Genomic DNA, 115,343 nt, shown 5'->3' on the forward strand with positions numbered 1-115,343 from the left:
GTATGTGGGGAGAACTAGCTACTGACGAAGTCTATCAATCGCTAGCAAAAAAAGGAACAGAAGAATTAATCAATCAAAACATAAAAGGAACAGCGTACCGTCTAAAAGTTATTGGAACGTTTATTTTGACGGAAGACAATCAAATTGGTTTTATCCATCCTTCAGAACGCAAAGATGAACCACGTTTAGGTGAAGTTGTGTCTGGACGTGTTATAGGTGTTAGACCAGATGGAGTGATAAATATCTCTTTAATGCCTCGTGCTTATGAAGCAATTGGCGACGATGCTGCAATGTTGATGGCTATATTAGAACGCACTAAAACAGGTAGTTTCCCGTATACAGATAAAAGTTCGCCAGATGATATTGCTGACCGCTTTGGCATTAGCAAAGGGCAATTTAAACGAGCTATCGGTAATTTAATGAAACAACGTTTAATCGTGCAAGAGGATGGCGAAACAAAACTTGTAAATATGCCAACGGAAGTTGAAATTGATATTGATGGCGAAGAAGAATAAAGAACTTAAGACTTTCCTCTTAAGAAGGTAATAGGGTTCTTACAAGCCAATTTATCTATTCCGAAAGTATTTTAGAAATATTTCCACTATTTGACCAAGAGCTAAATTAAAAGAAGGCAGTTCACAATGTGTTCTTGCTTTCTTTTTTTTATTTAAACAGAGGTGAAAGAACATGAATGAAGACGTAGAAGAGTACCTTCGTTTTCTTACAATTGAACGAGGTCTTTCAAAAAATACAATTGAAAGTTATAAAAGGGATATTAGCCAATACCTTACTTTTATTGAAGAAAATAAGCTAACTGAATGGGTACAAATCGATCGGTATGTTGTGCTCTCTTTTTTACAAAAGTTAAAAGAAAACCAAAAATCTGCTGGGACGATTATTCGAATGATTTCTTGTTTGAGGCAATTTCATCAATTTTTAAAACAAGAACAGCTCTCTCTGACTGACCCAATGTTACACATTGATACACCGAAGAAGGCTCAAAAATTGCCAAAAGTACTGTCTATTAAAGAAGTGGATCGTTTAATTGAAACGCCGAATACAGGTGAAACATTAGGGCTGAGAGATCGAGCAATGTTAGAAGTGCTCTATGCAACCGGGTTACGGGTTTCTGAATTAACAGAATTAAAACTAAATGATCTACACTTATCTCTTGGACTTATCCAAACAATCGGTAAAGGTGATAAAGAAAGAATCCTGCCTTTAGGCGATATGGCTATCGAATGGATTGAAAAATATCGGCGGTATAGCCGGTCAAAACTAGAAAAAGAAGGTCACCGGTCACCGTATTTATTTCTTAACCATCATGGTCGGAAATTGACCAGACAAGGTGTTTGGAAAAATTTAAAAATTTTGGTAAAAAAAGCTGGCATAGAAAAAGAAGTGACACCTCATACTTTACGGCACTCATTTGCTACGCATTTGCTAGAAAATGGGGCAGATTTAAGAGTAGTACAAGAGTTGTTAGGCCATTCAGATATCTCCACAACTCAGATATATACGCATATTACGAAGCAAAGAATGTCAAGCGTTTACAAAACCTATCATCCCAGGGCTTAAAAATAAAAAGGATGCAGAGTTTTACTCGCTTTATCGTGTGATTTTTACTATAATGAGAAGGTAGCAACCTATAATTAGGAGGATGGATAACAAATGTCATATAAAAGAGTGCATTTAATAGTTATGGATTCAGTTGGTATCGGTGAAGCACCAGATGCTGATAAGTTTAATGATTTAGGAAGCGATACATTAGGTCATATTGCTCAAGAAGCAGGACTGACAATACCTCATCTAGAACAATTAGGTTTGGGAAATATTAAACCTTTAAAAGGTGTTAACAGCGTTACAGACAACTTAGGTTACTATACAAAACTTGAAGAAATATCTGTAGGTAAAGATACAATGACTGGGCACTGGGAAATCATGGGTTTGAATATTCAAACTCCGTTCCGTGTTTTTCCTGATGGATTTCCAGCTGAATTATTAAAACAAATTGAAGACTTTTCTGGTCGTAAAATTGTGGGAAACAAACCGGCTAGTGGAACAGCCATTCTTGATGAATACGGAAAACATCAATTAGAAACGGGCGATTTGATTATTTATACTTCAGCAGACCCTGTATTGCAAATTGCGGCTCATGAAGATGTGATTCCGTTGGATGAATTGTACCGTATCTGTCAATTTGTAAGAGATATTACGAAAGACGATCCGTATATGATTGGTAGAATCATTGCTCGTCCATATGTGGGTGAACCAGGTAATTTCACAAGAACAAGTGGTCGACATGATTATGCTTTGAATCCATTTGGTAAAACGGTATTAAATTACCTAAGCGAAGGCGGCAAAGAAGTCATTGCAATTGGTAAAATTAATGATATTTATAACGGAGAAGGAATCACTGAATCCGTACGTACAGAAGACAACATGGATGGCGTAGACAAGTTATTAACCGTTATGGACAAAGATTTTGAAGGAATCAGCTTCTTAAATCTTGTTGATTTTGATGCGAAATTTGGCCACCGCCGCGATGTCGTGGGTTACGGTAAAGCGATAGATGAATTCGATGCGCGAATTGAAGAAATTGTTGGAAAGCTAAGAGAAGATGACTTATTATTAATCACGGCTGACCACGGAAATGACCCAATAGCTCCTGGAACAGATCATACAAGAGAATACGTTCCTTTACTTGCTTATTCTCCATCAATGAAGGGTCAAGGCGAAATAGCTCAAGGACATTTCGCAGATATCGGAGCTACTATTGCAGCAAACTTTGGTGTTCAAGATACTGGCTTTGGCGAAAGTTTCTTAGACAAATTAAAGTAAAAAAAAGTATGAACTACTGGAGGACAAATATGATTACAGCACTTTCCAAAAAAATTGAAGAAGCAAAAAGTTACATTTTAGAAAACGGCGTTCAAGATATTGAAGTTGGTTTAATTTTAGGATCAGGTCTAGGCGAATTAGGGGACGAAGTTGAAAATCCAATTGCTATTTCGTACAGTAAAATTCCTCATTTCCCAGTTTCAACGGTAGAAGGTCATGCAGGACAATTGGTTTATGGTACACTAGGTGGCAAAAAAGTCTTAGCTATGCAAGGGCGTTTTCATTTTTATGAAGGGTATTCTTTAGAAGAAGTAACGTTCCCAGTACGCGTAATGAAAGCTCTTGGTATTCATTCATTAATCGTTACAAATGCAGCTGGTGGAATCAATACTGATTTCACTCCAGGTGAATTAATGATGATTACAGACCAAATCAATTATACAGGAACCAATCCTTTGATTGGACCTAATGATGCCTCAATGGGTCCACGTTTTACAGACATGAGCCATGCTTATGACCCAGCTTACCAAGAGATTGTGCGTTCGGTAGCTAAAAAGATGGACATCGACCTAAAAGAGGGTGTATATATTGGTTTTTCTGGACCAACTTATGAAACACCTGCTGAAATAAAAATGACTCGTTTGTTTGGTGCTGATGCAGTTGGAATGTCAACAGTTCCTGAAGTTATTGTAGCTAAACACGCAAGTATGAGAGTAATCGGTATTTCATGTATTACCAATTTAGCAGCAGGTATGCAAGCTAATTTAAATCATGAAGAAGTTGTAGAAACAACACAACGCGTTAAGCATACATTTAAATCTTTTGTAAAAAACATTCTTTCAGAAATATAATCAATCAATACTAAAGAGAAACTGTGAAAAAGTTATGGTTTATTAGCCAGACTTTTAAACAGTTTCTCTTTTATTTCTAGATTCGTTGCAAGTTGAAACTAACTAATGTTTAAAGAAGTCTGTTGTCTTGTATTTAAGCTATATGCTCGCATTGAGAAAAGCATGTTTTTGTGTTAAAGTAAGTAAAGCAAAAAACAAGCGAACTTGAAATGAGGATAGTTGATCGATGGATGAAAGATTATTAACTGGAACAATGAAGATAAATGAAGCCAACCATTTAGAAATTGGAGACGTAGATACTGTCTCATTGGTTGAAAAATATGGAACGCCTCTTTATGTTTATGATGTTTCTCAGATTAAATACAAAGCTAGAACGTTCAAAAAAGCCTTTCTAGATAGAAATATCAAAGCTCAAGTTGCTTATGCAAGCAAAGCTTTTTCTTGTTTAGCTATTTATCAATTAATGGCTAAGGAAGAACTGTCTTTAGATGTTGTTTCTGGTGGAGAACTATATACAGCTATCCAATCCAATTACCCAAGCAAGAAAATACATTTTCATGGAAATAATAAATCGGATGCAGAAATTGTTGCAGCACTTGATTACGATATTGGCTGTTTTGTAGTCGATAATTTCTATGAATTGAAAAAACTGAATGAGTATACAGCACAACGTAAACAAAAAATGGCTATTCTACTTAGGGTGACTCCCGGAGTTGAAGCGCACACTCATGAATACATCACTACTGGGCAGACCGATTCCAAATTTGGATTTGATCTAGATAATGGACAAGCGCAGCAAGCCTTGGAGCTTGCTTTAGAAATGCCTTATATCGATGTTATGGGCTTACATTGCCATATTGGTTCACAGATTTTTGAAACAACTGGTTTTAGTCTAGCGATTGATAAATTATTGATTCAGTCTAAAGAATGGCAAGAATTGTTCGGTTTTCATTTGCGTGTCTTAAACGTTGGTGGAGGTTTTGGTATTCGGTATACTGCTGAAGATGAACCTTTACCAATCGAGGATTATGTGAATAATTTGATTGATGAAGTTCAAAGTGTTTCGGCTAAAGTTCAATTGCCGATGCCTGAAATTTGGATTGAACCAGGACGTAGCTTGGTTGGAGATGCTGGTATTACACTGTATCAAGTTGGTTCGCAAAAAGTTATACCAGATGTTCGGAATTATTTGGCCATTGATGGCGGAATGACGGACAATATTAGACCCGCTTTATATGATGCAAAATATACGGGTGTTTTAGCAAATAGAGTTGAAGACAAAGTTGAAGAAACGTATTCTATAGCTGGAAAATGCTGTGAATCTGGTGATATGTTAATTTGGGATTTGCCACTGCCAAAAGCAGATGATAAAGATATTTTAGCTGTTTTTAGTACTGGTGCTTATGGTTATGCCATGGCTAGTAACTACAACCGCATTCCACGACCGCCAGTTGTATTTGTTGAAAATGGAAAAGATTTTTTGGCTATTAAGCGAGAAAGTTATGCAGACTTGATGCGGTTAGAATGCTCTCTTTATTAATTTTAAATAAGATATGCGCCAACATTGAGCGATTGCAAACTTAAAGCGCTAGGAGGAAATTATGTTACTCGATTACAAAAATGATTATGAAAAAATTTCAATGGGTTTGCTTTCCTTTGTTCCAGACTTGAAAGACGTTTCACGTTTACAAGATGAAATGGATTGGTATCAAAGCAAGGAAGACCATAAGCTTTATTTATGGAAAAGTGAAGATACCCAGGATATCATAGGTGTAATAGGCGTAGAAATTGGAAACGATATGATATTGTTAAGACATATCTCAATTAATCCCTCATTTAGAAATGAAGGGATCAGTTATAAAATTTTAGCCGCGCTAGAACGCCAATTTCCACAAAAAAAGATAATGGGAACATTGGAAACAGCTTCTTTGATTGCTAAATGGGAAAATAAAAAGTATGAGCAGCATAGTTTAGAAGCTGATGAAAAAGGCGAGGATTAAATGTCATCTGATATAAATATAAAAATTGATGCTTTTGAAGGGCCGCTAGATTTATTGCTGCAATTGATTAAACATTTAGAAATTGATATTTATGATATTCCTATTGCTGAAGTTACAGCGCAATATCTAAATTATATTCGAGCTATGAAAGTCTTGCAATTAGATGTTGCAGGTGATTACTTAGTTATGGCAGCCACTTTAATGGCTATAAAAAGCAAATTACTTTTACCTAAACAAGAAATGACTGCTGATTCAGAAGATGAAGTTTTTTTTGAGTCTGGTGAAGACCCTAGAGATGCTTTAGTAGAGCAACTATTGGAATACCGTAAATACAAATCAGCAGCAGCTTTATTAAAAGTAAAAGAAGAAGAACGCAGCCAATATTTTTCAAAAGAACCGACGAACCTAGAATCGTTACAGGAGAAAGTTCCAATGGAGCCGCTTCAAATTAGTACGTTTGATTTGGTTGCAGCTTTTCAAGATATGTTTAATAAAAAGCTGAAGAAAATTCCACTACAAACAACGATTAGAGCAGAAGAAACAACAATCAACGAAAAAATGGATTTTATTATGGGGAAATTAAAAAGTGCTAAGGCAAACCAAGGTGTTTTGTTTACTCGGCTATTTGATATTCCTACAAAAAATGAGATGGTAACAACGTTTATGGCTTTGCTTGAATTAATAAAAGAGAAAGATGTCTTTATTCAGCAAGAAATTACGTATGGAGATATTATTGTCTATCCATCAGAATCAAAAGAAACAGGTGATGAGTAGTATGGATGAATTAGCAGCAATTGAAGCACTTCTTTTTGTAGCTGGAGATGAAGGAATGTCTTTAGAAGAAATCTCTACAATGCTAGAGTGTTCGACACAACAGGCATATCAATTCCTTATGCGCCTCCAAAAAGAATATGAAGCTTCAACGGCCAGAGGGTTAATGCTTCTTGAAGTAGGAAATCTTTATCAATTGGCTACAAAAAAAGAGTATGCTGATGTCATAAAAAAATACGCTATTTCACCTTTGACGACCAATCTTTCGCAAGCGGCACTAGAAACACTTGCTATTATTGCTTACAAGCAGCCATTGACGCGTATGGAAATCGATGAGATACGCGGTGTTCAAACAAGTGGAGCACTACAAAAACTAACGCTCAGAGGACTTATTGAACCAAAAGGACGAGTAGATGGTCCTGGAAGAGCTATTTTATATGGAACATCAGAGTATTTTATGGATTATTTTGGACTTAAAGATTTAAAAGAATTACCTAAAATAACAGAATTAGAAACAGAAAATAATGAAAAAGAGTCCGATTTATTTTTTGAACGTTTTAATCAACAATTTGATAATGAATAAAAATAGATTTTATTAAGGAGAAATTATGGAAAGATTACAGAAAGTTTTAGCTCATGCAGGGGTAGCTTCACGACGTAAATCAGAAGAATTAATATCTAAAGGGCATGTTAAAGTAAATGGAAAAGTTGTTAAAGAAATGGGTATTCAAATTGGAAATTCTGATGTAGTTGAAGTTGATGGAGTGCCAATTTATAGAGAAGAACCCGTTTATTTCTTATTGAATAAACCTCGTAATATGATCACAGCCGTTTCAGATGATAAAGGAAGACCTGTTGTAACGGATTTATTTCCGAATATCGAACAACGGATTTATCCAGTTGGGCGCTTAGACTATGATACAACAGGAGCATTAATGTTAACAAATGATGGAGAGCTTTCTCAATTGTTGATGCACCCTAAGTATCAAATTAACAAAACGTATGTTGCTAAAGTAAAAGGTTTAGTAGACAGAAAAGCGTTAAATAAACTTGAAAAAGGTGTCGTTGTTGAAGGTAAAAAGACTGCACCAGCTAAAGCGAAAATACTTTCAGCAGATCGAGCTAAAGATATCACGATGGTAGAATTGACCATTCATGAGGGACGCAATCGACAAGTAAAGAATATGTTTCAAGCGATTGGACATCCTGTTGAGAAGTTGAAAAGAGAGTCTTATGGTACATTGAATTTAGATGGGTTGCAAACAGGTGAATGGCGTGAATTAAAAACGTTTGAAATTTATCAATTGCGTAATTCAGCAATACAAGAAGAAACAACTAAATAAAACTGAAGTGCAAAAAGTTTGGAAGTAAAACGAGTCCAAGCTTTTTTGTTTTGAAAAAAATAACTTATGTTTTAAAGTATAGATAAATTAGTTAAGTTAAGTCGTGCTAAAAGCTTATTTTGAGAACGTTTCATATTTTAAAGTCAGAATCATTTGAATTAGTTGAAACTTGTGACAAATGTTGTGTATACTAAGACTAGACAAATGGTAAGTAAAGTTTAACGTAAATTGATGGGGTGTAAATAAATGGAAAATGAAGCAATAAATCTACTAGTAGTAGATGATGAAGATCGAATTCGCAGATTATTAAAAATGTACTTAGAAAGAGAAAATTATGTCGTCTTTGAAGCCGATAATGGTGAAGACGCAATAAAAATGGCTTTAGAAAATGACTACGATTTAATTTTATTAGACTTGATGCTTCCTAAAATGGATGGAATTGAAGTCGCTGGAAAAATACGAGAAGCTAAAGATACTCCTATTATGATGTTAACAGCTAAGGGAGAAGAAGTGAGCCGTATAGAAGGATTTGAAGTTGGGGCGGATGACTACATTGTGAAACCATTTAGTCCTAGAGAAGTGGTTTTAAGAGTATCAGCTATCTTAAAAAGAACTCAAAGCAGTAAACCAAAGGAAAAAGCAAATCCTGATTTAATTGAAATGCCGCATTTTGAAATAGATGACCAATCTCATCGTGTGTTAGCAGATGGAAATCCTGTTAATCTGACACCAAAAGAATACGATCTTTTACTATACTTGGCACAATCTCCTGATCAAATTTTTGGCAGAGAACAGTTATTGCGTGAAGTATGGAAATATGAATTTTTTGGTGATTTAAGAACAGTGGATACTCACATTAAACGCCTAAGAGAAAAGTTAACGAAACATTCAGAGCCAGCCGCAAAAATGATCGTAACTGTTTGGGGTCTTGGATATAAATTCAATTCTTTTCCAGAAGAATCTGAAAAGTAGGCCGAAATATGATTAAACTAAGTAGTTTAGTTACTCGTACATGGCTGGTAACGATGTTGGCTATAGGAATTTGTTTTTTTACGACGACTCAAGTGTATGGAATGATTTATCAAAAAAATATTGAAAAAAATTATTTGAAAGATTTTGAAAATTCGATTCATTCTTTAGTCGGTATTTTAGAAGCAGATCCAGAATTCGTAGTGGAAAATATTGATAAGTTAAGAGCCTATGATTCTCAGCTGATGTTAATGGTGAAAATGGAGGATGAGGAACCTGTTTATTCTTCTAACGTTAATTTGGACGAAAGTTTAAATGATCTCAACAAAATTATAGCTAACAGTAAGATTGAAAATGCCTTAGATAGCAGTGGGAATTCTTTAATAATAGACAAAGTTAAGTTTGATGGGAAACAAAATACGCCATTCATTTTAAAAATCCAGAATTTTAAAATGAATAATAAAAATGGCCGATTTTATGTTTATGGAGATTTGTCCTTTCTGAACGATACAAATAGTAGAATGAGTACGTGGGCAGCCATCATTGGTATTTTATATGTCATTACTGGAATTTTATTGTTTTATTACTTCCAAAATAGGCTAGGCGGACCATTAACTCAATTAAGAGATATTGCGTACGACTATGCTAAAAATGACTTTTCTAAACAAGCGCAATCAAATTATAAAGATGAACTAGCTCAGCTCGCTTTGGCTATGAATAAAATGGGGAAATCATTAGAAGTTACAGGTGCCGCAACTAGACAAGAAAAAGAACTATTAGAAAATATTGTCACGTCTATTTCTACGGGAGTATTGTATTACAATCAAGATAAAACGTTATTGATGTCTAATCCACTTGGAGATGAGTTTTTACAACATTTGTATCGATCAGGCCAAATAGCAAAAACAACTATACCAGAAGTATTAGAATATCGGATTGATTCTGTTATAAGATTTCCAGAAAAAGTCAGTTATGATAATAATATCGATGATTACTATTACAATATAACTTTGATTCCTCTTTTTGATGAAAATTTAGAAAGCGTACGTGGTGTACTCGTTTCTATTCAAAATATAACCAAAGAGAAACGTCTTGATATCATGAGAAATGATTTTATAAACAATATTTCACATGAATTAAGAACTCCTTTAGTTATGATACAAGGTTATAGTGAAGCTATCTTAGACGATGTGGCCGAAACACAAGAAGAGAAAAAAGAAATGGCAAAAATAATTGGAGAAGAATCCATTAGAATGAATCGGATGGTAAATGAAATGCTCGATAGTTCTAGGATGGAAGCTGGTTTTATTAATTTGATAAAATTGGATGTTGACTTTGAAGATTTTTTCAAAAATCTTTTTACTCGATTTGCTACTATGTCTGAAAAAAATGCGATTCAATTAAAACTGACTCTTGATCCTAATTTAGAATCTTATTATATGGATGAAGATAAAATGAATCAAGTATTCGTCAATTTAATTAATAATGCTATTAGGCATACGAGTATGACAAATAAAGAAAATAAAAAAGTCGAAATTTGGGTGCATCTAGATAAAATCATGGATGAGGTTCTTATCGAAGTAATCGACAATGGAACAGGTATTTCAGAAGAAGATGTCCCTTATGTATTTGATCGTTTTTATAAGGCAGATAAATCCCGGATGGTAACGAAAGAGAATAAAACGGGAACAGGTATCGGATTATCTATCGTAAAAAACATAATAGAAGCGCATGGTGGGTTTGTTGAAGTTAAAAGTGTAATCAATGAACAGACGAGATTTATCGTTCATTTGCCCTATTTAGATTAATATACTAATTAAAAGTAAGAAAAGTGTTGATTTTTATTTTACTATGTTATACAATTAAGGTGTTAAAAAAAATATAAAGATTCGTCTTCAGGGGCAGGGTGAAATTCCCGACCGGTGGTATAGTCCACGAGCTAAATAGCATTATTTAGTTGAACTGGTTTAATTCCAGTACCGACAGTAAAGTCTGGATAAAGAAGATGGAGTTTATTTGAATAGGTTTCATTATTCAAGTGCTCTGTTTAATTATCTGAAGATAATTAGGACGAGCATTTTTATATTGTTTTTATTTAAATAAATTCAGAAATGCCTAGGCTGATGAATCCTTTTAGGAGGATTTTTATGCAAAAAAGTAACACGAAAAAAATGGTGGGAATCGCCATGTTGGCTGCTCTTGCAACCATTCTGATTTCATTCGGTTTTCCAATAATTCCAGGAGTTTCATTTCTAAAAGTAGATTTTAGTGATATTCCTGTTTTAATCGGCATGTTTTTATACGGCCCGGTTGGAGGTACAATGGTCGCATTTATTCGATCACTGCTCCATTATATTCAAACGGGCGGTGACGCAGGGTATCCAATAGGTGATACGGCAAGTTTCATTGCTTCCGTTGCGTATACGTTGCCGATCTATTTAATTATGAATGCCAAAATCAATGATACGAAGAACATTATTTTTGCAAATGTGATTGGATCGTTATCTTTAACGGTAGTTCTTTCCGTTGTAAATTATTTCTTCTTGTTGCCATTGTATTTAAGAGTATTGAATTTTAGTGTAGGGCCTATTAAGGATTATCTTTTAATGGGTGTTGTGCCATTTAATCTTATAAAAGGCGCAGTAGTCAGTACGGTTTTTATTATGTTATTTGCAAAATTAAAAACTTGGTTACTACGCAATCAAATGACAAAAATTAGTTTTAAATAAAAAAAAGAAACCGCAAATTAATCGTTTGCGGTTTCTTTTTTTTGTGTACGAGTTAGAATGATGTTATTAATATTTTTTAAAGTTTAGAAAAGAATTCCCTAAAAATGATTATTTTTGGTATATTAGATTTAACGAAGGATCTGTTCGACGATTAATTATTTTTATGCAATCAGAATGTGGGTGAGTGTTTTGGAACAATCGTTATACAGTCAGTATTTTTGTCTTTCATTATATTCTAAAAAGTACCCTATCAAACCTTCAACGCTTTATCACATTTTAGTTGGAAAAAGAACAGCCTCTATCCTATTTAAGGCTCATTCATACCATATTATAAATTTTTTTTCAGTATTCCCTCATTTACAGCGTGAACAGTATGATAAGATGATTCATCATTTTATTGCTAAAGGCTGGATAAAAGCAGCAATAGCCGATGAGGAATTTTATCTCTCTGCACAAGGTGACATTGAAGTAGAAAACTATTTTTCAAATCATTTTTATCCAACAAATTTAAATCAGTTGACCCAAGGGAAAGAAACTAAAGAGTTTTGGAAAAAAGTATTATTTTTAACTCAAGTTCTTTCAGAATTGCGGTATAAAAATAAGCGTTATTTGCCCATTGATAAAGAGTTTAAAACACAGCTTTGGGTAAAAGAGTGGTTAAAGAGAAGCCCATTAGATAAACAAGAACTGGCCATTTCATATGGAAAAGAATGGGTTCAAGTGTTAAAAGAAATGGATTCATTTGATGCAGAAATAATTGTGTCACAATTAACGGGACATGCAAAATTTGGCAAAACAAGTACCCAAATAGCAACCAAATTAGGAATTGAACCAATGGAAGTAGCCTTTCTTCTTCAACATGCTATTAGTCAATTAATGGATAAAATTAATAATAAAAAAGAGTCCTATCCGTTGTTTTATCTGATTTATCAAGAAAGCAGTGGAGATCGATACAGTAGTCTTAGTCAAAGTACTAAATTAACCGCTCATTATTTAGAAAATGGGCGTTCTATTGAAGAAATTGCTATAAAAAGAAAATTAAAGGTGAACACCATTGCGGAACATGTGATTGAATTAGCTATTATCTTCCCGGATTTTGAAGTAGCAAGATTTATACCTCGTGATGAGTATGAACGATTGAATGCACTTTTTAATCGTCATGAAGCAATAAGCTATGAGGAATTGGTAGTAAAAATGCCTCGTGTTCCTTTTTCATGGTACCGTTTGATTCAAGTTGAGAGGAGTCGTACCTTTGAATAATAAAGAACTCATAAAAAGAAATTTAGAGAATTATTTTGGGTATAGCTCTTTTAGAGACGGGCAGGAGGAAGCAATTTTGGCAGCTCTAACAGGCAAGCACACATTGGTCATGCTGCCAACAGGAACGGGTAAGTCCATTTGCTACCAACTGACAGGCTATTGTTTAGAAGGGCTTGTAGTGATCGTTTCCCCATTGTTATCTTTAATGCAAGATCAAGTAGAGCAACTAAAATTAAATGGTGAAAAAAGAGTCGCTGCTATTAACAGTTTGATGGATGCGCACGAAAAAGAATGGGTATTAAACCACTTAATTGATTATAAGTTCATCTTTCTCTCACCGGAGATGCTGCAACAGGAATACGTCATGTCTTGTTTAAAAAGAGTCCCGATTTGTCTTTTTGCAATTGATGAAGCCCATTGTATCTCTCAATGGGGGTTGGATTTTAGACCTGATTATTTAGATTTAGGTCTGATTCGCCAACAATTAAATTTCCCATTAACAATGGCTTTAACCGCTACCGCTACGAAACAGGTCAGAGAAGAAATTTTAACGTCATTGCAAATTGATGATGAAAATACAAAACAGATTGTTTATTCCGTCGACCGATCTAATATTGCTTTTTCGACCATTAATTGTGAGCGTGATAAAAATCAGCAATTAATAAATCATATTCAAAAATTAAAGAAACCAGGAATTATTTATTTTTCTAGTAAGAAAACGGCCGATGAAATTGCTGAATTGATTCGCAGTAAAACAGGTATCGTGGCTGAAAGTTATCATTCAGATGTAGCAGCGGAAGACAAAATTAAAATCCAGCAACAATTTGTTCATGATGAGATCGCTATTATTTGTGCGACGAGTGCTTTTGGGATGGGAATTAATAAAAGTAATATTCGATTTGTCATTCATTACCATTTGCCAGGCAGTCCAGAGGCCTATTTACAAGAAGTTGGACGCTGTGGCAGAGATGGAGAACCAAGCTTAGCGCTTTTATTATATGAACCGGGAGATGGCATAATTCAATTACGTTTACAAGAATATACCTTGCCAACTATTGACATGTTGGAATATGGTTATAAAAAAGGCGTGATACCAGAAGGCAGCTGCAGTCCTACCCAAAAGCAATTAATAGAAAATTATTTAAAAGCTAAAATAACGATTGATGCTGCTAAAAATCAAGTGAAGAGTAGAACGCTTTATAAACAACAGCAATTATATTACATGATCGATTATGCTGAAACCTCAAGTTGCAAAAGAGCTTTTTTATTGCATTACTTTGAAGAAAAATTGAAGAGTAAACCTAAATGTTGTTGCTCTAACTGTAATTTAGAACTAGCTGACTTTTATGAGAAAGCTGATTTGGAAAAAGAAACAATAATGATGAAAGAAAAAAATTGGGAAGAAATTTTAACTGAATTGTTTTTAATTGGAAATAAATAAGACAATTCTATGTAAAAATGATACAATAATAATGATTTTGGTTTAGGAGGAGTACTATAAAATGAGTAAAAAAAATTCTAAAAATAACCCTAAAAAAGAAAAAGTCTGGGATCGTAAATTTGATGATGATGATAGTTTAGTGGACGATAAGTATTCTAGAACAGCTAGAAAAAAAGCGAAGAGAAGCGTGCATCCAGTTATAACATCATTAGTAATTTTCTTAGCCTTGATTATTATTTTGCCGACCGCAGCGTATTTTTGGTGGTCTAAGGAAGACAGTGGATCCAATAAAACGCTAAACGCTTCTGAAGAAAGAATGATCATCACAAAAAACAGCAGCAGCGAACTAAGCAGTTCAAAAACAGCTGAGTCAGAAGCGGAATCGGAAGTTTCTTCTGAAAGTACTCAAGAGGAATCATCTGAAAGTGAAGCACCAGAACCAGAAGCACCAGTTGTAGAAGAACCAGAGTCACAAGTAGCAGAGGAACCAATCGTAGAACCTGAACCTGAAGTGGTTGAGGAAACAACGAATACTTATACTGTTAAAGCAGGAGATAACCTTTATCGAATCGCGTTGAACCATAATATGACAACAGATGAATTAAAATCTTTAAATGGTATATCAGGTGATTCGGTCAGTGTAGGAACTGTTTTAAAAGTAAATTAAAAATTAAGTAAAGCCTCATCTTTATAATTGGCGCTAAGGCTAGGGTAACCTAGCCTTTTTAATATGAAATAAGAAAGTAGGACAAAAAAATTGGAAAAAACAATAAAAATTGCAATTGATGGTCCGGCATCTGCTGGAAAAAGTACGGTCGCTAAAATAGTAGCAGTGGAACTAGGTTACATATATTGCGATACTGGAGCAATGTACCGGGCATTAACGTATCAAGCACTGGAAAAAAATATTGCAGTAACAGATGAAGAACAACTCGTAAAATTGTTAAAAGAGATGACAATCTCTTTCGAACCGAATGGTGACAATCAAAAAGTATTTGTGAATGGCCAAGAAGTTACAGATGCTATTCGTTTACCAAATGTAACTAATTTAGTTTCAGCTGTTTCAGCACATGGTGAAGTGAGAGCAGAACTAGTTAAACGACAACAAGAAATCGCTTCGCATGGCGGAGTTGTTATGGATGGTAGAGATATTGGGACTGCCGTATTGCCAACAGCAGAAGTTAAAATATTCCTTGTAGCAAGTGTTGCTGAACGAGCTCAAAGACGCTACAAAGAAAATATGAGTAAAGGGATAGAAACGTCATTAGACGTTTTGCAGCAAGAAATTGCTGAGCGAGATTACAAAGATTCTCATCGTGAAGTATCACCGCTTATCCAAGCTGAAGATGCGATTCTTTTAGACACAACAAGTTTATCTATTGAACAAGTTGCTGAAAAAATCAGACAAATTATCCAAACTAAACTTAAAAAATAGAGTTCTTTTTATCTTTTCAAACGTTTTTGTGGCAATATTTTGAAATATTGGTTAAAATATAAGGAGAAGGAATTTTATTGGCTAGTTATAGGAGGGCAAACATATGACGGAAAATGAAAAAAACCACGAAGTCGAAGAACAAGAATCAATGATGGATGCAATGAACAGTGTTCAAGAAATCAATATTGGTGATGTTGTTAAAGGTGAAATTTTAACTATTCAAGATAATAAGCAAGCAATAGTGGGTATTATTGGTGGCGGAGTTGAAGGGGTCATTCCTAACAATGAATTGTCAGCTGCCCCATTTGAAAACGTAACCGATATCGTAAATGTTGGCGATATTGTTGATTTAGTAGTAATTAAAGAGATTAAAGAAAAAGAAAATGGCAGTTATTTGCTATCTAAGCGTCGGATTGATGCTAAAAAAGTTTGGGAAAAAATTCAAAAAGAATTTGATGAAGGAACAATTATTGAAGCACCGGTTAAAGAAGTCGTAAAAGGTGGTTTAGTAGTAGATGTCGGAGTCAGAGGTTTTGTACCCGCTTCTATGGTAGATGTTCATTTTGTAGAAGACTTTTCTAGTTACAAAGGACAAACTTTAAAATTTAAAATCGTAGAAATTGAACCAAGTGAGAACCGTTTGATTCTTTCTCATAAGGCTGTTGTTGAAGCTGAAAACGAAGATAAGAAAAAAGATGTATTGAATCATTTGGTTGAAGGTGAAACGGTAACTGGGAAAATCGCTCGTTTAACAAACTTTGGAGCCTTCATTGATCTTGGTGGAGTAGATGGACTAGTTCACATTTCGCAAATTGCTTATGAACACGTTAAAAATCCTGCAGATGTGCTAACTGTTGGGGAAGAAGTAAAAGTTAAAATACTTTCTGTAAATGAAGAAGAAGGCCGTATTTCACTTTCTATTAAAGAAACGTTGCCTGGACCATGGGACAATATCGAAGAACGTGCAGCAGTAGGTTCTGTTTTAAGCGGATTAGTTAAACGTCTAACAAGTTTTGGCGCTTTTGTTGAAGTATTTCCAGGGGTTGAAGGATTAGTTCATATTTCACAGATTTCACACAATCACATCGCAACACCTCATGAAATTTTAAGTGAAGGCGATGAAATTAAAGTGAAAGTCTTAGAAGTAAATCCAACAGATCAACGTCTTTCTTTAAGTATAAAAGCACTTGAAGAAAAACCTAATAATCCAAAAGAAAAACAAGAAGAAACGAATTATGATTTACCTGAAGAAGATACAGGGTTTACATTAGGCGATATTCTTGGAGATCAATTGTCTGATATCACAACAAGTGAAGACAATTAATACCTCTTTTTAAAAAGGACATGTGGGCAATTTCTGTTCCATGTCTTTTTTTTTGCTGTTTTCAACAAAAAAAGCTCAAATTTATAAAGTATTTATGAGAGTTTGCCTTATTCCTTAAGCAAAAGCTTGCATGTTTTAAGGTATTTCTATAAACTAACTAGAGAATATAAAAAAGGAGGCAAAAACAATGGCAAAACCAGTTGTAGCCATCGTTGGTCGCCCTAACGTAGGAAAATCAACTATTTTTAATCGTATTGTTGGAGAACGTATCTCAATTGTAGAAGATGTATCAGGGGTAACTCGTGATCGTATTTATGCACCAGCAGAATGGTTAGGAAAAGAATTTAACGTGATTGATACAGGTGGGATCGATTTAGGTGATGAACCATTTTTAGAACAAATTAAACACCAAGCTGAAATAGCAATGGATGAAGCAGATGTGATTATTTTTATCACAAGTGTAAAAGAACACATTACGGATGCAGATGAGAATGTAGCAAGAATTCTTTACCGTACAAAAAAACCAGTCTTATTAGCAATTAATAAAGTAGATAATCCAGAAATGCGTAACGATATTTTTGATTTTTATGCTTTAGGATTAGGTGAACCTTTCCCTATTTCAGGAAGTCATGGACTAGGAATTGGAGATTTATTGGATGCAGCTATCAGCCACTTCCCAGATGAATCAGAAGAAGAATATGATGATTCTGTTATAAAATTCAGTTTGATTGGTAGACCAAATGTTGGGAAATCTTCCCTTGTAAATGCTATGTTGGGAGAAGACCGAGTAATTGTTTCAAGTGTCGCAGGAACAACTCGTGATGCAATCGATACAGCTTTTGTTGGCGAAGATGGATCTGAGTTTGTGATGATCGATACAGCAGGAATGCGTAAAAAAGGGAAAGTTTATGAAAATACTGAAAAATATAGTGTTTTAAGAGCCCTTAGAGCGATTGAACGCTCAGATGTCGTTTTAGTTGTATTAAATGCTGAAGAAGGTATTAGAGAGCAAGATAAAAAAGTTGCTGGATATGCCCATGAAGCTGGTAAAGGAATTATCATTGTTGTAAACAAATGGGATACTCTTGATAAAGATAACCATACAATGAAAAAATTCGAAGAACAAATCAGAAGCGAATTTTTATATTTGAGTTATGCGCCGATTATTTTCGTGTCAGCTTTAACGAAACAACGTCTAAATAAACTTCCTGAAATTATTGAGCGAGTAAGTATGAACCAAAACTTACGTATTCAATCAGCAGTTTTAAATGAAGTAATTCTAGATTCAGTTGCTATGAATCCTACTCCAACAGATAAAGGAAAAAGATTGCGTATATACTATGCTACTCAAGTGGCTGTTAAACCGCCAACATTTGTAGTATTTGTTAATGAACCAGAAATGATGCATTTTTCTTACGCTCGTTTCTTGGAAAATCGTATTCGAGACGCCTTTACTTTTGAAGGAACACCGATTCATCTAATTGTAAGAAGAAGAAAATAAAAACAAACAGGTAAGAATAAATTCAACATTTTAACACAACTCTTAAGGGGTTTCAAATAATTTATTGAATATTTGGAAAATGCTTACGAATATCAGCTAATACAGTAAAAATCATTGCAGTATCAGTATTTGTATGATATCTTTTTAAATGAAATGTCATTTAGAATTACTAATTTTACATTTCGCAATGATTCATTTTTGGGCCACTCAAAAATGTCTAAATGATGTTTATTTGTTTTAAATAATGCATCAATTCTTCTTTCCGAGGGAGGTGAAATACACATGGCTAACAAAGCAGAATTAATCGAAAACGTTGCAACTTCAACAGGTCTTACTAAAAAAGATGCAACTTCAGCAGTAGATGCTGTTTTTGAATCAATTCAAACTTCATTAAGTGAAGGTGAAAAAGTTCAAATTATTGGTTTTGGTAACTTTGAAGTTCGCGATCGTGCTGCACGTAAAGGTCGTAACCCTCAAACAGGGGAAGAAATCCAAATTGCTGCAAGCAAAGTACCTGCATTCAAACCAGGTAAAGCTCTTAAAGACGCAGTTAAATAATACAGTACTTAAAACCCCTGAGAAATCAGGGGTTTTTGCTGTTTTATAGGGTAGACGTTTCTAAAACTAGCAAAAAAACAGCATTTTTTACAAATCGCTCTTTTCCAACTGTTCAACAATGTTTGGTTTCAACTAACTAGTGACGTGAGTATAGATACGATTTGTGATATCTACATCCTCATGACCAACTTTATTCATAATTGTGTTTAAAGGTACAGTCTTTTCGGCTAAAAACGACCCTTAAGAGGGACTGGAGATGCAAGGGTATAGAAGCTTGTCGTTCAACTCAACTCGTTCTCCGGCGCATTTTAGGGCTATATAAGGAGTGTGATTTTGAATTGGCATACCGTTTATAATGTTAAAGGACAATACGGTTGAGGTTACACTAATCGTATTGTCCTTTATTTTGTTTAACGTAAGGTATACTATTTTATCAGTTAGTGCACTAAGCAAAACAGGCGGGTTCTAATCCTGTTTATTTGTGTTAAAATAGAGTATATAGAAGATTGTTAATGAAAGAGGTTTTTGAGATGTCAAATGGACAAATGATGATTGAGTCACTTCAAAAGAATCAGTTAGAAGAAGCAATGGATTATTTTGAAGAAGCTATAAAACAAGATACAGATGAAGAACTTTATGTTCTAGCAGATTCTCTTTATCACCTTGGTTTTTTAAATGAAATTAAACGAATAAACTTACACTTACTTGAACGATATCCTGAAGACGATGAATTGAGAGTTGGTCTGGCAGAAATAGCTATTGAAGCAAATGAATTAGAAACAGCCATGGATTGGTTGTTAGAAGTAGCAGAAGAGAGCCCAGTTTATCCTCAAACGTTGCTCGTTTTAGCGGATTTGTATCAAGTTCAAGGTCTTTATGAAGTCAGTGAGCAAAAGTTGCTTAAAGCTAAAGAAATTGTGCCTGATGAATCGGTTATAGACTTTGCACTAGCAGAGTTGCATTTTTCTATGGGTAAATATGCTCAGGCGATTCATGGCTACGAAGAATTAATGGCTCAAGGACTTACGGAATTCTCTGGTATTAATCTTGCAGCTCGTTGTGGTAGCTCGTATAGTGCTTTAGGTGATCTTGAACAAGCTATTTTATATTTAGAACAGAGTTTAGAAGAGAAAGAAAATATTGATACATTGTTCCAACTAGGTTTTTCTTATCTACAAGACAAACAATACCGTCGTTCAATTGAAACGTTGAATAAATTAAAAGAATTAGATCCAAGTTATACTTCCTTGTATCCTTATTTAGCTAAAGGATTAGAAGAAGAAAATGAATTAGATAAGGCTTTAGAAACGGTCAAAGAAGGTTTACGAGTAGATCAATACAACTATGAATTGTTCTACTATGGGGCAGATATAGCAATCAAATTAGAAAATGAAACTTTGGCAGAAGATTATTATTTAAAAGCTATTCAACTTGCTCCAGAGAATGCAAGTGTACAACTTGCTTATACCAATTTGTTGTTGCAACAAGAACGGTACGATGAAACAGTTGAGTTAATCCAAAAAGTTCTGATTCAAAATGAAGTCGATCCCCAATTCTATTGGAATTTAGCATTAGCAAATGAAGGGTTAGAAGAATATCCTGCCGCAGGAACAGCTTACCAAAAGGCATATCCAGCTTTACGTCAAAATAAAGATTTCTTGAAATCGTATATTTATTTCCTACGAGAAGAGGGAGAACGTCTGATTATTAAAGACGTCTTAAATGATTACTTGCTTATTGAACCAACAGATGCGGAAATATTAGAAATTTTAGAGGAAATAAATAGCAACTATTAAATTATTAAGTTATAATGAGAAAAAGGGTAAGATAGGGAGGTATTTACATGAACATCCAAATTTCTTTAGATGATAAAAAGATTTTTCTTGGCTGGTTTTTAGACAGATACCAATTAAAAAGACGAGAATCTATGTGGATACTAAACTACTTACTAAATCATGATATTGTTTTAAATAAAGTCCACTTTATTGAAGCTGTAGAAAAAACGCCAAGAGGTATGGTTATGTCAACAACGGAGATGGACAGCGAACCTTTTTTATTTTATAAAAAAGGAACAGTATTTAGTGACCCAGAACAGGCTTTCCATGAAGTTAGATTAAATTGGCAAGAAGAAATGTACATTGAGTTAATTTTTTCGAATCCTTGGAAGTCAGCGGAATATCTAACGGTATTAGAAGATAACCCTTACTATAAATGGAATGAAACGATCAGTCCCAAACTGATTGAAGAAGTTGAATTAGCATTAGAGACGTTATCTTTAACCGAACGCAAGCAAAATACGTTACATCAAATTGATTTATCTTTAGAAGAAGATGATCGTGAAAGATTTATTCAATTATCCAATCAGTTAAAAGAAATTGAAGAAGATTTAAAGAATGAACAAAAAAAGCCAAACCATTAAAGGTTGGCTTTTTTTTTGAAAAGAGGTTGTTTAGGTTTGGGATCAAATGAAAATCCTTCACCTAAAACTTCATGTACTGTCAGGAGCGAAAGAAAAGCTTTCGGGTCTATTTCGTGAATAATTCTTTTGGCCATCACTATTTCATGACTTCCCAAAACACAATACAAAACTTTTTTTTCTTCTTTTGAATAAGCTCCTTCAGCTTTAAAGAAAGTTACCCCACGTTCCATTTCAATCATAATATTTTCTGCAATCGTGTCATTTTTATCTGAAATAATTAATAATCCTCTTGCAGCATAAGATCCGTCTTGCATGAAATCAACAATTTTAGAAAATACATAAGAAGCAAGTAAGGTATACATCATATGAGGTAAATCTATGTAACTAAGCGATAATGTAAGAATGAACACATCAAAGATTAGCAATGTTTTCCCCATTGAAATGCCTTTTTTCTTTTCTAAAATTCGAGCAAGTATATCGCTACCACCTGTTGTTCCACCAGAACGGTAAATCATACCACTGCCTATACCGCCGCATAACCCCGCTAAAATCCCAGCTATGAAAAGGTCATTTTCCAGATTAATCATTAAGGGTGTTCTTTGCCAGATATATAAAAAGAAAGAAAGCATAGCCGTTCCATATATTGTATAGATCAATGAGCGATTGCCCAACATTTTCCATCCAATCAAAATGGTTGGAATATTCAATAATAATGTAGAAAGCGCTGGATCAATTCGGAACCAATACCTTAACAACAGTGAGACACCAGTCATACCGCCTTCCGCTAATTCATTCGCGATGTTGATGTACACTAAACCAAATGCATAAAGCGCACAGCCAATTGTTATAATAAGTATATCTTTTACTGCTATTTTTTCATTTACCATATCTTCACTCCTGATTTCATTTATCTTATAAAGAATACATTTTTTTTTGAAAACAAGCAACAAGTCTTGCAACCTTCTCACTTTTTGGTAGACTTAGAGGGTGAGATGCCAGTAAAATGAAGGACAGAATACTTGTTTGGCATAGGCGATGACTAACGTCAAAATAAAATTTAAGTAGCGGTTGAAAAACCGATTGAGAGGACAGGATGAAATGATTAAAATCGTTGTTGCAGGTTTTAAAGGTAAAATGGGATTAACAGCCACAAAAATGGTGCTAGAAAATGAAAAGTTTTCATTAGTGGGTGTATTGGATCCTCATTCTTTAGAAAAGAATTTAAATGAGATGAGCGATTTTACAAACGTGGATGTGCGTGTTTTTCAAGATAAAGAAGAATTGGTAAAGGAAGTTCAAGCAGATGTATGGATTGATTTTACTATCCCAGCTGTTGCCTATAAAAATACTTGTTTCGCTTTAGAACACGGGATTCGTCCAGTCGTTGGGACAACAGGTTTTACAGAGAAAGAAGTTAAAGAAGTTCAAAGTTTGGCTAAAGAAAAAAATATCGGAGGGTTAATCGCACCTAATTTTGCTATTGGCGCTGTTTTAATGATGGAATTTGCTGCTAAAGCATCTAAATATTTCCCTGATGTTGAGATAACTGAAATGCATCATGACAACAAGTTGGATGCTCCCAGCGGTACAGCGATAAAAACAGCTGAAATGATTTTTGCGGAACGAGGATACCATGAACAAGGAAACCCTGAAGAAAAAGAATTAATTAAAGGTGCACGTGGAGCTGATTACGAAGGCATGAAAATTCATAGTGTGCGTTTACCTGGTCTAGTTGCTCATCAACAAGTTCAGTTCGGAAGTGTTGGAGAAGGCCTATTGATTCGCCACGATTCATTTGACCGCTCTTCATTTATGACTGGTGTTGCTTTAGGTTGCGAAAAGGTCATGACATTAAATGAGTTAGCTTATGGATTGGAAAATCTTTTATGATTTTGTTCGATCCTCAGTTTAAACAAGCATTACCGATTATTGATAAAATAGAAGAAGCAGGCTTCGAGGCATACTTTGTAGGTGGAAGTGTGCGGGATACATTATTAAAAGAAACAATTAATGATGTAGATATCGCCACTAGTGCAAAACCAGATGAAATTAAACAAATATTTCAAAAAACAATTGATGTAGGAATTGAACATGGGACTGTAATGGTTTTATGGAAAGATGCGACGTATGAAATTACGACTTTTAGAACAGAGTCAACCTATCAAGATTTTAGACGACCGGATAATGTTGAATTTGTTCGTTCTTTAAAAGAAGATTTAAAACGACGAGATTTTACCATCAATGCATTAGCTATGAATCGGGATGGTCAAATCATTGATTATTTCGAAGGTCAGACAGATTTAGAAAAGAAACTAATCAAAGCGGTTGGGAATCCTGAGGAACGTTTCTTTGAGGACGCTTTGCGTATGATGCGTGGAGTGCGTTTTGTTAGTCAATTGAACTTTGAAATGGACCGTGAAACAGAGCTTGCCATTCAAAAAAATCATCCTTTACTTGAGAAGATAGCCATTGAGCGTATTCAAGTTGAATTTACAAAGCTTCTTTTAGGAAGTGGCAGAAAAAAAGGGTTAGAATTATTTATTCGAACTAATTTATTTTATTATTGTCCAGGATTGAAAGACCAGAAAAAAGCATTAGAAGAATTTGCTAAATTAGAATGTACAATCGATAATCGCATCGTTGCTTGGACAATGTTGATTTATTATCTGAGCAAGTCCAAACCAGCTAGTGAAGCTGAGCCGTTTTTAAGAGCCTGGAAATGCTCAAAAAAAGAAATTGCTCAGGTGAGGTCTGCACTATTTGCTTTAGAACAACGGTTGAATGATACCTTCAACAGCCAAGTTCTTTACCAAGTAGGGTTACCGATAGCTTTAGATGTTGAAAAAATAATGGCTTGTTTAGGACATACTGCTAGTTTTGAGCGAATTCACTCTATGTACCAAGGTTTGCCGATTTATAATAAAAAAGAAATTAAAATAAACGGCAATGATTTACAAGCAGCATTAAATAGAAAACCAGGAAAATGGCTAGGAGATTTGATGATAGAAATGGAAGCAGCTATTTTAGCTGGCGAATTAGTTAACGAAAAACAAGCTATCCTTGAATGGGCCACTCATAAGGAAAAATAAAACTTTAAAAAAACTTTCACAAAAATTAACAAAAAGGTTTACTAACAAAAAATAAGTTGTTATACTTATTGAGTAAGTTATTTTTAAGGAGGAATTTTAATTATGGAAAATCAATTCACAAAATTATTAGAAGAACGTCGTTCAATTTATTCTTTAGGAAAGTCTGTTACTTTATCTGAAGACGAAATTGTTGGATTAGTAGCTAAAGCTGTTAAAGAAAGCCCATCATCATTTAATTCACAAACTTCACGTGCAGTTGTTTTATTTGGAGCTGCTCATAACAAAGTTTGGGATATTACTGAAGAAGTTTTACTTAAAGCTGTTCCAGAAGGACAAGATTTCACTCCAACTAAACAAAAAATAGAAAGTTTCCGTGCTGCATTTGGTACGATTTTATTCTTCGAGGATACAAGTATTGTTAAAGCTTTACAAAAACAATTTGCATTGTATGCAGATAACTTCCCTATTTGGTCTGAACAATCTACTGGTATCGCACAAAACTCTGTATGGACAGCATTAGCTGTTGAAAATATTGGAGGAAGCTTGCAACATTACAATCCATTAATCGATAGTGCAGTTCAAGCAGAATGGAACCTTTCTGCAGACTGGAAATTAACTGGACAAATGCCAATTGGATCTATTGAAGCTCCAGCTGGTGAAAAAGAATACATGGATGATTCTGCTAGAGTTCTTGTATTTAAATAATTTTTAGCCACTAAACTGTTGTTAAAATGAATAAGAGAAGGAATGGAAAAGTTGGTGAACTTTCTATTCCTTCTTTTTTAAATTCGATTGTTAAAATAATCACAAATAATGGAGTTAAGTGTTTACATTCATCTATTTTATGGTAAAATAGATTTATCGAAAGAATCACAAACTTTTCGTTTAATAAAAGTAAAAGGGGAGAATACAAATGAAGAAAGAAGTTATGGCTTTAAAAATGATGTTTAAAAACGGAGAAACTTGGACAATCAATAAAGAATTTATTGGTGATTTATGGATTAAACATATTTCGAGAAGTTTTGGACGGATTGGCGATAGTGATTTTCAAGAAATTTTCCCATGTGAGTCTCTAAAAATTGAAATTTTTCCAGAAGCAGATGAAGTGAATTCAAATGACATCAATTTAGGCGGCCTAGAAATGGGTATGTTTGAACGAGCAGCAAAAGATCCGGATATTGAAAAAATGGATATTTTGTATAAAGATGGCGAAAATAAAAATTCTGTAGATGTTGTTGCTGAAGAAACAGTTTACTTTCCTTATGAAGCAAAAGATTCTGATCGAATCGACAATGTTTATCAAAGTTCATTTGTCTCAAAAGAAAATAAATTGTACATTGTAATTGATAAAGATAAAACAGCAAAAGAAGTTTATAAAGAAAAATTTTAAACTTTTTAAACAAGTAATACACTCAAGAAAAATTGGAATCTATCCATATTTTCTTGAGTTTTTTTGTTTTTTTTTATGCTTCATAGTATGATGGTAAAGAAAATAATATGTCTAAAGAATTAGGTGAATAGAGTGAACCATAAAGATACATATGCTGTGGTAGATATTGAAACAACAGGCGGGAATGTAGCTAGCGGAGATCGCATGATTCAATTTGGTTGCGTCTTATTAGAGGGCGATCAAGTTGTTCATCGTTTTGCAACCAATATCAACCCCTTAACCAGTATCCCAAAACAAATCGAACATTTAACGGGTCTTTCAAATAAAACGGTCGCCCAAGCACCCTATTTTGAAGATATTGCAGCGACTATTTATAATTTATTAGATGGCTGCATTATCATTGCGCATAATATCCAGTTTGACTATACGTTTCTTTCGGCAGAACTCCAACGTTGTGGTATGCCAGCCTTGCAAAATAAAGGGATAGATACTGTTGAACTTGCACAAGTCTTACTGCCTACTGAATCTAGCTACCGACTAAACGATTTGGTCAGTAAATTTAATATTGAACACACCAATCCACATCAAGCAGATAGTGATGCAGCTGTTACGGCAGAACTTTTTCTTGTATTAAAACAGAAATTAAAAGAATTGCCATTGGTCACTGTCGAAAAGATGGTTGAACTTTCAGTAAATCTTACTATGGAAACAGCTTATTTTTTTAAAATGTGTTTAGCAGAAATGAAAACGGAGAGGTTGCCACTTTCTGAGGTACTCCTGATAAAGAATGGATTAGCAATCAAACGAAAAAATCCTATTTTTGAACAGAAAAATTACCGCGATAATGTTCGCTACCCAACTACAGTAACTAAAAAGGAACACTTATTTCAAACAAAACTGACAACCAGAAACCAACAAATTAAAATGATGGATGCAGTATATGATTATTTTACAAGCGATGAGACGAGTCATTTTGCAATTGAAGCAGCAACAGGAGTTGGAAAAACATTAGGCTATTTATTGCCTCTAGCTTATATCGCATCTGTAGAAAATCCAGTAGTTATTAGCACGTATACTACACTATTGCAAAAACAATTATTAGATAAAGATATCGTTCAACTAAATACGATTTTACCTTTTACAGTACAAGCGGCTATTTTAAAAAGTAAAAACCATTACATCCACTTAACTAAGTTTGAAGAAGTGTTAAAAGAGCCTGTTGACCAAAAAGTTGAAGTGATCTATCAAATGAAACTATTAACTTGGCTGACGGAAACAGAAACTGGGGATTTGGATGAATTGAATTTAACCAATTACAACCACTTGTTTTGGAATAAAGTAAGACATCGTGGCTGGTTGACGAGACCTGAAGAAGATCGATGGTATGATGAGGATTTTTATGTACATGCGCAACATAAAATTAAGCATGCTAGTGTAATCATTACCAATCATTCTTTTTTGTGCCATGATTTGAATCGTAAAGAAAAAGAATTGCCATCTATTGGGAAGTTGATTGTTGATGAGGCGCAGCATCTGCCAGATGTAGCAATGGAAGCTTCAAGTGAAATATTCGGATACTACCGCATGCAACAAATAATAAAATTAATCGGCCGTGCTTCAGAGGAAAAAAGTTTTTTAGGTAGAATTACTCAGTTAAGCCAACAGCTTACAAAAATAGAAGTGTCATATATTGAAAACATGGAGATGAACATTTTTTCATTAGAAGATGAATTGTCGGATTTTATTTATCAACTATTGCTTTATTGCAAAAATACTGCAGGTAACAAACATTCCCAACAAGAGCAAATGGATATTCAGTTCAATAGAGAGACACATTGGAACTTAGCGTTAAAAAAAGCTTCCAAAAAAGTTCTCACATTGATGAATGAAATCAGCTATTTAGGGTATGAGGTGGTTAATCAAGGCTTAAATGAACAGCACCAGTTAACTCAAAAAGAGCGGTATTTATTTGAAGATTTTTTTGATGTGATTTCAACTTTTGAAAGCCAAAAAGATATTTTTTATGCTGTTTTTCAAGAGAATGAAGAAAATGAAGTAACGTGGTTTTCATATAAAGAAAAAAGCCCTAAAAATAGTTTTACAATTAAGCGTTCGAAAGTAGATAGCAGTAAGTTTATAAAAGAAAAGTTAGTGGATAAAACACCTTATATTTTATATACAGGAGCTACACTAGAAATCAATCAATCGTTTAATTATTTTGAAACGCAATTAGGAGAAGAAAACTTAAAGGAATTAATCATTGAGTCCCCTTATGATTACAAGAAACAAGCAAGACTTTGGGTTCCCAAAGAACTGAAACCGATTAAAGGATTATCAAAGAAAGAGTATGTTCATATGGTTGTCGAACAAGTCGGAAATATTATTGAGAATTCTGTTGAAAATACGATGGTGTTGTTTAATTCATATGAAATGCTTCAAGAAGTGTATTTTTCACTGCAACAAAATCCAGTAGCATCTGGGCGAGAATTATTGGCACAGGGATTTTCAGGTAGTAGAGACCGGATGTTAAAACGCTTTTTCAGGTCTACAGGAGGTATTTTGTTAGGAGCAGATAGTTTTTGGGAAGGCGTCGATTTGCCAGGAAAATCACTTAGCATCATTGTCATCACTCGTTTGCCATTTGAATCGCCAGATCGACCGTTTGTAAAAGCAAAACATCGATACTTGGAACAAAAACACTTGAATCCTTTTACAATTGATTCTTTGCCAAAGGCGACCCTACGTTTAAAACAAGGTTTAGGAAGACTTATTCGTTCTGAGAAAGACAAAGGTGTTATGATTGTATTAGATAATCGGTTGATTCAAACGAGTTATGGAAAGCAAATCGTGAGTTCACTTCCTAAAGGATTGCCAATTGAAGAGGTAGCAACCAAAAATATGGGTGAAAAATTACGCCATTTTCTAAATACAGAAGAAAATGAAACAAACTAAACGACTAAACTTTATGAAAATTTCAGAAAAAAAGGTTAATTTTCTGTTATAATAAACTATTGAAAGTCACTACCGAAAAATAAATAAAAGAATAAACTAAAAGTAGGGATACTTATGAAAAAAGGAATACTCATCACTTCGGCAGTTGTCATGTCTGTTATTCTGGTGTTTTCGATTACCCTTTTGATGATCAGTCAAGATCCAATAAAAAAAGCAGAAAAAGAAACGGTTGCTATCGCGAAAGAAACAGCTGGATTAGTAAAAACAACCGATTTTTATTGGTACAATCGAGATAAAACTTATTTTTCAGTTGCTGGATTGAATGAAGCAGATGAAGAAATACTGGTAATTGTTGCTAAAGACGGCGGAAAAACAATTGTTTTGAATCAAGATGAATTTATTACAGAACAACAAGCTAAAGAGTTAACCCGTGAAGACAAGGGAGCTGTCGATATTCTTGAAGCTCGTATTGGGCTTGAAGGCGATACGCCAATCTGGGAAATTTCTTATAAACAAAAAAATGGCCGACTAGGTTATTATGTTTTAACTGCTAAATCGGGCAAATGGGTGAGCGATATCGAAAATATTTAAAGATTCTTGAAAAAGAACGTTATAGAGTCCTTTTTTCTTGTATAATAGTTAAGGCAGTAAAAAATAAAGTGAATCATCAAAATTTATTTAAAGGAGTTTTAAACCGTGAATCATATTACAATTAAAGAATCCAAAAATCATGTTGGAGAAGAAGTAGAAATTGGAGCTTGGGTAGCTAACAAACGTTCAAGCGGAAAAATCGCATTTTTACAATTACGCGATGGTTCTGGTTTTTTCCAAGGAATCGTTGTAAAAAGCGAAGTTGAAGAGGAAGTATTTCAATTAGCTAAATCATTAAATCAAGAAACATCTATTTCATTAACAGGTATCATTCAAGAAGATAGCCGTTCGAAATTTGGTTATGAAATAGCAGTGAAATCTATTAAAGTAATCGGAGAAAGTCAGGATTATCCAATCACTCCTAAAGAACATGGGACTGAATTCTTAATGGATCACCGTCATTTATGGTTACGTTCTTCTAAACAACATGCAATCATGCAAATTCGTAATGAAATTATTCGTGCTACTTATAATTTCTTCAATGAAGAAGGCTTCATTAAAGTTGATCCGCCCATCTTAACAGCAAGCGCTGCAGAAGATTCAACAGAATTATTCCATACACAATATTTTGATCAAGAAGCTTTCCTTTCACAAAGTGGTCAATTATACATGGAAGCAGCAGCAATGGCATTTGGAAAAGTCTTTTCTTTTGGTCCTACTTTTAGAGCTGAAAAATCAAAAACTCGTCGTCACTTAATTGAATTTTGGATGATTGAGCCAGAAATGGCATTCATGGATCACGAACAAAGTTTAGAAGTACAAGAAAAATATGTGGCTTACATTATTCAAAGTGTTCTAGATAACTGTGATGATGCTTTAGATGTTGTAGGACGCGATAAAGAATTACTTAAAAAATATACTGAATTGCCATATCCTAGAATTTCTTATGACGATGCAGTTAAATTATTAAATGATAATGGATTTGATGATATTACTTGGGGAGATGACTTTGGATCACCTCATGAAACGTTTATTGCGACTCAGTATGACAAACCTGTCTTTATTTTAAATTACCCTAAAGCAATAAAAGCATTTTATATGAAACCTCATCCAGACCGTGATGATGTTGTATTATGTGCAGATTTAATTGCTCCTGAAGGTTATGGAGAAGTTATCGGTGGAAGTGAACGTGAAGTCGATTTTGATGCTTTGTCACAACGGATTAAAGAGTTTGGCTTAACAGAAGAAGATTACGCTTGGTACATGGATTTACGTAAATATGGTAGTGTTCCTCATTCAGGTTTTGGTTTAGGCTTAGAGCGGACTGTAACTTGGATTTGTGGGACAGAACATATCCGTGAATCAATACCATTCCCACGCTTATTAAATCGTATTTATCCATAAAAAAGCTAGTGCAGCAACTTGAGTTTCTTAAGTTGCTGTTTTTTTTAATCGTATTAGAAAAGAAGCTCCATCTTTTATATGAAGACAGCAAGGAGGACACAAATAATGAACAATCATCTTTTACAAAAATGGCTCAAAGCGGGAAATACGACTGTTTCAAATGTGTTATTGACTCATTTTAAAGAAGTGGGCTTAACTAATGAGCAATTGATTCTAATTTTACAATTAAAATCTTTTATTGATGCTGGAAATGATTTTCCAGATACAGAAATCATCTCAAGACGGATGCAGATTTCATCTGCGGAGGTCTTCCAAATGATACATGGACTAATCAATAAAAAATTGATTGCTATTGAAACAGAAAAAAATAATGATGGAAAAACACGTGATAGTTATCGATTGGATTTGTTGTGGGATCGTTTGGCATTAGTTATTTCGCAACAAGAAAACCAACAGCGTGTTGAGAAACAACATTTATCTGAACAAGAATTATTTCAATTATTTGAATCTGAGTTTGGCAGACCGTTATCGCCAATCGAAATGCAAACGATTGGGATGTGGTTAGATGATGATCATTATGCGGTTGAATTAATTGAATTAGCATTAAGAGAAGCTGTGTTGAGTCAAGTTTATAATTTGAAATATGTTGACCGTATCTTGCTGAATTGGGAAAGAAAAAATATTCGAACGAAAGATCAAGTGGATAAAGAAGCAACTCGTCGTAGGCAAGGAAACTCCAAGACGAATACTTATTCAGTATCTAAAGAACCAACAACAAAAGTGCCATTGCACAATTGGTTGAACAATAATGATAATCCTTAACGAGGAGGAGAGTTATGCTGTCTAAAAAACGAACTATTCAGATGATTGAAGCAATGGGCGAGTTATTTCCTCATGCAGCATGCGAATTAACTCATAAGAATGCTTTTGAATTATTGATTGCCGTTATGTTAAGTGCTCAAACGACAGATGTCGCGGTCAATAAGATTACGCCAGCACTTTTTGAGAAATATCCTACACCTGAAGCATTTCTAGCTGCACCAGTAGAAGACATTATGGAACGATTGAAAACGATTGGCTTATACCGCAATAAAGCAAAATTTATTAAAGGTTGTTGTCAAAAGTTAATTACTGACTTTAATGGCAAAGTTCCGTGTAATCGAATGGACTTAGAATCTTTACCAGGAGTGGGTAGAAAAACAGCAAATGTTGTCTTAAGCGTGGCATTTAATGTGCCTGCCATCGCTGTTGATACCCATGTTGAACGTGTAACCAAAAGATTAGGTATTTGTCCGCCTAATGCTACTGTTCGCGAAGTAGAAGAGATATTGATGAAGCAGTTGCCTGAAAATAAGTGGAGTGTTGCTCATCACAGACTAATCTTTTTCGGACGTTATCAGTGCATAGCAAGAAATCACGACCATACTATTTGTCTTCAGCTGTTACAAGAGAATAGCGCGATAAAAGCGCAATAAAAAAAGATGCAATGTATCTCTGACGATACGTTGCATCTTTTTTTATAGTTAAGGGTTGATTAACGAATAGAAATCTTTTTACTCTGCTGGAGCCGAGCTTGAAGGTTTCAAATCTGGGGCAACAGAACTACTACTTGCTGCAGAACTGCTGCTCGATGAGCTGCTACTTGGAGCCGAACTTGAAGGTTGTGATTCTGGAGCAGCAGAACTACTACTTGCTGGAGCCGAGCTGCTGCTTGACGAGCTATCTGGGCTTTCTTCTTCCTCAGGTTGTTCCTCTTCTTTTTTAGGTGGAATCAGAAAACTTGTGGAAGCGGCAGGACCAGTTTTATCGCCAGCTTGGACAGCTAACGTAATTGGAAGCTCACCTGGAGTTGGGCTTTGTACAATATAAGAAAGGTCATTTGTTGAATAAGATTCAGAACCTACTGTTAGAACGTAAGAGATACCTTCTTGTGAATAGGCGTTCCATTTAATAGACAAAGCATCAGTCTCTTCGTTATAAGTAGCTGTTAGACCACTTGGAGCTTCTAATGTGATTTCTTCCTCTTTACTTTCTTCTTTTTCAGGCTTCTTGGCTGCTACAGTAGTGGGTTCTGTTCCTTTAACGAATAATTCAGTAGTGATGTCGCTGGATGGGGTATCAGGACCAGCAAGTTTTGCAGGCTTCGAACCTTTTTCAACAGCAACTTCTACAACTGATTTTGGTTTTGTCCAATCGCTTGATTCAACAGATTGTGAAACATAGGACATTAGCGCTTGGTAAATTTGTTGAGGCAGTAAACGTTCGCTGCCTTCATTGTCTATTGAGTCAAAAAAGTCATCATGTCCAACCCAAACGGAGAGAGCATAATTTGTTGTATAGCCGGTATACCATTTGTCAGGTACGCCGTTTTTTTGAATGTTGTGTTTGATTTTATCTTTTTCCTCATAGTTGGTTGTACCTGTTTTACCTGCTTGAGGAATACCGTTTAATCCGACTCTAGAAGAATTGTTTGAGGCAACATCTTTCAGCATATCCGTAATCATATAAGCAGTAGATTCTTCCATAGCTTTAGCTGATTCAGGTTTCAAATTGATTTCTTCGCCATCTTCTAAGACGATTTTTGAAACAGTATATGGTTCAGTATAGGTTCCACCATTTGCAAATGCAGCATAAGCACCTGATAAAGCAACAGGAGTGATATTTCCAGTAAATCCATTGGATTCAACTAGTCCCTTTGAACCAGGATTTAATGTTTTGGGATCAATCCCTAGGTTTGTTAAAAATTCAGACACTTGTTCTCTAGGCACGTCTTCGTAAATTTTAGTAGTAGGGACGTTCCGTGAATCAACTAATCCTCTACGTAAGCTGATTTGACCTTCGTATCTGTTATCATAATTGTTGATAGGTGTCCCATCTTTAAAGGTGTAAGGTTCATCAACGACTTGTTCATAGGTAGAGTAATTTAAATACTCGATTGCTGGACCATACGCCGTTAAAGGTTTGATGTTTGATCCGACACTTCGGTTTAACTCCGTAGCGTAGTTTGTTCCTAATTGGACTTCTTGGTCACGCGCGCCGCCCAAAGCTTTCAGTTGTCCTGTATTCACATCAACTAAAGAAATTCCAGTTTGGATTTTTTCGTCTTCAATAGAGACATATTCATCGGTATTGACGATATCATATAAACGTTGTTGAGCATCCATATCTAAATTAGTATAGATGGTCAAGCCTGATGTGTAGGGGTCTAAATTAGTTTTTCTCTCCACTTCAGCCAAAACTTCTTTGACATAAGGATCAAAAACGAGACTGTTTGTTTCTTCATCAGAATGGTCGACTAAACCTTCTGAAATATCGACTGCTTTAGCCTCTTGAGCTTCAGAAGCAGTAATTGCACCATTCTCAACCATCATGTCTAAAACTAAATTACGGCGTTTTGTCGCATCATTTGGATTCGTATTTGGGTTATAGGCGTTAGGGGCTTGCGGCATTCCAGCAAGCAAAGCAGCTTCTGGTAATGTCAATTCAGCTAGTGGTTTACCAAAGTAATAGTCACTGGCCGTTCCCATTCCGTATTGATTAGCAGACATATAGACTTTATTAATATAAAAAGTTAAAATTTGTTCTTTTGAATACTTTTGTTCTAATTTAATAGATAACCAAGCTTCTTGTGCTTTTCGTTTTAACGTTTGGTCTTCAGATCCAGTAGAGAAAACCGAAAGTTTAATTAACTGCTGAGTAATGGTACTTCCACCTTCAGAAGCAAAACCATCTGTAACGTTCGCGACAACTGCACCGGCAATCCGAATAGGGTCAATCCCGATGTGAGTATAAAAACGTTGATCCTCAATCGCAATGATTGCATCTTTCAGAACTTGAGGAACATCATTCTCAGAAACAAGTTCTCGGTCTTCACTAGATAGGCTTAAAAATTCGTTTCCTTTCGAATCTATTAGTGTTGAAGAAACAGTATCAATTAAATCGTTCTCTGTTACGTCAGGTGCCGATGAAACGTAATAGGCAAATAATCCCATACCGCCAATTAATACTGCTGCTATTAAAATGATCATTCCAACAAGAATCTTTTTCCAAAGGGAAGAAGAGGATTTCTTATTTTTTTTACCTTTTTTTGAACGTTTTGCTTTTTGAGTTTGTTTTTTTGAAACACGGGACATTTCTTTTTTTTCTGGCATAGTCAAATCTACTCCTTAATTCTCTTGTATGATAAAATTTCTAAATTAGTTAGAACTAATTAAACAAAACCAGTATCATATTGATTTATCTTTTTCCTTAGCAATTAAAAAATCCACGACTCTTAAATAAGGAATCCGCGGCGAGAGTTCATAATACATTTCATATCCGTTCTTTTCAAGTTCTTTTAGAGGAATTGATTTTCTCCCATCTAGTTGTTGCTTATTCCAATACTCAAGTAAATGCTTTGCTTCTAAGAGAAAAAGACGCTCACTTGCAGAAAAACGCATGATCACAAAACAAATAGCTTGTTGTTTTATGCATTGTTGCATATGAATAATCTGGTGTTCATGGAAATTTTTTAATGGAAAGGAAAGTTTGTTCTTTGTTTCTTTAGCCTCGAAGTCCAAATAATAACCTTGGTAAACGCCATTATAATCTGTTGTAGAGGCATGCCTGAAGTAAGCTTCTTTGATAACGGCTGCGCTTCTTTTAGGGTAATCCACTTTGACAATCTGAACAGGTGTGGGCTTTTTATGGATAACGGCGTCTCCTTTTGCTAAATAATATTGATTACTTGCATTCAAGTCATCTTCTAAGGACATGCCTCGTTTACTAAATGAAGTTAACTGATTGTTTAGTTGCTTTTTTGGTAAAGATTTGTCACTATGAATATAGGTTTTACCATTAGGATATCGAATAGCCAATTGAAATCACACTCCTGAATTGTATTATATCAAATAAAGACCTTTAAAGAAAAGGAGAATCAAATGAGTTTATGAGAAACTTATATATTAGCGGCTATCGGACATTTGAACTTGGCATATTTAAGGAAGATGATCCAAAAATAGCGGTCATAAAAAAATGCTTGAAACAAGAAATTAGTTCATTTATTGAAGACGGAGTCGAGTGGATAATAACCAGTGCTCAGTTTGGCACAGAGCAATGGGCAGTCGAAGTTGTTGATGAACTAAAAAAAGAATACCCAGCTGTCAAAGTAGCTGTTATTCTTCCTTTTTTAGAATTTGGATCAAATTGGAATGAAAAAAATCAAAGCAAACTATCTTCTATAAAAAAACTAGCTGATTATGTTGAATCAACGTCCCATAAAACGTACCAAGATCCCTCACAATTAAAAAATCATCAAGCTTTTTTATTAGACCATTGTCAAGCAGCTTTGTTAGTGTACGATCCTGAGTTCGAAGGCAAAACCAAGTTTGTCTACCAAGCCATAATAAAGAAACAAGAGACAAAGGAATTTGAGCTACGATTGATTGATGTAGATCAATTGCAAAATAGTAGTACCGAAGAATACTATTAATTCATTCGTTTTTCATCTCTTTTATTCGTGAAGCTGTAACATAATATAAAAATTAGTTTTTTTTTCTCATTATCTTTGGTATAATAAGAATTATCGAAGAAACGAGTACAATGATTTGTTAGAAGATGAAGCAAACAAAGAGGTGTAAACATGGCAAATAGATCATTAACAACAAAAGATATTCTTCAAAAAGAATTTAAACAAAGTATGCGCGGGTATAACCCAGCTGAAGTAGATGAGTATCTTGATGAAGTGATTCGTGATTATGAATCATACAATAAAGAACTTACCCAATTAAAAGCTGAGAACGATCGTTTATTGAGTAAAATCGATGAATTAACAAAACAAGCGTCAATTACTAAACCTAGTTATTCTTCACAACCGAATAGTACAGTAACTAATTTTGATATTTTAAAACGTTTATCTAATTTAGAACGTCATGTATTTGGCTCAAAATTAGACGAGACGGAAGACGAACTTTAAACTTTTTAGTTTAAAGAAGTTTTTAAACCAGTTAACAAGCAATAAAAAAACATTTGTAAATTTCGGGTAATTGCGGTTTAGCTTGACTAAACTGAGGAAAGTCCATGCTCGCACAAGCTGCGATGCTTGTAGTGTTCGTGCCTGGCGAAATCATAAGCCAGGGCCTTCATTTAATTATGGAGAGACGGCAGAAAAAAGAGCTAAGGCTGTAAAGCTATGCTTGAGTATTCTTGAAAGTGCCACAGTGACGAAGCAATACGGGAAACGGTATTGGTGGAACGCGGTAAACCCCTCGAGCGAGCAACCCAAACTTTGGTAGGGGCACTTTTCCTAGGGAATTGAACCGATGGAAGAGGCAGTAATTGCAGACAGATAATTACCTCCGGATAAAACAGACCCTGACTTTTTATCTGAGACAGAACATGGCTTACAGAAATTTACAAATTCAGGTATGGAACCCTCCTTTTTGGAGGGTTTTATATTTATCTTAGAAATTACTTAAAAAAAGAAAAAAGAATTGGAGCAAATATATGAAAACATTTCAACTTGTTGCAACAGCAGCTAGCGGAATAGAAGCATTAGTAGGAAAAGAAATCAAAGCTTTAGGCTATGAGTGTCAAGTAGAGAATGGTAAAGTCTTTTTCGAAGGAACTGAAAAAGATATTGCTAAAACAAATCTTTGGTTGAGAACAGCTGACCGTGTTAAAATCATTGTTGGTGAATTTGACGCGTATGAATTTGACGAATTATTTGAAAAAACAAAAGCTTTACCATGGGAAGACCTTTTACCAATGGATGCTAATTTTCCTGTAGCTGGAAAATCAATCAAGTCAAAATTATATAGTGTATCGGATTGCCAAGCTATTGTAAAAAAAGCAATTGTTAATCGCTTGAGCGAAGTTTATCATCGTAATACACGTTTACCAGAAACGGGTGCTTTATATCAATTAGAAGTGGCGTTATTGAAAGATAAGGTTACTTTAACATTGGATACAACTGGACCAAGTTTGTTTAAACGTGGATACCGTTCTGCTAAAGGTGGCGCACCTTTAAAAGAAAATATGGCTGCAGCACTTGTGCAATTAACGAATTGGCGCAAAGACCGTCCTTTCTATGATCCCGTGTGTGGCTCAGGAACGATCGTGATTGAAGCAGCTTTAATTGGTCATAATATTGCTCCAGGATCTAATCGTTCATTCAGTTGCGAAGAATGGGAATGGTTTGATCAAAGTGTTTTTGAAGAAGTTCGTGCAGAAGCAGATGCTGCAGTGGATCATGATATTGTATTGGATATTATGGGTACTGATATTGATGGTACGATGATCGAAATTGCCAAAGCAAATGCAGATGAAGCAGGAGTAGGCAGCAGTATTACATTTAAACAAATGCAATTAGCTGATTTTACGACTGAAAAAGAATATGGTGTTATCTTAGCTAATCCTCCTTATGGAGAAAGGTTAGGTGAAGAAGAAGAAGTTCACAAACTATACAGAGAAATGGGAAAAGTATACCGCCCATTAAAAACTTGGAGTAAGTACATTATTACAAGTGATTTAGCTTTTGAAACATTTTATAGAGAAAAAGCGACTAAAAAACGTAAATTATATAACGGCGCTTTGAGAACAGATTTATTCCAATATTGGGGCGAACGTCCTCCTAGAGCACCTCGTAATTAAAAAAGAAAAAATAACAGCTTAAGCTTGTCTTAAGGCTGTTATTTTTTTGAAATTATTTTTTGCAAAGCTTGTTTAGCCAGATTATCAGCACCTTTATTTTTTGATTCTGGAATCCATTCAATAAAAAAAAGTGGGAAATGTGTGAGTCTTTCTTGAATAGTGGTTAAGTGAACGTTAAAAAGATCTTTTTTTACGTAATTTTTTTTAACAGCCGAGGCTACTAATTTGCTATCTGTGTACATCATTAAAGTTTCATCGGTCAAATTGTGTTCAATTAAGTAATGAAGTCCCTTTAAAAGTGCTTCAAATTCAGCTTCATGATTACTCATTTCTTTTTCAAGAGCAATAGATAATTGCTCGTGTCTATCTTCAGTACTAATGACGATTCCTACACCGCTGGGACCAGGATTGTTTTTTGTGGAAGCATCAGTATACATTTTAATCATATTCATTTACTTCCTTTCATTTAAATGGGTTTCTGACTTTAGATATGTTAAAATGAGAATACTTTCGTATAAGGAGTGCAACGTATTGGATGATAATACTCGTTTGAAATTTTCTCTTTCAATAGAACCAGCTTTTCAAGTTATTTATTGGTCAATTTGTTGGCTAGCCTTTTTTTTATTTCTTATTTTAGCTTTAGAAACACAATCTATTAGTCTTACAATGGTTAGTTTAATTATTATATTTGGCATACTTTTATTTTTTGGACTAGGCTCTACTCTAAAGATAAAAAATAACAACTTGAAAATTAGTTATTTTAGAGGAATTAAAAAAAAGAGTATTTCACTAGATGAACTAACAAAAATAACGTTTTCTGATAAAAGGGAAATCAATGTATTTCTCAACCAAGATAAAGAAGGGTTTCAGATTTACTTAAACAAAAAGAATAAAAAAAAGTTTTATGAGTATATCAAAACTAATGCACCATTAATTCAATTAGAACAACAAGATAGATGGGATGAGCTATCCGAACATAAGTAAGTAAAAAACGATACCCTAAATCAGGCGTATCGTTTTTTGGGTATTCATATAGCTAATTAAATTAGTCTAGAACAATGACGTTAGTAGCTTGAGGGCCACGGGTGCCTTCCAAAATTTCGAATGAAACAAGTTGTCCATCAGTCAAAGATTTAAAGCCATCTTCATTCACAATACCCGTAAAGTGAACGAAAATATCCTCGGTTTCGTTGTATTCAATAAATCCGTATCCTTTTTCGTTGCTGAACCATTTAACTGTTCCATTTTCCATCTACGAAACCCCCTTGTTGAGCTGTTTTAATAACATTCAGTTTCTTTATTCTAAAGTCTAAAACAACTGACCTAATATTATTATAGAAACAATTGAGCTATTCGTCAATTCTATCTAATTTTGAAAATACTAAAAGAAATATTTCAATTGATTTTTTAGATAAGCAATCCAAGAAGAGAGGAGGTTGATTGATTTGGATACAGTATTAACAACTGACCTAGTTGCCTTAGCTAAAAAACGTTCCCAACATTTCAATGTTGAAGGCTTTGTCTATGGGCAAGGTCCCGTTAATCCTAAATTCTTATTAATAGGAGAAGCTCCTGGAGAAACAGAAGCTTTAAATGGAATCCATTTTTCTGGGAGAGCAGGGAAAGAACTGATGCGTTTTTTTGACCTGTTGGAAGTTGATCGAAAGGAAGTTTATATTACAAGTGCTTTTCGGAGTCGTCCTTATCGATATAAAGAAAAAATAGACCGCAAAACCAAACAAGTTGTGCTAAGAAAGTATAACCGACCTCCAACTAAACAGGAACTGATCGCACATGCTCCATTATTAGATCAAGAAATTGAGAAAGTCCAAGCACCTTACATTTTAACTATGGGAAATATTGGGTTACAAAGACTGCTCGGACCAAAAGCAAAAGTTTCAGCTCAACATGGACAATTGTATAAAGGGCCAGTATTGCGTTTAGTTTCTTTAAAGGACAATACGTACACCTGGACTGAAAAAGATTATGCTGTTTTTTCGACTTTTCATCCAGCAGCGATATTTTACAATCGTCAGTTATTAGAAACCATTCACGAAGATCTTGCTGAATTTAAAAAACTGATTCATAAAATATAATTGGAGCAGTCTAAAGATATTATGAATAAAAAATGGTAGAATGTTAAAGATAAGCAAATATGTAGGATAAAGGAATGTGAAGATAAAAGATGAAAGAATTAAAAGTACAGAATTTGACAAAAACATACGGAGAAAAAGTATTATTTGATGATATTAGTTTTTCAATCATGGAAGGCGAAAGAATCGGTTTAATTGGAGTGAATGGTTCTGGGAAAACGAATTTACTGAATGTAATCACAGGAAATGATAGTGCTGAAAAAGGCAGTATCCAAAAACCGAAAGACTATACAATTAGTTATTTGATGCAAGAACCAGATTTGAACCCTGATAAATCTGTTTTCGATGCTGTTTTTGAGGGAGATACACCCATCTTAGTGGCTGTTAGAAACTATGAAAGAGCCTTAGAATTGTTAACGGCAGATCCAATGGATGAAAAATGCCAAAATAGGTATTCAAGAGCTGAACAAGCTATGAATGATGAAAATGCTTGGATAGCTGATACAAACGCAACGACAATTTTGACTAAATTAGGTATTAGTGATTTAGAACAATTGGTGGGAACGTTATCCGGTGGTCAGAGAAAACGAGTAGGTTTAGCACAAGTGTTAATTCAAGAACCCGATTTGCTAGTTTTAGATGAACCAACAAACCATTTAGACTTTGAGACAATCACGTGGTTAGAAAGTTATTTAAGTGCGTATAAAGGAGCCCTATTGCTTGTAACACATGACCGTTATTTCTTAGACCGAATTGTTAATCGAATGGTTGAATTATTCCATGGAAATGCGACGTTCTATACAGGTAACTATGAGCAATACGTGATTAATAGAGCTCAAAGACAAGAAGCAGCCGTAGTGGCAGATCATAAAAGGAAACAGATGTATACGAAAGAATTAGCTTGGATGCGAACTGGAGCAAAAGCACGCTCAACAAAACAACAAGCTAGAATCGGTCGTTTTAAAGATTTAGAAGACAATTTAAAACAATCAAACGTAGATGAATCAGTTGAAATGAATTTAGAAGGATCGCGCTTAGGAAAACGAGTCTTTGAATTGAAAGATGCATCGCTGAATCTAGGCGGAAAAGTTATATTAGATCACTTCAATATGTTGATTCAAACGAAAGATCGAATTGGGATAAGCGGAGAAAACGGAGCGGGTAAATCAACCTTCTTAAATACACTAGCTGGAAGATTCCCATTAGATTCAGGAGAAATGGTTGTTGGTGAAACGGTAAAAGTTGCTTACTTCACGCAAGTAATTGAAGAAATGAACCCTAATAAGCGTGTCATTTCTTATTTACAAGAAGTTGGTGAAGAAGTAGAAACAACTAATGGTGAACGAATCAGTGTGACAAATTTATTGGAACAGTTCTTATTTGAGCGTCATACACATGGTACGCTGATTGGTAAATTATCTGGTGGAGAAAAAAGACGTTTGTATCTATTGAAGTTATTGATGCAACAACCAAATGTATTATTGCTGGATGAACCCACCAATGATTTAGATATTGCAACTTTAACGGTCTTAGAAGATTATATCGAAACATTCCCAGGAGCAGTTATTTCAGTTTCCCATGACCGTTACTTCTTAGATAAAACAGTAGAAAAATTACTGATATTTGATGGACATGGAAAAATCAGACCATTTTATGGCAGTATTACAGATTATATCGAAGAAGAAAAAGAGAAAAAACAAGGTCGCTCGGTTCAAAGTAGTGATTCAGTTACAAAAGTTGCCACACAACCGGAACCAGTTGTGGTAGATGAAAAAGTGAAATTAACCTTTATAGAACAAAAAGAATGGTCCACGATAGAAGAAGAAATGTTTAATCTTGAAAATAAAATTGAGACACTCAAACAAGAGATGCTAAAATCGGGTAGTAATTTTAGTTTGCTACAAGAACAGCAAGAACAAGTAACGGTTTTTGAAAAAGAGCTAGAAGAAAAAATGAATCGTTGGGAATATTTAAGTCAATACGCAAATGATTAAACCATAGGAGGTAAGGTTGTGGAGTCAGAATATCTAAATCTAGCAAGAAAAGTTTTGGAAGTAGGCAACGAAAAAACGGATCGAACAGGAACGGGAACTAAAAGTTTATTTGGCCACCAAATGCGGTTTAATCTACAAGAAGGTTTTCCACTTTTAACCACGAAAAGAGTACCTTTCAGTTTGATTAAGAGTGAATTGTTATGGTTTATTAAAGGCAATACAAATATTTGCTATTTGTTGCAGCATAATAATCATATATGGGACGAATGGGCTTTTGAACGTTTTGTGAAAAGTGAAGATTATAAAGGACCAGATATGACTAATTTTGGCAGAAAGTCTTTGATAGATTCAGAATTCAATACTCTTTATCTAAAAGAAAAAGAGGCGTTCTGTACCCGTATTTTAGAAGATGAGACCTTTGCATTGCAGTATGGTGAATTAGGAAATGTTTACGGTGCACAGTGGCGCAAATGGAAAACAACGCAAGGTGAAACGATTGATCAATTAAAAGATGTGATTAAATTGATTAAAACATCTCCAGACTCAAGACGTATGCTTGTTTCAGCGTGGAACCCTGAAGATGTACCCAATATGGCGCTGCCTCCTTGTCATACATTATTTCAATTTTATGTTGCGGATGGGAAATTAAGTTGCCAATTGTACCAACGGAGTGCCGATATCTTTTTAGGAGTCCCGTTCAATATTGCAAGCTATGCGTTATTGACGCATCTTATTGCTCATGAAACGGGGCTAGAAGTAGGCGAATTTGTTCATACTTTGGGAGATGCACATTTGTATTCAAACCATATCGAACAAATAAACAAACAACTAGCTAGAGAACCTAAAGAATTGCCTACCTTAATATTGAATTCATCAAAAACAAGTATTTTTGATTTTGAAATGGACGATATTAAAATCGAAGGATACGACCCTCATCCCGGGATAAAAGCGCCAATAGCTGTATAACAAGAAGAAAGTAGGGAATGATATGATTGCTTTTTTATGGGCTCAAGATCAAAATGGGGCAATTGGGTATCAAGGGACGTTACCTTGGTATTTGCCGAATGACTTAAAATTTTTCAAACAAATGACAATAAATAATGCGGTTGTGATGGGTAGAAAAACCTTTGAAGGAATGAACAAACGGCCTTTACCTAATCGCATCAATATTATATTAACAACTGATCCCAATTATCAAGCTGAAGGGATTAAAGTCATGCATAGTCGAGAGGAAGTACTAGACTTTGCTAAAGAGTATTCAGGAGATACCTTGATTACAGGTGGAGCAAACGTCTTTAGTTTCTTTATGGATGACGTAGATGTATTGCATCGCACCATGATTGAAGGCGAATTTAAAGGCGATACCTTTATGCCTGAAATAGATTGGTCACAATGGAAACTAGATAAAATAGAAGCTGGGATTCTTGATGACCGCAATAAATATCCACACGTTTTTGAAACGTATGTACGAAATGAAAAATAAGTAAATACACTAGTCATTTCAGATAGAAATGTATACGAAAAATAGAGAATCTGGTATACTATTTTCATATATCGACAAGTAGAGGAGTTTTTAACATGAAAAAAGGACGGTCAATTATCGGTATCTTCCTTTTTTTGATGATTGCTAGTCTTCTCGTTGTTGGTTTGCTAACCGTTTTATTTCAAAATAATTCAACTAACAACGAGGAAAAAAGCGAACTAAAAAAAGAGTCTCTTCATATCGTTGCAATTGGTGATTCTTTAACACAAGGTGTTGGAGATACTTCTAATAGTGGCGGATACGTTCCCATAGTAGCTGACTTATTAAAAGAAACGGATAATTATAAAGAGGTAACCACAAGCAATTATGGGAAAAGTGGCGATCGAAGTGACCAAATATTGGAACGTTTCTATGAAAGTGAGGACATCCAAGAGGATATTGCTTCTGCTGATATCGTTGTATTGACGGTAGGTGGAAATGATATTATCCAAACCTTAAAACAACATCTTTTAACGGTTACTAAAGAAAATTTCCTTATACCTGAAGCAACTTATAAGGAAAACCTAACCACTCTTTTATCGGCTTTTAAAAAAGTGAATCCTGAAGTTCAACTATATATCTTTGGCATTTACAATCCTTATTCTATTTACTTTCCTGAAATAACTGAAATGGAAACTATAGCAGGTGAATGGAATGAAACAACAAAGGAAGTAGTAAATGAAACTGAAAATGCGACCTTTCTTCCTATAGCTGACTTATTTAATCCGTCATTGAAACATGAGGAGAAAAAAGACGTATTGATAAACGAGGAAGAAGCTAAAGAACAGGCTAAAGAACAAGCAATCAGCAATCCTTATTTGTATGAAGAGGATTTATTTCATCCGAATGAAGCTGGATATCAGTTAATGAGTGAGGTCTTATTTCAAGCTATTGTAGCTGAATAAAAAGAAAACTTGTGGAGTAAGGAGTTTTTATGAGCATAAAAAGTAATGAGCAAAAGAGTAAATTAAATGGCTGGAAATGGGCTTTTCTTGTCCTGCTTTCAATCGTATTAGGAACATTATTTTGGTTTTTCACTCAAATGACTCCGGTTATTATTGGAGAGCCTAATCTAGAAACGCAAACTAGTAGTGATGAAGTGACGTTTCAAGTATCAACAAAGAAAGATGATATCAATCAATTGGTAGCTTCGTATCTTAAAGATGAAAAAATAGTAAAAGGTCCGGTCAATTATCAATTTAAATTGGAAGACCAGGCTCAATTAGTTGGCACCTTTCAATTATTTGGAAAGGATGTCCAATTCCAGCTTTCTTTAGAGCCATTTGTTATGGAAAATGGCAATCTGCAATTTAAAACAACAGGCCTTTCAATTGGAAAATTGAATTTGCCGATTTCCTTTGCCTTGAATCAAATTGAAAGTCAATTAAATATTCCAGATTGGGTAGCTATTGATAGTGAACAAGAAACACTTGTTTTTAATTTAAATGAGTTCACGCTAGATAGCGGTATCCATTTTTCGGTCGATAAGATTGATCTAGCCGAGAATGATATTCGAATCAATGTCTATGTGCCAACCAATTGATCTAATTTAAGAAAGGATGAGGTCTGTGAGAGATACTGCAATTTTTGCCGGAGGATGTTTTTGGTGTATGGTTTCGCCATTTGATGAACAGCCTGGAATTGAGAAAGTTGTTTCAGGCTATACAGGCGGACATACGGTTAATCCTACTTATGAAGAAGTTCTAGCCAAAACAACGGGACACACGGAAGCTGTTGAAATAACCTTTGATCCAACAATTATTTCATATGAAGAATTGGTCGAAATCTATTGGAATCAAACGGATCCAACAGATGCTATGGGTCAATTTCAAGATAGAGGAGATAATTACCGACCTGTTATCTTTGTACGAGATGAGAATCAAAGAAAAGTTGCTGAAAAATCCAAGCAACAGTTAAGCGAAAGCGGAAAATATAAAAAGCCAATTGTTACTGTAATTGAAGCCGTACAACCTTTTTATCCAGCTGAAGAATACCACCAAGAGTTTTATCAAAAAAATCCAGAAAAGTATGCTCAAGAAAAAAAAGAGCGTCTTGATTACCAGCAGGATAAAGAAAGGAATTAAGTTAATGCAACGTCCGTTTTATCATTATTTAATGACTGAAAGAGATCCATATAAAAAAGATGCTGTAACGTTATTTGCAAATGCCGTTTATTTAGATAATAGCTTTCCTAAACAATCAGAAGATTATCATGAAATTAGTCATTATTTGGAATTAAATGGTACTTACTTAGAAGAAATGACAACGTTTGATAAAGCATGGGAAATCTATTTGGATAAAGATAATTAAAAAAAACAACAAAACAACTAGGAGGAAATAATCATGAGTGTACACATTGAAGCTACAGAAGGACAAATCGCAGAAACGGTATTATTACCTGGAGATCCATTAAGAGCAAAATATATTGCAGAAACATTTTTAACAGATGTGGAACAGTATAACCGCGTAAGAAATATGTTTGGGTACACTGGAACCTATAAAGGCAGACGTGTTTCTGTCCAAGGAACAGGTATGGGAATACCTTCTATGATGATTTACGCTGAAGAATTAATAACAGGTTACAACGTGAAAAACTTAATCCGTGTAGGAACTGCTGGCGGAATGCAAAAAGATGTTAAAGTACGTGATGTTATTTTAGCGCAAGGTGCAACAACTGATTCAGCTGTTGTAAAAAATACATTTAATGATCAAGTACAATTTGCTCCGATTGCTGATTTTGATTTACTTAGAACAGCGTATGAAATTGCAACTGAACAAGGAATGAAAGTTAAAGTGGGGAATATTTTATCTGCTGATCGTTTCTACAATGCTGAACTAGATAAGAAGAAATTGGCAGATTATGGCGTACTAGCTACTGAAATGGAAGCGGCTGGTCTATACACGTTAGCAGCAAAATACAATCGTAGAGCGCTAGCTATTTTAACCATAAGCGACCATTTAATTACTGGAGAAGAAACTTCTTCAGATGAGCGTGAAAAAACCTTTAATGATATGATGATTGTAGCTCTAGAAACAGCGTTAAAATTCTAGTAAAAAGTGACCTTGTTTATTAAATTCTTAAAAGTAATGTAAGAAATAGACTAGAATGGTCGCGAATGTAGAGTCTAATTGAAAGTAGAGAGGAACCTTGCAAATGGAGAATGAACCAAAGAAATCACAAAAGCAAAAAGGAATCAAACCTTGGGCATATGGTGCTTCTCTCATAGTAGTTGCTGCACTTTCAATTGGTGGAACTGTTGCTGTTACAAACGCAAATGATGATAATGATGAAGTACAAAAAAATGTAAATTCCTCAGAATCCAGTGTTGCAGTAAATACAGAGGATTTTGAAAAAATCCAAGCTGTCTATGACACTTTAATGTCAGACTATTATCAAGGTGTAGAAGGGGAAACCTTGATTGAAGGTGCCATTACTGGTATGACTGAATCTGTGGGCGATCCGTACACACAATACCTCGATGTAGAAGAATCGTCTTCTTTAGATGAAAGTATTTCAGCATCCTTTGAAGGAATCGGTGCAGAAGTGATGAAACAAGGAGACAATGTTATGATTGTTTCTCCTATTGCAGGTTCACCAGCTGAAAAAGCAGGATTACAGCCGAACGATATTATTTTAAAAGCTGGTGATCAAGAATTAACCGGCATGAATTTAAATGAAGCTGTTTCACACATTCGTGGCGAAAAAGGTTCGGAAGTTGTTTTGTCTATTAGGCGTGGCGATTCTACCTTTGAAGTAACGTTAGTACGAGATACAATTCCGGTTGAAACCGTTGTTTATCAATTAGATGAAGAAAATCCAACAATTGGGTATATTTCCATTACGAGTTTTTCTTCACCAACTTATGATGATTTAGTAGCTGCGATAAAAGATTTGAGAAATCAAGGTGCAAAATCCTTTGTGTTCGATGTTCGTCAAAATCCAGGCGGTTTATTAAATGCGGGAATGTCAATTTCTAATCTGTTTTTAGAAAATGGCGATACTATTTTACAAACGCAAGAAAAAGATCAAGAGCCTGTCTCAATCGTCGCTGATAATGCGACAATGGGTGATTTTAAAGTTACTGAACCAGCTGTTTTATTAGTAGACGAAGGCAGCGCTAGTGCTTCAGAAATTCTAGCAGGTGCTGTTAATGAATCAGGAAATGTTAAACTAATTGGAACGAAAACGTTTGGTAAAGGGACAGTCCAAAATGTGGCTGCATTTAATGACAAAAGTGAGTTAAAAATAACGATTGCAAAATGGTTAACGCCAAGTGGAAAATGGATCAATGAAAAAGGCATCACGCCTACTATCGAAGTTGCTTTACCGGATTATGCGAATTTATTGATAATTGATGGATCAAAAACCTATCAATTGGGCGATGTTTCTGAGGAAGTTAAAAACCTAGAAAAAGTCCTTGATGCATTAGGTTATTCTGTAGATACTATTGATGGATACTTTGATGAAGCAACCCAAAAGGCTGTTAGTCAATTCCAAATCGATAAAAAGCTCCCTGTCGATGGTAAAGTGACAGGTGAAACGGCAACTCAACTCGTTGAATCGTTAAGAAAATTGATTGATGAAAATGATACTCAATATGAGGCAGCGATAAAAGAGTTGCAAGCCACTAAATCCAACGACTAATAAGCAATTGAGTTGTAAACAAAAACAGTTAAAACTTACTAGGGAAGAGAGGTAGGCGTTTTCTATCTCTCTTTCTTGGTCAGCACTGTGTTAAATAGATAGTTATTTGAAAAAAATTCTTGTATGATAGAATAAACAGATTGGTTTGGAGCGAAGGATATGGGGAAAAATTCGTGGAAGGAGTTTTCATGGAAGTGGTCTAAGGCGCTATTGTTAGCTGGATTGATCACTGTTTTATTGCGAAATTTCATCTTTATTCCTATGACTATTGAAGGTTCGTCTATGATACCTACCTTTCAACAGGACGATCAAATTATTGTCAAAACAATATATGATATAGAGAGATTTGATTTAGTTGTATTTCACGATTCTTCAAATCGGACTCTTGTAAAAAGAGTAATTGGTTTACCTGGAGAAAAAATCCAATATGAAAATGATCAGCTTTATGTAAATGATAAAAAATTCGAGGAAAAATTTCTAGATAATGATTTAGTGAATAACGCTGGCGGAATTTGGACATCTGATTTCACCTTAGAAGAATTGACTGGAACTCAAGTAGTACCAGAAGATGAGTATTTTGTATTAGGTGATAATCGTAGATCAAGTAATGACAGTCGGTATTTTGGAAGTATTCCAGTTGAGTCAATTGTTGGAGAAACTTCGTTTATTTATTATCCTTTTAATCGCATGAAGAACGTTCAATAAACAATGAAAGTAGGGAGAAGCTATTGAGTAAAATAAATTTTTCTGATGATCAAAATCAAACAGAAAGATCTTTCGAACCTAGAAAGTCACGTCATCTTTCTTCGAGTCAAAAACGTAAAGAAAAAAAAAGTCTTGGAAGTGAAATTTTAAGCACACTACTTTATTGTATAGTAGCGTTAATCATTTTTTTACTTATTCGGCATTTTTTGTTTGCTCCAGTAAGTGTAGATGGTGAATCGATGGTTCCTACTTTAGAAGATCACGATCGTTTGATTTTAAATAAAGTCTCTAATATAGACCGCTTTGATGTTGTTGTTTTTCCTGCTCCTGATGAGCCTGAGAAACAGTATATCAAAAGAATCATCGGTCTTCCGGGTGACACTATTCGTTATCAAGATGATGTTTTATATATTAATGATAAAGCAGTTGAAGAAGAGTATTTGCAAAGTTCGATTGAATCCTATGCTACAGGAGGCAACTTTACCGAAGACTTTTCATTAGCCTCTAAAACGGGTGAAGAGACGGTTCCTAAGGGCAGCTATTTTGTGATGGGGGATAATCGTATAAATTCAAAAGATAGTCGTTTTTTTGGATTCGTAGATGCAACTACTGTAAGTGGTACAGCTAATTTCCGGATTTGGCCACTTAAAGAGTTTGGCTCAATAGACGAAGAATAAAAAAGAAATGTAAAAAAAGAAGATGAAAAAATTGTTCTTTTTTGTGTGTAAATAGAAAGGTGAAAAAATAACATGACCATTCAATGGTTTCCAGGGCATATGGCCAAAGCAAGACGACAAGTAACCGAAAAAATTAAATTAGTAGATGTGATATTTGAACTCGTAGATGCAAGATTGCCTTTATCAAGCCGCAATCCCATTTTAGACGAGATAATAGGAGAAAAACCAAGAATCATTATTTTAAACAAAAGCGATTTAGCTGATCCTGTTCAAACAAAAAAATGGGTGGAGTACTTTAATGAACAAGGAATAGCTGCAGTCCCAATTGTTGCACAAGAAGGAAAAGGCATGAAGCAAGTTATGGAAAAAGCAAAAGAAATTTTGAAACCAAAATTTGACAGAAGAGCCGCTAAAGGAATCAAACCACGTGCTATCAGAGCAATGAGTATTGGAATTCCAAACGTTGGGAAGTCTACTTTAATCAATCGTTTTATTAAGAAAAATGTGGCAAAAACAGGAAATAAACCAGGTGTCACAAAAGCTCAACAATGGTTAAAATTGGGCAAAGAATTGGAATTACTGGATACTCCAGGTATTCTTTGGCCTAAGTTTGAAGATCCAGCTATTGGACAAAAACTTGCTTTAACAGGAGCAATCAAAGATACCATACTTCAACTAGATGATATCGCTATGTATGGAATAGAATTTATGCGAGAAAATTATCCGGAATCAATTTCAAAACGATACCGCTTAAGTGAAGAGGAAATGACATTAGCAATACCAGAGATGCTCATGCTTATTAGTGAGCGCAGAGGATTTCGTGATGACTATAGCCGTGCAGCTGAAATGGTAATTTTTGAAATAAGAAGTGGTAAAGTAGGACGATTTACATTAGATATTGCTCCGGTTTCTTTACCTAAAGAATAGAGGAACGCGTGTGGAAAAGCCTTTAAGTATTGCAGCAATCAAAGAATTATTGTCAACCATTTCCGATTCAACCGATGAGCGACTATCAGCAATTAGGAATGATTCCCGTAAAGGGGCTGCGAGTGCATACAAAGCATGGGAAAATAAGTTGAAGAAACAGCAATCTATTCTTGATAAACAAGAAGAAATGCTTCAAATTGAACGTTATTTTTGGGAACAAGGTACGCAATACATCGCTGGAATCGATGAAGTAGGAAGAGGACCACTAGCTGGACCTGTTGTGGCTGCTGCAGTGGTATTACCGAAAGATTTTGATGTGTTAGGTATAAATGATTCTAAGCAATTGTCTAGTGCAAAACGAGAAGCATTATTTGAACAGATCCAAGAAGCAGCAGTAGCTATTGGAATTGGTGTAAAAGATCATCATATAATCGATAAAGTAAATATTTACGAAGCAACTAAATTAGCCATGATTGAAGCCATACAACAATTGCCTGTACAACCAGAACAATTATTGATTGATGCTATGCATTTACCAGTTAGTATACCGCAAGAAAGTTTCATCAAAGGGGACGCCAAAAGTATATCTATTGCTGCGGCAAGTATTATTGCTAAAGTAACAAGAGATAGAATGATGGCTGATTATGATGATTTATATCCAGGCTATGGTTTTGCTAAAAATGCTGGTTATGGAACTAAAGTACATTTAGAAGGATTAGAAAAACAAGGAGCATGTCCAATTCATAGAAAAACATTTGCTCCTGTAAAAAACGTACTAAAATAGGTACCGCGATATAGCCTAAAAAAACGAATGAATAGGAAACTATTCATTCGTTTTTTTTATATTATTGGATATGGCTACGGTATAAGCCAATAACTTTACCTAAAATAGTTAATTCATTAAGTAGGATAGGACTCATTGTATCATTTTCAGGTTGTAATCGATAATGATCTTCTTCTTTATAAAATCTTTTACACGTTGCCTCATCATCAACAGTCATAGCAATGACAATGTCGCCATTATTAGCGGTTCCTTGTTTGCGAATAATAACTTCATCACCATCAAAAATACCAGCATTAATCATGCTTTCTCCGCGAATAGTCAACATGAATAACGATTCATTTTCAAATTGTAAATTTGGAGGAAGAGGGAAATAATCGGTAGCTTCTTCTACTGCTAAGATAGGCTCTCCAGCTGTAACGGTTCCTAATAAAGGAATTTTGTCTAATGCAATCCCTAATTTTGTTAATCCTAAAGCTGTTAATTCAATGGCACGTGGTTTACTAGGATCCCGTTGGATATATCCATTTTTTTCTAAGCGGGAAAGATGTCCATGTACTGTTGATGTAGAAGATAAAGAAACGGCTGTTCCAATTTCTCTAACAGTTGGAGGATAACCCTTCAATTTAACTTGATTGTATATATATTGCAAAACTTCAACTTGTCTTGATTCCGGATTTTTACTCATAATAGATATAAACACCTCGTTTCTTTTTTTATCATTCTAAGATTACCATATATAGCACAACAAATCAAACAAACGTTCGTAGATAAAGAGGATAAAAGAGTGATTTTATCAAAGAAGTTTGTTATAGTTGAACCAGAAATAAAAAAAATGCTGGAGTGATTAAATGTTACCAAAAGAGCAGATGGAAAGAATAAACGTTTTAGCGAATAAAGCAAAGACCAAAGGATTGACCATACAAGAACAAGTAGAACAAAAAAAATTAAGAGACGCTTATATTGAAGCATTCCGAGGTGGAATGAGAAAAACAATTGAAGGTGTTAAAATAGTAGATGAAGAAGGTACGGATGTTACGCCTGATAAATTGAAAGACATCCAAAAAGAGAAAGGCCTTCATGGCAGATAAAAAGGTTTGTTCATAAATGGGATAAGCATTAGATTCTCCCATTTATGAACATTCTGTTCGTGAAAGCGTTGCACTTAAAGCGGAATAATAGTAAACTAATAGAGTACTAATAGAGAGTTCAAATCGAAAGGATGATTTTTTTGTTTGATAACACAGACCAGTTAGCAGTAAATACAATTAGAACACTAAGTATGGATGGTATACAAAAAGCCAATTCCGGACACCCAGGCTTACCTATGGGGGCTGCTCCAATGGCTTACGCATTGTGGACTAAACAATTAAAAGTAAATCCAAAAAACTCAAAATGGTTTGACCGTGACCGTTTTGTCTTATCAGCTGGACATGGTTCAATGTTATTATACAGCTTGTTACATTTAGCTGGATATGACGTTAAAATCGATGATTTAAAACAATTCCGTCAATGGGATAGTAAAACACCTGGACATCCAGAGGTTAACCATACTGATGGAGTAGAAGCAACTACTGGTCCTCTAGGACAAGGTATTGCAAATGGTGTAGGTATGGCTATGGCAGAAGCTCATTTAGCTGCTACTTATAATAAAGAGAGCCACACAATTGTTGATCATTTCACGTATGCTTTATGTGGAGATGGCGATTTAATGGAAGGTGTTTCAGCTGAAGCAGCAAGTTTAGCTGCTCATTTAGAACTTGGAAAATTAGTAGTTCTTTATGATTCAAATGATATCTCTTTAGATGGACCAACTTCAAAAGCGTTCACTGAAAATGTTGGACAACGTTTTGAAGCTTACGGTTGGCAACATATTCTTGTAAAAGATGGCAATGATTTAGAAGAAATCAACGCAGCAATTGAAGCTGCAAAAGCTGAAACGAAAAAACCTACTTTGATTGAAGTTAAAACAATTATTGGTTTTGGAGCTCCTAATGCCGGAACACACAAAGTTCATGGTGCACCACTTGGAGCAGAAGGAATTGAAGCTGCTAAAAAAGCTTATGGATGGGAAGGCGAAGATTTCTTTGTTCCTACCGAAGTAGCAGAACGTTTTAAAGAAACTATGGTAGATAAAGGAGCAAAAGCTGAAGAAGAGTGGAAAGCTGCATTTGAAGCATACCGCACTGAATATCCAGAACTAGCTAAACAGTTTGAAATGGCATTAAGCAATGAATTGCCAACAGATTGGGATGCTGAATTGCCAACTTATAATGTTGAAGATGATGCATTAGCTTCTCGTGTAACCGGTAGCCAAGCTCTAAATGCGATTGCAAAAAAAGTTCCATATTTCTGGGGCGGTTCTGCTGACTTATCTTCATCTAATAACACGATGATCGCAGATGTAAAAGATTTCCAAGCTGGTCAATATGATGGCAGAAACATCTGGTTTGGTGTTCGTGAATTTGGTATGACAGCTGCTATGAATGGAATTGCCTTGCATGGCGGTTCTAGAGTATATGGCGGTACTTTCTTCGTATTTACGGATTACTTGCGTGCGGCTGTTCGTTTAGCAGCTATTTCAAAACTCCCAGTAACATATGTATTTACACATGATTCTGTTGCTGTTGGGGAAGATGGACCAACGCATGAACCTGTTGAACAACTTTCTAGTTTACGTGGCATGCCTAATTTATCAATCTTACGTCCAGCAGACGGCAATGAAGTTGTTGCTGCATGGGAGTTAGCGTTGACTTCAACAGATCACCCTACAATGTTGGTATTGTCTCGTCAAAACTTACCTGTATTGCCTGGAACTAAAGAAGGGGCACGTACAAATGTTGCTAAAGGAGCTTATGTTATTTCAGCTCAAGCTGGTGAAAAACCAGAAGGGATTTTATTAGCATCTGGATCAGAAGTTGCATTAGCTATTGAAGCTCAAAAAGTTTTGAAAGAAAATGGAACAGATGTTTCAGTTGTTTCAGTACCAAGTTTTGATCTATTCGACAAACAAGATGCTGCCTATAAAGAAAGTGTCTTACCAAATGATGTACGAAAACGTGTATCTATTGAAATGGGTGCTACTTTCGGTTGGGAACGTTATGTTGGTTTAGATGGTGCTACAATCGGTATCGACAAATACGGTGCAAGTGCACCTGGTGCAACTGTTATTGAAAATTATGGTTTCACGGTAGAAAATGTTGTAGAAACATTCAATAACTTATAATATATGGCCATGTAAGTTGGTATTTTCACTTACATGGCTTTCTTTTGTGCAAATTTGTCATGAAATATGACTTTTTAGCTTCATAAATAGAATTTTAGTTTATTTTTTTACTATTATTTAGTACAATTAAGACTTGAGAGGTTTGAAAGGAGTGAATCAAAAATGAATTTAGGTCTTGCTATCTTTTTAATTATTTTAGCTTTGGTTGGTGGAGCTGTCGGTGGATTCTTTATTGCTAGAAGATACATGATGGATTATTTCAAAAAAAATCCACCAGTTGACGAAAACATGTTGCGTATGTTAATGATGCAAATGGGACAAAAACCATCAGAAAAGAAAATTAAACAAATGATGTCGTCAATGAAAACACAAACAACAAAAACGACTAAAAAAAAATAAGTGCATAAACTGGCTTATTAGAATGAATTGCGAACAGATTGTTATCTGTTCGCGTTTTTTTATTTTAATTAAGAATAAATAAAAGGTGGGGGAATAAGATGGGGATCTATAAAAAATTAGGTTGGTTTTTTAAACAAGAGAAAAAAGCATACGTGACAGGTGTTTTATTTTTATTTCTTGTAGCGATCATTCAATTAGTGCCTCCTAGAATAATAGGGATCATTGTAGATGAAGTTGCTCAAGGAACGTTAACGCTAACTAAGTTAGTTCAATGGCTAAGTCTATTAGGCATTGCTGCACTCGCTACTTATTTGTTTCGTTATATTTGGCGTGTGAATATTTGGGGAACCTCTGCAAAGTTAGAACGGATACTTAGAACACGGTTATTTAATCACTTCACTGAAATGGATAACAGCTTTTTTCAAAAGTATCGCACAGGAGATTTAATGGCTCATGCAACAAATGATTTAACAGCTGTTCGGAACGTTGCCGGTGGAGGGATATTGACCTTAGCTGATTCAATCATTACAGGCGGTACTACGATTATTGCGATGGCTTTAGTTGTTGACTGGAGATTGACGTTGATTGCTTTAATTCCACTCCCGTTGTTGGCTATAGCTTCACGCGTTTTAGGTTCTAAGTTACATGAACGGTTTAGAGGAGCGCAAGCAGCTTTTTCTAATATGAATGATAAAGCTCAAGAGAGTATTTCAGGAATGAAAGTGATAAAAACATTTGGTCAAGAAGATGAAGATGTTGAGGAGTTCAGTAATAAAACAAAACAAGTGGTTACTGAAAACAAAAAAGTGTATAAAATCGACTCTTTATTTGATCCTACGATTACTTTTATAATGGGAATTTCATACGTATTAACCATCGTAATGGGTGGAATCTATATCAATTCAGGTGTTATCTCGATTGGTGAATTGGTTTCTTTTATTAATTACATCGCTATGCTTGTATGGCCAATGTTTGCAATTGGACGTTTATTTAATATATTGGAACGTGGAAGTGCAAGTTATGACCGTGTTGAGAAATTACTTTTAGAGAAATCTAAAATTGTTGAAAGACCTGCTGCTTTAACTAAAGCAATTAAAGGAAATATTCATTATTCGGTTGAGAAATTCTCTTATCCTAAATCAACTGTTTTAGCGCTTAAAGAAGTTCACTTTGAATTGAAACGTGGACAAACATTAGGTGTAGTAGGAAAAACAGGAGCAGGGAAAACGAGTATCTTTAGGTTGCTACTAAGAGAATATGACCGTTATCACGGACGTATTTTGTACGGAAATGAAGATATAAGAAATTATACTTTAGATGCTTTGTTGCAGCATATTGGATACGTACCTCAAGATCAATTCTTATTCTCAACAAGTATCAAAGAGAATATTCGCTTTGCAGATCCAGATTTGTCACAAGAAGAAGTTGAAAAAGCCGCAGAACTAACGGCAATTCATACCGACGTCATGGAAATGCCTGATGCGTATAATACCGTAGTTGGTGAACGCGGGGTTTCTTTATCTGGAGGTCAAAAACAGCGGATTGCAATTGCTCGTGCCTTAATTATTAAACCAGAATTATTGATTTTAGATGATGCCTTATCAGCGGTTGATGCTAAAACCGAAGAAAAGATATTATCTGCATTGAAAAAAGAGCGTTCTGAACAAACGACGATTATTGCTGCGCATCGAATTAGTAGTGTGATGCATGCAGATGAAATTATTGTGATTGATAATGGAGAAGTGATTGAAAGAGGAACGCATATTGATTTGCTGCTTCAAAATGGATGGTACAAAGAAATGTTTGACAGTCAACAACTTGAAAGAAAAATTGAAGGAGGTGCAGACTAATGGAACAGGAATCAGTGTGGTCAAAATCATTTACAACTAAAGAACAAATGACAATTTTAAAACGGATCATTAAGTTTGCTTCACCTTTTAAACTTCAATTTTCAGTTGGTATCCTATTTGGCGTTTTATTAGCCGTTACAAACATTCTTTTGCCAAGGATTCTTCAAGTTTTTATTGATGAGTATTTAGCAAAAGGAACGGCTACAAACCGAGTTATCGGTCTGTTTGCCTTACTTTATTTTGGTATGACGTTAGTAAAAATTATTTTTTGGTATCTGAACTTGTATCTCTATAATATGGCTTCTGAGAAGACTGTTGAAAACATCAGAAATGCGATCTTTAAAAAGCTACACACGTTAGGTATGCGTTTTTTTGATCAAACTCCTGCTGGTTCAATCGTTACGAGAGTGACAAATGATACAGAAACGATTAAAGAATTTTGGTCAGTATTTCTTACGATCCTACAAGGGATATTAGCTGTAACAACATCGCTTTTCGCTATGTTGTTATTAGATGTTAAGATTTCTCTTTGGATTGTTGCGTTGATTCCAGTGTTAGGAGTCGTTATTTGGTATTATCAAAAATATAGTTCTCGCTTGTATCGTAACATGAGAGAAAAATTAAGCCTGCTAAATTCAAAATTAGCAGAATCGGTTAATGGTATGAGTATTATTCAACAGTTCCGTCAAGAAAAAAGGTTGCAAAAAGAATTTGACGAAACCAATATGGACTATTACAAATTACGTTATGCCATGGTAAAAACGAATTCCATTTTACTGAGTCCAGTAATTGACTTTTTATACACGTTCTCTTTAATTATGATTTTGGGTTTCTTTGGATATGAGTCATTGAATGGTCCCGTTAGTGTTGGTGTGATTTATGCATTCACTTCTTATGCTCGTAATTTCTTTAATCCTATGACAAGCATGATGGATAGTTTAAGTATTTTTCAAGATGGAATTGTTTCTAGCAGCCGTGTTTTAGATGTGTTAGATAATGAAGAATACACACCGCAACAAAATGAGACGGCTGAAGCTAAAATTCAAGATGCTAAGATTGAATTTAGAAACGTGAGCTTTTCTTATGATGGAAAACACACTGTTTTAAATAATATTTCTTTCACTGCATTTCCAGGTCAAACGGTTGCTCTAGTTGGACACACTGGAAGTGGGAAAAGTTCTATTATCAATGTGATGATGCGTTTTTATGAATTCAATGAAGGAGAGATTTTGATTGATGATATTCCAATCAAAAACTATCGGATAGATGAATTAAGAAAGAAAATGGGATTAGTTTTACAAGATTCCTTTTTATTTTATGGGACAATCAAAGACAATATTCGTTTGAAAGATCCTTCTATCACAGATTTTCAAATAGAAGAAGCGGCTCGATTTGTTCAAGCGGATACTTTTATTGAAAAATTACCGAATCAATACGATTCTAAAGTGATTGAACGAGGAGCAAGTTATTCAACAGGACAAAAACAATTGATTTCTTTCGCGAGTACAATTGTGACAGATCCTAAAATTCTGATATTAGATGAAGCAACGGCAAATATAGATACAGAAACCGAAGCTTTGATTCAAGAGGGTCTGAAAAAAATGCGCAAAGGGCGAACAACGTTAGCTATTGCCCATCGTTTATCTACGATTCGCGATGCAGATTTAATACTTGTATTGGATCATGGTAAAATCGTCGAACGTGGTACACATGATCAGCTGATTCAACAAAATGGTATCTACTTTGATATGTATCAATTGCAAAATAATGGTATCCACTAAAAAAACAAAAAAAAGAAAAGTCAGCGACTTTTCTTTTTTTTGTTTATTTTTTGTACTCATATTTAAATGTAGGGTCTATCTCTAAGTCCAATTGATCAAAAGCTTGTTGGATTTGTTCGTCAATCAATTTCAAGTTTTCTTTTGTTAGTTTAACTGTGCGATCGATAATAATCGGATCTCCAAAACGAACGGTCACTTTTTTTCTTTTTAAAATCCCGCCTAATTTCAATGGTCCTTGATAAACAGCTGGAATAATGGGTACGCCGCTTAGTTTAGCAATCGTAGCTGCGCCTCCTTTTATTTCGTTTGAATGTCTGGTTCCAGTAGGGAAAATCATTAGACTTAAATCGCCTTTTTTTAAGATTTTTACAGGCGTTTTAATCGCGCTAGGTCCTGGATTAGCACGATCTACAGGAAAGGCGTTGGCATGTCTAATGATCCAACTAAGAATGGGATTTTTGAATAATTCTTTTTTTGCCATAAAAGTAAACGGTTTAGGACTAGCAGCTAAAGCTAGATAAACAGGATCAATATACGTTCTATGTGGTGCAACTAATATATAAGATGAATCAGTGGGGAGTTTGTCGCGGTTTTCATAATGAGCATTGCCATTTAGGATCGCTAATAAAAAGCGTAAAGTGGCTCTTAATAGTCTATAAAACAAAATAATTCAACCTCTTTTTCATTCAATTTTCTAGTGCATTTTTATACTAATAGTATGATTCATAACCCATATTTTAGCAAGTTATTTTTGAGTTACCCCATTTGGAATGAAGATTCAAAGAATTTTATGATAAAAACAAGCTGAAATCCTATAGTAGTAAAAGAAAAAATTTTCTTTTTTAGCCATAATGACGTACAATAGAGAGATAGAAAAAAACGTGCTTGAAAACAATTATTTTATGAAAAGCAAGAAAGTAGGGGAATGTTGAATGAAATGGAGTATACCAGAACGCGTTATTGAGCAGGGAAGACAATATGTTGCAGAGAAACGCGTCCTTTCAGTCAACTCGTTTTTAGATAAGAAAATATGGTCTGCAGAAGTTATGGGAAGCGACATTTTTCATGTTGAGTTAGATGGTTCTACAAAAGAGGATGATTTTTGTGAATGTCTATATTGGAAAAACCATGGCTATTGTAAACATACAGTTGCTGTTGAGTTGGAATTGAGAGATAGAAAAATTAGTCGGGTTATGACAGCCGAAAATGCTAAACAAGTCGCTGTGGATTCTCCAAATCCAGGTCAAGAGTTAACGGAGTCCTTTACTCGGATATTTTTAAATGAAAACAGAAAAAAAACAACGGTAACCAAACAAAAACAATCATTAAAATTAGAATATAGAATTGAAATCAAACCAATGACAACTGCGCTCATAAGATCTTCATTTGATGTGCTTGCTCTTAGCCTTAAAGCTGGAACAGATAAAATGTATATTGTAAAAGATTTACCGTTATTTTTAGAAAGTTTTATAAAAAAAGAAACTGTTGAATTGAAATCAGGTCAGGAAATTAATTTCAAAGATATTTCTATTGAACAAGAAGATAGTGAGATTTTAGCGAATTTGTATAAGCAACAGAGATCGATTCAATTAATTTCGGGCGAACACAAAGATGCTAAATCACTCTTAGCCAATAGCCGGTTCTTGATTTTAATGACCGCTTTAGCCGAAGCAACTATTCAAGATTTGCAAGATAGCGGAAATTTAAACTTTATTACAAAAACAAACACCTATAAGACGATGATGTTTGTGGAAGAAAAAATGCCTTTTTCTTTTGACATCTCTCAAAAAAATAGTACGGTCACTTTATCTATCACAGGGCTAGCAGATAGTCATTTAAAAGAATACGATTGGTTTGTGTCTGATAACGTTGTTTTCCAACCATCGCTAGAACAAATGCGTGCGTATCGTCCGTTGCAACAGTTTTTGCAACGGTATGAAGGCGATAATATCATTATAGAATCTGCTGATATGCCTGATTTCACTGCTTACGTTATGCCGTTACTCGTGAAGATAGGAACGGTCTCTATAGATGATCAATTGAAAGACTCTTTTGTACAAGAGCCCTTATTAACAGCTGTCTATTTTGAATACCGTAATGAAGCGGTACATGCTACCGTAGAGTTTAATTACAAACATATGATTTTATCTACAGATCCTACTAAAAATCAATTGCCAGAAGAAGGCGTCCAGATTATTAGAGATAGTGAAAAAGAAATGAAAATCATCAATCAATTAATCGGATTTGATTACCACCGAACTGAAACAAGTTATACGAAACGAATGGTTCGTGATGATGACTTTTATGCATTGTTTACGAAAGAAATTCCAACATTAGAACTGGATGCTACTGTTTATGTAGATGATTTATTGGACAGTATGTTTTTGAACCAAATAGATCCAGAAACCATTATTGATCTACAAAACGAAGGATCGTTTTTAGATGTTCGTTTCGATATCAAAGGAATCACACCTGAAGAAGTTGATGATGTGTTGAAAAGTTTAATCGAAAAGAGAGCTTTTCATAAATTTGATAATGGAACGATTCTTTCCTTGGAGTCAGAAAGTTTCAGACAAGTCAGTGATGTGTTAAATGAGTTGAGAGTCACTAAGAAATTTCAAAATGGTGGAGTTCAATTGCCTAGCTATCGCGGACTTGAATTAAATGAAAAATTTTCAATGGATGAAAAAACTAAAGGAACCGTATCAAAGAAATTCAAGAATTTGATTCATGATTTGAACTTTCCAGAAGAATTTGAAGTTGATGTACCTAAATCGTTAAAAGCAGAGTTAAGACCGTATCAAAAAACAGGTTTCCAATGGTTGAAGATGTTGTCTAAATATGGATTTGGCGGTATTTTAGCGGATGATATGGGACTTGGGAAAACGATTCAAGTCATTACGTATATGTTGTCGGAAATAGAAGAAAAGGGCCAGAATGATCCTTTCCTAATTGTCGCTCCAGCGTCATTAATCTACAATTGGCACTTTGAAATTGAAAAATTTGCGCCTTCGATTGAAAGCATTGTCGTTTCAGGCACAGCTGAAGAAAGAATGCAGTTAATTGAAAATGTTAAACCAAACCAAGTATTGATTACGTCTTATCCTAGTTTTAGACAAGATGTCGTTCATTATAAGCAGTCTCCTTTTAGTACGTTGATTTTAGATGAGTCGCAAATGGTGAAAAATCATAATACCAAGACTTCTCAAGCGCTAAGAGACCTGACGATTAAAAAACGATTTGCGTTGAGTGGAACGCCGATAGAAAATAAAATAGAAGAATTATGGGCTATTTTCCAACTAATCATGCCTGGATTTTTCCCTTCAGTCAAAAAATTCAAAACACTTCCAAATGAACAAATTGCTAAAATGATTCGTCCGTTTGTATTAAGACGAATTAAGAAAGATGTTTTAAAAGAATTGCCTGATAAAATTGAAACGAATCTATACAGCCAAATGACTAAAGAACAAAAAACGGTCTACCTTGCTTACTTACAAAGAATTCAAGAAAGTGTCAATAGCATGAATGGAGCCGAATTTAAAAAGAACCGTATCGAGATTTTAGCTGGCTTGACACGTCTAAGACAGATTTGTTGTGATCCTAAATTATTCATAGATGATTATGAAGGCGACTCAGGAAAACTGGAGCAATTAAAAGAAACAGTTCAAACTGCAAGAGAAAATGGCAGACGCATCTTGATTTTTTCTCAATTCACGTCAATGCTTGCTATCATTGAAAAAGAATTAGCGCAACAAAGTGTTGAAACATTCTATTTAAGCGGTCAAACGAAACCGAAAGAACGAATTGAAATGGTTAATCGATTTAACGCAGGAGAAAAAGAAGTCTTTCTTATTTCGCTTAAGGCTGGTGGGACTGGTCTAAATCTTACGGGTGCAGACATGGTTATCCTTTATGATTTATGGTGGAATCCGGCAGTTGAAGAACAAGCAGCAGGTAGAGCACATAGAATTGGACAGAAAAAAGTTGTTCAAGTATTGCGCTTAATTGCAGAAGGAACCATTGAAGAAAAAATCGACCAATTGCAACAAGAGAAAAAAGCCTTGTTTGATCAAATTATTACTGAAGATGGCTCTATCCAAAGAGAAGGAAGTCAATTATCAGAAGATGACATTCGTGAGATTTTGAGTATAGGAATGTAATAAGGAATAAAAAACGTGAGTTAGGCTTGATATTTTCAAATAGATAATATATAATTATTAACGGTGCTAAAAGCACTGAAAATTATTTCACACTTCAAAGGATGTAAAGGACGGTGCTTGATTATTCAAGTCTCCTTACAGTTGAATTTGAAGGAGGAAAATAAAAAACCAATGGAGGAAACATATTATGGCAGTAATTTCAATGAAACAATTGCTTGAAGCAGGAGTTCATTTTGGTCACCAAACACGTCGTTGGAACCCAAAAATGAAACGTTATATCTTTACAGAAAGAAACGGTATCTACATCATCGACTTACAAAAAACTGTTAAGTTAGCTGATACAGCATACAACTACATGAAAGAAGTATCTGAAAACGGCGGAATCGCTTTATTCGTAGGTACTAAAAAACAAGCACAAGAAGCTATCAAAGATGAAGCAACTCGTGCTGGACAATACTTTGTAAACCACCGTTGGTTAGGTGGAACATTGACAAACTGGGATACTATCCAAAAACGTATCAAACGTTTGAAAGCTATCAACAAAATGGAAGAAGACGGAACTTTTGATGTCCTTCCTAAAAAAGAAGTTGGGATTTTAATCAAACAACGTGACCGTCTTGAAAAATTCTTAGGTGGTATTCAAGATATGCCAAGAATTCCAGACGTAATGTTTGTTGTTGACCCTCGTAAAGAACGTATTGCAATTCAAGAAGCACACAAATTAAACATTCCAGTAGTAGCAATGGTTGATACTAACTGTGATCCAGATGAAATCGATGTTATCATCCCTTCAAACGATGACGCTATCCGCGCTGTTAAATTGATTACTTCTAAAATGGCTGATGCTATGATCGAAGGAAATCAAGGTGAAGATGAAGTCGTTGAAGAAACATTCACAGCTGAAGCACCTGAAGCTTCTGAAACTGCTTCAATCGAAGAAATCGTTGAAGTTGTTGAAGGAAAAAACGCTGAATAATTAATTCTTTAATCACATATAAGGCTGTCTCGAGTGGGGAGAAGTGAGTAGCGACTTTTTGCGAAGCGGCGTCATTTCTTTCTTGACGAGTCAGTCTTTTTTTGTAAAAATAAATTTAAAAAAGTATAAAGCAATTTACTAGGAGGAAATATAGAATGGCAAAAGTAACAGCTCAACTAGTTAAACAATTACGCGATATGACAGGCGTAGGAATGATGGATGCTAAAAAAGCATTAGTTGCCGTTGATGGAGACATCGATGCAGCAGTTGATCACTTAAGAGAAACAGGTATGGCTAAAGCTGCTAAAAAAGCTGGACGTATCGCTGCTGAAGGATTAGCTGGCGTTTATGTTGATGGAAATGTTGGTTCTATTACAGAAATTAACTCTGAAACTGACTTTGTTTCTAAAAACAACCAATTCATAAAATTAGTTAAAGATGTAACTGAAGCAATTGCTGAAGGAAATCCTGAAACTGTTGAAGATGCTCAAACTCTTAAAGCAGGAGACGGTACTGTAGCAACTGAAATCTTAGCAGGTGTAACTAAGATCGGTGAAAAAATCGAATTACGTCGTTTTGCACGTGTTGAAAAAACAGATGCAGATGTTTTTGGCGCTTACACTCACATGGGCGGACGTATTGCAGTATTAGTTACTCTTGAAGGAACAAATGATGAAGAAGTTGCTCGTGATGTTGCTATGCATATCGCAGCAATCAATCCTAAATACGTTTCTCGCGACCAAGTTTCTCAAGAAGAAATTGATCACGAAACAAAAGTATTAACTGAACAAGCATTAAACGAAGGCAAACCAGCTAACATCGTTGAAAAAATGATTCAAGGACGTTTAAATAAATATTTAGCTGAGATTTCTTTAGTAGACCAACCATTTGTAAAAGATCCAGATCAAACAGTTGGAAAATACATTGAATCAAAAGGCGCTGTAGTTAAATCTTTTGTTCGCTTTGAAGTCGGCGAAGGAATTGAAAAACGTGAAGATAACTTTGCTGAAGAAGTTATGAATCAAGTAAACAAATAAAATGAATCATCTTAAAAAGGAACGCAACAATTGCGTTCCTTTTTTACTAGTGTTTTTTTAGGATGATCCTTTTTGGTATGGATAGATGAACTTATGTGATAGTCAAACAATGCTTCAATATCGTTTAAGATTTAAAGGTTTCTTATCGAGTGATCTTACTAAGAGAACCAGTATAAGGTCTATCTTTTGATGAAGTTTTTGTCAGAGTATGGTAAAATAGTAAAAGTGAAAGAGCCAATGGAGGGAAACTTAAATGATTGAACCAAAGTATAAACGTATCGTTTTAAAATTAAGCGGTGAAGCTTTAGCAGGTAATACTGGATTCGGAATTGCACCACCAACTATCAAAGAGATTAGTAAAGAAATTAAGGAAGTTAAAGAATTAGGTGTAGAAATCGCTATTGTTGTTGGAGGCGGAAACATTTGGCGCGGTCAAGTTGGTTCTGAGATGGGCATGGAACGAGCACAAGCTGACTATATGGGAATGCTTGCTACAGTAATGAACGCTTTAGCATTGCAAGATTGCCTTGAAAATGAAGGTGTCCCAACGCGTGTACAAACTTCAATCGAAATGCGTCAAATCGCTGAGCCGTATATCCGTAGAAAAGCTGTGCGTCATTTAGAAAAAGGACGCGTCGTTATTTTTGCTGGTGGTACTGGGAATCCTTATTTCTCAACAGATACAACTTCTGCTTTAAGAGCAGCTGAAATTGACGCTGACGTAATCTTAATGGCTAAAAACAATGTTGATGGGATCTATTCAGCCGATCCAAAATTAGATAAAAATGCTACGAAATTTGAAGAATTAACTCATTTGGAAATCATTAACAAAGGTTTACTAGTAATGGATACAACTGCAAGTTCATTGAGTATGGATAACAACATTCCGTTGGTTGTCTTTAATTTAAATGAAACAGGAAATATTAAACGTGTTGCATTAGGTGAAACTATTGGAACAACTGTTAGGGGGAAATAACATGACAAAAGCAATCTTACAAACAACAAATGAAAAAATGGTTAAAACGGAAAGTGCTTTACAACGTGAATTAGGAACAATTCGTGCTGGACGTGCAAATGCTGGTCTATTAGACAGAATTAATGTAGTTTATTACGGAGCACCTACACCATTGAAACAATTGGCTCAAATTTCAGTTCCAGAACCACGCGTTCTAATGATTACACCATTTGATAAAACATCTATCTCTGATATTGAAAAATCTATTATGCAGAGTGATCTTGGTATTAGTCCAGCAAATGATGGAAATGTTATTCGCTTAGTGATTCCTCAATTGACTGAAGAACGCCGTAAAGAGTTAGCAAAAAAAGTAGGTAAAGAAGCTGAAAATGCTAAAGTATCTGTCCGTAACATTCGTCGTGAAGCAATGGATGAATTGAAAAAAGCTGAAAAAAATAACGAAATTACTCAAGATGACTTACGTACTTTTGAAGAAGATATCCAAAAAATTACAAATGAAAGTGTCAAAAATATTGATGCTATCGCTGCTGAAAAAGAAAAAGAACTATTAGACGTATAACTTACTGCTAGAGTAAGTTTACAGTTTTAAAAAAGGCTCTATACTTTATAGGGTTGATTAGATGAATTTAGTTCATGGTTAACACTTCTGGAGGAATAGGATTGCTTGTAGCCCTGTGAAGTATTCAATGCGAATGATACAGCATTATCGCTTTAGCGATTAAGCTGTGTTTGAGGCTTAAGACGGTACCAGGGCTCTTACAAGCAAATCCGTCTATTCCATAAGAATTTTTAGAAGCAGCCACACTATTTGACGAAGAGCCAAAAAGACACTACAGACCATTCATTAGGAAGGTTTGTAGTGTCTTTTTTTTATTTTTTTTAGGCTTTTTCTTTATCTTCTCCCATTAACATGCTTGTTAATTTGGTTACGACAGCAGAAATAATTAACCCAACGATAAATTTTTTGATTCTTCTATTCATTTTTAATGTCCTCCTTAAGTAACTAAGTCTATAATTTATTATAACATTTTTCATTTTTAGAGCCTACTAAAAGGCATTTTTGCACTATAAGTCAGAATCACTAGTAGTTATCATAGAAATTTCAAAATCAAACTTTATTTATTTCTTAAATATTTGCTAAAAAAGTTGTTTATTAGTAAATTTAATAGGTTTTTAGCCCCTTTTTTGCTACAATGAATAATGGTGAATCACGAAGTGGAGGGAAACCCGTGAAAGGATTATTTAGAAAAAGAAATCAAAAAGCAAAAGAAATAACAACTGATTCTTTTAACGTTGATGAAACAATCCCACACCATATTGCTATTATTATGGATGGGAATGGGCGTTGGGCTCAAAAGAAATTTATGCCACGGATTGCTGGTCATAAAGAAGGAATGAATACTGTAAAAAAAGTAACTAAAAGAGCCAGCGAAATTGGTGTTAAAGTATTATCTCTTTACGCATTCTCAACTGAAAATTGGAAACGACCGGATGAAGAAGTAAATTTTCTAATGCAGTTACCAGTTGATTTTTTTGATACTTTTGTACCTGAATTAATGGAGCAGAATGTAAAAGTGCAAGTCATGGGATTTACAGAAAAATTGCCGAATCATACGCGTAAAGCTGTTGAAAAAGCTATTTCTGATACTGAAAAAAATACAGGTATGGTATTGAATTTTGCGCTCAATTATGGCGGACGAAGTGAATTACTTGAAGCTTCAAAAACACTCGCAGAAAAAGTCAAAACGGGTGAAATCGATGTAGAAGATATTACAGAATCTTTATTTGAAGAGTCATTAATGACTCGCAACTTAGAAGAGTATCAAAATGTTGATTTTATGATCCGCACAAGTGGTGAAGAACGAATTAGTAATTTTATGTTATGGCAAAATGCTTATAGTGAGTTTTATTTTTCTAAAGTACTTTGGCCTGATTTTGATGAGCAAGCTTTAGAAGACGCTATCGGAATTTATCAAAAAAGACACCGTCGTTTTGGAGGATTATAATTAGTTTAGGAGGAAATAAAAATGAAACAACGGATTATTACGGCAATTGTTGCCCTTATTCTCTTTGTACCAGTTGTTTATATGGGTTCGTGGATTTTAGAACTTGTTGTTGCTGGGATAGGGATAATTGCGTTATTTGAACTGTTTAGAATGAAAGGCAATAAAATTATGTCGATTGAAGGACTTATTTCTATTTTGGCTTTATTAGTGCTATTATTTCCAAATTATGTAACAAAGCTCATGCCAGAACAGTTTACTACGCAAAATCTATTTTATCTTTTTGTATTATTATTATTGGTTTGCACGGTATTTTCAAAAAATAATTTTACGTTTGATGATGTAGCAGTAGCCGTTCTAGGAACAATGTACATAGGATATGGCTTCAGATTTTTACTGCTGACAAGACAGTCAGGATTAGGTTTATTACTATTTGTTTTGTTTGTTGTTTGGTCAACAGATATAGGGGCATACCTGATTGGAAGAAAATTAGGGAAGCACAAACTCGCACCTTCAATCAGTCCCAACAAAACCATTGAAGGTGCCTTAGGCGGAATTGCTTTGGCTATTATCGTGGCATTTATCTACCTCTCTTATTACCCACAAATGAACAACACAAGTTGGATGTTAGTTTTAACGATAATACTTTCAGTAGCAGGACAATTAGGTGACTTAGTTGAATCAGCGCTTAAACGGTATTATGATGTGAAAGATTCTGGCAAATTACTACCGGGTCATGGTGGGATTTTAGATCGTTTTGATAGTTTACTATTTGTATTGCCAATTCTTTACTTTTCGGGAATGGTTTAATTTTCATAGTGGTTTAGAAAGTAGTTGTCCTTTATTGTGATGGCTGCTTTTCTCTTATAAGTAATAAATTGATAAGTCGGTTGGTTATTGTATCTAAATTATGATAGAATTAAACTTGTTTTGTATGCAGTATGAATCATCTAATCCATCATTAAAAGTTAAACGAATCTTGTAAAGCAGTATAGAGGAGAGAGTATATGATCGCTACCATTATTACTTTTATTATAGTTTTTAGTATTTTAGTAATTTTCCATGAATTTGGGCATTATTATTTTGCAAAAAAAGCAGGTATTTTAGTTAGAGAGTTCGCTATTGGATTCGGACCGAAAATATTTTCCTATCGAAAAGGGGAAACGACATTTACTATTCGTATCTTACCTGTAGGCGGATATGTTCGTATGGCAGGTTATGAAGAAGAAACAGAAATAAAACCTGGTACGCCTCTTGGTTTGCTGTTGAATGACGCTAATGAAGTGACGTTAATTAATAATTACAAGAAAAAACAATTGCTAGATGCAGTTCCGATGGAAATCAGTTCGATTGATTTAGAGAAAGAATTGTATGTTGAAGGTTATCTAGCTGGAGACGAAACCAATCTAGTTCGCTATCCAGTATTAAGAAATGCCATGATTATTGAAGAGGATGGAACTGAAGTTCAAATTGCACCACTGGATGTTCAATTTCAATCCGCTAGTCTGCCAAAAAGAATGATGACGAACTTTGCTGGACCAATGAATAATATTATTCTAGCAGTAGTTGCATTTATTGTACTTGCATTCTTACAAGGCGGAGTAGTCAGTCAAGAAAACATATTGGGTACGGTCATGCCAGATAGTGTTGCAGAAGAAGCAGGCTTAAAAGAAGGCGACCGTGTTGTTCAAATTAACGATGAAAAAATTACTACATGGACAGAAATGGTAAACGTGGTTAAAGTTAATCCTGGGACTGAATTAACTTTTCAAGTTGAATCCGCAGATGTCGCTGAAAAAACAGTTCTACTGACCCCTGTTGCTAATGAAGCAAGCGATGGAACAGAAGTAGGCCAAATTGGTGTTCAAGCCACATTGAAAACATCAATCTGGGACAAAATCAGTTTTGGTTTTACTCAAACTTGGTTTTTGATAACTCAATTATTTACAGTTCTTGGTTCGATGTTTACGAAAGGCTTTTCTATTGATATGTTTGGCGGACCAGTGGCTATTTATGCAACGACGGAATCAGTGGTTCAATCGGGGTTAATAGGAGTAGTCAATTGGCTGGCAGTATTAAGCGTTAATTTAGGAATTGTTAATATGTTGCCTATCCCAGGTCTAGATGGTGGTAAACTGCTATTGAATATAGTAGAAGGCATAAGAAGAAAACCATTAAGTGAAGAAAAAGAAGGAATCATCACCTTAATTGGTGTTGGTTTACTGTTATTATTGATGGTATTAGTTACATGGAATGATATCCAAACGTATTTCTTTAATTAAAAGCTAAAAATGATCAGATAGAGATGAATTTAACGGATCAAAAAGGAGACAGTAAAAGAATGAAACAATCAAAATTATTTATTCCAACATTAAGAGATGTACCGAATGAGGCAGAAGTTTTAAGCCATAAAATGTTATTAAGAGCAGGATACATCAGACAAATTTCAAGTGGTGTTTACAGCTACTTGCCATTAGCTAATCGTGTAATCGAAAAATTAAAAACAATTATGCGTGAAGAATTTGAAAAAATTGATGCAGTTGAAATGCTCATGCCTTCTTTATTGCCTCGTGAATTATGGGAAGAATCAGGTCGTTATGAAACGTATGGCGATGACTTGATGAAATTACAAGACCGTCATGGACGCGATTATCTTTTAGGACCTACTCATGAAGAAGCTTTTACAACTTTGATACGGGATGAAATTACATCATATAAACGTTTGCCACTTTCACTTTATCAAATTCAAACAAAGTTTCGTGATGAAAAACGTCCTCGTTCTGGCTTGTTAAGAGGAAGAGAATTTATCATGAAAGATGCGTATTCTTTTCATGATAGTTATGAAAGTCTAGATGAAACGTACCTAGATTTTGAAAAGGCCTATACAAGAATATTTGAACGTTGCGGATTAGATTTCAGAAGCATCATTGGGGATGCTGGAGCAATGGGCGGCAGCAATTCTAAAGAGTTCATGGCGATATCTGATATAGGAGAAGATACGATTGTTTATTCTGATTCAAGTGACTATTCAGCTAACTTAGAAATGGCAACAAGCTTCCATATGCATAAAAAATCACTTGAAAATGAAAAAGCTTTAGAAAAAGTTGAAACACCAAATAGTAAGACAATTGCGGAAGTTTCTGCATTTCTAGAAGTAGAACCAGAGAAAGTCATGAAGAGCTTATTATTTATGGCTGATGAAAAACCCGTTTTAGTAATCGTCCGAGGCGATCATGAAGTGAATGATGTTAAATTAAAAAATCACCTTGATGCGGCCTTTTTAGAACTAGCAACTGAAGAAGAGACAATGAAGTATCTAGGTGTAAATGCTGGTTCAATCGGACCTGTAGGCGTTAATGAAGAAGTTAAGATTATTGCCGATGTTTATGTTCAAGATATGGTTAATGCTGTTGCAGGAGCGAATGAAAATGGCTATCATTATTTAAATGTAAACTTAGAACGTGATTCAAAAGTTGAAACCTATATCGATTTACGATTTGTACAAGAAGGTGAATTATCACCTGATGGACAAGGCGTTTTGAAATTTGCCAAAGGAATTGAAATTGGCCATATTTTCAAATTAGGAACTCGTTATTCAGAAGCAATGAATGCTACTGTTTTAGACAATAATGGACGTTCTATCCCTGTTGTTATGGGATGTTACGGAATCGGTGTTACGCGATTATTATCTGCTATTACTGAGCAACAAGCTACTGAAGAAGGCTTGAATTGGCCAAGACATCTTTCACCATTTGAACTTCATTTGGTTCCAGTTAACATGAAAGCCGATGACCAAGTAACTTTATCAAATGAATTATATGAAACCTTACAACATGCTGGATTTTCTGTTTTGCTTGATGATCGTAATGAACGAGTGGGCGTGAAATTTAAAGATTCAGATTTAATTGGATTGCCTATTCGCATAACGGTTGGTAAAAAAGCACAAGAAAACATTGTTGAATTAAAACTGAGAAAAACAGGCGAAGCTTTAGAAGTACGCGCTGATGAATTGGTTGACACGTTAAATATATTATTAAGTTCTATCTAATCAATTTTATTCATACAAAAACACAATTATGAAAGGAGTTCAAACAAGTACGTACATCCACTTGTCTGTACTCCTTTTGCAATTAGTTGTTCGATTGCTAAGTGTTTTTCTTTCGTCATACCCTTAGCAAGTGAAAGGAGTTTCTCATGAGTTTAAACCAAGAAGAATTATTTCAAAAATTACTAGAACAAGTGGGCTTACAGCATGAAGAACGTTACACACCGTATTTTTATCAAGCCAAAGTTTTAAAAGTTACGGTTCATAAAGTGTCAAAATGCTGGCATTTTCATTTGCAATTTCAAGACATTTTACCGTTTGAAGTGTATCAAAATCTTTCAGAAAAAATGCAATTGGCGTTTCATTCGATTGCTAATGTTAAATTAACTATCGAGACACTTCAGCCGGTACTGACGATTGAGAAATTAGAACATTACTGGGCAGCAGCAGTGAAGTTAAGCGAAGTTTCTTCACCATTATGCGACAAACCTTTTAGAGAACAGTTTCCACTTTTAAATGGGAAAAAAATCCAATTTCATGTTGAAAACGAAGTTGTAAAAGGCCATTTAATGAATCAGTACCTTCCACCAGTTGAAGAAGCGTATGCTTCTTTGGGTTTTCCAAAGTTTAAAATTGAGCCGATTATTGATGAAGAGGCACATTTGAAAAAAATAGCAGAATTTCAAGCGAAAAAAGAAGAATCTGAAACGCTATTGGCGATCCGTGCGAATGAAAATATTCAAAAGGCTGAACAAGAAAAGAAACAAAATAAAAATCAAGTTCAAGCTCATAAAGGTCAGGTTGTTTTAGGTCGGAAAATTACAGCTAAAGAAGAGATTAAATCAATGGATCAAATCATTGAAGAAGAGCGCCGTGTCACTATTGAAGGATACGTCTTTGATGTTGAGGTGCGTGTATTAAGATCCGAAAGACAGTTATTGATCTTAAAAATGACTGACTACACGTCTTCTTTTTCAGTGAAAAAATTCTCGAATACTCCTGAAGATGAGGCAGCTTTTGCAGCAATCAAAAAAGGGATGTGGGTTCGAGCAAGAGGAAGCGTTCAAGAAGACAATTTTATGCGTGATTTAGTCTTGAACGCTCAAGACATTACGGAATGGGATCATGAAAGTCGTAAAGATACTGCTCCAGAAGATGGCAAACGTGTAGAATTGCATTTGCACAGCAATATGAGCCAAATGGATGCAACCAATACGGTCACAGATTTAGTCAACCAAGCAGCTAAATGGGGACATAAGGCTGTTGCAATAACCGACCATTTTGGTGCTCAATCTTTTCCAGATGCTTTTCATGCAGGTCAAAAAAATGGCATAAAAATTCTTTATGGCATTGAAGCTAATATAGTGGATGATGGTGTGCCAATTGCATATAATCCTAAACACATTGAACTAACAGATGCAACGTACGTTGTTTTTGACGTAGAAACGACCGGACTTTCTGCTGTGTACAACAGTATTATTGAGCTATCAGCCGTTAAAATGCATAAAGGGAATATTATTGAGTCTTTTGAACAATTTATTGATCCAGGACATCCATTATCGCAAACGACAATTAATTTGACTGGTATTACAGATGAAATGGTACAGGGTTCAAAGTCTGAAGAAGAAGTATTGACTTTATTTAAAGAATTCGCTGGAGATTCAATCTTAGTTGCGCATAATGCTAGTTTTGATATGGGATTTTTGAACACTAGTAACGCGAAACACAACATACCGGATGCTGAAAACCCAGTGATTGATACGTTAGAATTGTCACGTTTTTTACATCCACAATTCAAAAGCCATCGTTTAAATACGTTAGCTAAAAAATATGGTGTCAATTTAGAACAGCATCACCGAGCTATTTTTGATGCTGAAACAACTGGGCACTTGTGCTGGGTGTTTCTAAAAGAAGCTAGAGAAGAGCATGACATCCATTTTCAAGATCAATTGAATGAGCATACAGGTGAAGGGGATGCATATAAACGAGCTCGACCTTTTCATGCAACGATTATTGCCACAACACAAACTGGATTGAAAAATCTGTTTAAATTGATTTCTTCATCCATGGTCGATTATTTTTATCGGACTGCACGCTTGCCACGTTCTGAGCTGATTAAACTGCGAGAAGGTTTGATTATTGGAACAGCCTGTAGTCAAGGTGAAGTATTTGAAGCAATGATGCAAAAAGGGTTTGATGAAGCAAAAAATAAAGCGAAGTTTTATGATTATATCGAAGTTATGCCAAAAGAAGTTTACGCTCCTTTGATTGAACAAGAATTAGTGAAAGATGAGTCGGATTTAGAAGAAATTATTCGTAACCTTGTTAAAATTGGAGAGGATTTAAACATTCCAGTAGTTGCAACCGGAAATGTGCATTACTTAAATCCTGAAGATAGCATTTACCGCAAAATATTGATCAATTCTCAAGGCGGAGCAAATCCTTTAAATAGATCTGAATTGCCTGAAGTACATTTTAGAACAACGACAGAAATGCTGGAAACTTTCTCGTTTTTAGGAGAAGAAACGGCACAACAAATCGTTGTTAAAAACACAAATAAAATTGTCGATATGGTTGACGATGCTATTACACCCATAAAAACCGATCTTTATACTCCTAAAATTGAAGGTTCAGAAGATGAAATTCGTCAATTAAGTTATGATGAAGCACATCGATTATATGGCAATCCATTGCCGGATATTATTGAAAAAAGAATCGAAAAAGAATTGAACAGTATTATTGGTAATGGTTTCTCAGTTATCTACTTGATTTCGCAAAAATTGGTGCATAAAAGTATGTCAGATGGCTATTTAGTTGGTTCACGGGGATCTGTCGGTTCCAGTTTTGTTGCAACAATGACTGGAATTACCGAAGTAAACCCAATGCCGCCTCATTATAGTTGTCCTAAGTGTCAGTATTCTGAATTTTTCACAGATGGCTCAGTGGGTTCAGGGTATGATCTACCAGATAAAGCTTGTCCTGAATGTGGAGCTCGTTTGCATAAAGATGGACACGATATTCCTTTTGAAACGTTCTTGGGATTTTATGGAGATAAAGTACCGGATATTGATTTGAATTTCTCCGGTGATTATCAATCTAAAGCTCATAATTATACGAAGGAACTCTTTGGTGAAGAATATGTATTCCGTGCGGGAACAATCGGTACCGTAGCTGACAGAACGGCATTCGGCTATGTAAAAGGCTATGAACGAGACAATAATTTGAATTTACGTGCTGCAGAAATCGATCGCTTAGCAAAAGGGTCAACAGGAGTTAAACGAACAACAGGACAGCATCCAGGTGGTATTATCGTTATACCGGATTATATGGATGTTTATGATTTTACCCCTATTCAATTTCCAGCTGATGCACAAGATTCAGAATGGAAAACGACCCATTTTGATTTCCATTCGATTCATGACAATGTTTTAAAATTAGATATACTGGGTCACGATGATCCAACTGTTATCAGAATGCTACAAGATTTATCTGGAGTCGATCCTAAAACTATTCCTACCGATGATCCAGAAGTAATGAAAATTTTTGGTGGTACCGAAGTTCTAGGAGTAACTCCTGAACAAATCCAGTCGAAAACGGGTACTTTAGGCATTCCGGAATTTGGTACGCGTTTTGTAAGAGGAATGTTGGAAGAAACCTTACCAACAACCTTTGCTGAATTGTTACAAATATCAGGATTGTCACACGGGACGGATGTATGGTTAGGAAATGCGGAAGAATTGATTCGCGTGAATGATATTCCATTATCAGAAGTAATCGGTTGTCGTGATGATATTATGGTTTACCTGATTCATAACGGGATGGAAGATGGCTTAGCCTTTAAAATTATGGAATCGGTTCGTAAAGGAAAAGGAATTCCTGATGATTGGCAAAAAGCTATGCGAGATGAAAATATACCAGAGTGGTACATCGATTCTTGTTTAAAAATTAAGTATATGTTCCCTAAAGCCCATGCGGCCGCATACGTGCTAATGGCTTTACGGGTAGCCTATTACAAAGTTCATTTTCCGATTCTTTATTATGCTGCATATTTTTCTGTCCGTGCAGATGATTTTGATTTAGTTGCTATGGCTAAAGGGAAAGACAGCATAAAACTGAAAATGAAAGAAATAACCGATAAAGGGTTAGATGCTTCAACGAAAGAGAAAAATCTGCTAACGGTTTTAGAATTGACTAATGAAATGGTCGAACGAGGATTTGAATTTAAAATGGTTGATTTAGCAAAATCAGATGCGTCAGATTTTGTTATTGAAGGCAATACGCTGATTGCACCATTTAGAGCAGTACCTAGTTTGGGAGCTAACGTTGCTAAGCAAATTATAGAAGCAAGAAAAGATAAACCGTTTCTTTCAAAAGAAGATTTAGCTAAAAGAGGAAAAGTTTCTAAAACGGTTATTGAATATTTAAATGAGAATGGAGTATTAAAAGGATTGCCTGATGAAAATCAATTGTCTTTATTTGATCTCTTTTAATCACTTATTTTTAACCTCTCTAAATTAGAAAATAAACCAAGTTGAAAATCGACTGAAAAGACTTATTTGATAGTGTTTTGTTGCTTATTGCGTGATTTTATGGTATTATTTATTTGGATTTAGATATTCTGTTGAGAGTGAGCGGTGACGCTCACTCTTTTTCGGCAGTAAGTTATAAAACTAACTATAAGGAGGCGAAAAAGTTGAGTAATGTGGTAGAAACAGTAACTGAAATCGTGCAACCTATTGTTGAAAGAAATCAGTTTGAATTGGTAGATATAGAATTTGTAAAAGAGGGTCAAAATTGGTTTTTAAGAGTTTACATTGATAAACCAGAAGGAATTGATTTAGAAGACTGTGCATTAGTTAGTGAGCAAATTAGCCAACATATGGACAAAATTGATCCGGATCCAATACCGCAAGCCTATTTCTTGGAGGTCTCATCTCCTGGAGCTGAAAGACCATTAAAAAAAGAACAAGATTATACAGATTCAATCGGAGAATACATCCATATTTCTTTATATGAACCTGTAGATGGTGAAAAAGTCTATGAAGGAACATTAAAAGAAGTAAACGATGAAACGTTAACGTTGACTATTCGCGTCAAAACGAGAGTGAAAGATATCGATTTCAGCCGTAAAATAATTGCAAAAGCTAGAAGAGCCATTCAATTTTAATTAAATGATTGTTAGAGACAGGAGTGAAGTGAGAAATGAGCAAAGAAATGTTAAATGCTCTTAATGCTTTAGAACAAGAAAAAGGAATTCCAAAAGAATTCGTTATTGAAGCGCTAGAAGTTGCCTTGATTTCGGCTTACAAAAGAAATTATGATCAAGCACAAAACGTTGAGGTTGAATTTGATTTAAAAAAAGGAAACATTCATGTTTATTCTGTTAAAGAAGTGGCAGATGTAGTTTATGACTCTCGCCTTGAAGTAGGCCTTGAAGAAGCTTTAGAATTAAATAAAGCTTATGAATTAGGCGACAAAATCCGTTTCGAAGTAACGCCAAAAGACTTTGGACGAATTGCTGCTCAAACAGCTAAACAAGTTATCATGCAACGTGTACGCGAAGCGGAAAGAAATATTATCTACAATGAATTTATTGCTTATGAAAATGACATTATGCAAGGAATCGTTGAACGACAAGATCATCGTTATATCTACGTTAATTTAGGAAAAATCGAAGCTGTATTATCTAAGCAAGAACAAATTCCTAATGAAGTGTACAAACCTCATGATCGTATCAAAGTATATGTAACAAAAGTAGAAAACACGTCAAAAGGACCACAAATTTTTGTTAGTCGTAGCCATCCTGATTTATTAAAACGGTTATTCGAACAAGAAGTTCCTGAAATCTATGACGGAGTTGTCGAAATCGTTTCGATTGCTAGAGAAGCTGGAGACCGTGCTAAAGTAGCGGTTCGTTCTAGAGAAGAAAATATCGATCCTGTTGGAACTTGTGTCGGACCTAAAGGACAACGTGTACAAGCTATTGTCAATGAGCTAAAAGGTGAAAACATGGATATAGTAGAATGGGATGCAGATCCAGCAACTTATATCGGAAATGCTTTAAATCCTGCTCAAGTTGTCAGTGTAACCTTTAATGAAGCTGCCGGTAGTTGTTTAGTAGTTGTACCTGATTACCAATTGTCTCTTGCTATTGGTAAACGTGGTCAAAATGCTCGATTAGCAGCTAAATTAACAGGCTATAAAATCGATATCAAATCTGAAACAGACATGGCGGCTATTCAATTAGCTAAAGAAGAAGCTGGATTAGTAAAAGATGCAGAGTATGCTGAAGTTATTGAGACAATTGAAAGTCAAGAACAAGAAATGAATGAAGAAGAAATCATTCAAACGGTTGAGGACTTAGATACTGAATTTGATGAAATCACGATGGATGCTGACATCGAAGAAGGCAATCTAGATGCTGAAGCTGCAGAAGAGCTGATTGAGTTAGCTGAAGAACGCAACAACGTTGAAGACTAACAAGAGGTGATGACAATGCAAAAACGCAAAATACCTATGCGGAAATGTGTTATTTCCAATGAAATGAAACCAAAAAAAGATATGATTCGAATTGTGATTAATAAAGAAAATCAAGTATCAATCGATCCTAGTGGTAAACTGCCTGGGCGAGGTGCTTATGTCTCAATTGAACCTGAAATTGTACAAGCTGCATGGGAAAAACATGTGCTAGATAAAGTATTGGGAACAGCATTAGACGATGATTTTTATCAAAAACTGTTGGATTATGTTACGCATCAAAAAGCTAGGATGAGTTTATGATAGAAGAACAAAAAGTATTAAATCTTTTAGGTATGGCAACAAGAGCAGGCAAGCTTACTACTGGAGAAGACCTGAGTTTGAAAGAAATCAGAAATCTATCTGCAAAAGTTGTTATTGTGGCTACAGATGCTAGTGAAAATACTAAGAAGAAAATCTCGGATAAGTGCAATTATTATCATATTCCTTTTATAATTCACTTTACGAGAAGTGAGTTAAGCCAAGCAATAGGAAGAGAACGAACTATTTGCACCATCACGGATAATGGCTTTGGAAAAAAATTCCGAGAATTATTATCAATTTAATTGGAGGGTGATAACATGGCTAAAAAACGTGTTTATGAGTACGCCAAAGAATTGGATGTACCAACTAAAAGTGTTATTGATAAAGCGAAAGAACTTGGGATTGACTACAATAGTCATATGTCTTCAATGGAAGATAAACAAGTAGAACAACTTAATCGTATTTTTGTTTCAACTAATAAAAATGGATCAACAAGTACTTCAAGTACAAAAAATCAAAAAGGTGGTAATCCTATAACGAATCAGAAGAATCAATCCAATCAAACAAACAAACCAGCAACGAACAAACCGGCTGCAACAAATAAGCCAGCAGCAACAAACAGACCGGCAGCAACAAACAAACCAACTACTACAAGTAGTTCAGCTGCCCAAACTGGGACTGGAAACCAAACACAACAACGTACGACAACTCAAGGTCCAAATAAGAATAAACGTACTGGTAACAGACCATTTAACCGTGGAAGCGTAGGAACACATGGTGGATTTAACAAACGTAAGAGAAAAGGTAAAAAAGGTGAAACTAAACCAGTAGCACCACCAGTTGCACGTAAATTTAAAGAACTACCTGAAGTTCTAGTGTACACAGATGGTATGACTGTAGCGGATATATCTAAAAAGATTTACCGTGAACCAGCTGAAATTATCAAAAAACTATTCTTGCTTGGTGTTGTAGCAACTCTGAACCAAAGTTTAGGTAAAGAAGCTATTGAATTACTTGCTGAAGAATATGGTATTCAAACAGAAGAAAAAATTCAAGTAGACGTTTCTGATTTAGATATTTACTTTGATCAAGAAGTGGTTGAAGAAAATCTTATCACTCGTCCACCAGTAGTCACAATCATGGGACACGTTGACCATGGTAAAACAACTTTGTTAGACTCACTTAGAAATACAAAAGTAAGTTTAGGCGAAGCCGGCGGAATTACACAACATATTGGTGCTTATCAAGTTGATGTTGATGGAAAAACCATTACTTTCTTAGATACACCAGGACACGCTGCCTTCACAACAATGCGTGCTCGTGGAGCAGACGTAACGGATATTACAATTATCGTTGTTGCGGCTGATGATGGAGTTATGCCACAAACAGTTGAAGCTATCAATCATGCTAAAGCTGCTGAAGTTCCAATTATCGTAGCTGTAAACAAAGTGGATAAACCAGATGCTAACCCTGAACGTGTGATGCAAGAATTAACAGAATACGGTTTAGTTCCAGAATCTTGGGGCGGAGATACAATATTCGTTGAAATCTCAGCTAAATTCGGTCAAAACTTAGACGAATTATTAGAAATGATTTTACTTGTCGCTGAAGTTGAAGATTTGAAAGCTGATCCTAAACGTTTAGCTCTTGGTTCAGTAATCGAAGCTCGTTTAGATAAATCTAAAGGTCCAATTGCGACTTTACTTGTACAAGAAGGAACACTTAATGTTGGAGACCCTATTGTAGTTGGAAACACTTATGGACGTGTCCGTGTAATGGTCAACGAAAATGGCCGTCGCGTTAAACATGCTGGTCCTTCTGCTCCAGTTGAAATCACTGGATTAAACACTGCTCCTCAAGCGGGAGATCAATTTGTTGTCTTTGAAGACGAAAAAACAGCTCGTGCTGCAGGCGAAACACGTGAGAAAAAAGCAATGGCTGAGCAACGTTCGGTAACGAACCGCGTAACAATCGATAACTTATTCTCTAGTTTGCAAGAAGGAGAATTGAAAGAAGTTAATGTTATCATCAAAGCAGACGTACAAGGTTCTGCTGAAGCATTATCATCAAGTTTGCAAAAAATTGATGTAGAAGGCGTACGTGTAAAAATGATTCATACTGCTGTTGGAGCAATCAACGAAAGTGATATTACTCTAGCTGCTGCAAGTAATGCTATCATTATCGGTTTTAACGTTCGTCCAACTCCTCAAGCTAAAATTCAAGCTGATCAAGAGCAAGTAGATATCCGTTTACACCGCATCATTTATAACGCAATCGATGAAATTGAAACAGCTATGAAAGGTCTATTAGACCCTGAATACGAAGAAAAAGTAACCGGACAAGCGGTTGTTCGTGAAACATTCAAAGTATCTAAAGTTGGAACAATTGCCGGAGGATTTGTTACAGATGGTTACATCACTCGTAGCAGCAGCATCCGCTTGATTCGTGATAATATCGTTATCTTTGAAGGCGAATTAGCAAGTTTGAAACGCTTTAAAGACGACGCTAAAGAAGTTAAAAAAGGCTTTGAATGTGGATTTATGGTCAAAGATTACAATGAAGTTGAAGTTGATGATATTATTGAAGCTTATGAAATGGTTGAAATTAAACGTAAGTAATACGTAAGAAAGAAGGGTTAAACATGGCAAATCATAGAATTGGACGTGTTTCACAAGAAATTCAAAGAGAAGTAAATGATATCTTGAAAAAACGCGTGAAAGATCCACGGGTTGCTGATGTAAATATAACCGACGTACGTGTAACCGGTGATCTCCAACAAGCAACTGTTTTTTATAGTATTCTATCTGATAAAGCTAGTGAACGTGAAAAAACGCAATTAGGATTAGATAAAGCATCTGGTTTAGTTAGAAGTGAGTTAGGCAAACGTTTGTCGCTCTACAAAACGCCAGAAATCAGTTTTGAACGTGATGAATCTGTTGAATATGGAAATCATATTGATGAATTGTTGCGTAATTTAAATAAAGACTAAAAAAAACCTCCAAGGGGCAACCTTTTGGAGGTTTTTTTGTAAAAATTTTAAAATAAAAGGATTAAAAAAATTTATTAAAAACTAGAATAGTTGTTCGAAGTGGTATAATAAAGGTGAAAGAAGGGCCAATAACATAGTATAAAATCGCATTGAAAAACTTACTTAAAAAAATAAAGGAGTGAGTAAAATGCGTTTTAAATTTGGATTGGTTAGCCTTCTAGTATCATTTTTGCTCTTAATCAGCTTAGCTTTTGCTTTACCCGTTACTGCAGCTAGCTCTCAGTATGTTACTAAAGGAAATACGACGTCTAAAGTGGTTGCCTTAACATTTGATGATGGGGCCGATGGTAAAAATATTACTAAGATTCTACAAATTTTAAACACCAATAAAATTAAATCTACCTTTTTCATTACTGGAAAAGCAGCTGAAAATCATCCACAATTGATTAAAATGATTGTTTCTCAAGGTCACGAAATAGGAAATCATTCTTATTATCATCCTAATTTCACTAAAATGACCGCAACTCAGATTAAAACAGAATTAGATAAAGCAGACGCCGCTATTAAAAAAACGGCGGGGAAGACCACGAAACCTTATTTCCGTGCACCTTTTGGTTCGGTAAACACGGCTACATTATTAGCAGTGGGAAATTTAGGTTATACAAACACCATTGGTTGGACAATTGATACTGTCGATTGGAAAGGTGTTTCTTCATCAGAAATCACTAAAAAAGTAGTAAATAATGAAACTCCAGGAATGATTGTTTTGATGCACACAGGAGAAGGAGCACCAGGCACTCCAGGAGCCCTTCAAACGATGATCAACCAATTGAAAGCAAAAGGTTATACATTCGTTACGGTGAGCCAATTATTATCGACCATACCAACTAAAGCTAGCAGTGGTCAACACGTTGTTAAATCTGGAGATACATTAACTAAAATTTCCGCATTGTATGGTGTTACAGTTCAACAATTGACAACAGCTAATCAGCTAACGAATATGAACTTGATTCGTGTTGGTCAACTACTCATTATTCCGACTACTAATTATACTGTCAAGGCGGGTGATATATTGATCAAAATTGCTAAGGCACACAATGTAACGGTTCAACAGTTAGTGGATACCAATAAATTGACTAACCCAAATTTGCTGAAAATCGGTCAGATTCTAAAGATTCCTGCTAAACTTGCAGCAACGACAATGAACTATAAGGTTAAATCAGGAGATACACTATACAGTATTGCTAATAAATATGGGGTGAAAGTTCAGTCAATCGTCACCGCTAATAAGTTAGCTAGTGCTAATGTCATAACGGTTGGCCAAGTGTTAAAAATACCGACTAAATAACCTGTTCAATTGCTATGGAACCAAGCTATGTCTTACGTTTCACTTTATAAACCCGTTCAATTTGTGCATCAAAAAATTAAATATTGAATAGCAAAAGAGGCTGGGAAAATCCCAGCCTCTTTTAATAATTATTTTTTAAGGTAAGAAATAGCAAATGCTTCTTTACCAGCATGAGCCATTAAAGTAGGGCAAGCATAACCAATGTGCATTGGAACTCCAGGGAAATTTTCTTTCAGTGAACGAATAATTTTTTCGGAAAAAGGATTTAAACCAATATGAGTAAAACCAATTTGTTTGATGTCAGCTGATGATTTCATCTCCATAATGATACTTTCTACTTTCTTTTGTAAAGCTTTTAATCCTCTACCTTTTACTTCTGGTATTAACGCTTCAGGTGTGAAGTTTAACATCAGTTTAATATTTAAGAAAGTAGAAATTCGACCTAAAGTTTGGTTCATGCGACCACCTTTAATTAAATTGTCTAAGTTGACAATCCCAATATACATTTTAGTATTCCATTTAATCAATTCAAGTTCTTGTTTGATTTCTTCTATAGACGCTCCTTGTTGCGCTAACTCAGCTGCCCTTATTACTTGATAGGCTAGTGGACGATCGACAAATTGGCTGTCGAATATCGTTACCTTTGATGAAGATAACATCGCTCCTTGTTGAGCTGCAGAACATGTGCCGGTTAAATAGCCAGCTACATGAATCGAAAGGACTTCACTGCCATTGGATCCTAAGCGGTTATACGTTTCCGCCATTTGCCCAATAGAAGGTTGAGAAGTCTTAGGCAACACTGGGCTTTTCTCCATTAGGTGTAAGAATTCAGCTTTAGAGACAGTAATATCATCATAATATAGCGAGTGATCTAACATTGCAGCTAGTGGTACAACTGTAATATTGTATTTTTCTTGTTCTTCTTTTGATAATTGGACAGTAGAATCTGTCACTATTTTAATGGGATTCATTTGTAATCCTCCTACAGAAAATCATTAACTGTATAATAATATCAAATTTTTGATTAAAAAACCATTATTTTTAGTTGTTTACTCAACTTTTAAAGCATGACGATTAGTAAAAAAATATGGTATACTAGGAGAGTTAAAAATGGAAGGTTGGGGTTAAACGATGGAAGGTATTCTCCCTTTATGGAAAGAACGTGGCATGACCAGCCATGATTGTGTATTTAAACTTAGAAAAATTTTAAAAACAAAAAAAATTGGACATACAGGTACTCTGGATCCAGATGTCGACGGTGTATTACCTATTTGTGTTGGAAAAGCCACAAAAGTTGTAGAATACATGATGGAAACAGGTAAAGGGTACATAGGTGAAATTACACTGGGCTATTCAACAACGACAGAAGACCGTAGTGGTGAAATTGTTGAACAAGTGAAAGTAGAACGTATTCCAACATTGGAAGCTGTTGACGCTGCAATGAAAGAAATGGAAGGAAAAATCACTCAAGTTCCGCCCATGTATTCTGCTGTAAAAGTAAATGGTAGAAAGTTGTATGAATACGCTCGCGCTGGTGAAACGGTTGAACGCCCTGTTCGAATAGCTGACATAAAATCATTTAAACGTACTTCGGATATTTTGGTAGATGAAGAGCAAGGAACTGTTTCATGGAAATTTGAGGTAGCTTGTGGAAAAGGAACTTATGTCCGTACGTTAGCAGTGGATTTAGGCGCAAAGATGGGTTACCCGGCACATATGTCAGACTTAACACGTATATTAAGTGGAACTTTTAAAGCAAGCGATTGTTTAACCTTAGCTCAAGTTGCTGAAAAAATGGAACAGCAAGAAATTGAAGAAGCATTATTTCCTTTAGAATTTGGATTAAAAGAATTAGCGTCATTCGACATTGATGAAGTTTTATTGGATAAAGTAAAAAATGGCTCTGTACTGCCACTGGATACGGTGCCTAAAGAGTTATCTATGCCAGTTGTCTTTACTTATCTGCAAAAAGCGGTCAGTATTTATGCTATCCATCCACAAAAGAAAGATTTTTTAAAACCCGTCAAAGTTTTACGGAATAATATATAGAGGAGTTTTTACACTATGAAAATCATTAAACTGCGTCATCCATACCAAGCAAATGAAATCCCTGAAGATGAAGTGGTATTAGCTTTAGGTTTTTTTGATGGTGTGCATAGAGGGCATCAAGAAGTGATTGGTAGAGCAAAAAACATTGCTGATAAAAACAATCTGAAATTAGCTGTGATGACGTTTAATCAGCATCCTTCTATTGTATTTAAAAAATTAGATCCTGATCAACACAAATATCTTTCCACTGTTTCTCGTAAAGAAGAACTGATGGATAAAATAGGGGTTGACTACCTTTATGAAGTAGACTTTACGTCTGCCTTTGCTAGCTTATCTCCGCAAGATTTTGTGGAACAATACATTATTAATCTCCATGCAAAAACGGTTGTTGCTGGTTTTGATTATACATTTGGTAAAAAAGAAGTGGCTTCAATGGAGCATTTGCCAATGTACGCAAATAATCGTTTTGACATTGTAGTGGTGGAGAAACAAACGTTAAAAGAAAAAAAAATCAGTTCTACACGCATTCGCTTAGCTTTAGAAATCGGCGACATGGCTGTTGCAAATAAACTTTTAGGGTATACTTATGCTACTCCAGGAAGAGTCGTACATGGCGATGCTAGAGGAAGGTTACTTGGTTTCCCGACAGCCAATATTGAAGTTGAAAATTTTGTTAAGCTGCCACGCATAGGCGTGTATGCTGTTGAAATTTTAGTTGGTGGTCAAGTTTATAAAGGAATGGCCTCTATCGGTCATAATGTAACTTTTGAACCGAATCGTCCATTGACGGTTGAAGTGTACATTCTTGATTTTAGCGATGATATCTATGGTGAAGAAGTTACGGTGTTTTGGCATGACTATTTACGAGGTGAAGAAAAGTTTGATTCCATTGATGCTTTGATCGCTCAATTGAAACAAGATGAATTAGATACGGTACATTTTTTTGAAAAAAAGGATTATTCAACTCAGGTAGATGAATTGTCTTAATGCCAAATCAATTAAACCAAAAAGACAAGAGACCGATTGTTTCTTGTCTTTTTTTTTGTCTATTAATGATAAATTGATGAATGGTATTTTTAACCAGTGGTTCTAATTTATACACGTTTTATGAATAAACGATAAATTTATACAATATTATTCCGGAATAAAGCTAAAAAATACACTATTTAGCATAAAAAAACACTTTAAGCTTGTTTTAATCTTCTTGCCATGTTAGGATACTTTCATGCAAGAAAATTAATCGGATGAGGTGTTTTTATGAATAAAGGAAAAGTAGTTTTAGCTTACTCAGGAGGATTGGATACTTCAGTATCTATTAAGTGGTTAATAGATGAAGGATACGAAGTCATTGCTTGTTGTTTAGATGTAGGAGAAGGAAAAAACTTAGATTTCATTAAAGAAAAAGCGATACAAATCGGAGCTTCTGCTTCTTATACGATCGACGCTAAAGAAGAATTTGCAAATGAGTTTGCATTGATTGCTTTACAAGCACATACGTATTACGAAGGCAAATACCCATTGATATCGGCGTTGTCTCGTCCACTCATTGCTAAAAAATTGGTTGAAGTAGCTATAAAAGAAGATGCCGTAGCTGTAGCACATGGTTGTACAGGAAAAGGAAATGACCAAGTTCGGTTTGAAGTAGCCATTCATTCTCTAGCGCCTCAATTAACGGTACTTGCACCTGTTCGTGATTGGACATGGTCAAGAGAAGAAGAAATCAATTATGCGATTGAACATTCTATTCCGGTTCCGATTGATTTAGATAATCCATTCTCTATCGATCAAAATCTTTGGGGAAGAAGCAACGAATGCGGTGTTTTAGAAAATCCTTGGATCGCACCACCGGAAGTGGCTTATGATTTAACAGCGAGTTTAGAAAATACGCCTGATACTCCTGAACTTATTGAAATTGAGTTTTTAGCAGGTGTACCGATTGCACTTGATGGTTCTAAATATGAATTGTCAGATTTGATTCAACAGTTGAACAGCATTGCTGGAAAACATGGAGTTGGACGGATCGATCATATCGAAAATAGATTGATTGGTATCAAATCTCGTGAAGTCTATGAAGCTCCTGGAGCGGTTACGCTTATGACGGCTCATAAAGAATTGGAAGATTTAACTTTTGTTAAAGATATTGCCCACTTTAAACCGCTTATCGAACAAAAAATAACTGAAATGATCTATAACGGATTGTGGTACAACCCATTAACTGAAAGTTTGATTGCTTTCTTGAAATCGACTCAAAAGTATGTAAATGGAACGGTACGGGTGAAACTATTTAAAGGACACGCAATCGTGGAAGGCAGAAAATCACCAAATTCTCTTTATGATGAGGATTTAGCAACGTACACTTCTGCAGATACATTTAATCAAGAAGCTTCTGTTGGATTTATTAAATTATGGGGACTGCCTACAAAAGTTCACGCTGAAGTGAATAAACCTAAGGATGCCATTAAGAATAAATAAACCAAAAAGAAAGTACTCTTAAATACGGATAGGATGACAAATATGAAAAAATTATGGGGCGGTCGTTTTGAAGGAGAAAACCAAAAATGGATCGATGAGTTTGGTGCTTCGATTGAAGTAGACCAAGTTTTAGCTGAAGAAGACATTATAGGAAGTTTGGCACATGTTAAAATGTTGGCTAAAACAGCTATTATTCTTCAAGAGGAAGCAGATGAAATCGTCAAAGGGTTAGAAAGTCTTTTAGAAAAAGCCCGGAAAAAAGAGTTGGAATTCTCTGTTGAAAATGAAGATATTCATTTGAATATTGAAACGCTGCTCCATAAAGAGATTGGACCTGTTGCTGGAAAATTGCATACTGCAAGAAGCAGAAATGATCAAGTGGCCACAGACATGCACCTTTATTTGAAAAATCAAGTTGGCGAAATCGCTGAAGTACTAGTGGATCTTGAAAAAGTTATTTTGTTAAAAGCGGAAAAACATGTCGAAACGATTATTCCTGGATATACACATTTGCAACATGCACAGCCAATATCTTTTGCGCACCATTTATTGGCTTATTACAACATGTTTAAACGCGATTTAGAAAGATACCAGGATAGCTTAAAACGAATTGATTGTTCACCATTAGGAGCAGCTGCTTTAGCAGGAACGACCTTTCCAATTGATCGCTTATACACTGCTGAACAACTCGGTTTCAGTTCGGTTTATTCAAATAGTATGGATGCTGTTAGCGACCGTGATTTCATCTTAGAATTTCTATCAAATAGCAGTATATTAATGATGCATCTCTCTCGTTTTTGCGAAGAAATCATTCTTTGGACAAGTCACGAGTATCAATTTGCTAGTTTAACAGATGCATTCTCAACTGGAAGTTCAATCATGCCGCAAAAGAAAAATCCTGACATGGCAGAACTAATACGTGGTAAGACTGGCAGAGTATATGGCAACTTATTTTCATTATTGACGGTGATGAAAAGTTTGCCGCTAGCTTATAATAAGGATTTGCAAGAAGACAAAGAAGGCATGTTCGATACAGTAAAAACCGTTAAAGATTGTTTGACGATATTTGCGGGTATGCTAGATGATATGATTATACATGAAGAAAAAATGAGTGAAGCAACTACAAAGGATTTTTCAAACGCAACGGAATTAGCCGATTATCTTGCTTCTAAAGGTATTCCATTTAGAGAAGCACATGAAATTGTCGGTAAATTAGTGTTGAAGTGCTTAAAAAAAGGCAATTACTTACAAGATATTTCTTTAGCAGAGTTTCAAGAAACAGCTCCAGTCATCCAAGAAGATGTCTATTCATTGTTAGAAGCGCGTGTAGCTGTAGAACGTAGAAACTCGTTAGGCGGCACTGGTTTTTCTCAAATTAAGTTTGAACTAGAAAAAGCAAAAAAAGAGTTTCCTATCATTTAATGAAAAAAAGAGAGTAAAAATGAAGCGATTTATTTTTACTCTCTTTTTTTTGAGCGAAAAACCGAATAAATCAAGCGGAAACTCAGTATTTTGGTTAAACGTCAAAATTAGTCAAAAAAGTAAGCAAAAATTATTGACAGAAACAATTATATTTGGTAAATTAATAAATGTATTAGCACTCAATAGTTTCAAGTGCTAAAAAAGAGGTGAGGTAACATGTTAACTGAAAGACAGATTTTAATTTTAAAATCTATCATTCGCTTATACACTTCATATGAGACGCCTATAGGGTCTAAAACCTTAATGAATGAAGCTGATATTAATTTTAGCTCAGCAACCATTCGGAATGAAATGGGACGTCTTGAAGAATTAGGCTTCATTGAAAAAACGCATTCGTCATCAGGTCGTGTTCCATCGTTGAAGGGCTATCGTTTTTATGTAGACTATCTAGTGCACCCAGCAAAAATTCAGAAAAAAGATCTTGCTGTCATAAAAGATGCTTTAGGCAATCAATTTAGACAGTTGGATGAAATTGTTTTTCAATCTGCTGAATTACTTTCTCAGTTGACCAGTTATACGGCAATTACGTTAGGTCCTGAAATTAAAGAAAGCATCTTAACCGGTTTTCGTTTGGTACCCTTAAATGATTATCAAGTCATGGCTATTTTAGTAACTGATAAAGGCCATGTAGAAAACCAAGTTGTTGCTATTCCAAAATCGATGGATGTTAACGAGCTAGAAAAAATTGTTCGCATTTTTAATGAACAATTGGTTGGTCTACCGTTAATGGAAGTATTTAAAAGACTGAAGACTGAAATTCCTTTGTTGCTAAACAAGTATGTTAGAACAAATGATGGGCTCATAAACACCTTCGAAGATATCTTTTTGAAGGCTGGACAAGATAGGATGCATGTTGGTGGAAGAATGAATATTTTAGATTTTTCGAATGAATTAAACGTCGAAAAATTCAAGTCTATTTATTCCTTGATGGATGGTACTCATGACTTGTCTTCTTTAGTGATTCCCAGCACTACTGGAATCACTGTAAAAATTGGCACGGAATTAAATAATGAGCTATTTAATGAGTTTAGTTTAATTACGGCAAGCTATGAGATTGAAGGATACAATTCAGGAGTCATTGCATTATTGGGGCCAACGAATATGCCTTATTCAAAAATGATCGGACTTGTGGATGTATTTCGAAATGAGCTTTCAAAAAAAATAATCGACTACTATCATTCTGTAGAAGATTAATCAAAAAGGAGCTGTTGATGTGTCTAGAAATAAAGATAAGAAGCAAGAACAAGAAGTGGTTGAAGAATCAACAACAGAAACAGTAGAAGAAACGGTTATTAAACCTGAAGAAACGACTGAATCTGTCGAAGTTGAACAACCAGAAGTAGATGAACTTGCTGAAGCAAAAGCTGCTTTAGAAGAAATGGAAAACAAATATTTGCGCGTGCAAGCTGAAATGGCAAATATCCAAAAACGTAATGCAAAAGAGCGTCAAGACGCTGCTAAATTCCGTTCTCAATCTTTAGCAACTGAATTGCTGCCAGTAATTGATAACTTAGAACGTGCTTTAGCTATAGAAGTAGCAGACGAGCAGGGCAAAAATTTGAAAAAGGGAATCGAAATGGTAATGGAAACATTCAATGCTGCCCTAAAAAGCGAAGGAATTGACGTTATTGATCCTCTAAATGAATCATTTGATCCGAATTATCATCAGGCTGTCCAAACAGTTCCCGTTGAAGACGGACAAACAAGTGAAACAGTTGTACAAGTTTTACAAAAAGGGTATGATTTAAAAGGACGTGTATTGCGTCCAGCAATGGTCATCGTTGCACAATAAAACGGATAAAAATATAAAAAACTAAAATAATAGATAAATGAGGGATTTAGAATGGGTAAAATAATTGGTATTGACTTAGGAACAACAAATTCAGCAGTTGCTGTATTAGAAGGCGGAGAAGCAAAAATTATTCCGAATCCAGAAGGTAACCGTACGACTCCTTCAGTCGTAGCTTTTAAAAATGGTGAAATGCAAGTTGGGGAAGTAGCAAAACGTCAGGCTGTAACAAACCCTAATACAATTAGTTCAATCAAACGTCATATTGGCGAAGCTGGATACTCAGTTGAAGTTGATGGGAAAAAATATACACCACAAGAAATTTCTGCAACAATTCTACAATACTTGAAAGGCTATGCTGAAAGCTATTTAGGCGAAACAGTTGATAAAGCTGTTATCACTGTTCCTGCTTACTTCAATGATGCACAACGTCAAGCAACAAAAGATGCTGGTAGAATTGCTGGTCTTGAAGTTGAACGTATTGTAAATGAACCAACTGCTGCTGCATTGGCTTATGGTTTAGACAAAACAGATAAAGAAGAAAAAGTATTAGTATTTGACCTTGGTGGTGGTACATTTGACGTTTCTATCCTTGAATTAGGTGACGGAGTATTTGATGTATTATCTACTGCTGGAGACAACAAATTAGGTGGAGATGATTTTGATAACAAAATCATGGACTACTTGGTAGCTGAGTTTAAAAAAGAGAACGGTGTTGACTTATCTAAAGATAAAATGGCTGTTCAACGTTTGAAAGATGCTGCTGAAAAAGCTAAAAAAGATTTATCAGGCGTAACTTCAACACAAATCAGCTTACCATTTATTACCGCTGGTGAAGCTGGACCATTGCACTTAGAAATCAACTTAACTCGTGCAAAATTTGATGAATTAACTTATGACTTAGTAGAACGTACTAAAGGACCAGTTCGTCAAGCTCTTAAAGATGCTGGTTTAAGCACATCTGAAATTGATGAAGTTATCTTAGTTGGTGGATCAACACGTATTCCAGCTGTTGTAGATGCTGTACGTAAAGAAGCTGGCAAAGAACCAAACAAATCTGTTAACCCGGATGAAGTTGTAGCAATGGGTGCTGCAATCCAAGGTGGAGTTATCACTGGTGATGTTAAAGATATCGTATTATTAGATGTTACTCCATTATCATTAGGTATTGAAACAATGGGTGGCGTATTTACTAAATTGATTGACCGTAATACAACCATTCCAACAAGTAAATCACAAGTATTCTCAACTGCTGCTGATAACCAACCAGCTGTTGATGTACACGTAATGCAAGGTGAACGTCCAATGGCAGCTGACAACAAAACGTTAGGTCGCTTCCAATTGACTGATATTCCTGCTGCACCTCGTGGTATTCCTCAAATCGAAGTAACATTTGATATTGATAAAAACGGAATTGTTAACGTAAGTGCGAAAGATTTAGGAACTCAAAAGGAACAAACGATTACAATCAAATCTTCTTCAGGTTTAACAGATGAAGAAATCGAACGTATGGTTAAAGATGCAGAATCTAATGCTGAAGCAGACAAAGCTCGTAAAGAAGAAGTAGAATTACGTAACGAAGTAGATCAATTATTATTCCAAGTTGATAAAACAATCACTGAACTTGAAGGTAAAGTTGATGAAGCTGAAGTTAAAAAAGCTGAAGAAGCTCGTGATGAATTAAAAGCTGCTGTTGAAGCAAATGATCTTGAAACAATGAAAACTAAACGCGATGAATTAAATGAAATCGTTCAAGCTTTAACAGTTAAATTGTATGAACAAGCTGCTCAAGCTCAAGCAGAAGCAAACCCTGAAGATGCACAAGGTGGATCTGATGATGTTGTAGACGCTGATTTTGAAGAAGTCGATGACGAAAACAAATAATCTTTATAACTAGAGGATGGAAGAGGAAAGCCAAGGCAAATTGCTTTTGGCTTTTTCTTCTAGATATGCTATGCTCATTAAGGCGAATTTAAAGATTTATTATAAAATTGTCACGTAACGATGGAGGGAAATTATGGCTAAAAGAGACTTATACGAAGTGTTAGGAGTATCAAAAGGTGCTTCTGACGATGAAATAAAAAAGGCTTACCGAAAATTATCAAAAAAGTTCCATCCAGACATCAACAAAGAAGCTGGGGCAGAAGATAAATTTAAAGAAGTTGCAGAAGCCTATGAAGTATTAAGCGATGCGAATAAACGCGCTGCTTATGACCAATATGGCCATGCAAGTACAGATCCAAACTTTGGAGCAGGCGGCGGTTTCGGCGGCGGAGGCTTTGGTGGTGGTTTCGGTGGCGGCGGATTTGAAGATATCTTTGAATCTTTCTTTGGTGGCGGTGGTCGTTCACAAAATCCAAACGCACCTCGTCAAGGGGAAGATTTACAGTATTCAGTAAATCTTGAATTTGAAGAAGCTATTTTCGGAAAAGAAACGACCATCAGCTACAATCGTGAAGAAGAATGTAAAACGTGTCATGGAGATGGTGCTAAACCTGGTACTCATCCTGTAACGTGTTCTAAATGTCGTGGTACAGGTTCATTAAATGTTGAACGAAATACTCCGCTTGGTCGCGTAATGACTCGTCAAACGTGTGATGTTTGTCATGGTACTGGTAAAGAAATTAAAGAGTCTTGTCCAACTTGTCATGGTTCTGGACATATGAAAGACAAACATACAGTTAAAGTGACTGTCCCTGCAGGTGTTGAAGACGGCAATCAAATGCGCTTAAATGGTCAAGGTGAAGCCGGCAAGAATGGCGGACCATACGGTGATTTATATGTTGTTTTCCGTGTGAAAGCTAGCAGAGAATTTGAACGTAATGGATCAGAAATTTATTATGAATTGCCAATCAATTTTGTCCAAGCTACTTTAGGAGATGAAGTCGAAGTTCCAACTGTTCACGGTAATGTTAAACTTAAAATACCTGCTGGAACGCAAACTGGAACGAACTTCCGCTTGAGAGGCAAAGGTGCTCCTAAATTACGTGGTACTGGTACTGGAGATCAACACGTAAAAATTAAACTGGTTACACCAAAAAACTTATCAAAAGAACAAACAGAATTGTTGAGACAATTTGCTAAAGCAAGTGGTATGGACGTTGACGAACAAGACGGTTCTATTTTTGATAAAGTAAAAGATGCCTTTAAAGCAGATAAGAAAAAGAAATGAACCGATTTCTTTAAATAAGTGTGAGCCTTAGTTAAACTGAAAAGAAAACCTAAGTATAACTGCTTAGGTTTTCTTTTTTAGTTTAAACGTTCGTTTCGCTCTAATCCATTGTAATTCAAGGGTTTCACTGGTATAATTTACAGTGACACTTTTTCGGAATAAATAATGAAGGTAGGCACGACTAAATGAATAAACAAGAATTACTGGAAAGACAAAAACGCATTCGGAATTTTTCCATTATTGCCCATATTGACCATGGAAAATCAACATTAGCCGATCGTATTTTACAAATGACGCACACGGTCGCTGATCGTGACATGCAAGCACAATTATTGGATTCTATGGATCTTGAACGTGAACGAGGCATCACCATTAAACTAAATGCGATTGAATTGAACTATACGGCAAAAGATGGCGAAACATATACGTTACACTTGATTGACACACCAGGTCACGTCGATTTCACGTATGAAGTTTCAAGAAGTTTAGCAGCCTGTGAAGGAGCTATTCTGGTTGTAGATGCAGCCCAAGGAATTGAAGCCCAAACATTGGCAAACGTTTATCTTGCGTTAGACAACGATCTTGAGATTATTCCGGTTATCAACAAAATAGATTTACCAGCTGCAGATCCAGAACGTGTTCGTGCTGAGATTGAAGATGTAATTGGAATCGATGCAAGCGATGCCGTTTTAGCGAGCGCTAAAGCTGGTATTGGAATCGAAGATATCTTAGAACAAATCGTTGAAAGAGTTCCTGCTCCAGTTGGTGATACTGACAGTCCTTTGAAAGCTTTAATATTTGACTCAGCTTACGATGCTTATCGTGGAGTAGTATTGAATATTCGTGTGATGGAAGGGATGATCAAACCTGGAGATACCATGAAAATGATGAGTAACGGAAAAACATTTGAAGTAGCTGAAGTGGGCATCTTCTCACCTAAACCGATCAAACGTGATTTCTTGATGGTTGGTGACGTTGGATACGTTACAGCTAATATCAAAACCGTTCAAGATACGCGAGTTGGGGATACAATCACATTAGCAAACAATCCTGCTGAAGAATCATTAGAAGGCTACCGCAAAATGACGCCAATGGTTTATTGTGGAATGTACCCAATTGATTCATCTCGTTATGGCGATTTAAGAGACGCTTTAGACAAGTTACAATTAAATGATGCAGCTCTACAATTCGAAGCTGAAACGTCTCAAGCGCTTGGATTTGGGTATCGTTGTGGGTTCTTAGGACTTTTACACATGGACGTTATTCAAGAACGTCTTGAACGTGAATTTAACTTAGATTTGATTACAACAGCTCCATCCGTTATTTACCACGCTAACTTAACAGATGGTACGCAACAAATCGTAGCTAACCCGGCTGAAATGCCTGAGCCAGGTGTAATTGAATCAATCGAAGAACCTTACGTTAAAGCAACAATCATGGTTCCGAATGATTACGTTGGTGCAGTTATGGAAATTTCACAACGCAAACGTGGTGACTTCTTAACAATGGATTACATGGATGATAACCGTGTAAACGTGGTTTATGAAATTCCATTATCAGAAATCGTTTATGATTTCTTTGATAAATTAAAATCAAGTACTAAAGGATATGCTTCTTTAGATTACGAAATGATTGGCTATAAGAAGAGCGCTCTTTCTAAGATGGATATTCTATTGAACGGTGAAAAAGTAGATGCTTTAGGATTTATCGTCCATAAAGACTTTGCTTTCAACCGTGGTAAAGCCATTGTTGATCAATTGAAGACGATCATTCCAAGACATCAATTCGAAATTCCAGTTCAAGCAGCAATCGGACAAAAAATTGTTGCACGTTCAAACATCAAAGCCTTGCGTAAAGATGTTACAGCTAAATTATATGGTGGTGACGTAACCCGTCGTCAAAAACTATTGAAGAAACAAAAAGCTGGTAAAAAACGTATGAAACAAGTCGGATCAGTTGAAGTACCTCAAGAAGCGTTTATGTCTGTACTTAAGATGGACGACGAATAAATCGTTGATATAACAGTGTTTTTATTGGGGATTTTATGACTTGATTTAATGATTTGCCTACCATTTGCTTACCAAAATAAATTGGCTTTTCGTCAAATGGTGTGGATGAGCTAAATTTAGTTAAAAATATAATCTGATTTAGGCAGCGTGAGGCAACGTACTCACGCTGTTTTTTTAGTCTCTTGGCATAAAGTGTGGTTAATTTCTTGCGTACCATATGTTTTGAACCAAAATCAAAATTCGTGGATGAGACTAAAAAATTTCTTTAGCTTTGAAAATCGATAAAAACATTTTAATTTCGATAAACAGATCCGAAATTGAAAAATAACGACTAAAATAACTTGATATTTAAAAGTATGAACTATTCAGGTATAATTAGATGGATTAGTTTTGTAGTTACAGGAGGATAACAATGGATATTGCTATTGTAGGAGCTGGAATTTCTGGTTCCAATGTATTAAAAAGTTTAATAACCCATCCGAATTTCCAAGCGGATGACTTAATTGATGTCTATGAACCCCGTCAGTCTCTAGGCTCAGGTTTACCTTATGAACCAACTGACGACGAATCAATTATGTTAAACACCTCTTCGGATGTTTTGAGTGTGGATGAAAATAATGAATTAGATTTTACGGAATGGTTAGAAAGTCATTTTAAAGAACCAACGAATTTTGAGCAACTCGTTTCACGACCACATTATGGAAAATATTTAGTGGAGCGCTTTTCCCCATTCTATACGCACGAACAAGTACACCACGTTCAAAATACTGTTGTTGACGTTGAAGTGCTAGATGCTGCAACAAAAGAACCAGCAGATGACACACAAGACGGCAATTTTGTGTACCGTATTAAAACGGAAGACGGCTGGCAAGATAGTGTCTATGATGCGGTATTCTTTTCAGTTGGACATCCTGAATACAATGATTTCTATGATTTAAAAGGGACTGAAAATTATATTCATAACCCTTACCCAATGAAAGAAAAACTAGCAAATTTTGACAATAATCAAAAGATTTCAGTTGTTGGAAGTGGTGCTACAGGTGTTGACTTGATGCGTTTCTTCATGTCTAATTATGAATTAGAGCAACCTCTAACATTTTATGATTTAAAAGAACCGTTCTACTGTGTAGCTATTCCTTATGAGAAGGATGATTTTACCTATCACTTAACAAAAAATTGGGTGGAAGAACAAAAAGAAGTACACGGTGGGTTTATTCCGCTCCAAGTCATACTCGATACGATTAAAGATGATTTAAAACAAGAGAATGCTAAGCTATGGTAGTTTACAATCGTTATAAATCAGGAACGCTAGACGTTTTCCGCAAAGCATTTGATATGAAAGACCAGGAATTGGCAGCTGTTCAGAAATACGCGGCTAATTCTGTTCCAAATCTTCCGCATTTATATAATGCATTGTCAGGTGAAGACCAACAAGAGTATATGAAAAACTATTATCAGATTATGTTGTTTTTCAAAACGAAAGTACCTTACTACAGCTATCAGTGGTTATTTGAATTAATCGATGCGGGTAAAGTAGAAACCGTTGCTGGTTTAAAAGAAGTAAATGTTTTAGAAAATGGACGCTTCCAATTTGTGACGGAGGATAGCGAAGCCGAAGCTGATATTGTCGTTAACGCAACAGGTTTTATAAACAATATTGAAATACTGACTAAACACTCTGAGTTAATTAAAAATCTGTTCCATCGCCGCTTAATTATGCCGCATGTGAATGGGAAATTTATCTTAGTCGATTGGCCACAGTGTCGTGTGCTTAACCAACAATATGGACGTATGGATAATTTATTCTTCCTCGGTCTATTAATTGGTGGAACACAACATGAGAATAATGATGCCGGGCAAACGATTCAGCAAGCCCAATATACAGCAAAAGCGTTTATGGACGAACGATAATTTAACAATGAAATGAGCTCAGAACCCTTTGTGGTTCTGGGCTTTTTTGTTCACATGCGTATAAATTTCGGAATGGCCGGATTATTGTTATATTAAGGGTACGCAAATGGAACAAGCTATATGAATGCAAGAGGAATTTATATGGAAATCGAAGGTTACGAAAAATTAACGCTATGAGGTAAAAAAATATTCGATCGAACACATGTGGAGAATAAGAAAGTTGTAGATGACGAATCAACTCAACTGCTTGTATGTCATTCATATATTCATAAAATAAACTTTGAACTGGAACGGTTAATTCGTTTAGTCGGATAAGTTTAGTGTTCCTTCATATAGATAGTAAATTTCTAAGGTATCATTATTTCCTGGTTCCCAATAATATTTTTTCTCAGCTACGCGGGATAGACCCTTGTGTTCATAGTATTGATAATCAGAAGAATTGTCGGTAAACAAATAGAAGTTTTCTGCTTGATGTTGTTTAAGGTAATTATAAAAATGATTATACAGCAGTCCCCCAATACCCAATCCTTTAAATTCTTCTTTCACGATAAGCAAATTTAAACCGGCATCATAATTTTTCTGGCTTTTTTCTAAAAAAAATTCATTGATTTCCAACGTCTGAATGTATTTTAAAAAGATCGAATCAGGTTCAGTAATGCGTAAAAATTTTTCCAATGAAGAAATATTCTTCCTAGTACTGATTTTCTGAATATTGGTTTGGTCTACTAATCCGGATGCTACGATCCCAACTATGTCGTCACCTATTTGAGCAACAAAAACATCATCTGATTCTAGTAATAAATCACTTAGAAAAAAATCGGCCATTGGAGCTACTAAATCGTTTGGGACCCATGACCGATAATCCCAAGTGTTAATCACTAAATCCAAAATAGAATCATAATCATCAGGTATCATTTTTCTTAAGATAGTTTCTTGTTTCATTCCTATGCTCTCCTTTTTTTAAAGTATTTCTCTATGTGCAACTAACTACTGGAAACAGTGATGTAAAACGACTTTTTCTATCTCCTAAATGATTCTATCAGAACAGCCAAGTAATTAATACAACAGCCAATACGATTTGGAAGAAGCCAATCAGTAAACCGTACAACATCGTTCGAGGTCCTTCTTTTAAGATATCTGAGAACTTGACCTGTAATCCAATTGCAGCTAAAGCAGTAATCTCAAATTGATTGCTGATGACTTCCGAGCTGTGGATCATCAGGGAAGGCAAAGGTAGAAAGCTTCTAAGTAAGAACAACAAGAAGAAGCCGATAATAAACCAAGGAACAGTCATTAGGCTAGAATTCTTTTTCACTTCAGAAGTTGAGCGAGTAGTCGTTTTAGAAAATAGCGATTCTTCCTCTTGGGTATTTAATTTGCTGAAACACAAGGCTACACCAACAATGAGGAGAACTCTCATGAGTTTAAAGACAATGGACAAATTGGTTACGTCGACGCTGACCAGCTTTGCTGAAGCAACGACCTGTCCTATAGATTGGACCGTTCCTCCGATGAGTGAAGATGTTTGAACGACTTCATTTTGATACAGAACAGAAGAGAGGATAGGCAATAAGACCATCAATATCGTACCGATGACATTGACTATAGTAATAGACATGGCTTTGTCTTTCTTATCAGCTTCAATTACTGGAGAAACGGTCCCAATAGCAGAAGAGCCACATACTGCGTTACCCGCACCCATTAATAAAGACATCTTTTTATTGAACTTCATAGTTCGACCGATCCAATAAGCAAATAATATCGTCAAAATCATTTGAAAAATTACAAAGATAAACCCGGTAGGACCAACTTGCTTGATGATCTGAAAATCTAAAATCATCCCATTTAACACAATTGACCACTCTAAGAGTGCTTTTTCAGAAAATTTAGTTCCTCTTTTTAAATATGGTTTGTTCAAAAAGGTATTTCCTAGAAGGATTCCTAAAAAAATGGCAATCAATGCTGCACCTATGTTCGGTATAAGATTGGTTAAATACTGACTAATGAATGAAATTATGACGCTAATCATTAAACCAGGCAAGATGGAACGATTATTTTTCATTTGAGTATACATATTAAACCTCCTCCAATCTTTATTTATAGGATTATAATATAAGATAATTTGTATAAAATAAAATAATCATTTATTATATATTCATAAGATAATCTTATGAAGGGGATGTTTGAGATGCTAGATTACCGATACCAAACATTTCTTACGCTGACAGAAGAAATGAGTTACACAGCAACAGCCAAAAGACTGCATATTACTCAACCTGCTGTCACTCAACACATCCAGTATTTGCAGCAGGAATTAGGGGTCGAACTGATTCACTATGAAAACAGACAACTTTCCTTAACCGCTAAAGGCAAGCAACTGCAAAAGGATCTTTATTTGCTGCAAAGAGAGATCTCTAAAGTGCAAAAACAATTGGTCTCTACTGTAGAACACACTACTCTTACATTTGGAGCTTCTTTGACGATTGGGGAATATATGATGCCGGACCTCATTGAGTCGTATTTAAATCAATATCCAACACATGATATTACGATGGTAACGGACAACACTCAGCACTTGATTGAACTTTTGGAACATGGGAAAATTGATTTTGCACTTGTAGAAGGAGAATTCAATCAATCTGTATTTGAATTTCAAAAGATTGCTGAGGAACCATTTATCGCTGTCTGTTCCGAAAAATGCTCTTTATGGAAACAAGCTCAAAGCGTTAATGACTTGTTTTCTACGACGATTTTGGTGCGTGAAGAGGGATCTGGATCACGGCTTATTTTCGAAACAGCCATAAAAAACAAAGGAATCCATTTAGACAGCTTTTCAAAAGTTATGACGATTGGGAGTATTGGTGCAATAAAAAAACTGGTCGAAAAAAATTTAGGTATTACTTTTGTGTATCAGAAAGCTGTTGAAGAAGAACTGAAAAACGGCATCTTAAAAAAGATTCCGTTAAGTGATTTCAGTGTAGTACATCCGTTTTATTTGATTTACTTGAAAAGGATTCAGTTAAGAGGAGTGGAAACAATAGAAAATTTTTTGAGGTTGGTAGATTGACCAAATTAAAATTGATTGTAAAATCGATGATAGACTAAAAAAATTTATACGGATTTAATCTCAATAAAATAATGGCAGTAAATGTAAACCCTCCGATAAGAATAAATTTATATTATTCTTATCGGAAGGTTTATTTGTTTGTAAAGAAACATTATGTTACAAAGCGTTATTATAACAAAAAAAGTAATCTAAGAAGATGCTAACGAATTTTAACTCTACTTCATAGCAGTCACTATATATTGATTGTAGGAGCTAGTTAATTTTTATAATAATTTCCAAAAAAGAACTGCTATAATAGCAGTTCTTTTTTGGATAAAGCTAAGAAATATTAAATTCTTAGCTTTATCATAGATTTAATATTTCTACTTTCTTTTTGTTGAATTCTTCTTGGTTAATGATATCTAAATCTAAAAGCTCTTTGTATTCTTTTATTTGTTCAACATTACTTTTAGAAATATCTACAAGAGAGGTAGGTGTAGGATTTTTAATTTTAAAGTTTATTAATTGAGCATTTTTAGAAGAATCACAAACGATTTGGATGCTGAATTTTTCTGAAGTGGTTATGTTTTTTAATTTCAACATAGCTGTGCTAGGAACTTCTACTCGTTTCTGAGTTTTAATAACCCGATAACTATCTTCGGTAACTGAATTGTTTTTCTCTTTTTTCTTATTTCTATTTTTTCCTCCTACATATGCACCTGCTAATGTACCTATACCTGGAAATAACATTGTTCCTAAAATAGCTCCTCCAACAATCTTCCTTAATTGAGCTTTTTTTTTAGATTTATTTTTTTCTTTAGTAACGGATAGCCCATTTTGTTTTGATTCAACAACAGTATTGTAAACAGCACCATCAAAAGCATATTCAAGCAATTCAAAATAAATAGGTTCTTTTTTATTGAAAAAGATTAAACCTTCTTCGTTTTGTATTATTTCTGTTAAACCAGTAAAGTTAACGCCAATTTTTTCTCGTCCATTTTTAATCTGCAACATTGATTTATTTCCTACAGTCATTTTAATTCCTCCATTTTTTTGTTTTACGTACTAAACTGATTATTAAAATAAATAGAAAAGAATTACACTAGGTCAGCGGGTAACTTGTTTAAAGTATGTATATAAATAATGCTCCATTTTAAAAATAAAGACAGAAAAGTCTGATTGCTTTTAATATTTTTGAGGAATTATAAAATAAAGTGAAATTATAAGTAGAATCACTACTGGAAATATGTATAGAGTAACTTTGTATAATATAGCTTTTTTCTTAGAGGTATCAGACGGATTAAACACATTTACCCCTTTTTTATATTTATTAGCGATATGATCGATAAAAAATGAAAAAACCATTAATAGCCAACCGGCGTAAAATAACCAATCTGAATCAGTACTTAAAAGTGCGAAATAAATGAAAAAAAATGAATAACTTAGCGGATGGATCCACTGATATTTATTGTTTCTATCCTTGATAAAGGCTAATAAAGATCGAATCAAATAAATTAGTATAGCAATGAATAGTATAAAGTTTATAAATAAAATAAAGTTATCCACTAAATAGCCTCCATAAAATAAATTCCACTGCATTTATATAACGTGTTTTATGTAATTTATTTTAGCATTATAAAAGGATTTTGTGTATCTAAAAAATAAAAGTTAGATACAGGTGTGTGGGTATTTACAATTTATTGCTCCAACAAAGGATGCAGAGAAAAGCAAAATGTTACAGTTGGAGAAATAATGGATATACCTTCAAGGAGAGTATTCAATTTTGCAAACAGCGAGAATAATTACTTTGCAGTAATGGAGAAAAAGGGACTACCTCATTAATTTGTGAGGACATTGCTTAAATAAGATTAACGTCTTTTATTGCTTAGTTTAGCTTTTTTCTTTAGCAATAGATGGTCCTGTCAAAAGTAAACTCAAACAACAGACAATTCATTTTTTATGATTATTTTCATTTTAGTTACGCATCCGTTTCTTACATTTCAACTGCTGAAAATAATTGATTTAAATCAATTGGATATTAGAGAATATATACTACAATCAATATGTTGGATTTCTGCTTATCTAGTTTGTGTAATTTATAATGTACGCTCGCTTCAAGCAGCCATGAACTATTATAGCAAGATATTAAGAGGAGGCAAAATATGTTAAGCGAAAAATTTATTGAGGTAAGTAAAAATGAGGGAGTTGTATCCATAACTTCATGGGGAAGTGGGGATCAACCAAATGTTAGATGCACTTGGAATTCATATATTCGTATTACAGAGGATGAACGTATTTTAATCCCCATTGCAGGATTTACCAGCACTCAAAATGATGTTTCTAAAAATGATAAAGTGATTTTAACATTAGGAAGTCGTGAAGTAGAGGGATTCAATAATTATCAAGGAACCGGTTTTTTAGTTGAAGGTAAAGCGCGTTTCACAGATTGCGGCGCCGAATTTGAACAAATGAAAAAAGAATACTCTTTTATTAATAAATTACTTGAAATCACGATTGAATCAGCTAAACAACTTCTTTAAAACAACGCGTTTATTATCCAAAATTTTGTCCACTTTGAGTATCTTTGTTAAAAAGATCGTGGACTTTTTTGATGACTTTTAATTACATAGGGTTTAAGAGTAAAAATTAAAATAGTTTGGTTCAGTTATTTGCAGATAAAGTAGAAATTGAATTATGTAAGATAAAAGGTTAAGCATTTGACTGAAGTTCATAAAACAGTCAAAAATTTATGAGCTATCTGTATAGTGTTGGAAACGTTTTCTGTTATAATATGTGTATTAGAAAGGAGGGATAACAAATGGTGAACTATCGAGTTTTAACTGTTGCGAGTAATCCCTTGGGAGAATTCGAAGGTCGTGAAACCGTACAAAATGATTTAGAAGTATTGTTAGGAGAAGTAAGTGAAAATGAAGGAGAAATTGTTTCAGTCACTCAAGTTCTGACTGAACCACATATTTTACTTACAACAGTTATTTATAAAGTGAAATAATTTTTAAGACTCCTTTCTGGGGTCTTTTTTATGTATGCTAGGCATGTTAAATCAGTTTATTGGTGTAATGAAAGGTAAAGGAAATACATTATAATAATACGTACAATAAAATAGAAAATTGCCCTACACCTGATATGCAGGACAATCGATGAATCTATTGCTTAAATTGATTAGGCAACTACCAAACTTGTATTAAAAATAATGGGCGGATTAACTTATTGAAATTGTTGACCTATTTAGATAGTAACAATAATAAGAATAAACCTTAAAACATAACCTTTTTGTGTGGCATTCGGTGACCTTTATAATCAAATACCTGTCCAAAGTAATTAGGTGGGCTTAATAGTTTGAATTTTTGAACCACTAATTGATTGCGATCGTTAATGACTGATTCAATCGTAATTTCTGAACCAAGTTTTATCTTATACATAAAACCAAAAGCTTTCTTTCCAGTAATCAAACAATTAAACTTGCGACCATCCGAAAGTAGAGTGAATCTACAGAAAGGTGTGTTGTTTTTTGTATTGATTACTTTAATATCTGAATCAATCTTCCCCGTAATAATAGCAGTATTCATGAGTTCCCCTCCATTTTATTATTAAATGTCATTAGTAAGATTAGTCCATTTTTTTAAACTAACAAATTGAATGTTGTGAATCTCATCAAAATCAATTTTTGTATCATTTACATAAATACCTAATTCATCTCCGCCAATAACTAGACCAATGACATCATCTTTGTAATATCCATTTTGGTCTACCGCTTCAATCTGTATAGCAACGGATTTATTCTTTAGGATAGCTTCATTTATTACTGACGTAATTTCTTCAGAATCCATCTGTTTTTTTTGTGGATTGACTTTCTTCATCTCCGCCGTTAAATTTTCTTGAGCAGCTGTATGTTCTGACAAATAAAATCCTGCCCATTTTTTAATACCACGATCATGGTATTCCTCATTTAAATAGTTCATTTTATGCCCTCCATTCCACCAGCATGACCACCAACAAGAGAACTACGATTAATAGCTGTTGCGCCATCCATAAGACTACTAGCATGTACTAATGATTGAAAACCATATTTATCTCTTATTTTATCGACTAGTAAATCTAATTTTTCATTTGTAATTTGTTCAGTCGGATTTTCAAATAGATCCAATTGAATATCACTCGTATAGGATAATTTTGAATAGGTAATTCCTATGCGCCGGACGGATTTGTCATCCTCGTAATACTTATTAAAGATTTCAAAGCAGTATTCAACTAATTTTTTTGTATTAGAAGTACTTGGTATCTTTAATTGGCGCGAAAAACCATCTTTTTCCTCATACTTAGAGTAACTAACAGAAAGACTGACACATCCTGTTTGACAATGATGCTTTCTAATTCGGGTAGCAACTTGTTCAGCCATTTCACGAATAACAATTTTGATTTCCTGTCTTTTAAAATAGTCTTTTTTGAGAATTTGAGAGTTGCCATAACTTTTTTCTAAAGGACGATAGGAGTCTCTAATATCGCTACGGTCGATACCCCAAGCATTAGCATAAAGTTGTTCACCAATCAAGCCCATTGAATCTCTCAATTGATAGAAATTTGCGTGTGCTAAGTCATAGACTGTCTTAATGCCTAAACTATTTAATCGTCGTTCTGTTCGACTTCCAATGCCCCACATGTCTGTCATGTTTTCGATTTTCCAAACTGTTTTCGTAACGTCCTCGTAACGCCACTCCGCAATCAATTCTGAATTATATTTGGCCCCATTGTCTAAAGCTAGTTTAGCCATCAGCATATTGTCGCCAATGCCAATCGTTACGTATAGACCGGTCTTCTTAAAAATATGGTATTGAATCATTCTAGCCAGTTCATAAGCACTTTTCTTTTTGAACAGTTTTAGACTTCCTCGGACAGAAATAAACGATTCGTCGATACTATAAATATGTAGATCTTCATCAGAAACGTATTTACGAAAAATATCGTTGATTTCAGTATTCTTTTTAATATAATAGCTCATTCTAGGTGGTACGATAACCAAATCCGGGTGATAAGGGATTTCCCATTTCCTAGTAACGTTTCGAATACCTAATACTTTTTTAGCCATTGGCGAAGCAGCTAACACGATGCCACCGGGTTTATCTGCGTTACTCATAACAACTAATAGAGCTTTTAGAGGATGTAAGCCACGTTCAACACATTCCACAGACGCATAAAAAGATTTAACGTCAATACAAAAAATATCATCGCTTCTTTCTTTAGCATAATTGAATGACATAAGAACCCCTCCTTTCATTCCATTATACGAACGTTTGTTCTTTTTGTAAAGCGAACACACATAAAAAATAGTTCTATCCAAAAGAAAATAAGAGGTTTAAAAATGAAACTCAAATATTGAGTCTTCTGTACTAACTAGTTCATGAGTTATATAAACGTATTTAAAACACTTTCTTATAAATAGTGCTAGTATTATAATAAAATTAAGTATATTTAAAATTTTATTATTCGAGTCATTTGTTGTGGCATGAATAAAAGATTGAAAGAGTAGGTCTTAAGTATAATGTTCTAAAAATCGTTAATTATTTTCAACAATAAAAGAAAGATGGTGCTTTTTTGTTAGATAAAACAATTCCATATGCGGAAATTTGGATGTATCGTTCAAAAAATCTTCCAGTTAATGAACCCGTTTTACCTGAAGGTTTTTACTTTAAAAGTTATCAAGAGGGCGATGAAGTAGTATGGGCAGCCATTGAAACGGCTGTTTCGGAATTTGAGAATGAGGGACTAGCATTGAATTACTTCGAGGAAAAATTTGCGCCATACTCTAAAGATCTGAGAACGCGATTGTTATTTGTCGTAGATTCTTCAGGAGAAAAGGTTGGCACATGCTCAGCTTGGTGGAAGGAATCACCGAATGGTGTGCGTTACCCATTAGTTCATTGGGTAGCTGTAAAACCAGGTTATCAAGGAAAAGGACTCGCAAAAGCAATGGTAAATCGAACTCTTAAACTATTGCAAGAACTTGAAAAAAATTCACCTATTTATCTGCACACTCAAACGTGGAGTTATGCAGCAATTCACTTGTATCAAAAACTAGGGTTTGAGATCACAGATAATAATTTAGATGGAAGCCCTAACGTAGATTATCAAAAAGCTATGAGTATTTTAGCTAGCATACAGAATAAAAAAACTAGGCTCATAAAAAATAATGTCATCATCAATCAATAAGATTATAGACACTGGTATATGGAATCAGATTATCCTAATGCAAAGTCCACTAACATAGGGGAGTCTTATTCTGTTTTTAAAAAAGTAACTACATTGGGCAAAAGTGGGAACTGAACTCAATTTAATTGAGCAATCGACGACTCAGTTATTTTACTTTTATGATTAACATAGTCCAAGGAATATTGAATTTTCTTCATTAAAAAAAAGTTGTTTTTACTTGACTTAAAGTTCACTTCAAGGTGTATCCTGGTCACTAATAAGGTAACTTTTATTGAAAAGGCTTTTGAGTAGTAAGAACAAGCATCATTTAGTAAAATGAACCTTATGAGATAGCTTCATTATTAGTTAAGGGGTGAATAGATGGAATATACTAAACTAGGAAATACAGGAATGGATGTTTCAAGGATTTGTCTAGGAGCAATGAGTTTTGGAGATCCAGAAAAATGGATTCACAAATGGGTATTAAATGAAAATGAAAGTCTCCCGATTATTAAACGAGCATTGGAACTGGGTATCAATTTTTTTGATACTGCGAATATTTACTCAATTGGGAAAAGTGAAGAAATTTTAGGAAAAGCATTAAAAGAGTATGCTAATCGAGATGAGATCGTATTAGCAACAAAAGTCCATGGTCATATGTTTGATGGTCCAAACGGTGGAGGTCTATCAAGAAAAGCTGTTCTTTCTCAAATTGACCAAAGTTTAGAACGATTGCAAACCGATTATGTTGATTTATATATTACTCATCGCTGGGATTATGATACGCCCATAGAGGAAACGATGGAAGTACTGCATGATATCGTGAAATCTGGTAAAGCAAGATATATTGGTGCTTCTTCAATGTATGCTTGGCAATTTCAAAAAGCACAAAATATAGCAGAACGGAATGGGTGGACTAAATTTATATCTATGCAAGATCATTTGAATTTAATCTACCGTGAAGAAGAACGCGAGATGATTCCTTATTGCTTATCAGAAAAAATTTCTCTGACGCCCTATAGTCCTTTAGCTTCAGGTCGCTTGACACGAGATTTATCGATTCAGACAAAACGTACAGACACGGATAAGATAGCGCGTCTTAAATATGACAAAACAGCTGATCAGGATCTTGAAATTATTGAAAGAGTTGCACAACTAGCGGAACGTTATGAAGTCAGTAGAGTGCATGTAGCACTTGCATGGCTCTTGCAAAAAGAGGGGGTAGCTGCACCGATCATTGGAGCAACTAAACTCGAACATGTAGAAACAGCTGTTGCTGCGGTAGATTTTAAACTTACTCAAGAAGATGTTCAATTTTTAGAAGAACCCTATATTCCACATCGCATTGTTGGTTTTTCATAGAGAAATAAGTAAAATAAAAACATGGAGGCCAATTAAATGGAATTAGTTACGTTAGCAAATGGCATAAAAATGCCAATTTTAGGTTATGGAGTGTATCAAGTAAATGATCTTGAAGAATGTGAACGTGTTGTAAGTGAAGCCATTGAGGTAGGGTATCGTTCAATTGATACCGCACAAGCCTACGGGAATGAATCTGCTGTTGGAAATGCTGTGAAGAAGAGCGGAATTCCTCGTGAAGACTTTTTTATCACAACAAAAGTTTGGATCTCAAATGCAGGATATGAAAAAGCAAAAGCTTCCATCGAAGAGTCTATGGAAAAATTGCAAACTGATTATTTGGATTTGGTTTTGATCCACCAACCGTTTAATGATTACTATGGAACTTATCGTGCGATGGAGGAATATTATAGAGCAGGAAAAATAAAAGCCATTGGGGTTAGTAATTTTTATCCGGACCGTTTTATTGATATTGCTGAGTTCAGCGAAATCAAACCTATGGTGAACCAAGTTGAAACGCATGTATTTAACCAACAAGTAGAAGCTCAAAGTATTATGGAAGAATACAATACTCAAATTGAATCATGGGGACCATTCGCTGAAGGGAGAAATGATTTCTTTAACAATGAAACATTGAAAAAAATCGGTGAGAACTATGGCAAATCTGTAGCGCAAGTTGCTTTACGGTATTTGATTCAACGGAATATTGTGGTCATTCCTAAAACAGTCACAAAAGAGCGTATGATTCAAAATTTTGATGTCTTTAACTTTTCATTGACGGATGAAGAAATGGCAACGATTCTAGGATTAAACCAAAAAGAAAGTTTGTTTTTCTCTCATTACGATCCAGAGACAGTTAAATTTTTAACAAGCTTAGGTAAAAGAAAATAAAGACTAAATAAAATTACTTTGAAAGAATAAGTAGATTTAACTATCTATTTATTCTTTTTTTTGCTAACATAGTTACCTATAGTAACTATGTTAAGTAACTTAATTTGAAAGGAGAAAAAGCCATGGATAGTCATCTATCTGAAAAATATATTGATGCCTGTTTTAGCGCCAAACAAACGTTACGGTTCTTACCTGAACCACCTCCTGAATTACAAAAAAGACACGTTTATATTATCAAAACATTGTATAACTTATCAAAGGAGTTAACTGAGGTACGTGTCAGTGACATTGCTGAGTCTATTGGTGTAACGTTACCTAGTGTTACAAAAAACATCGCAACGCTAGAAGATTTAAATTATATAAAAAAAGAATCAAACCTAAACGATAAGCGAGTAGTAAATATTCAGTTAACCAAAAAAGGGTTAGCATTATATCAAACAGTTTTTCATGATTTTCATCAAGAAAATAGTCAGGTTTTAAAAGCTATTCCTGAAGAAGAGATGCGTTTAACAATAAAAACAATTTACCGGATTCATGATTTAATGGAGCAGGCATACTTGCTCGATTAAAAGGAGAGGATAAGAATAATGTATAAAAAATTAATGCAATCTTTGCGACAATATAAGAAACCAGCCTATTTAACGATGCTTTTTATGGCATTAGAAGTTGCTGTTGAGATATTCATCCCCTTTCTCATGGCAAAAATTATTGATAAAGGGTTGATAGCAGGCGATCTTAGCTATGTTTTGAAAATAGGTTCACTAATGTTTGTGTTGGCTTGTTTTTCTATGTTGTTTGGAGTACTGGGCGGGAAATTTTCTTCCGATGCTGCAGTAGGACTTTCAACAAATCTTCGTCAAGACATCTACGAAAATATTCAAACATTTGCATTTGATAATATTGATAAATATTCTTCATCAAGCCTAATTACCAGACTGACAACAGATATTACAAATATTCAAATGGCTTTTCAAATGGTTTTAAAAACGATTATTCGAGCACCTTTCATGATTGCCTTTGCGTTTGCAATGGCAGCTTATACGAATTTGAAATTGTCGTTAACTATTTTAATTATTGTTCCGATAGTCGCATTTATTTTAATCGGCTTAATCTATCGTGTACATCCTTATTTTATAAAAGTTTTCAAAAAATACGATCGATTAAATCAAACTGTGCAAGAAGATATTAACGGTGTACGGGTTGTAAAATCATTTGTGCGTGAAGAAAAAGAAATCGAAAAATTTAAAGTAGCTTCTGCAGATATCAAAAACCTATTTACGAAAGCTGAAAAAATTACGGCCCTTAATGCTCCGGTTATGCAGATTGCAATTTATTCTTGTTTACTGCTCGTTTATTGGTTTGGAGCAAAATATGTTGTCGGCGGAACAATGAGCACGGGGGAATTAACGAGTTTTATTACGTATATGATGCAAATTTTAAGCAGCATCATGATGATATCAATGATTTTTGTCATGATTGTTATTTCTGAAGCTTCAGTAGAGCGTGTTACTGAAGTCTTAAATGAAAAAGCCTCATTGTCTAATCCAGAAAACCCGCTAATGACCATTGAGAATGGGGAGATTGAATTTAGAAATGTTCAATTTAAATACAATGAGTTGTCTGAGGAAGCTGATTTAAGTCAAATCAACTTTACAATCAAATCTGGCGAAACAATTGGGATTATTGGCGGAACTGGGAGTGGGAAAAGCTCACTGATTCAATTAATTCCAAGACTTTACGATGCAACTGAAGGAGAAGTATATGTTTCAGGTCATAATGTAAAAGACTATGATTTAGTGACCTTGCGTGATCAAATCGCAATGGTATTGCAAAAAAACACGTTGTTTTCTGGAACGATTAGCGACAACTTAAAATGGGGAAATAAAGAAGCTTCCAAAGAAGAAATTCAGCGTGTGGCTAAATTAGCCCAAGCAGATGAGTTTGTTCAAGGATTTCCGGATAACTATGAAACGGTCCTTGACCAAGGCGGTTCAAATGTATCAGGTGGACAAAAACAACGGTTAACGATTGCACGTGCGTTATTAAAGCAGCCTAAAATCTTGATTTTAGATGATTCAACAAGTGCAGTGGATACAAAAACAGATGCTTATATTCGAAAAGCATTCATAGAAGAAATTCCAAATACAACAAAAATCATTGTGTCGCAACGCATTTCATCTATCCAAGATTCTGACCGCATCATCGTATTAGAAGAAGGTAAGATCGATGGGATTGGGACACATGACGAATTGTTGAAAAATAATAAAATTTATAAAGAAGTATACGATTCTCAAATAAAAGGAGGGACGATAGTTGAAGAATAAACCGATTACGCGACCAGCTGTTAGTCCGTTAAAAATATTCAAACGTATTCTTTCTTATGCAACGAAACAATACAAATTACGCATCATCATCGTAGTGGTCAGTATCATCATTAGTGCTGCAACCAATGCGATTGGAATTAGTTTTACAAAGACATTGATCGATGATTACATTGCACCTTTACTGACTCAAGAAACGCCTGATTTTTCGAATCTAGCGCGTATTATTGGTTGGATGGCACTATTGTATTTAACCGGTGCTATATTCACTTACATCTTTAACCGTACAATGGTCACAGTGTCTCAAGGCATCTTAAAAGATATTCGTGATGAAATGTTTACACATATGGAGTCTTTGCCGATTCGTTACTTTGATAGCAATGCAACGGGTGATATTATGAGTCATTATACGAATGATACGGATACGTTAAGACAAATGATTAGCCAATCCATTCCACAGATTTTTTCTTCGCTGATTATGATTTTATCGATTATTATTGCGATGCTTATCATTAATATACCAATGACGTTATTTGTTTTATGTATGGTAGGTATCATGGTTGCTGTGATTCGCACAATTGGGAGCAAGAGTGGTCTTTACTTCTCAATCCAACAAAAAGCATTGGGAACGTTAAATGGGTACGTGGAAGAAATGATTGAGGGCCAAAAAGTCGTGAAAGTATTTAATCATGAAGAAGAGGCAATTGCTGATTTTAGTGAATTAAATGAGGAACTAAGAGAAAATGCGACGAAAGCAAATACGTATGCAAATATTTTAATGCCAATTATGGCAAATATTGGAAATTTTATGTATTTATTGACCGCAGTGATCGGAGCTATTCTCTCGATTACGGGACTTACAGCGTTAACAGTAGGGAGTGTTGCATCTTTTGTTCAGTTTACAAAAAGTATTACCATGCCAGTAGCTCAAATTTCGCAACAGTTTAATGCAGTTATTTTGTCTTTAGCGGGTGCAGAACGTATTTTTAATTTGTTAGATGAAAAACCTGAAGAAGATGAAGGAACAATTGAATTAGTCAATGTCACTAAACAAGCTGACGGAACAATCGAGGAAGCTAGTCAACGTACAGGTAGTTGGGCTTGGAAACAAACAACAGCTGCTCAGGAAGCTATCTATAAAGAATTGACGGGTGATGTGCGTTTTAAAGATGTTACATTTGGATACAATACCAATAAAACGATTCTTCACAACATTAATTTATTTGCAAAACCAGGTCAAAAAATTGCTTTTGTTGGCGCAACTGGTGCTGGGAAAACAACGATCACCAATCTAATTAATCGCTTTTATGATATTCAAGAAGGAGCCATCACTTATGATGGGATTGATGTCAAGAAAATCAAGAAAGATGATTTGAGAAGATCATTAGGCATTGTACTACAAGATACGCATTTGTTCACCGGAACGATAAAAGACAATATTCGTTACGGACGTTTAGATGCTAGTGATGAAGAAGTGGAAGCAGCTGCAAAATTAGTAAATGCCGACTTCTTTATCAGACAATTGCCACATGGTTACAATACTGAATTAACGGGCGATGGCGGTTCACTTTCTCAGGGACAAAGACAATTACTTGCAATTGCTAGAGCAGCCGTAGCGAATCCGCCAGTCTTGATTCTTGACGAAGCTACTTCAAGTATTGATACACGGACAGAATCGGTTGTCCAAAGTGGGATGGATGCGCTGATGAAAGGGAGAACGGTATTTGTTATTGCTCATCGACTTTCAACGGTTCGCAATTCAGATGCCATCATGGTAATGAAACAAGGACGTATCATTGAAAGAGGATCTCATGATGAATTGATTACTCAAAAAGGGGAATACTACCAACTTTACACGGGTGCGTTTGAAATGAACTAAACAATTGTTATAAAAGGTGCTTTCCAATTGTTGGAGAGGACCTTTTTAACTGTCGTAAATATTAGGTTGTGTATCTAAAAAAATAAAAAATTAATGCAGCATCAAATGAAAAGCACTATTGTTGTACATGATCTAAATAAGAACAACAAAAAGGATACTTAGTTTACTTCATAATAATCTTCCTTCATAATGATAATTAAATTGAAGATGTTCTAGAAAGGAAATTATTATGAACTATTTAAGTTCAATTTCATTTCCTAATATAGAAACAAAAGTTGACTTTTTCCTCAAAATCAAACAAACAATCTATGATTTTTTTTATCCCTTTCAAACTTTGGTCAAACACAGTTTAGAAAGAATTAATTTTGATTCCATTACGATTCTTTATGGGAGAAATAATTATGGGAAAACTACAGTATTAAATATCATTTCTGAAAAGTTAAAATTTTTATGACTTAGACTCAGAATTAGCAGGCATGAAAAAACGGTCACAGTTAGAAAATATTCAAACCTATTATAATTTTTTCGAAAAGCACCAAGATGAATTTCGTTAATCCGAGATTAAGTTTAAGTATTAAAAATTTAATAATCGGACAGATGAACGATCCTTGAAGGGAACTATAAACTATGGAGGTATTTCAGATGAAAGAGCCATATTATTCAACAAGCAGAGTTATTTTCATGTGTGGAACAGCAGGATCAGGAAAGTCGACTTATGCTCAGATGTTAAAACAACAAGGATTCGTTCGTTTATCTTATGATGTAGAGTCATTTAATAGAGGACTCACAGTTCACCCACTGCCACCTGATGTTTACGATGAAATCAAAACGGTTCTTGATCTAAAGTTAAAAGCACTAATTACAAAAAATGAAAATGTTGTTCTAGATTATTCCTTTTGGTCACGTGAAATGCGTGATGAATATAGAAATATGCTGGTTCCATTCGGAATAAAACCAGAGATCATTGTAATCGTTACCCCTAAAGAAATTACTTTGCAAAGAATTTCCGACCGAAAAGGAAAGAATCCTAATGATATTATGTTAGACAAACAAACTGCAGCTCAATATTACGAAAATTTCCAACCACCAACATCTGATGAAGGGGAAGTAACATTCATTAAAGGTTACTAATATTCAAGTCGGCGAAAAATAATAGTTTGAGAAATTTATAAATTAAACACAATGAAAATTTCAAAGTGATTTATTTAATTATCAATCTTAAAAATGACTTTCTTTTTATCTAAGTGTTATTTTATTGTATACTAGAACTTGAAGAAACAATCACTAAAAATGAACAAAACAAGAAAGAGGAATAAAATTGGATTTTTGGACAGATCACACTAAAACA

The 115,343-nt window shown here is 34.9% G+C and carries 106 protein-coding genes, 1 other RNA gene and 1 riboswitch (2 of these 108 only partly in view); of the genes, 93 read left to right on the forward strand and 14 right to left on the reverse strand.

From position 1 onward, the window contains the following. From BP18_RS04690 to BP18_RS04790, 21 genes are all read left to right on the forward strand, one after another. Positions 1 to 515: the 3' portion of a CvfB family protein gene (locus tag BP18_RS04690; RefSeq protein WP_007725369.1), read on the forward strand. The gene continues 385 nt to the left of window position 1, outside the view; only the last 515 of its 900 coding nucleotides appear in the window; its start codon lies beyond the left edge, outside the window; the stop codon is at positions 513 to 515. A 172-nt stretch (positions 516 to 687) separates the two neighbouring features. Further along, a complete protein-coding gene (gene xerD, locus BP18_RS04695) occupies positions 688 to 1,578 on the forward strand; it encodes a site-specific tyrosine recombinase XerD (RefSeq protein ID WP_007725371.1) in 891 nt (296 codons plus the stop codon). Positions 1,579 to 1,671: 93 nt separating this feature from the next. After that, positions 1,672 to 2,841: a phosphopentomutase gene (deoB, locus tag BP18_RS04700; protein ID WP_007725373.1), complete on the forward strand. Its 1,170-nt coding sequence runs from the start codon at positions 1,672 to 1,674 to the stop codon at positions 2,839 to 2,841. 32 nt (positions 2,842 to 2,873) lie between these two features. Beyond that, positions 2,874 to 3,692 carry a purine-nucleoside phosphorylase gene (locus BP18_RS04705; protein WP_197050090.1) on the forward strand — a complete coding sequence of 273 codons (819 nt, stop codon included), beginning with the start codon at positions 2,874 to 2,876 and terminating at the stop codon, positions 3,690 to 3,692. 226 nt (positions 3,693 to 3,918) lie between these two features. Then, positions 3,919 to 5,232: a diaminopimelate decarboxylase gene (gene lysA, locus BP18_RS04710; RefSeq protein WP_007725377.1), complete on the forward strand. Its 1,314-nt coding sequence runs from the start codon at positions 3,919 to 3,921 to the stop codon at positions 5,230 to 5,232. A gap of 61 nt (positions 5,233 to 5,293) precedes the next feature. Further along, positions 5,294 to 5,692, forward strand: coding sequence for a GNAT family N-acetyltransferase (locus BP18_RS04715; RefSeq protein ID WP_007725379.1), 399 nt, complete (start codon positions 5,294 to 5,296; stop codon positions 5,690 to 5,692). Beyond that, entirely contained in the window at positions 5,693 to 6,466 is a 774-nt protein-coding gene (locus BP18_RS04720; protein ID WP_007725381.1) for a segregation/condensation protein A, read from the forward strand. A gap of 1 nt (position 6,467) precedes the next feature. Further along, positions 6,468 to 7,046, forward strand: coding sequence for an SMC-Scp complex subunit ScpB (gene scpB / locus BP18_RS04725; protein ID WP_007725383.1), 579 nt, complete (start codon positions 6,468 to 6,470; stop codon positions 7,044 to 7,046). 25 nt (positions 7,047 to 7,071) lie between these two features. Continuing rightward, entirely contained in the window at positions 7,072 to 7,806 is a 735-nt protein-coding gene (locus BP18_RS04730; protein WP_007725385.1) for a pseudouridine synthase, read from the forward strand. Positions 7,807 to 8,052: 246 nt separating this feature from the next. Continuing rightward, positions 8,053 to 8,778, forward strand: coding sequence for a response regulator transcription factor (locus BP18_RS04735; RefSeq protein WP_007725387.1), 726 nt, complete (start codon positions 8,053 to 8,055; stop codon positions 8,776 to 8,778). Positions 8,779 to 8,786: 8 nt separating this feature from the next. Further along, entirely contained in the window at positions 8,787 to 10,583 is a 1,797-nt protein-coding gene (locus BP18_RS04740; RefSeq protein WP_007725388.1) for a sensor histidine kinase, read from the forward strand. 79 nt (positions 10,584 to 10,662) lie between these two features. Beyond that, positions 10,663 to 10,786: riboswitch (FMN riboswitch) on the forward strand. A gap of 136 nt (positions 10,787 to 10,922) precedes the next feature. Next, complete coding sequence (locus BP18_RS04745) at positions 10,923 to 11,504, forward strand: ECF transporter S component (RefSeq protein WP_007725390.1); 582 nt, start codon at positions 10,923 to 10,925, stop codon at positions 11,502 to 11,504. Positions 11,505 to 11,885: 381 nt separating this feature from the next. Continuing rightward, positions 11,886 to 12,764 (forward strand): helix-turn-helix domain-containing protein, encoded by an 879-nt coding sequence (locus BP18_RS04750; protein ID WP_029278057.1) that lies wholly within the window; start codon positions 11,886 to 11,888, stop codon positions 12,762 to 12,764. Further along, positions 12,757 to 14,205, forward strand: a complete 1,449-nt coding sequence (locus tag BP18_RS04755; protein WP_029278058.1) for a RecQ family ATP-dependent DNA helicase — start codon at positions 12,757 to 12,759, stop codon at positions 14,203 to 14,205. Before BP18_RS04750 ends, BP18_RS04755 begins: the two co-directional genes overlap by 8 nt. 61 nt (positions 14,206 to 14,266) lie before the next feature. Continuing rightward, positions 14,267 to 14,872, forward strand: a complete 606-nt coding sequence (locus tag BP18_RS04760) for a LysM peptidoglycan-binding domain-containing protein (RefSeq protein WP_007725903.1) — start codon at positions 14,267 to 14,269, stop codon at positions 14,870 to 14,872. A gap of 90 nt (positions 14,873 to 14,962) precedes the next feature. Then, positions 14,963 to 15,640 carry a (d)CMP kinase gene (gene cmk / locus BP18_RS04765; protein WP_007725906.1) on the forward strand — a complete coding sequence of 226 codons (678 nt, stop codon included), beginning with the start codon at positions 14,963 to 14,965 and terminating at the stop codon, positions 15,638 to 15,640. 103 nt (positions 15,641 to 15,743) lie between these two features. Continuing rightward, positions 15,744 to 16,964, forward strand: coding sequence for a 30S ribosomal protein S1 (gene rpsA, locus BP18_RS04770; RefSeq protein ID WP_029278060.1), 1,221 nt, complete (start codon positions 15,744 to 15,746; stop codon positions 16,962 to 16,964). Positions 16,965 to 17,151: 187 nt separating this feature from the next. Continuing rightward, entirely contained in the window at positions 17,152 to 18,465 is a 1,314-nt protein-coding gene (der, locus tag BP18_RS04775) for a ribosome biogenesis GTPase Der (protein ID WP_035050379.1), read from the forward strand. Positions 18,466 to 18,747: 282 nt separating this feature from the next. Then, positions 18,748 to 19,023 carry an HU family DNA-binding protein gene (locus BP18_RS04780; RefSeq protein ID WP_013710665.1) on the forward strand — a complete coding sequence of 92 codons (276 nt, stop codon included), beginning with the start codon at positions 18,748 to 18,750 and terminating at the stop codon, positions 19,021 to 19,023. Positions 19,024 to 19,553: 530 nt separating this feature from the next. After that, complete coding sequence (locus tag BP18_RS04785) at positions 19,554 to 20,819, forward strand: tetratricopeptide repeat protein (protein ID WP_029278066.1); 1,266 nt, start codon at positions 19,554 to 19,556, stop codon at positions 20,817 to 20,819. Positions 20,820 to 20,866: 47 nt separating this feature from the next. Continuing rightward, positions 20,867 to 21,442, forward strand: a complete 576-nt coding sequence (locus BP18_RS04790; protein ID WP_007725999.1) for a ReoY family proteolytic degradation factor — start codon at positions 20,867 to 20,869, stop codon at positions 21,440 to 21,442. Here the strand turns inward: BP18_RS04790 and BP18_RS04795 are convergent. After that, positions 21,439 to 22,329, reverse strand: a complete 891-nt coding sequence (locus tag BP18_RS04795) for a YitT family protein (RefSeq protein WP_029278069.1) — start codon at positions 22,327 to 22,329, stop codon at positions 21,439 to 21,441. The genes BP18_RS04790 and BP18_RS04795 overlap by 4 nt on opposite strands. 211 nt (positions 22,330 to 22,540) lie before the next feature. Between BP18_RS04795 and dapB the strand changes: the two genes are divergently transcribed. The 9 genes from dapB (at position 22,541) to nth (ending at position 32,343) form a co-directional block, all read left to right on the forward strand. Beyond that, the gene (dapB, locus tag BP18_RS04800; protein ID WP_007724349.1) at positions 22,541 to 23,332 is read left to right on the forward strand and encodes a 4-hydroxy-tetrahydrodipicolinate reductase; all 792 of its coding nucleotides are present in this window, start codon (positions 22,541 to 22,543) and stop codon (positions 23,330 to 23,332) included. Further along, positions 23,329 to 24,531, forward strand: coding sequence for a CCA tRNA nucleotidyltransferase (locus BP18_RS04805; RefSeq protein WP_029278070.1), 1,203 nt, complete (start codon positions 23,329 to 23,331; stop codon positions 24,529 to 24,531). Before dapB ends, BP18_RS04805 begins: the two co-directional genes overlap by 4 nt. 102 nt (positions 24,532 to 24,633) lie before the next feature. Beyond that, entirely contained in the window at positions 24,634 to 25,236 is a 603-nt protein-coding gene (locus BP18_RS04810) for a nitroreductase family protein (protein ID WP_007724353.1), read from the forward strand. 208 nt (positions 25,237 to 25,444) lie between these two features. Next, positions 25,445 to 25,921: a hypothetical protein gene (locus tag BP18_RS04815; protein WP_007724354.1), complete on the forward strand. Its 477-nt coding sequence runs from the start codon at positions 25,445 to 25,447 to the stop codon at positions 25,919 to 25,921. A gap of 132 nt (positions 25,922 to 26,053) precedes the next feature. Beyond that, positions 26,054 to 28,873: an ATP-dependent DNA helicase DinG gene (gene dinG / locus BP18_RS04820; RefSeq protein ID WP_029278073.1), complete on the forward strand. Its 2,820-nt coding sequence runs from the start codon at positions 26,054 to 26,056 to the stop codon at positions 28,871 to 28,873. Positions 28,874 to 28,987: 114 nt separating this feature from the next. Further along, positions 28,988 to 29,464: a cell wall elongation regulator TseB-like domain-containing protein gene (locus tag BP18_RS04825; protein ID WP_007724356.1), complete on the forward strand. Its 477-nt coding sequence runs from the start codon at positions 28,988 to 28,990 to the stop codon at positions 29,462 to 29,464. 105 nt (positions 29,465 to 29,569) lie between these two features. Beyond that, complete coding sequence (asnS, locus tag BP18_RS04830; protein ID WP_007724357.1) at positions 29,570 to 30,868, forward strand: asparagine--tRNA ligase; 1,299 nt, start codon at positions 29,570 to 29,572, stop codon at positions 30,866 to 30,868. A gap of 105 nt (positions 30,869 to 30,973) precedes the next feature. Then, the gene (locus BP18_RS04835) at positions 30,974 to 31,690 is read left to right on the forward strand and encodes a DnaD domain-containing protein (protein WP_007724359.1); all 717 of its coding nucleotides are present in this window, start codon (positions 30,974 to 30,976) and stop codon (positions 31,688 to 31,690) included. A 14-nt stretch (positions 31,691 to 31,704) separates the two neighbouring features. After that, positions 31,705 to 32,343, forward strand: a complete 639-nt coding sequence (nth, locus tag BP18_RS04840) for an endonuclease III (protein WP_029278075.1) — start codon at positions 31,705 to 31,707, stop codon at positions 32,341 to 32,343. 78 nt (positions 32,344 to 32,421) lie between these two features. Here the strand turns inward: nth and BP18_RS04845 are convergent, their stop codons facing one another. Further along, on the reverse strand, positions 32,422 to 35,019 hold the full coding sequence (locus BP18_RS04845; RefSeq protein WP_035050382.1) for a PBP1A family penicillin-binding protein: 2,598 nt from the start codon (positions 35,017 to 35,019) through the stop codon (positions 32,422 to 32,424). A 75-nt stretch (positions 35,020 to 35,094) separates the two neighbouring features. After that, positions 35,095 to 35,724 carry a Holliday junction resolvase RecU gene (recU, locus tag BP18_RS04850; protein ID WP_007724367.1) on the reverse strand — a complete coding sequence of 210 codons (630 nt, stop codon included), beginning with the start codon at positions 35,722 to 35,724 and terminating at the stop codon, positions 35,095 to 35,097. Positions 35,725 to 35,795: 71 nt separating this feature from the next. Between recU and BP18_RS04855 the strand changes: the two genes are divergently transcribed. The 4 genes from BP18_RS04855 to BP18_RS04865 all read left to right on the forward strand — a co-directional run bounded on the left by BP18_RS04855 (position 35,796) and on the right by BP18_RS04865 (position 38,497). Continuing rightward, complete coding sequence (locus BP18_RS04855; protein WP_029278077.1) at positions 35,796 to 36,338, forward strand: DUF1273 domain-containing protein; 543 nt, start codon at positions 35,796 to 35,798, stop codon at positions 36,336 to 36,338. A 150-nt stretch (positions 36,339 to 36,488) separates the two neighbouring features. After that, positions 36,489 to 36,821 carry a cell division regulator GpsB gene (gene gpsB / locus BP18_RS04860; RefSeq protein WP_007724369.1) on the forward strand — a complete coding sequence of 111 codons (333 nt, stop codon included), beginning with the start codon at positions 36,489 to 36,491 and terminating at the stop codon, positions 36,819 to 36,821. Positions 36,822 to 36,879: 58 nt separating this feature from the next. Further along, positions 36,880 to 37,256: RNase P RNA component class B (rnpB, locus tag BP18_RS12410), an RNA gene on the forward strand. Between the two features lie 95 nt (positions 37,257 to 37,351). Next, positions 37,352 to 38,497 carry a THUMP domain-containing class I SAM-dependent RNA methyltransferase gene (locus BP18_RS04865; protein ID WP_007724371.1) on the forward strand — a complete coding sequence of 382 codons (1,146 nt, stop codon included), beginning with the start codon at positions 37,352 to 37,354 and terminating at the stop codon, positions 38,495 to 38,497. Between the two features lie 38 nt (positions 38,498 to 38,535). Here the strand turns inward: BP18_RS04865 and BP18_RS04870 are convergent, their stop codons facing one another. Next, on the reverse strand, positions 38,536 to 38,943 hold the full coding sequence (locus tag BP18_RS04870) for a ribonuclease HI family protein (RefSeq protein WP_007724373.1): 408 nt from the start codon (positions 38,941 to 38,943) through the stop codon (positions 38,536 to 38,538). An 85-nt stretch (positions 38,944 to 39,028) separates the two neighbouring features. Here BP18_RS04870 and BP18_RS04875 point away from each other — a divergent pair, with 85 nt between their 5' ends. Beyond that, on the forward strand, positions 39,029 to 39,481 hold the full coding sequence (locus tag BP18_RS04875; RefSeq protein ID WP_035050384.1) for an EbsA family protein: 453 nt from the start codon (positions 39,029 to 39,031) through the stop codon (positions 39,479 to 39,481). Positions 39,482 to 39,542: 61 nt separating this feature from the next. On the opposite strand, the gene BP18_RS04880 is transcribed toward BP18_RS04875, so the two are convergent. Beyond that, positions 39,543 to 39,749 carry a cold-shock protein gene (locus tag BP18_RS04880; RefSeq protein ID WP_007724378.1) on the reverse strand — a complete coding sequence of 69 codons (207 nt, stop codon included), beginning with the start codon at positions 39,747 to 39,749 and terminating at the stop codon, positions 39,543 to 39,545. Between the two features lie 193 nt (positions 39,750 to 39,942). Between BP18_RS04880 and BP18_RS04885 the strand changes: the two genes are divergently transcribed. The 14 genes from BP18_RS04885 to BP18_RS04950 all read left to right on the forward strand — a co-directional run bounded on the left by BP18_RS04885 (position 39,943) and on the right by BP18_RS04950 (position 51,844). Further along, a complete protein-coding gene (locus tag BP18_RS04885; RefSeq protein WP_029278081.1) occupies positions 39,943 to 40,593 on the forward strand; it encodes a uracil-DNA glycosylase in 651 nt (216 codons plus the stop codon). A gap of 89 nt (positions 40,594 to 40,682) precedes the next feature. Next, complete coding sequence (locus BP18_RS04890; protein ID WP_007724383.1) at positions 40,683 to 42,584, forward strand: ABC-F family ATP-binding cassette domain-containing protein; 1,902 nt, start codon at positions 40,683 to 40,685, stop codon at positions 42,582 to 42,584. A gap of 18 nt (positions 42,585 to 42,602) precedes the next feature. Further along, a complete protein-coding gene (locus tag BP18_RS04895; RefSeq protein ID WP_029278082.1) occupies positions 42,603 to 43,550 on the forward strand; it encodes a thymidylate synthase in 948 nt (315 codons plus the stop codon). Between the two features lie 22 nt (positions 43,551 to 43,572). Next, positions 43,573 to 44,067 (forward strand): dihydrofolate reductase, encoded by a 495-nt coding sequence (locus BP18_RS04900; RefSeq protein ID WP_007724388.1) that lies wholly within the window; start codon positions 43,573 to 43,575, stop codon positions 44,065 to 44,067. Positions 44,068 to 44,162: 95 nt separating this feature from the next. Continuing rightward, on the forward strand, positions 44,163 to 45,011 hold the full coding sequence (locus tag BP18_RS04905) for an SGNH/GDSL hydrolase family protein (RefSeq protein ID WP_029278083.1): 849 nt from the start codon (positions 44,163 to 44,165) through the stop codon (positions 45,009 to 45,011). A 29-nt stretch (positions 45,012 to 45,040) separates the two neighbouring features. Beyond that, the gene (locus BP18_RS04910; protein ID WP_007724393.1) at positions 45,041 to 45,649 is read left to right on the forward strand and encodes a YpmS family protein; all 609 of its coding nucleotides are present in this window, start codon (positions 45,041 to 45,043) and stop codon (positions 45,647 to 45,649) included. A gap of 25 nt (positions 45,650 to 45,674) precedes the next feature. After that, positions 45,675 to 46,190, forward strand: a complete 516-nt coding sequence (gene msrA, locus BP18_RS04915) for a peptide-methionine (S)-S-oxide reductase MsrA (protein WP_269319399.1) — start codon at positions 45,675 to 45,677, stop codon at positions 46,188 to 46,190. A gap of 4 nt (positions 46,191 to 46,194) precedes the next feature. Beyond that, positions 46,195 to 46,416 carry a YozE family protein gene (locus tag BP18_RS04920; RefSeq protein ID WP_007724398.1) on the forward strand — a complete coding sequence of 74 codons (222 nt, stop codon included), beginning with the start codon at positions 46,195 to 46,197 and terminating at the stop codon, positions 46,414 to 46,416. A gap of 33 nt (positions 46,417 to 46,449) precedes the next feature. Next, positions 46,450 to 47,157 (forward strand): purine-nucleoside phosphorylase, encoded by a 708-nt coding sequence (gene deoD, locus BP18_RS04925; protein ID WP_007724401.1) that lies wholly within the window; start codon positions 46,450 to 46,452, stop codon positions 47,155 to 47,157. 103 nt (positions 47,158 to 47,260) lie between these two features. Continuing rightward, on the forward strand, positions 47,261 to 48,751 hold the full coding sequence (locus tag BP18_RS04930) for a S41 family peptidase (protein ID WP_007724403.1): 1,491 nt from the start codon (positions 47,261 to 47,263) through the stop codon (positions 48,749 to 48,751). Positions 48,752 to 48,910: 159 nt separating this feature from the next. Further along, positions 48,911 to 49,456 (forward strand): signal peptidase I, encoded by a 546-nt coding sequence (gene lepB, locus BP18_RS04935; RefSeq protein ID WP_029278087.1) that lies wholly within the window; start codon positions 48,911 to 48,913, stop codon positions 49,454 to 49,456. A gap of 23 nt (positions 49,457 to 49,479) precedes the next feature. Then, positions 49,480 to 50,133: a signal peptidase I gene (gene lepB / locus BP18_RS04940; RefSeq protein ID WP_007724414.1), complete on the forward strand. Its 654-nt coding sequence runs from the start codon at positions 49,480 to 49,482 to the stop codon at positions 50,131 to 50,133. Positions 50,134 to 50,205: 72 nt separating this feature from the next. Continuing rightward, complete coding sequence (gene ylqF, locus BP18_RS04945) at positions 50,206 to 51,060, forward strand: ribosome biogenesis GTPase YlqF (protein ID WP_007724417.1); 855 nt, start codon at positions 50,206 to 50,208, stop codon at positions 51,058 to 51,060. A 10-nt stretch (positions 51,061 to 51,070) separates the two neighbouring features. Further along, positions 51,071 to 51,844, forward strand: a complete 774-nt coding sequence (locus BP18_RS04950; protein ID WP_007724421.1) for a ribonuclease HII — start codon at positions 51,071 to 51,073, stop codon at positions 51,842 to 51,844. Positions 51,845 to 51,905: 61 nt separating this feature from the next. Here the strand turns inward: BP18_RS04950 and lexA are convergent, their stop codons facing one another. After that, on the reverse strand, positions 51,906 to 52,529 hold the full coding sequence (gene lexA, locus BP18_RS04955) for a transcriptional repressor LexA (protein WP_007724423.1): 624 nt from the start codon (positions 52,527 to 52,529) through the stop codon (positions 51,906 to 51,908). Between the two features lie 163 nt (positions 52,530 to 52,692). Between lexA and BP18_RS04960 the strand changes: the two genes are divergently transcribed. The 5 genes from BP18_RS04960 (at position 52,693) to BP18_RS04980 (ending at position 59,097) form a co-directional block, all read left to right on the forward strand. Then, positions 52,693 to 52,932: a DUF896 family protein gene (locus BP18_RS04960; RefSeq protein ID WP_007724425.1), complete on the forward strand. Its 240-nt coding sequence runs from the start codon at positions 52,693 to 52,695 to the stop codon at positions 52,930 to 52,932. A 131-nt stretch (positions 52,933 to 53,063) separates the two neighbouring features. Then, on the forward strand, positions 53,064 to 55,067 hold the full coding sequence (gene tkt / locus BP18_RS04965; RefSeq protein ID WP_029278089.1) for a transketolase: 2,004 nt from the start codon (positions 53,064 to 53,066) through the stop codon (positions 55,065 to 55,067). Positions 55,068 to 55,229: 162 nt separating this feature from the next. Continuing rightward, positions 55,230 to 55,466 (forward strand): YneF family protein, encoded by a 237-nt coding sequence (locus tag BP18_RS04970; protein ID WP_007724429.1) that lies wholly within the window; start codon positions 55,230 to 55,232, stop codon positions 55,464 to 55,466. Between the two features lie 98 nt (positions 55,467 to 55,564). After that, positions 55,565 to 57,316 (forward strand): ABC transporter ATP-binding protein, encoded by a 1,752-nt coding sequence (locus BP18_RS04975; protein WP_007724432.1) that lies wholly within the window; start codon positions 55,565 to 55,567, stop codon positions 57,314 to 57,316. Beyond that, entirely contained in the window at positions 57,316 to 59,097 is a 1,782-nt protein-coding gene (locus tag BP18_RS04980) for an ABC transporter ATP-binding protein (protein WP_007724435.1), read from the forward strand. Before BP18_RS04975 ends, BP18_RS04980 begins: the two co-directional genes overlap by 1 nt. A gap of 43 nt (positions 59,098 to 59,140) precedes the next feature. Here the strand turns inward: BP18_RS04980 and BP18_RS04985 are convergent, their stop codons facing one another. After that, complete coding sequence (locus BP18_RS04985; RefSeq protein WP_007724438.1) at positions 59,141 to 59,761, reverse strand: lysophospholipid acyltransferase family protein; 621 nt, start codon at positions 59,759 to 59,761, stop codon at positions 59,141 to 59,143. 268 nt (positions 59,762 to 60,029) lie between these two features. Between BP18_RS04985 and BP18_RS04990 the strand changes: the two genes are divergently transcribed. The 17 genes from BP18_RS04990 to BP18_RS05070 all read left to right on the forward strand — a co-directional run bounded on the left by BP18_RS04990 (position 60,030) and on the right by BP18_RS05070 (position 83,411). Continuing rightward, the gene (locus tag BP18_RS04990; protein WP_007724440.1) at positions 60,030 to 63,257 is read left to right on the forward strand and encodes a DEAD/DEAH box helicase; all 3,228 of its coding nucleotides are present in this window, start codon (positions 60,030 to 60,032) and stop codon (positions 63,255 to 63,257) included. A 187-nt stretch (positions 63,258 to 63,444) separates the two neighbouring features. Further along, a complete protein-coding gene (gene rpsB / locus BP18_RS04995; RefSeq protein WP_029278091.1) occupies positions 63,445 to 64,233 on the forward strand; it encodes a 30S ribosomal protein S2 in 789 nt (262 codons plus the stop codon). A 155-nt stretch (positions 64,234 to 64,388) separates the two neighbouring features. Further along, the gene (gene tsf, locus BP18_RS05000) at positions 64,389 to 65,270 is read left to right on the forward strand and encodes a translation elongation factor Ts (protein ID WP_029278093.1); all 882 of its coding nucleotides are present in this window, start codon (positions 64,389 to 64,391) and stop codon (positions 65,268 to 65,270) included. Between the two features lie 253 nt (positions 65,271 to 65,523). After that, entirely contained in the window at positions 65,524 to 66,246 is a 723-nt protein-coding gene (gene pyrH, locus BP18_RS05005; protein WP_007725548.1) for a UMP kinase, read from the forward strand. 1 nt (position 66,247) lies between these two features. After that, positions 66,248 to 66,805: a ribosome recycling factor gene (gene frr / locus BP18_RS05010; protein WP_007725546.1), complete on the forward strand. Its 558-nt coding sequence runs from the start codon at positions 66,248 to 66,250 to the stop codon at positions 66,803 to 66,805. 670 nt (positions 66,806 to 67,475) lie between these two features. Next, positions 67,476 to 68,252, forward strand: a complete 777-nt coding sequence (locus BP18_RS05015; RefSeq protein WP_029276957.1) for an isoprenyl transferase — start codon at positions 67,476 to 67,478, stop codon at positions 68,250 to 68,252. A gap of 21 nt (positions 68,253 to 68,273) precedes the next feature. Then, positions 68,274 to 69,059 carry a phosphatidate cytidylyltransferase gene (locus BP18_RS05020; RefSeq protein WP_029276959.1) on the forward strand — a complete coding sequence of 262 codons (786 nt, stop codon included), beginning with the start codon at positions 68,274 to 68,276 and terminating at the stop codon, positions 69,057 to 69,059. Between the two features lie 200 nt (positions 69,060 to 69,259). Then, the gene (gene rseP / locus BP18_RS05025) at positions 69,260 to 70,531 is read left to right on the forward strand and encodes an RIP metalloprotease RseP (protein ID WP_029276961.1); all 1,272 of its coding nucleotides are present in this window, start codon (positions 69,260 to 69,262) and stop codon (positions 70,529 to 70,531) included. Positions 70,532 to 70,590: 59 nt separating this feature from the next. Then, positions 70,591 to 72,297: a proline--tRNA ligase gene (locus BP18_RS05030; RefSeq protein WP_029276963.1), complete on the forward strand. Its 1,707-nt coding sequence runs from the start codon at positions 70,591 to 70,593 to the stop codon at positions 72,295 to 72,297. Between the two features lie 146 nt (positions 72,298 to 72,443). Beyond that, positions 72,444 to 76,784 (forward strand): PolC-type DNA polymerase III, encoded by a 4,341-nt coding sequence (locus BP18_RS05035; RefSeq protein WP_029276965.1) that lies wholly within the window; start codon positions 72,444 to 72,446, stop codon positions 76,782 to 76,784. 203 nt (positions 76,785 to 76,987) lie between these two features. Further along, positions 76,988 to 77,461, forward strand: coding sequence for a ribosome maturation factor RimP (rimP, locus tag BP18_RS05040; protein WP_007725523.1), 474 nt, complete (start codon positions 76,988 to 76,990; stop codon positions 77,459 to 77,461). A 35-nt stretch (positions 77,462 to 77,496) separates the two neighbouring features. Further along, the gene (gene nusA, locus BP18_RS05045; protein WP_029276967.1) at positions 77,497 to 78,774 is read left to right on the forward strand and encodes a transcription termination factor NusA; all 1,278 of its coding nucleotides are present in this window, start codon (positions 77,497 to 77,499) and stop codon (positions 78,772 to 78,774) included. Positions 78,775 to 78,789: 15 nt separating this feature from the next. Next, positions 78,790 to 79,074 (forward strand): RNase P modulator RnpM, encoded by a 285-nt coding sequence (gene rnpM / locus BP18_RS05050; protein ID WP_007725521.1) that lies wholly within the window; start codon positions 78,790 to 78,792, stop codon positions 79,072 to 79,074. Continuing rightward, on the forward strand, positions 79,071 to 79,376 hold the full coding sequence (locus BP18_RS05055; protein WP_029276969.1) for a L7Ae/L30e/S12e/Gadd45 family ribosomal protein: 306 nt from the start codon (positions 79,071 to 79,073) through the stop codon (positions 79,374 to 79,376). The genes rnpM and BP18_RS05055 overlap by 4 nt, the downstream gene beginning before the upstream one ends. Positions 79,377 to 79,391: 15 nt before the next feature. After that, positions 79,392 to 81,692, forward strand: coding sequence for a translation initiation factor IF-2 (gene infB / locus BP18_RS05060; protein ID WP_035050387.1), 2,301 nt, complete (start codon positions 79,392 to 79,394; stop codon positions 81,690 to 81,692). A 23-nt stretch (positions 81,693 to 81,715) separates the two neighbouring features. After that, the gene (gene rbfA, locus BP18_RS05065; RefSeq protein ID WP_007724533.1) at positions 81,716 to 82,063 is read left to right on the forward strand and encodes a 30S ribosome-binding factor RbfA; all 348 of its coding nucleotides are present in this window, start codon (positions 81,716 to 81,718) and stop codon (positions 82,061 to 82,063) included. Between the two features lie 187 nt (positions 82,064 to 82,250). Continuing rightward, positions 82,251 to 83,411 (forward strand): LysM peptidoglycan-binding domain-containing protein, encoded by a 1,161-nt coding sequence (locus BP18_RS05070; RefSeq protein ID WP_029276971.1) that lies wholly within the window; start codon positions 82,251 to 82,253, stop codon positions 83,409 to 83,411. Between the two features lie 128 nt (positions 83,412 to 83,539). Here the strand turns inward: BP18_RS05070 and BP18_RS05075 are convergent, their stop codons facing one another. Further along, positions 83,540 to 84,382, reverse strand: coding sequence for a DegV family protein (locus BP18_RS05075; RefSeq protein WP_007724529.1), 843 nt, complete (start codon positions 84,380 to 84,382; stop codon positions 83,540 to 83,542). Positions 84,383 to 84,542: 160 nt separating this feature from the next. Here BP18_RS05075 and truB point away from each other — a divergent pair, with 160 nt between their 5' ends. The 11 genes from truB (at position 84,543) to BP18_RS12795 (ending at position 98,295) form a co-directional block, all read left to right on the forward strand. Further along, complete coding sequence (gene truB / locus BP18_RS05080; RefSeq protein ID WP_007724526.1) at positions 84,543 to 85,460, forward strand: tRNA pseudouridine(55) synthase TruB; 918 nt, start codon at positions 84,543 to 84,545, stop codon at positions 85,458 to 85,460. A 15-nt stretch (positions 85,461 to 85,475) separates the two neighbouring features. Further along, positions 85,476 to 86,447: a riboflavin biosynthesis protein RibF gene (ribF, locus tag BP18_RS05085; protein WP_007724524.1), complete on the forward strand. Its 972-nt coding sequence runs from the start codon at positions 85,476 to 85,478 to the stop codon at positions 86,445 to 86,447. 270 nt (positions 86,448 to 86,717) lie between these two features. Further along, positions 86,718 to 87,932, forward strand: a complete 1,215-nt coding sequence (locus BP18_RS05090; RefSeq protein WP_029276974.1) for an argininosuccinate synthase — start codon at positions 86,718 to 86,720, stop codon at positions 87,930 to 87,932. Between the two features lie 42 nt (positions 87,933 to 87,974). After that, positions 87,975 to 89,354 carry an argininosuccinate lyase gene (gene argH, locus BP18_RS05095; RefSeq protein WP_029276976.1) on the forward strand — a complete coding sequence of 460 codons (1,380 nt, stop codon included), beginning with the start codon at positions 87,975 to 87,977 and terminating at the stop codon, positions 89,352 to 89,354. A gap of 216 nt (positions 89,355 to 89,570) precedes the next feature. Continuing rightward, a complete protein-coding gene (gene hrcA / locus BP18_RS05105; protein ID WP_007724518.1) occupies positions 89,571 to 90,608 on the forward strand; it encodes a heat-inducible transcriptional repressor HrcA in 1,038 nt (345 codons plus the stop codon). Between the two features lie 19 nt (positions 90,609 to 90,627). Then, positions 90,628 to 91,206 (forward strand): nucleotide exchange factor GrpE, encoded by a 579-nt coding sequence (gene grpE / locus BP18_RS05110; RefSeq protein ID WP_029278340.1) that lies wholly within the window; start codon positions 90,628 to 90,630, stop codon positions 91,204 to 91,206. A 51-nt stretch (positions 91,207 to 91,257) separates the two neighbouring features. Then, positions 91,258 to 93,087, forward strand: a complete 1,830-nt coding sequence (gene dnaK, locus BP18_RS05115; RefSeq protein ID WP_029278339.1) for a molecular chaperone DnaK — start codon at positions 91,258 to 91,260, stop codon at positions 93,085 to 93,087. A 130-nt stretch (positions 93,088 to 93,217) separates the two neighbouring features. Continuing rightward, positions 93,218 to 94,375: a molecular chaperone DnaJ gene (gene dnaJ, locus BP18_RS05120; protein ID WP_155860447.1), complete on the forward strand. Its 1,158-nt coding sequence runs from the start codon at positions 93,218 to 93,220 to the stop codon at positions 94,373 to 94,375. A 185-nt stretch (positions 94,376 to 94,560) separates the two neighbouring features. Next, a complete protein-coding gene (lepA, locus tag BP18_RS05125) occupies positions 94,561 to 96,384 on the forward strand; it encodes a translation elongation factor 4 (protein ID WP_007724512.1) in 1,824 nt (607 codons plus the stop codon). 412 nt (positions 96,385 to 96,796) lie between these two features. Beyond that, a complete protein-coding gene (locus BP18_RS12790; RefSeq protein ID WP_231549433.1) occupies positions 96,797 to 97,666 on the forward strand; it encodes an FAD/NAD(P)-binding protein in 870 nt (289 codons plus the stop codon). Then, positions 97,660 to 98,295, forward strand: coding sequence for an FAD/NAD(P)-binding protein (locus BP18_RS12795; protein WP_231549434.1), 636 nt, complete (start codon positions 97,660 to 97,662; stop codon positions 98,293 to 98,295). The genes BP18_RS12790 and BP18_RS12795 overlap by 7 nt, the downstream gene beginning before the upstream one ends. A gap of 303 nt (positions 98,296 to 98,598) precedes the next feature. Here the strand turns inward: BP18_RS12795 and BP18_RS05135 are convergent, their stop codons facing one another. Together BP18_RS05135 and BP18_RS05140 are read right to left on the reverse strand one after the other, a co-directional pair. Then, positions 98,599 to 99,237, reverse strand: coding sequence for a GNAT family N-acetyltransferase (locus BP18_RS05135; RefSeq protein ID WP_029278333.1), 639 nt, complete (start codon positions 99,235 to 99,237; stop codon positions 98,599 to 98,601). Between the two features lie 97 nt (positions 99,238 to 99,334). Beyond that, positions 99,335 to 100,369 (reverse strand): YeiH family protein, encoded by a 1,035-nt coding sequence (locus BP18_RS05140; protein ID WP_029278330.1) that lies wholly within the window; start codon positions 100,367 to 100,369, stop codon positions 99,335 to 99,337. 114 nt (positions 100,370 to 100,483) lie between these two features. On the opposite strand from BP18_RS05140, the gene BP18_RS05145 reads away from it, so the two are divergent. Further along, positions 100,484 to 101,362, forward strand: a complete 879-nt coding sequence (locus BP18_RS05145; protein ID WP_231549435.1) for a LysR family transcriptional regulator — start codon at positions 100,484 to 100,486, stop codon at positions 101,360 to 101,362. 345 nt (positions 101,363 to 101,707) lie between these two features. Here BP18_RS05145 and BP18_RS05150 read toward each other — a convergent pair whose 3' ends face one another. Beyond that, entirely contained in the window at positions 101,708 to 102,376 is a 669-nt protein-coding gene (locus BP18_RS05150) for an SHOCT domain-containing protein (RefSeq protein ID WP_007724496.1), read from the reverse strand. 1,127 nt (positions 102,377 to 103,503) lie between these two features. Here BP18_RS05150 and BP18_RS05160 point away from each other — a divergent pair. Together BP18_RS05160 and BP18_RS05165 are read left to right on the forward strand one after the other, a co-directional pair. After that, the gene (locus BP18_RS05160; protein WP_007724491.1) at positions 103,504 to 103,881 is read left to right on the forward strand and encodes a pyridoxamine 5'-phosphate oxidase family protein; all 378 of its coding nucleotides are present in this window, start codon (positions 103,504 to 103,506) and stop codon (positions 103,879 to 103,881) included. Between the two features lie 278 nt (positions 103,882 to 104,159). Then, a complete protein-coding gene (locus BP18_RS05165; protein WP_007724488.1) occupies positions 104,160 to 104,351 on the forward strand; it encodes a hypothetical protein in 192 nt (63 codons plus the stop codon). Between the two features lie 265 nt (positions 104,352 to 104,616). Here the strand turns inward: BP18_RS05165 and BP18_RS05170 are convergent, their stop codons facing one another. Genes BP18_RS05170 through BP18_RS05180 form a run of 3 tightly spaced genes read right to left on the reverse strand, consistent with a single transcriptional unit; the run spans position 104,617 to position 106,616 of the window. Continuing rightward, entirely contained in the window at positions 104,617 to 104,928 is a 312-nt protein-coding gene (locus tag BP18_RS05170) for a hypothetical protein (protein WP_029278326.1), read from the reverse strand. 21 nt (positions 104,929 to 104,949) lie between these two features. Continuing rightward, positions 104,950 to 105,321, reverse strand: coding sequence for a hypothetical protein (locus tag BP18_RS05175; protein ID WP_007724484.1), 372 nt, complete (start codon positions 105,319 to 105,321; stop codon positions 104,950 to 104,952). After that, positions 105,318 to 106,616 carry a Y-family DNA polymerase gene (locus BP18_RS05180; protein ID WP_029278324.1) on the reverse strand — a complete coding sequence of 433 codons (1,299 nt, stop codon included), beginning with the start codon at positions 106,614 to 106,616 and terminating at the stop codon, positions 105,318 to 105,320. Before BP18_RS05180 ends, BP18_RS05175 begins: the two co-directional genes overlap by 4 nt. Positions 106,617 to 106,951: 335 nt before the next feature. Here BP18_RS05180 and BP18_RS05185 point away from each other — a divergent pair, with 335 nt between their 5' ends. The 8 genes from BP18_RS05185 to BP18_RS05225 all read left to right on the forward strand — a co-directional run. Continuing rightward, on the forward strand, positions 106,952 to 107,566 hold the full coding sequence (locus BP18_RS05185; RefSeq protein WP_029278322.1) for a GNAT family N-acetyltransferase: 615 nt from the start codon (positions 106,952 to 106,954) through the stop codon (positions 107,564 to 107,566). Between the two features lie 360 nt (positions 107,567 to 107,926). Then, positions 107,927 to 108,907 carry an aldo/keto reductase gene (locus tag BP18_RS05190; protein ID WP_007724472.1) on the forward strand — a complete coding sequence of 327 codons (981 nt, stop codon included), beginning with the start codon at positions 107,927 to 107,929 and terminating at the stop codon, positions 108,905 to 108,907. 36 nt (positions 108,908 to 108,943) lie between these two features. Then, positions 108,944 to 109,795 (forward strand): aldo/keto reductase, encoded by an 852-nt coding sequence (locus tag BP18_RS05195; RefSeq protein ID WP_007724471.1) that lies wholly within the window; start codon positions 108,944 to 108,946, stop codon positions 109,793 to 109,795. Positions 109,796 to 109,917: 122 nt separating this feature from the next. Then, a complete protein-coding gene (locus BP18_RS05200) occupies positions 109,918 to 110,364 on the forward strand; it encodes a MarR family winged helix-turn-helix transcriptional regulator (RefSeq protein WP_007724468.1) in 447 nt (148 codons plus the stop codon). 18 nt (positions 110,365 to 110,382) lie between these two features. Then, positions 110,383 to 112,119, forward strand: a complete 1,737-nt coding sequence (locus BP18_RS05205; protein ID WP_029278320.1) for an ABC transporter ATP-binding protein — start codon at positions 110,383 to 110,385, stop codon at positions 112,117 to 112,119. Continuing rightward, a complete protein-coding gene (locus BP18_RS05210; protein ID WP_029278318.1) occupies positions 112,109 to 113,995 on the forward strand; it encodes an ABC transporter ATP-binding protein in 1,887 nt (628 codons plus the stop codon). The genes BP18_RS05205 and BP18_RS05210 overlap by 11 nt, the downstream gene beginning before the upstream one ends. A 642-nt stretch (positions 113,996 to 114,637) precedes the next feature. Further along, positions 114,638 to 115,126: an AAA family ATPase gene (locus tag BP18_RS05220; RefSeq protein ID WP_007724461.1), complete on the forward strand. Its 489-nt coding sequence runs from the start codon at positions 114,638 to 114,640 to the stop codon at positions 115,124 to 115,126. Between the two features lie 187 nt (positions 115,127 to 115,313). Continuing rightward, positions 115,314 to 115,343 carry the start of a DNA-3-methyladenine glycosylase gene (locus BP18_RS05225; protein ID WP_029278314.1) on the forward strand. 594 nt of this gene lie beyond the right edge of the window, so the window shows 30 of its 624 coding nt (coding positions 1-30); the start codon lies at positions 115,314 to 115,316; its stop codon lies off the right edge, out of view.

The sequence above is a fragment of the Carnobacterium jeotgali MS3 genome (assembly GCF_000745125.1).
GTDB classification, from domain to species: Bacteria; Bacillota; Bacilli; order Lactobacillales; family Carnobacteriaceae; genus Carnobacterium_B; species Carnobacterium_B jeotgali.

Coding starts and splice junctions, on each gene's coding strand:
- xerD (WP_007725371.1), top strand. CDS start 688: ATGAATGAAGACGTAGAAGAGTACCTTCGTTTTCTTACAATTGAACGA.
- deoB (WP_007725373.1), top strand. CDS start 1,672: ATGTCATATAAAAGAGTGCATTTAATAGTTATGGATTCAGTTGGTATC.
- lysA (WP_007725377.1), top strand. CDS start 3,919: ATGGATGAAAGATTATTAACTGGAACAATGAAGATAAATGAAGCCAAC.
- BP18_RS04715 (WP_007725379.1), top strand. CDS start 5,294: ATGTTACTCGATTACAAAAATGATTATGAAAAAATTTCAATGGGTTTG.
- BP18_RS04720 (WP_007725381.1), top strand. CDS start 5,693: ATGTCATCTGATATAAATATAAAAATTGATGCTTTTGAAGGGCCGCTA.
- scpB (WP_007725383.1), top strand. CDS start 6,468: ATGGATGAATTAGCAGCAATTGAAGCACTTCTTTTTGTAGCTGGAGAT.
- BP18_RS04730 (WP_007725385.1), top strand. CDS start 7,072: ATGGAAAGATTACAGAAAGTTTTAGCTCATGCAGGGGTAGCTTCACGA.
- BP18_RS04735 (WP_007725387.1), top strand. CDS start 8,053: ATGGAAAATGAAGCAATAAATCTACTAGTAGTAGATGATGAAGATCGA.
- BP18_RS04740 (WP_007725388.1), top strand. CDS start 8,787: ATGATTAAACTAAGTAGTTTAGTTACTCGTACATGGCTGGTAACGATG.
- BP18_RS04745 (WP_007725390.1), top strand. CDS start 10,923: ATGCAAAAAAGTAACACGAAAAAAATGGTGGGAATCGCCATGTTGGCT.
- BP18_RS04750 (WP_029278057.1), top strand. CDS start 11,886: ATGATTCATCATTTTATTGCTAAAGGCTGGATAAAAGCAGCAATAGCC.
- BP18_RS04760 (WP_007725903.1), top strand. CDS start 14,267: ATGAGTAAAAAAAATTCTAAAAATAACCCTAAAAAAGAAAAAGTCTGG.
- rpsA (WP_029278060.1), top strand. CDS start 15,744: ATGACGGAAAATGAAAAAAACCACGAAGTCGAAGAACAAGAATCAATG.
- der (WP_035050379.1), top strand. CDS start 17,152: ATGGCAAAACCAGTTGTAGCCATCGTTGGTCGCCCTAACGTAGGAAAA.
- BP18_RS04780 (WP_013710665.1), top strand. CDS start 18,748: ATGGCTAACAAAGCAGAATTAATCGAAAACGTTGCAACTTCAACAGGT.
- BP18_RS04785 (WP_029278066.1), top strand. CDS start 19,554: ATGTCAAATGGACAAATGATGATTGAGTCACTTCAAAAGAATCAGTTA.
- BP18_RS04790 (WP_007725999.1), top strand. CDS start 20,867: ATGAACATCCAAATTTCTTTAGATGATAAAAAGATTTTTCTTGGCTGG.
- BP18_RS04795 (WP_029278069.1), bottom strand. CDS start 22,329: ATGGTAAATGAAAAAATAGCAGTAAAAGATATACTTATTATAACAATT.
- dapB (WP_007724349.1), top strand. CDS start 22,541: ATGATTAAAATCGTTGTTGCAGGTTTTAAAGGTAAAATGGGATTAACA.
- BP18_RS04805 (WP_029278070.1), top strand. CDS start 23,329: ATGATTTTGTTCGATCCTCAGTTTAAACAAGCATTACCGATTATTGAT.
- BP18_RS04810 (WP_007724353.1), top strand. CDS start 24,634: ATGGAAAATCAATTCACAAAATTATTAGAAGAACGTCGTTCAATTTAT.
- BP18_RS04815 (WP_007724354.1), top strand. CDS start 25,445: ATGAAGAAAGAAGTTATGGCTTTAAAAATGATGTTTAAAAACGGAGAA.
- BP18_RS04825 (WP_007724356.1), top strand. CDS start 28,988: ATGAAAAAAGGAATACTCATCACTTCGGCAGTTGTCATGTCTGTTATT.
- BP18_RS04835 (WP_007724359.1), top strand. CDS start 30,974: ATGAACAATCATCTTTTACAAAAATGGCTCAAAGCGGGAAATACGACT.
- nth (WP_029278075.1), top strand. CDS start 31,705: ATGCTGTCTAAAAAACGAACTATTCAGATGATTGAAGCAATGGGCGAG.
- BP18_RS04845 (WP_035050382.1), bottom strand. CDS start 35,019: ATGCCAGAAAAAAAAGAAATGTCCCGTGTTTCAAAAAAACAAACTCAA.
- BP18_RS04855 (WP_029278077.1), top strand. CDS start 35,796: ATGAGAAACTTATATATTAGCGGCTATCGGACATTTGAACTTGGCATA.
- gpsB (WP_007724369.1), top strand. CDS start 36,489: ATGGCAAATAGATCATTAACAACAAAAGATATTCTTCAAAAAGAATTT.
- BP18_RS04865 (WP_007724371.1), top strand. CDS start 37,352: ATGAAAACATTTCAACTTGTTGCAACAGCAGCTAGCGGAATAGAAGCA.
- BP18_RS04870 (WP_007724373.1), bottom strand. CDS start 38,943: ATGATTAAAATGTATACTGATGCTTCCACAAAAAACAATCCTGGTCCC.
- BP18_RS04880 (WP_007724378.1), bottom strand. CDS start 39,749: ATGGAAAATGGAACAGTTAAATGGTTCAGCAACGAAAAAGGATACGGA.
- BP18_RS04890 (WP_007724383.1), top strand. CDS start 40,683: ATGAAAGAATTAAAAGTACAGAATTTGACAAAAACATACGGAGAAAAA.
- BP18_RS04900 (WP_007724388.1), top strand. CDS start 43,573: ATGATTGCTTTTTTATGGGCTCAAGATCAAAATGGGGCAATTGGGTAT.
- BP18_RS04905 (WP_029278083.1), top strand. CDS start 44,163: ATGAAAAAAGGACGGTCAATTATCGGTATCTTCCTTTTTTTGATGATT.
- BP18_RS04910 (WP_007724393.1), top strand. CDS start 45,041: ATGAGCATAAAAAGTAATGAGCAAAAGAGTAAATTAAATGGCTGGAAA.
- BP18_RS04920 (WP_007724398.1), top strand. CDS start 46,195: ATGCAACGTCCGTTTTATCATTATTTAATGACTGAAAGAGATCCATAT.
- deoD (WP_007724401.1), top strand. CDS start 46,450: ATGAGTGTACACATTGAAGCTACAGAAGGACAAATCGCAGAAACGGTA.
- BP18_RS04930 (WP_007724403.1), top strand. CDS start 47,261: ATGGAGAATGAACCAAAGAAATCACAAAAGCAAAAAGGAATCAAACCT.
- lepB (WP_029278087.1), top strand. CDS start 48,911: ATGGGGAAAAATTCGTGGAAGGAGTTTTCATGGAAGTGGTCTAAGGCG.
- ylqF (WP_007724417.1), top strand. CDS start 50,206: ATGACCATTCAATGGTTTCCAGGGCATATGGCCAAAGCAAGACGACAA.
- lexA (WP_007724423.1), bottom strand. CDS start 52,529: ATGAGTAAAAATCCGGAATCAAGACAAGTTGAAGTTTTGCAATATATA.
- BP18_RS04960 (WP_007724425.1), top strand. CDS start 52,693: ATGTTACCAAAAGAGCAGATGGAAAGAATAAACGTTTTAGCGAATAAA.
- tkt (WP_029278089.1), top strand. CDS start 53,064: ATGATTTTTTTGTTTGATAACACAGACCAGTTAGCAGTAAATACAATT.
- BP18_RS04970 (WP_007724429.1), top strand. CDS start 55,230: ATGAATTTAGGTCTTGCTATCTTTTTAATTATTTTAGCTTTGGTTGGT.
- BP18_RS04975 (WP_007724432.1), top strand. CDS start 55,565: ATGGGGATCTATAAAAAATTAGGTTGGTTTTTTAAACAAGAGAAAAAA.
- BP18_RS04980 (WP_007724435.1), top strand. CDS start 57,316: ATGGAACAGGAATCAGTGTGGTCAAAATCATTTACAACTAAAGAACAA.
- BP18_RS04990 (WP_007724440.1), top strand. CDS start 60,030: ATGAAATGGAGTATACCAGAACGCGTTATTGAGCAGGGAAGACAATAT.
- rpsB (WP_029278091.1), top strand. CDS start 63,445: ATGGCAGTAATTTCAATGAAACAATTGCTTGAAGCAGGAGTTCATTTT.
- tsf (WP_029278093.1), top strand. CDS start 64,389: ATGGCAAAAGTAACAGCTCAACTAGTTAAACAATTACGCGATATGACA.
- pyrH (WP_007725548.1), top strand. CDS start 65,524: ATGATTGAACCAAAGTATAAACGTATCGTTTTAAAATTAAGCGGTGAA.
- frr (WP_007725546.1), top strand. CDS start 66,248: ATGACAAAAGCAATCTTACAAACAACAAATGAAAAAATGGTTAAAACG.
- BP18_RS05020 (WP_029276959.1), top strand. CDS start 68,274: ATGAAACAACGGATTATTACGGCAATTGTTGCCCTTATTCTCTTTGTA.
- BP18_RS05030 (WP_029276963.1), top strand. CDS start 70,591: ATGAAACAATCAAAATTATTTATTCCAACATTAAGAGATGTACCGAAT.
- BP18_RS05035 (WP_029276965.1), top strand. CDS start 72,444: ATGAGTTTAAACCAAGAAGAATTATTTCAAAAATTACTAGAACAAGTG.
- nusA (WP_029276967.1), top strand. CDS start 77,497: ATGAGCAAAGAAATGTTAAATGCTCTTAATGCTTTAGAACAAGAAAAA.
- rnpM (WP_007725521.1), top strand. CDS start 78,790: ATGCAAAAACGCAAAATACCTATGCGGAAATGTGTTATTTCCAATGAA.
- BP18_RS05055 (WP_029276969.1), top strand. CDS start 79,071: ATGATAGAAGAACAAAAAGTATTAAATCTTTTAGGTATGGCAACAAGA.
- infB (WP_035050387.1), top strand. CDS start 79,392: ATGGCTAAAAAACGTGTTTATGAGTACGCCAAAGAATTGGATGTACCA.
- rbfA (WP_007724533.1), top strand. CDS start 81,716: ATGGCAAATCATAGAATTGGACGTGTTTCACAAGAAATTCAAAGAGAA.
- BP18_RS05070 (WP_029276971.1), top strand. CDS start 82,251: ATGCGTTTTAAATTTGGATTGGTTAGCCTTCTAGTATCATTTTTGCTC.
- BP18_RS05075 (WP_007724529.1), bottom strand. CDS start 84,382: ATGAATCCCATTAAAATAGTGACAGATTCTACTGTCCAATTATCAAAA.
- truB (WP_007724526.1), top strand. CDS start 84,543: ATGGAAGGTATTCTCCCTTTATGGAAAGAACGTGGCATGACCAGCCAT.
- ribF (WP_007724524.1), top strand. CDS start 85,476: ATGAAAATCATTAAACTGCGTCATCCATACCAAGCAAATGAAATCCCT.
- BP18_RS05090 (WP_029276974.1), top strand. CDS start 86,718: ATGAATAAAGGAAAAGTAGTTTTAGCTTACTCAGGAGGATTGGATACT.
- argH (WP_029276976.1), top strand. CDS start 87,975: ATGAAAAAATTATGGGGCGGTCGTTTTGAAGGAGAAAACCAAAAATGG.
- hrcA (WP_007724518.1), top strand. CDS start 89,571: ATGTTAACTGAAAGACAGATTTTAATTTTAAAATCTATCATTCGCTTA.
- dnaK (WP_029278339.1), top strand. CDS start 91,258: ATGGGTAAAATAATTGGTATTGACTTAGGAACAACAAATTCAGCAGTT.
- lepA (WP_007724512.1), top strand. CDS start 94,561: ATGAATAAACAAGAATTACTGGAAAGACAAAAACGCATTCGGAATTTT.
- BP18_RS12790 (WP_231549433.1), top strand. CDS start 96,797: ATGGATATTGCTATTGTAGGAGCTGGAATTTCTGGTTCCAATGTATTA.
- BP18_RS12795 (WP_231549434.1), top strand. CDS start 97,660: ATGGTAGTTTACAATCGTTATAAATCAGGAACGCTAGACGTTTTCCGC.
- BP18_RS05135 (WP_029278333.1), bottom strand. CDS start 99,237: ATGAAACAAGAAACTATCTTAAGAAAAATGATACCTGATGATTATGAT.
- BP18_RS05140 (WP_029278330.1), bottom strand. CDS start 100,369: ATGTATACTCAAATGAAAAATAATCGTTCCATCTTGCCTGGTTTAATG.
- BP18_RS05145 (WP_231549435.1), top strand. CDS start 100,484: ATGCTAGATTACCGATACCAAACATTTCTTACGCTGACAGAAGAAATG.
- BP18_RS05150 (WP_007724496.1), bottom strand. CDS start 102,376: ATGACTGTAGGAAATAAATCAATGTTGCAGATTAAAAATGGACGAGAA.
- BP18_RS05160 (WP_007724491.1), top strand. CDS start 103,504: ATGTTAAGCGAAAAATTTATTGAGGTAAGTAAAAATGAGGGAGTTGTA.
- BP18_RS05165 (WP_007724488.1), top strand. CDS start 104,160: ATGGTGAACTATCGAGTTTTAACTGTTGCGAGTAATCCCTTGGGAGAA.
- BP18_RS05170 (WP_029278326.1), bottom strand. CDS start 104,928: ATGAATACTGCTATTATTACGGGGAAGATTGATTCAGATATTAAAGTA.
- BP18_RS05175 (WP_007724484.1), bottom strand. CDS start 105,321: ATGAACTATTTAAATGAGGAATACCATGATCGTGGTATTAAAAAATGG.
- BP18_RS05180 (WP_029278324.1), bottom strand. CDS start 106,616: ATGTCATTCAATTATGCTAAAGAAAGAAGCGATGATATTTTTTGTATT.
- BP18_RS05190 (WP_007724472.1), top strand. CDS start 107,927: ATGGAATATACTAAACTAGGAAATACAGGAATGGATGTTTCAAGGATT.
- BP18_RS05195 (WP_007724471.1), top strand. CDS start 108,944: ATGGAATTAGTTACGTTAGCAAATGGCATAAAAATGCCAATTTTAGGT.
- BP18_RS05200 (WP_007724468.1), top strand. CDS start 109,918: ATGGATAGTCATCTATCTGAAAAATATATTGATGCCTGTTTTAGCGCC.
- BP18_RS05205 (WP_029278320.1), top strand. CDS start 110,383: ATGTATAAAAAATTAATGCAATCTTTGCGACAATATAAGAAACCAGCC.
- BP18_RS05220 (WP_007724461.1), top strand. CDS start 114,638: ATGAAAGAGCCATATTATTCAACAAGCAGAGTTATTTTCATGTGTGGA.